The organism is Nocardioides sp. (assembly GCF_030150155.1).
In the GTDB taxonomy this organism is placed as follows: Bacteria; Actinomycetota; Actinomycetes; order Propionibacteriales; family Nocardioidaceae; genus Nocardioides.
On sequence record NZ_JASLGR010000040.1, the window covers coordinates 1 to 111,971 of the forward strand.

A 111,971-nucleotide genomic window follows, 5' to 3' on the forward strand; every position below is an offset into this window, starting at 1 on the left:
GCGGCGCCACCTCGCCGGTATAGCCGGTTCAGGGACGTCGGAGGTGGTCGTGACGCGGGTGGTGCACACCTACGTCCACCTCACCCCCGACTCACCCGTCGCCGAAGTCGAAGCCGGCAACACTCTCGCCCCGGTCGAACGCGTCGCCGAGTGGTGCCGCACCGCCGGGACGAAGGTCATCATCCGCCCGGTCCTCGACCTCGCCACCCAGCACACGCGTGATGGGTATGTCCCGTCCGAGACGATGCGGGAACAAGCGATCTTGGTCAACCGGACCTGCGTCCACCCCTGGTGCGAGCGCCCAGCCCGGGCTTGCGACCTCGACCACATCACCCCCTACAACCCCAACGACAACACCGACAGCCCACCCGGCCAGACCACCAGCACCAACCTCGCACCCCTGTGCCGACACCACCACCGCCTCAAGACCCACAACGGCTGGCAGTACCAGCACCTCGAACCCAGCGTCTTCCTCTGGACCAGCCCCGCCGGGAGGACCTACCTCCGCACACCCACCGGCACCGTCGCCGTCCCGCGAGCGAGACCGACACCCAGCGCCATCGCGTCCTAGTGGCTCGTGTCAGAAGTTTTGGGACGGTTGGCGTGCTCGGGGTGCGTGCCTCGCAAGGCGGAGGACCGAAGGCGGGCCGGAGGCCCGTCGAGTGTTCGAACAACGCAGCGAGGTGCGTGCCACGAGTGCGCGAACCGACCAACAACTTCTGACACGAGCCACTAGGCCTGCACCGCCACCCCGGCCCGGATCAGCCCCTCGACGTCGCTGATCCCCCACGCCTCCAGCGCCTCGCGGGTGTGCTCGCCAGGCCCCTTCGCCGGCGGCATCGACAGGGTCGGGGCGGTGCGGGAGAAGCGCGGAGCGGGTGCGGGCTGCACGATCCCGTCGGCCTCGACGTACGTCTGACGCGCCCGCAGGTGCGGGTGGTCGGCCGCCTCGGGGAGGGTGAGCACGGGGGCGACGCAGGCATCGGTGCCCTCGAAGAGCTCGGCCCACTCGGCCATCGTCCGGGTCTTGAAGGTCGCGGCCAGTCGCTCGCGCATCTCCGGAAGCCGGTCGACCTCCCACTGGCCGGGCAGGTCGATCTCGAGCAGGCGGACCAGCTCGGCGAAGAACTGCGGCTCCAGGGCACCGACAGCGACGTGGCGGCCGTCGGCGCACTCGTAGACGTCGTAGTACGGCGTGCCGCCGTCGAGCAGGCCGCCGAGGCGCTGGTCCTCGGCCAGGATCCCCATCCGCTGGTGGGCGATTGACATGGTGGACAGGTGAGCGGCACCGTCGACGATCGCGGCGTCGACGACCTGACCGCGACCGGAGACCTTGGCCTCCAGCAGGGCGGCGAGGACGCCGATCACGAGGTACGTCGATCCCCCACCGAAGTCACCGGCCAGATTGAGCGGGAAGTGCGGCCGGGCGGCGTCCTGGCCGAGGTTGAACAGGCCGCCCATCGTGGCGAGGTAGGTCAGGTCGTGACCCGAGGCGTGCGCCAGCGGACCGTCCTGGCCCCATCCCGTCATGCGGCCGTAGACCAGCCGCGGGTTGCGCTCCAGGCAGACGTCCGGGCCCAGACCGAGCCGCTCGGTGACACCGGGACGCATCCCCTCGATCAGCACGTCGGCACTCTCCACGAGACGCAGCACCGTCTCGACCGCCTCGGGGTGCTTGAGGTCGAGCGCGACGCTGGGCCGGCCTCGGTTGGTCAGATCGAGCAGGCCCCGTACGCCCGGCTTCACCGCCGTGGCCCGATCGATCCGGATCACGTCGGCACCGAGGTCGGCGAGGATCGTGCAGGCGTGCGGCCCGGGGCCGATCCCGGCGATCTCGACGACACGCACGCCCGCGAGCGGGCCGGTTCCCTGTCCCAGTTCCATGCCGCCCGATCCTGTCAGAACCACTGTCAACGTCAAGGGGTTCGAGGCCCGGGTTCCGGCGATGCAGCAGGCTCAGCCCTCGCCCGCCGTGACCCCCGGGTTCTCCGGCGTCCGGGTGCGCGCGATCCGCCGTGCGTAGGCGTGGAAGGAGTCCTTCGGGGTCCGCTTCAGGGTGTCCCGGTCGACGTGGACCAGGCCGTACGGCGTGGTGAAGCCCCGCGCCCACTCCCAACAGTCCAGGAACGACCACACATAGACGCCTTGGACGTCGACACCGCGGGCGATCGCCTCGGCCACCGCGTCGAGGTGGGCGTCGATATAGGAGGCCCGAGCGGTGTCGTGCACGACGCCGTCCTCACCGGGACGCTCGATCCACGACGAGCCGCACTCGGTCACCATCAGCGGTGGCAGCGCGGCCCGGAACCGGGCGCGGATCATGATCAGCCACTCGCGCAGTGCGTGCGGCACCACCGACCAGCCGCTGGCGGTGATCTGGTGGCCGAGCAGCGAGATCATCCGGAACGGGACGTCGGCCCCCTCCTCGGTCGCACCGATCCGCATCGGGCTGTAGTAGTTCACCCCGTAGAAGTCGAGCGGCTGGCGGATGGTGGCCATGTCGCCGTCGCGGGTGTACTCGGCCATCGCCCCAGCCAGGTCGACCGGGTAGCGCCCGAGCAGCATCCCCTCCAGGACCATCCCGTTCCACAGCGCGTCGACCAGCTTGGTGGCGCCGACGTCGGCGGCATCGTCGGAGGCCGGCCAGATCGGCGAGTGGTTGTTGGCACAGCCGACGCTGTGGGCACCGGCGTTGCGCAGCTCGACCACGGCCCGACCGTGGCCCAGCAGCAGGTGGTGGACCGCCGGGAGGACGTCGAAGAGCAGCCGGCGCCCCGGCGCATGCTCCCCCAACCCGTAGCCCAGGATCCCGATCACGTTGAGCTCGCTGATCGGCACCCAGTGCTCGACCCGATCGGCGAAGTGGGCGCCCGCCACAGCGGCGTACTCGGCGAGCGCATCGGCCGTCGCCCGGTTGAGCCAGCCGCCGTCGTCCTCGAGCGCCTGGGGAAGGTCCCAGTGGTAGAGCGTGACCATCGGCTTGATCCCCACCTCCAGGAGGTTGTCGATCAGCCGGTCGTAGTGGTCGATCGCCTTCTGGTTCACCTGACCGCGCCCCTGGGGCAGGATCCGGCTCCACGGCAGCGAGAAGCGGTAGGAGTCGACACCGAGCTCGGCCAGCAGCCGCACGTCCTCCTCGACCCGGTGGTAGTGACCGGCGGTCAGGGCAGGGCGGGAGCCGTCCACGATCGCGCCGGGCTGCTCGACGAAGCCGTCCCAGACGGACCGACCGCGACCATCGACGTCGAGCGCGCCCTCGATCTGCATCGCAGACGTGCCGACCCCGAAGGTGAAGCCTTTCGGCAGTTGGGGTCGCAACATGGTGACATTCTCTCCGTGACAGTGCAGATCCGCCGAGCTTCGGCACGATTCATAGACAAGGTTCCAGGACGGGCGACCTGGCACTCATTCTCCTTCGGCTCGTTCTACGACCCCGAGCGGGTCGCCTTCGGGCCGATGGTCTGCCACGACGAGCACCTGCTCGGCGCCGGTCAGGGCTTCGCCGAGCACCACCACGAGGGCGTCGACATCGTCACGTACGTCGTCACCGGGGCGCTCTCGCACCGCGACTCGTTGGGCAACGAGGGTGTGCTCCAGGCCGGTGAGCTGGGCTGGCTGCGCGCCTCCTCCGGGGTCGAGCACAGCGAGGTCGCGGCCGCCCCCGCGACCCGCTTCGTCCAGGTCTGGCTCCAGCAGTACGACGGCACGCCGGCGTGGCAGCGAGTGGCGATCGAGCCCTCGAACGACGCCCCGAACGCCCTGAGGCCCCCGACGCTCGCATTGCCGGGCGGTGAACTCCGGGTGCTGCGCCTGGCCGCCGGGGAGCATGCCATGCTGCCGACGGCCCCGCTGCTGCACCTCTTCGTCGCCTCCGGCGCGCTGCTGCGGCACTCGCTGGCCGAGCCGCTGTCGGCCGGTGACACCCTGATGGTGACGGCCGAGGAAACCCCCGCGCAGACCCCCGGTCTGGAGATCGCTGCAGCGACCGAAGCGGTCGTACTGGTCTGGACCATGACCGCGTGAGCCCTAAATCACCTTAAAGGTTTGGCTCAATCGACACCTTGCCGCCATCGCGCTCCCTACGCTGGCGCCGTGCCGCGGAGTGAGGTGACCTTTCCGATCCCTCAGCCGACCTCCCTGTATCGCGGCCCCTTCGCCGAGGCGTGGGGCGTGGCCCGGACCGGTCGGCTCCGTCGTGCTGCCGCGATCCTGGCGGCGATGGACACCGAGGCGTTCGGCTTCGGCGACCAGGTGCAGCACACCGCACTGCTGCTGGGCTGCCGCCTGGGGCTGGGCGACCTGGCCGCCGCGATCGACTCCGGGGCCACCTTGTCGACCTTCCTGAGCGCGGCGGGCGGGGCGTCCACGCTGGCCCGACTGGGCCACGGCGACCTGAGCACCGCGCTCGGGGAGCACGAGGAGGCGCTCGACCACTACCTGGCCGCAGGGGCCTCCCCGGCCGCGGAGGACCCGGACCTGCCGCCGTGGCGGGCGGGCGCCTCGATGGCGCTGGTGCGCACCGGTGACCGGGCCGAGGCGGCCCGGCTCGCCCGCGAGCAGCTCGCCCTGGCCGAGCAGGCCGCCGACCCGTACTCGCTCGCCCTGGCCCTGCGCACCCTGGCCACCACCGATGCCGGGGTCGACCCGGTCCGCACCCTGCGCCGTGCCGTCGGACTGGCCCTGCACAGCAACGACCTGCGGCTGCAGGCCCAGATCCACGCCGACCTGGCCGGACTGCTGCTGCTCTCGCCGGGCGAGGATCCGACCGAGACCCTCGCCCTGCTGCGCGAGGCCGAGACGTTCTCGGCCAACGAGGGGCTCTGGCCGCTGCACGCCCGGGTGAGCCGGCTGCTGGGCCGCGCCGGGGAGCGGGCCCGCCCGCTGGGCAACGACTCGCTGTCGGTCCTGACCAACGCCGAGCGCCGGGTCGCCCAGCTGGCCTCGGAGGGACTGACCAACCGTCAGATCGCCGAGCAGCTGAGCGTCACGATCAAGGGCGTGGAGTGGCACCTGTCGCGGGTGTACCGCAAGCTCGGGATCGGCTCGCGGGGCGGCTTGGGCCCGCTCCTGGAGAACGCACCCAAGCCCCGCACCGCGTAGCCGCGACCGGCCTCAGCCGGCCGGGAGAGCGACGTACGTCGTCTCCAGGTACTCCTCGATGCCCTCGAAGCCGCCCTCGCGGCCGAAGCCGGACTGCTTCATGCCGCCGAACGGGGCGGCGGGGTTGGAGATCAGGCCGGAGTTCACCCCGACCATGCCGTACTCCAGGGACTCCGCCAGCCGGATCGTGCGGGCCAGGTCGCGGGTGTAGACGTAGGAGGCCAGCCCGTACTCGGTGGCGTTGGCTCGCCGGATCGCCTCGGCCTCGGAGGCGAAGGTGCTGATCGGAGCGACCGGCCCGAAGATCTCGTGGCTGTTGATCTCCGACTCCGGGTGCACCCCGAGCAGGACCGTCGGGGAGTAGAAGAAGCCGGGGCCCTCGGGCGCCGACCCGCCGGTGAGCACGGTGGCGCCATCGTGGACCGCGTCGGTGACCAGCTGGCCGACGGTCTCGACGGCCTTCTCCTCGATCAGCGGTCCGACGTCGGTGCCGTCGGTCTGGCCACGCCCGACCGTCATCGCGCCCATCCGGGCGGCGAGCTTGTCGCCGAACTCGCGGGCCACCGACTCGTGCACCAGGAACCGGTTCGCGGCGGTGCAGGCCTCCCCCATGTTGCGCATCTTCGCGATCATGGCGCCGTCCACCGCAGCGTCGATGTCGGCGTCCTCGAAGACCAGGAACGGGGCGTTGCCGCCGAGCTCCATCGAGACCCGCTGGAGCTGCTCGGCGCTCTGCTTGACCAGGATCTTGCCGACCGCGGTGGAGCCGGTGAAGGAGACCTTCCTCAGCCGGTCGTCGGCCATCACGGCGGTCGACTGGGCCGACGCCGCGCTGGTCGGCACGATGTTGAGCACGCCGTCGGGCAGCCCCGCCTCGGTGAGGATCGCACCGAGGGCGAGCATCGTGAGCGGGGTGAGCTCGGCGGGCTTGACCACCATCGTGCAGCCGGCCGCGATCGCCGGGCCGATCTTGCGGGTGCCCATCGCCAGCGGGAAGTTCCACGGCGTGATGAAGTAGCACGGCCCGACGGGCTTGCGGATGGTGAGCAGCCGGGAGCCACCGGCGGGGGCGTTCATCCAGCGCCCGTGGATCCGGACCGCCTCCTCGCTGAACCAGCGGAAGAACTCGTTGCCGTAGCTGACCTCGCCCTTGGCCTCGGCGATCGGCTTGCCCATCTCCAGGCTGATCAGCTCGGCGATGTCGTCGGCACGCTCGTTGATCAGCTCGAACGCCCGGCGCAGGATCTCGCCGCGCTCGCGTGGTGCGGTCGCGGCCCAGGAGGCCTGCGCGGCCGCGGCGGCGTCGAGCGCATCGAGGGCGTCGTTGACCGATCCGTCGGCCACGCGCGTCAGAACCGAGGCGTCGGCGGGGTCGAGGACCGCGAAGGTCTCGCCCCCTTCGGCGTCACGCCACTCACCGTTGATCAGCAGCTTCGTGTGCTGCGAGACAAGTTCCATGCCAGCCATGTCTCCAGCCTGCCATTCTTCCGGTTTCTTTCGACAGGGGTGTTGGCGTGTCGTACCCTAGGAAGGTCGACTTGCGGAGGGAGCACTCCACAACCGACTGGGCCCCTTGTCTGACCCCATGCTGACTTGGGGCCCACCTCATGTCTACCGGGCAGACCCCCCCTTTGCCCGCGGACATGGGAAGGCAAGGGCCCAGCCTCACGGCTGGGCCCTTGTTCGTTCCCGGGGTGTCCGGGGACTCAGTACTTGCGGCGCGGCTTGCGCTCGCGCGGCTTGTCACCGTCGTCGTGACGGTGACCACGGTCGTTGCGGTCGTTGCGGTCGAAGCGACCGCCGGAGCGCTGCACCGGGCCGCCGTTGTCGACAGCGAGCTCGATCAGCTTGCCGCTGATCCGGGTGTTCTCCAGTGCCGCCCAGGTCTCGGGGGCGAGGTCGGCGGGCAGCTCGACCAGGGAGAAGTCGGGGCGGATGGAGATGTTGCCGAAGTCGCCCCGGCGCAGGCCGCCCTCGTTGGCGATGGCGCCGACGATCTGGCGCGGCTCGACCTTGTGACGCTTGCCGACGTTGATCCGGTACGTCGCCAGCGGCTGGTCGGTCTGGCGCGAACGGCTCGACTCACGCGGAGCCCGGTCGCCACGCTCGTTGCGCTCCCGCTGGGCGCGGTCAGAGCGCTCGTTGCGGATCCGGTCGGCGTTGGGGTCGATCAGCAGCGGCTCGTCGCCCTGCAGTACGACGGCCAGAGCGGCGGCCACGTCGATCTCGGGGACGTCGTACTCCTTGACGTAGTGCGCGACCACGTCACGGAAGAACTCGACCCGGCCGGCCTCGGCCAGCGCGGCGGTGATGCCGTCGTCGAAGCGGGACAGACGGGTCGCGTTGACCTCGTCGGCGCTGGGCAGCTTCATCTCCTGCAGCGGCGAACGGGTGGTCTTCTCGATCAGCTTGAGCAGGTAGCGCTCACGCGGGGTGATGAACGAGATGGCGTCACCGGTGCGACCGGCACGGCCGGTACGACCGATCCGGTGGACGTAGGCCTCCGGATCGGTGGGAATGTCGTAGTTGACGACGTGGCTGATCCGCTCGACGTCGAGACCACGGGCGGCGACGTCGGTGGCCACCAGGATGTCCAGCGAGCCGTCCTTGAGCTGGTTGACCGTGCGCTCACGGACGTTCTGCGCCACGTCACCGCTGATCGCGGCGGCGGTGAAGCCGCGGGCGCGGAGCTTCTCGGCCAGCGACTCGGTCTCGGCCTTGGTCCGGACGAAGACGATCATGCCCTCGAAGTTCTCGACCTCGAGGATGCGGGTGAGGGCGTCGACCTTCTGCGGGTAGGCGACGGTCATGTACCGCTGCGTGATGTTGGCGTTGGTCGCCGTCTTGGACTTGACCTGAACTTCCTTCGGGTTGTTCAGGTAGCGGCCGGTGAGGCGCTTGATCGCCGACGGCATCGTCGCGGAGAAGAGGGCGACCTGCTTGTCGTCGGGGGTGTCGGCGAGGATCGTCTCGATGTCGTCGGAGAAGCCCATCGAGAGCATCTCGTCGGCCTCGTCGAGCACGAGGAACTTGAGCTCGCTCAGGTCCAGGGTGCCCTTGTCGAGGTGGTCCATGATCCGGCCGGGGGTGCCGACGACGACGTGCACGCCGCGACGCAGGGCGGTCAGCTGCGGGCCGTAGCCCTGGCCGCCGTAGACCGGGAGGACCCGGATGTTCGGCAGCTGGGCGGCGTACTTCTCGAAGGCCTCGCAGACCTGGAGCGCGAGCTCACGGGTGGGGGCCAGGACCAGAGCCTGCGGCTTCTTGGTCTCGTAGGGGTCGAGGTTCGACAGCACCGGCAGCGCGAAGGCCGCGGTCTTGCCGGTTCCGGTCTGTGCGAGGCCGACGACGTCACGGCCTTCGAGCAGCAGCGGGATGGTGGCGGCCTGGATGGCCGAGGGCGACTCGTAGCCGAGGTCCTTGATCGCCTCCAGGACGCCGGCGGAGAGGCCGAGGTCATCGAAGGTCACCTGGTCAACAGCGGGGGAAGTGGTGTCGCTCACCAGACCACGGTAGTGCGCTTGTGATCGATCCAGAGATTCCTAAGCGCGGTGCGCTGCGTCACGCCCGCTCAAGTGGAGCGCGGGTGGAGGAACGACGCGGCAATCACCCGTCGAGGTGGAGCAAGAACGCCGGAACGCGCCGGGGTTCTTGTGATCGGGTGGGGACTCATGTACTTTGGTGAACACAAGGTGAACAGGAGGTGGACAACCATGAACAACGCACAGCTCACCTGCACGTGGATCTCGGTGGTCGACACTGCCGGCCGCGAGCGCATGGAGGCCGTCTGGATGACGCGCCCCGCCGTGGCCCACGCATCACACGCTGCTTGATTCAGAAAAACTTCATCCTGGATGGAATGAATGTTCAAGTAAGAGGGTTGGAGTCCGTGTAAGGCTTCAACCCTCTGCTTCATTTCCTCTCACCTCAGGAGAACGTCATGGCCGACAACACCTTCGACTCCACCGCAGCGATCAGCGACATCGCCGGCGACTACACCCTGGACCCCGCCCACACCCGCCTCGGGTTCAGCGCTCGCCACGCGATGGTCACCACCGTCCGCGGCTACTTCCGCGAGATCGAGGGCACCGCGCACATCGACACCGCCACGCCGGCCAACTCGTCGGTCACGGTGACCGTCAAGGCCAACTCCGTGGACACCGGCAACGCCGACCGCGACGGCCACCTGCTCTCCGGTGACTTCTTCGAGTCCGAGGCCAACCCGAACATCACCTTCACCTCCACCAACGTCGAGTTCGACGGCGACGACACCTGGACCATCACCGGCGACCTCACCATCAAGGGCATCACGCACTCGGTCACCATCCCCTTCGAGCAGACCGGCTCGGCTCAGGACCCGTTCGGCAACACCCGGGTCGGCTTCGAGGGCCAGACCACGATCAAGCGCAGCGACTGGGGCCTGACCTTCAACGCGAAGCTCGAGACCGGCGGGGTGCTGGTCAGCGAGAAGATCAAGCTCGACTTCGACATCTCGGCGATCAAGAACGCCTGATCCCGGCCACTCGCTGACCCCCGTCCACTCAGTGGGCGGGGGTCATCCTGTAGCGGACGAAGGACGGCACCACCAGCGCCGCCACCACGACTCCGATCACGACCAGGATCCCGCCGCCCGCCGCCGTGGCCGAGACGCCGATCCCGGCCGCCACCCCGCCGTGCAGAGTGTCGGAGATCCGCGGACCCCCGCCGACCACGACCGTGAAGATCCCCTGGAGCCGGCCCCGGACCGCGTCGTCGGCGGCGTTCTGCAGGATCGAGGTCCGCAGTGCGGCACTGAACATGTCGGCCGCCCCGGCCACCGACAACGCGATCAGGGCGACCACCAGCATCACCACCCACTGGGTGTGCGGCGCCAACCAGTCCGCGAGCCCGTAGACGGTGATCCCCACCCCCCAGATCGCCACACACCAGATCACGGCGAGCCCCTGGCGTCTGACCCGGGTCAGCCAGCCACCCAAGACGCCGCCGATCACCGCTCCGGCCGGGATCGCGGCGAAGAGCAGGGCAAAGACCAGGCCGCCGTCGGTCGGCCCGTGGAAGTGGGTGTGGGCCTGCTCAGGGAAGAGCGCCCGCGGCATCCCGAAGACCATCGCGATCAGGTCCACGACGAAGCTCATCATCAGGATGGGCTGGGTGCGCAGGTAGCTCAGGCCGTCGAGCACCGACCGGATCCCCGGCACCTTGACCTCGCCGTCGACCGGCAGTCGGGGCAGTCGGATGACGGCGTACAGCGTCGCACCGAGGGCGAAGGTGTCGATCAGGTACAACAGCGGGAACCCGGTGATCGGGATCAGGATGCCGGCCACCAGCGGACCCGCGATCGCTCCGGCCTGGAAGACGGTGAAGTGCAGGGAGTTGGCCGCCGGCAGCACCTCGGGGTCCAGGATCCGGGGCAGGATCGCCGCCCGGGTGGGTGAGTCCACCGCGAAGAAGCACTGCTGCACCGAGAACAGGCACAGCAGCAGCCAGGGGTTGGTGTTGCCCGCCGCCGCCTGGGCGAAGAAGAGTGCCGAACAGACCATCAGGCCGATGCTGGTGATCCGCACGATCGTGCGGCGGTCGAAGGCGTCGGCGAGCGCGCCGCCGTACAGCCCGAAGACGACCAGCGGGACCAGGCCGAAGAGGCCGGTCAGACCGACGTAGGCGGTGGAGCCGGTGTCGGCGTAGATCTGCGCCGGGACCGCGACGACGGTGAGCTGGGCTCCCACCACGGTGACCATCTCGGCGAACCACAGTCGCCGGAAGTTGGGGTTCTGGAGCGGCCGGGTGTCGGCAAGCAGGTCCTTCAGTGCCACGACCGCTCAACCTAGTGCGCACCCCTTTTACTTCCTCCATCTCGACCTTCGAGAAAGTAACGTCGAAAAAAGTCGGGTGAGGGTGTCGGATCCGTCGCTGCCCGTTCGTGGAGATGAGGAAAGGTGGTCACCCCGACCACCGGCGACAACGAGGAGATCGTGATGACGCAGTACCTGCTCTCGGTCCACGGCGTGGACTCCGACTACGACCCCGAGGCCGGCAAGTTCGGCTCCTACGCCTCCCAGGCCGAGGCCGAGGCCGCCTTCGCGGCGACCGACGCCTTCAACCGCCGGCTCCAGGAGTCGGGCCAGTTCCTCTTCGGCGGCGGCCTGGCCTCGGCCTCGACCGCCACCGTGGTCGACGGCACCGGCGAGACCCCCGTGCTCACCGACGGCCCCTACCTCGAGACCAAGGAGTGGATCGGCGGGTTCTGGGTGATCGAGGCACCCGACCTCGACGCCGCCCTGGCCCTGGCCACCGACGCCTCCCGCGCCTGCGGCGGCAAGGTGGAGGTGCGCCCGTTCGCGGGCGTGGTCTGATCCGACCGTTTCGCCCCGCTCTGTTCTCCGTTCCATCCGTTCCAGCACCACCCACGACACCAGGAGTAACCCATGCCGCAGTACCTGATCGCCACGTACGACGAGCCGACCACCCGCACCATGACGCCCGAGGAGATGGCCCCGATCTACGAGGCCGTCGGCGGCCTGATCAACGAGGCCATCGAGACCGGCATCTTCGTCTTCGCCGGTGGCCTCGAGGGCAAGGAGGCCATCACCGTGGTCGACCCGCGCGGTAGCGCGACCGTCGTCACCGACGGCCCCTTCATCGAGAGCCGGGAGTACCTCGGCGGCTTCACCGTGATCAACGTCCCCGATCTCGACGCCGCGCTGGCGTTCGGCACCCGGATGGCCGAGGCCTCCCGGCTGCCCCAGGAGGTCCGTCCGTTCCAGGCCGAGCCCGAGGCCGAGTGACCTCTGTTCCGGGGCTGGACGAGGAGCTCTTCCGCACGGAGTACCCCCGTGTGGTGGCCTCGCTCGCCCGTCGGTTCGGCGATCTGGATCTCGCCGAGGACGGAGCGAGCGAGGCACTCCTCGCCGCCGTGGAGCACTGGCCGGCCGAGGGCGTGCCCCCGAACCCGGGCGGATGGCTCACCACCACCGCCACCCGCAAGGTGCTCGACCGGCTGCGTCGGGAGTCCCAGCGCGATGCGAAGCAGTCCGCCGCGGCCCGGCTCGCCGACGTCGAGCCGGCCTCCCCGGTCGGCCCGGTCGACGACGACCAGCTCCGGCTGATCTTCGTCTGCTCCCACCCGGCCCTGGCCCCGGAGAACCGGCTCGCGCTCACCCTGCGCCTGGTCGGCGGCCTCACCGTGCCCGAGATCGCCCGGGCGCTGCTGGCCGGCGAGGCAGCGATCGGGCAGCGGATCACGCGGGCCAAGCACAAGATCCGCACCGCCCGGATCCCGTTCCGGGTGCCCACCGCCGAGGACCTGGAGCCCCGGCTCGCCTCGGTGCTGCAGGTGCTCTACCTGATCTTCAACGAGGGCTACCTGGCCTCGTCCGGGTCCGAGCCCACCCGGGTCGACCTCGCCACCGAGGCGATCCGGCTCACCCGGACGCTCGGCACGCTGTTGCCCGATCAGCCCGAGGTCGACGGCCTGCTCGCGTTGATGCTGCTGGCCGACGCCCGCCGCGACGCGCGCTTCGTCGACGGCGAGCTGGTCACCCTGGAGGAGCAGGACCGCACCCACTGGAACACCGAGCAGATCGCCGAGGGGCACCGGATCGTGCTCGCCTGCATCGCCCGCAACCGCCCCGGGCCCTACCAGCTCCAGGCCGCGATCAACGCCGTGCACACCTCGGCACGCTCCGTCGAGGAGACCGACTGGAGCCAGATCGTGACCCTCTACGACCACCTCAGGGCCATCGCCCCGAGCCCGGTGGTCGAGCTCAACCGGGCGATCGCGGTGGCCGAGCTCGACGGCCCCGCCGTCGGGCTCGCCCTGGTGGAGGGCCTGGCGTTGACGACGTACGGCGCCTGGCATGTCACCCGGGCCGAGCTGCTGCGCCGACTCCAGCGGGTCGAGGAGGCCCGGGAGGCCTACGGCCAGGCGATCGGGCTCGCCACCAACGCGGCCGAGCGGCGCCACCTGGAGCGGCGACGGGACGCCACCGTCTAGTCGGTCGTCCGGGGTTGTCTTCCACAAAATAATGAGTACGCTCAATAATGAGCGTGCTCAGGAGGAACGATGACCAGGACGACGACAGCCCCCACCGAGGGCCGCCGCGAGCTCAACATGCGGCGCAAGCACGAGCGCATCCGCAACGCCGCCGCCGACCTGTTCGACACCCACGGATTCGACGCCGTCACCACCCAGGCCATCGCCGACGCCGCCGACGTCGCCGCCGGCACCGTCTTCCGCTACGCCGCCTCCAAGAGCGAGCTGCTCCTGATGGTCTACAACGAGCGCCTCGGCCACGCGATCGCCGCCGGCACCACCGCAGCGTGCGCCGAGACCGACCCGATCCGCGCCGTCAACGCCCTCCTCGACCCGATGCTCGACGAGGCGCACGCCCACCCGGAGAACGCCGTCGCCTACCAGCGCGAGCTGCTCTTCGGCGACCCCCTCCAGGAATACCGAGCCCTCGGGCTCGCCCAGATCGCCGACCTCGAGGAGACGATCGCTCGCCTCCTCCTGGCCGGTGGCGACCATCCCCGCAGCGGGGCCGACCAGGCCGCTGCGGCGATCTTCGCCGCGTCACACCTCGTCATCGCCCGACTCGCGACCGGGGCGCACCCCGGCCGTAGCGCCGTGGCGGACCTCCACCACCAGGTCGAGCTGATCGTCACCGGTTGGCTCGCCCTTCACCCCTGAGACCAGGAACACCAAGGAAGAGGGACATCCACCATGTCAGGCACCACCATCACCCGCGTCACCGTCCTCGGCACCGGAGTCCTCGGACTCCAGATCGCCTTCCAGACCGCCTACAGCGGCTTCGAGGTGACGGCGTACGACATCAGCGACGAGATCCTCGACGGAGCCCGCCAGCGTGCCGCCGGCCTCGTGCAGACCTACCTCACCGACCAGGTCGCCGGCGCCGCCGACGGCAAGGCCGAGGCCGCGCTCACCCGGCTCCACTTCACCTCCGACCTGGCCGCCGCCGTGGCCGAGGCCGACCTCGTCATCGAGGCGATCCCCGAGGTGCTCACCCTCAAGCAGGAGACCTACGCCAAGCTCGCCACGCTGGCCCCCGAGCGGACCATCTTCGCGACCAACTCCTCCACCCTGCTGCCCAGCGACATCAAGGACTCCACCGGGCGCCCCGACCGGTTCCTGGCGCTGCACTTCGCCAACCAGGTCTGGAAGTTCAACACCGCCGAGGTGATGGGCACCGCCGACACCGACCTCGCCGTCTTCGACCGGATCGTCGAGTTCGCCGGCGAGATCGGGATGGTGCCGATCCCGGTGCGCAAGGAGAAGGCCGGCTACGTGCTCAACTCCCTGCTGGTGCCGTTCCTCAACGCCGCCGCCGGCCTGGCCGCCTTCGGCGTGGCCGACCCGCACGACGTGGACAAGGTCTGGCGGATCGCGACCGGCGCCCCGATGGGCCCCTTCCAGATCTACGACGTGATCGGCCTCGCGACGCCGTACAACATCATGATCCACGGCGACGAGAACTCGCAGAAGATCGCAGCCTGGCTCAAGGAGAACTACATCGACGCCGGGAAGATGGGGATCGCGTCCGGCGAAGGCTTCTACGACTACCGCTGAGCAGATCGTCCTAGGGTGGAGGGGTGCCCGCACCCCTCCACCTGCCTGCCGCCGATGACACCCTGACCTGGATCCAGGAGCGGAGCGCGACCGAGCTCGCCACCGTCCGCCAGATCGCCGACGAACTGCGCGGCGCCGTGTCGCTGAGCGCCGTCGACGCCCTGGAGACGTGGAACCGGCTGGAGATCGCCCTCGGCAACGTCCTGTCCCCCGTCGAGCTGCTCGCCAACGTGCACCCCGACCTCGCCACCCGCGAGGCCTGCGAGGCGATCCAGGTCGAGGCATCGAAGCTGATCACCGAGCTGGGCCAGGACCAGATCCTGTACGCCGTCTTCGCCGACCTCGACCCCGCCGAGGTCTCAGCACTGGACGCCCTGGCCACCCGACTGCTGCACAAGGTGCTGCGCGACTTCCGCCGCTCCGGCGTGGACCAGCCCACCGCCGTGCGCGACCGACTGCGCGAGCTGCACGAGCGCCTCACCGACCTCGACCTGGAGTTCTCCCGGATCACCCGCGACGACGTCCGCACCGTCCGGGTCGCACCCGACCGGCTCGGCGGGATGCCGGCCGACTGGGTCGAGGCGCACCCGGTCGGCGAGGACGGCCTGGTCACGATCACGACGGAGTACCCCGACTCGGTGCCGGTGCGCACCTTCGCCACCGACCGCGACCTGCGCCGCGAGATGACCCTGGCGTTCCTCAACCGCGGCTACCCCACCGCCGAGCCGGTGCTGCGCGAGCTCTTCGCACTGCGCCACGAGCTAGCCACCCTGGTCGGCTACGCCGACTGGCCGTCGTACGACGCCGAGGTGAAGATGATCGGCTCCGGGCCGGCCATCCCCGCCTTCATCGACCGGATCACCGACGCTGCCGCCGAGCCGATGCGGGCCGACCTCGACGTGCTACTCGCCCGCTTCCGGGCCGACCACCCCGACGCCACCGAGATCAGCGGGATCGACACCGCGTTCTACCAGGAGGTGGTGCGCCGCGAGCACTACGACGTCGACGCCCAACTGGTGCGGACCTACTTCGACTTCCCCGCCGTCCGGGCCGGGCTGCTCGCCGTCACCGGCCGGCTCTTCGGGCTGCAGTGGCGCCCGGTCCAGGTCGCTACGTGGCACGAGGACGTGGCGTCGTACGACGTGTTCCTGGGTGTCGACGACGACTCCGCCGTGCCGCTGGGCCGGATCCACCTCGACCTGCACCCCCGCACCGGGAAGTACAGCCACGCCGCGCAGTTCACGCTGGTCTCCGGGGTCGAGGGCGTCCAGCTTCCCGAGGGCGTGCTGGTGTGCAACTTCGGCCGTGGGCTGATGGAGCACGACGACGTGGTGACCCTCTTCCACGAGTTCGGGCACCTGCTGCACCACCTGCTCGCCGGGCACGGCCACTGGGCGGAGTTCTCCGGGGTCGCGACCGAGTGGGACTTCGTCGAGGCGCCCTCGCAGATGCTGGAGGAGTGGGCCTGGGACGCCGAGGTGCTGGCGTCGTTCGCGCGCAACGCCGCCGGGGAGCCGATCCCGGCCGACCTGGTCGCGAAGATGCGGGCCGCCGAGGAGTACGGCAAGGGCATCCAGGCGCGCCAGCAGATGTTCTACGCCGCGGTCTCGTACTGGTTCCACGCCGACCAGGCCCGCGCCGCGGCCGGTGAGACGGTGCCGGACCTGACCGAGCGGATGGTCGAGCTCCAGGCGCGCTATGCCCCGACGGCGTGGATCGAGGGCACCCACTTCTTCGCCAGCTTCGGCCACCTGGGCGGCTACTCGTCGGCGTACTACACCTACATGTGGTCGCTCGTGATCGCCAAGGACCTGTTCGCCCAGTTCGACCCGGCCGACCTGTTCGCCCCCGAGGTCGCGGGCCGCTACCGCGACCTGGTGCTGGCCCGCGGTGGGGAGAAGGACGCCGCCGACCTGGTCGCGGACTTCCTCGGGCGGCCGTTCAGCTTCGACGCGTACGCCGCCTGGCTCGCGCGCTAGCCGACTTCCGGGTTCACCACCGCCCACTTCCGGGTTCACCACCGCCCACTTCCGGGTTCACCACCGCCGACTTCCGGGTTCACCACCGCCCACTTCCGGGTTCACAACGGCCGAGATCCGGGTTGCCTCCCAGCAAAGGGGGCAACCCGGATCTCGAAGGTGAGTAACCCGGAAGTCACGCGTGGCGAACCCGGAAGTCACGCGTGGCGAACCCGGAATTCGGCGGTCAGGCCTGGGCGTACGCCACGGCCATCGCGGTGCCGAAGACCGCGTTGTTCTTCACCAGCGCGATGTTGGCGGTCAGCGAGGCACCGTCGGTGAGCTCGACGATCTTGGCCAGCAGGTACGGCGTGATGTCCTTGCCCGACACACCCTCGGCGTCGGCGGCGGCCAGGGCGGTGGCGATGATCGCGTCGATCTTGTCGGCGGGGATCTCGTCGGCGGCCGGGATCGGGTTGGCGATCACGACGCCGCCGGGAAGCCCGAGGCCGTCGGTGCCCCACTTCGCCTGCAGCACGGCGGCGGCCTCGGCCGGGCCCTCGACGCGCAGCGGGGCGCCGAACTCGGAGGCGCGGGAGAAGAACGACGGGAACTCGTCGGCGCCGTTGACCAGCACCGGGACGCCCAGCGTCTCCAGGGTCTCCAGGGTCAGGCCGATGTCGAGGATCGACTTCACGCCCGCGCTGACCACGGCGACCGAGGTCTGGCCGAGCTCGGTGAGGTCGGCGGAGATGTCGAACGACGTCTCGGCGCCGCGGTGGACGCCGCCCAGACCGCCGGTGACGAAGACCTTGATCCCGGCCATCTCGGCCAGGCGCATCGTGGAGGCGACGGTGGTGGCACCGTGCTTCTTCTGCGCCACGACGTAGGCGAGGTCACGCACGGAGACCTTCATGACGTCCGAGGCGGTGCCGAGCAGCTCCAGCTCCTCGGGGGTCAGACCGATCCGCGGGATGCCGTCGAGGATGGCGATCGTGGCCGGGACGGCGCCGCCGTCACGGACGATCTGCTCGACCTCGCGCGCCATCTCGACGTTGCGCGGGTACGGCATCCCGTGACTGATGATCGTCGACTCCAGCGCAACGACCGGACGGCCCTCGGCCAGTGCCGCGGCAACTTCCTCAGTGATCTGCAGCATCAAGAACTTCCCTCACCCTTGCGTTATCGAGATTCGAAACAACTGTCTGTGTGCTGGCGATCGTGACGACCGCCGCTGCCTGCCCGAACCGGGCCGCCTCCACCACGGAGGCACCCCCGGCCAGGGCCGAGCAGAAAGCGCCAAGCATGGCATCGCCCGCTCCGGTCACGTCGACCACCTCCACCCGGTACGGCGGCAACGTGACGCTCCCCTCAGGGCCGACCAGCAGGGAGCCCTCGGCCCCGAGCCGGATCCAGACCCACTCGACGCCACCGGCGCGGAGCTTCTCGGCGGCGGAGACGACCGCGGCGTCCCCGTCGGGCCCGTCGAACGTGGCCGCGTCGACGCCGGTCAGGGCGGCCAGCTCGTCGCGGTTGGGGGTGACCAGGAAGATCGGGCCGCGCAGCACCGGGGCCAGGCGCAGCGACTTGGGCACCGAGACCGGCTCGATCACGAGGCGCAGGTCGGCGGCGTGGGCGGCTCCGATCACGGCGTCGAGCACTGCGGGCGGCAGGTTCCCGTCGGCCACCACGAGGGTGCCCGCCGGGGCCCGGGAGACCTCGGTGGCGGCGTACCCGGGATCGAGCTCCTCGGTGGCCGCCATCGCGGCGACGGCGGCGACGAGCTCACCGTCGGCGTCGAGCAGGGCGGTGTAGGTGCCGGTGGTCTCGGCGGTGCGGGCCACCGCGGAGACGTCGACGCCCGCGGCAGCGGTCGCCTCCAGCACCTCAGTGCCGAGACCGTCGGAGCCGACGGTGGAGACCAGGGCGACCCGGGCTCCGAGTCGGGCGGCATTCTCGGCGATGTTGCGCCCCACCCCGCCGGGGGACAGATGCATCTCGCCTGGGTTGGAGGTGCCGGCGAGGACCGGACGCGCGGAGCGTGCCTTGAGGTCCATGTTGGCTCCGCCGACCACCAGGATCCCGGTGGTGGTGTGGACCGTCATCCGAGCGTCACTCGCTCTCTTCTACGCGCGCTATCAGTTCCTCGGGCAGACATGAACCGATCAGGTCGCCCAGGCCATCAGTCTTACCATCAGGGCCGAAGGCGCCCATCGACAGCAGCACGTTGAGCAGCATTCCGACAGCGAGGAAGTCGCGGACGCGCTCCTCGTCCCAGCCGGTGCGCTGCAGGGTGGAGAAGATCCGGGCCATCTGAGTCCGGGCGGTCGCGGCGATCTCGGGGACCCCTCCGGTGGCGAAGCCGTGCATCATCACGCGGAGCAGGTCGGAGTCGGCCAGCAGCTCGGTGTACGCCGTGCCGAGCTGGACGTCGCCGGTCTCGGGGTCGAAGTCGTCGGAGGCGATCACGGCGGCGAAGGTCTCCTCGATCGCCGAGCAGGCCCGGGTGAGCACCTGGAGGAAGAGCTCCAGCTTGGTGCCGAACATCCGGACGACGTACGGCTGGCTGACCCCGGCCTCCTTGGCCACGTGGTCGGTGCTGGTGCCGGCGTACCCGCCCTCGGCGAACGCACGGGTGGCGGCGTCGAGGATCTGCTCGCGCCGCTCCTCGGCAGGCATCCGGATGCTCATGCAGCGATGTTATCAGTCGATAACCAGCGTTCCGACGGTCGCGAACCGCTCCGCATGGCACCCACACCGGCCACCCTTGACATGTAATCGAACCATTACTTAGGCTGCTGCGCAGTTTGTAATCATTCGATGCCAACGCCTCTTCCCAGCACCATCCCACCCCCCGCCCGAGGAGCTCTCATGACGACCCTCACCACGTCCTCACCCAGCCCCACCACGACCGAACGCCGGTTCCCGCTCTGGCTGGTGATCGTCGCGGTCAGCCTGCCGATGTTCATGGCGACCCTGGACAACCTCGTGATGACCACCGCCCTGCCGGTGATCCAGCGCGACCTGCACGCCTCGGTCGGCGAGCTGTCGTGGTTCCTCAACTCCTACACGCTGGCGTTCGCGACCTTCATGCTCCCCGCGGGCACCCTCGGCGACCGGATCGGACGACGCCGGATGATGGTGATCGGCCTGAGCGTCTTCACCCTCGCCTCGATCGGCGCCGCGCTCTCGGACTCCTCGAACACCCTGATCGCCGCCCGCGCCGTCCAGGGCCTCGGCGCCGCCGCGGTGATGCCGCTGTCGCTGACACTGCTGGCCGCCAACGTCCCGGAGAAGATGCGCGCCGCCGCGATCGGGATCTGGGGCGGCGTCTCCGGGCTCGGCGTCGCCCTCGGACCGGTGATCGGCGGAGCCGTCGTCGACGGGATGAGCTGGCAGGCGATCTTCTGGATCAACGTGCCGGTCGCCGTCATCGCACTGCCGCTGATCTGGCTCACCGTCCGCGAGTCCAAGGGCACCTGGCAGCGCCTCGACCCGCTCGGCACGCTCCTGATCGGCGTCGCCGTCTTCGCCGGGATCTGGGGCGTCGTGCACGGCAACGACGACGGCTGGACCTCGGCCGGTGTCCTGATCCCGTTGATCCTCGCCGCAGTCCTGCTGCCCGCGTACGTCGTCCACGCCCGGCGCCGCAGTGACGCCGTGCTCCCCCTGCGCCTCTTCCGTTCCCGGAGCTTCACGGTCGCCAACGTGGTCGCCCTCGGCTTCTGCGCCGGCATGTTCGGCGCGGTCTTCCTGCTCTCCCAGTACCTCCAGGTGGTCAACGGCTACACCCCGCTCGAGGCCGGCATCCGGACCCTGCCCTGGACCGCCGCCCCGATGGTGATCGCCCCGCTGGCCGGGATCGCGTCGAGCCGGATCGGCCTGCGGCCGCTGCTGCTGGTCGGCCTGGCGCTCCAGGCCTGCGCGCTGGTCTGGTTCGCGACGTTGGGCGAGTCCGGGGCGTCGTACGGCTCCTTCGTGCCTGCCCTGGTGATGGCCGGGGTCGGCATGGGGATGGTCTTCCCGTCGGTCTCGAACGCGGTGATGGGCGGACTGCCGGAGAGCGACTTCGCCGTCGCAAGCTCCTCGAACTCGACCATCCGGGAGTTCGGCGTCGCCCTCGGCATCGCCCTGCTGACCGCGGTCTTCACCGGCAACGGCGGACAGATCACCCCTACCGGGTACGACGGCGCGATCGGGCCCGCCCTGCTCACCGGTGCCGCAGCGGTGCTGGTCGGGTTCATCGCCGCCCTCTTCACCCCGCGCCGAACCACGGGCGGCTGACGCCTCCGCGGATGCGGAAGACTGCCGTCATGACCCGCGCGATCAACGCCCTGACCGTCGACCTCAACGACCTGCCTCTGGAGCCCGGCTCCGTCGTCAGCGGTACGCCGCGCGCCGGACTCGTGACCTCCGGAGCGCTCGGCGAGGTCGAGGTCGGCGTCTGGGAGCTCACCGAGGGCACCGTGACCGACACCGAGGCCGACGAGCTCTTCGTAGTGCTCTCGGGCACCGGCACGGTGACCTTCGCCGACGGCGAGAGCATCGATCTGGCCCCAGGGGTGCTGGTCCGGCTGCACGAGGGCGAGCAGACCACCTGGACGATCACCTCCCCACTGCGGAAGGTCTGGATCAGCTAGAGGGCGGGCGCGCTCACTGCGCGAACGCCACCCCCATCAACCGCACACAGCGCTCGGTCATCTGGGCCGCGCTCTCGCCGGGGTGGTCGAGCCACCAGGCGACCAGCGAGTCGACCAGGCCGACCCAGACGGCGGTCATGGCCGAGATGTCAGCGGCGTCGGTGTTGCCCGCCACCGCCATCATCTCCGCGACGCCCTCGTGGGCCAGGACGGTGATCCGCTCGGTGTAGTCGGCGAGCGCCGCAGCGACGCCGTCCACCGCCCGGGGGACGGTCGGGTCGAAGAGCAGACGCCACACCCAGGGGCGGTCCTCGAGCACCTCGAAGATCGCCTCCAGGGTCGCCAGGCCGCGCTCCAGGCCGACCAGGCCGGAGCCCGCGACCCGCTCGATCTCGCCGAGCAGCAGGCCTCCTGCCCGGTGCAGGCAGGCGTCGAGCAGCCCCTCCTTGGAGCCGAAGTAGTGGTAGACCATCGGCTTGGAGATGCCCGCCCGCGACGCGACGTCGACGACGGAGGCGGCGGCGAAGCCCTGGGAGCCGAAGACCTCGGTGGCCGCGGCGAGGATCTGCTCCTCGCGGTCGGCGCGTGGAACGCCCTTCGTCCCGGCAGTGCCGGCCCCGGATCGCGTCATGCGGTGAGTCTAGACAGTGAATTGACCTCGGGGTAACTTACCCAAGAGTCAATTAACCGAACGCCCCACCACCTGGCTGTCGTCCAGGCGGCATCCAGCAGAGAGGAGAGGCCATGCACGACGTACTCGACCTCTGGCAGAACCCGGTCACCTACGCGATCCCGTTCTTCGCGCTCACCATCGGGATCGAGCTGGCCGCCCTCAAGTGGCTCGACCACGACGACAACGCGACCGGCTACGCCTTCCGCGACGCCGGCACGTCGATCCTGATGGGCCTGGGCTCCCTGGTCACCTCGGTGGTGCTCAAGGTGATCGGCTTCCTGATGTACATCTGGGTCTGGGACCACCTCGCGCTGTGGCACGTGCCGAACACCTGGTGGGGCATCCTGCTCGGCGTCGTCGCGGTCGACCTGGCCTACTACTGGAACCACCGCTTCGTGCACCGCGCCCGGGTCGGCTGGGCTGCGCACCAGGCGCACCACTCCAGCGAGTACATGAACTTCGCCACCGCGCTGCGGCAGAAGTGGAACCCGTGGTGGGAGCTGCTCTTCTTCCTGCCGCTGCCGTTCCTGGGCTTCTCGCCGTTCTCGATCTACCTGGCGTTCTCGATCAACCTGATCTACCAGTTCTACGTCCACACCGAGACCATCGGGAAGCTCCCCCGCCCGATCGAGGCGATCTTCAACACCCCGTCGCACCACCGCGTGCACCACGGCTCGGACCCGGAGTACCTGGACAAGAACTACGCCGGGATCCTGATCATCTGGGATCGGATGTTCGGCACGTTCACCCCGGAGGTCCAGCGGCCGACGTACGGACTGACGAAGCCGGTCACCACCCACAACCTGCTCACCCTGGAGTACGGCGACTACCGCGCGCTCTGGGTGGACGTACGCCGTGCACGGAGCTGGTCAGAGCGGCTCGGCTACCTCTTCCGCCCGCCGGGCTGGGCGCCGGAGGGTGAGCAGCCGACGCCGTCGCGCGCGATCGACGACACCGCCCCGGCACGCGTCTGAGCACCGGCCAGGATCACGCCCCGCGCGGGTCGCGCATCCCCGTGACCCACGCCGCCAACGAGATCAACGGCAGCAGGCCACCCAGCCAGCACACCGAGGTCCAGGCGCCGTGGGTGTGGGCCAGTCCCGCCGCCAGCGAGGCGAGCGCACCGCCGAGGAAGACTGTCGTCATGTAGACGGTCGTCACCCGCGCCCGAGCGCGCGGGGCGAGCGTGTAGATCACGTGCTGTCCGATCACCTGGTGACCCTGGACGGCGAAGTCGATCAGCAGCGCGCTCACGACGAGCGCCGCGACCGAGGAGTGGCCCAGCCCGGCGAGCAGGAACCCGACCACGACCAGCACCACCATCAGCAGGCTCGCAGGACGCCCCAGCCCCCGGTCGGCCAGTCGTCCGGCGAGCGGGGCGGCCAGCGCACCGCCGGCCCCGGCCAGGGCGAAGAGCGCGATCGCGCCCTGGCTGAAGTGGTGCTCGTCGACCAGCTCGAAGGCGATCCCGGTCCAGAACACCGTGAAGGCACCGAACATCGCCGCGTGCGCCAGGGTCCGGCGCCGCAGCACCGGCTCGGCCCGGATCAGAGGGACCAGCGAGCGCAGCGTGGCGCGGTAGGTGACCGAGCCCGCGGGGCGCCAGTGCGGCAGGGTGCGGGCCAGCAGCAGCGACAGCCCGACCATCATCACCGCGGAGATCAGGTAGATCGCCCGCCAGTCGGCCACCTCGGCGACGGCGGCCGAGGCCGAGCGGGCCAGCAGGATGCCGAGCATCAGGCCACCCATCACCTTGCCGACGAAGGCGCCCTCCTGCCCTGCGGGCGCCAGGTGCGCGGCGAGCGGCACCAGCACCTGGACGATCACGCTGGTGACACCGATCAGCACTGCGGCGGCGAGGAAGACCCCCATCGAGGGGCTGAGTCCGGCGGCCACCAGGCTGAGCGCGGTGAGGAGGAGCAGCCGGGTGATCAGCGCCCTGTTCTCCAGCAGGTCGCCGAGCGGCACCAGGAACAGCAGCCCGACGGCGTACCCGGCCTGACTGAGGGTGACGGCGAGACTCGCGGTCCCTTCGCTGACGCCGAACTCGCGGGAGATCAGCTCCAGCAGCGGCTGGCAGTAGTACAGGTTCGCCACCACGACCCCACAGCCGAACGCCATCACCAGGGCGAGACGGCTCATCGACAGCGGTGCGGCGGGGGCCTCGGTCATGGACCGAGCCTGCCAGCCCGCGCCGCTACGCTCCCGGCCGGGCTCCCGGCCCGGGCGTCAGCCGATCGGCGCAGCGGAGGGGTGCAGCGCTACCGGGAGGTGCTGATAGCCGCGCAGGATCCTGGTCGGCCGCCGCGAGGAGCCGGACTCCAGGCTGAGCTCGGGGAACCTGTCGAAGAGGGTGCGCAGTCCGACCTCGCCCTCCATCCGGGCCAGCTGGGCACCCAGGCAGTAGTGCCGCCCGCCACTGAAGGCGAGGTGGTCGCGGGCGTTCTCGCGGGCGACGTCGAAGGTGAGCGGGTCGGTGAAGACGTCCGGGTCGTGGTTGGCCGCAGCCAGGGAGGCGGTCACCGGCAGCCCGGCGCTGATCTTCGCCCCACCGAGCTCGGTCTCGCGCGAGGCCATCCGACCGGTCAGCAGCACGGGCGGATCGAGACGGAGGATCTCGTCGACCGCGTTGGACCAGAGCTCGGGCTCACGGCGCAGCCGGTCGAGCTGGTCGGGGTGGGAGGCGAGCAGCGCGGTGCCGTTGCTGAGCAGATTGACGGTGGTCTCGAAGCCGGCGGCCAGGACCAGGCCGGCGGTCGCCTTGAGCTCCAGCTCGGTGAGCCCGACGCCGTCCTCCTGGGCGGCGATCAGGTGGCTGAGCAGGTTGTCGCCGGGGTTGCGGCGCAGCCAGGCGAGGTGGCCGGTGAGCCAGCCGTCGAAGTCGTGCAGGGCCTTGTCCACCGACCGGTACGTCGACCAGGGCAGGCCGAAGTCGAGGGAGGCGGCAGCGCCCTCGCCGTAGGCCAGGATCGTGTCGCGCTCCTCGGCCGGGACACCGAGGATCTCGCTGATCACCGTCACCGGCAGCAGGCCGCAGTACTCGGTGACGAGGTCGATCGGCTCGCCCGGACGCTCGCGGTGGCGCTCGGCCATCGCGTCGATCAGCTCGGTGGCGACCTCCTGCGTGCGCTCGCGGAGCTGCTCGACGGCGCGGGCGGTGAAGACCCGGGTGACGAGCTTGCGGTAGCGGGTGTGGTCCGGCGGCTCAGTGACCAGCAGGCTGGGCGGCTCGATCGGCGAGAAGACCTCGCTGCGCACCGCCGCCTCGAGCCGGGCGAGGGTGGAGTTCACCACGGTCGGGATGCCGGTGCGGTAGTCGGCGCCGCTCAGCACCTCCTTGACCAGCGCATGGCTGACGGCGATGTAGCTGAACTTGCCGCGGGCCACACCGCCCTCGGCACGGACCTCGTCGTAGATCGCCTCCAGCTCACCGGCACGGGCCGGGTCGCTGGCCGCCAAGATCAGGCGACCCTGGACGTCGCCCTCCTTGGCTCCGCGATGGATGACGAGGCGGAGGAGTCCGTGAGTGAGACCCCAGCGGGCGAAGGGCTTGAACGGGAGACGCGCCATGTCTCCAATGTACGTGTGACACGGCGTCGCGGGTAGAGGTTCACTAGGCTCATCTCATGAAGGTCTCGCTGTGGCCCAACACCTCGAACCCGGTCGCCGACATCCTCAGCGAGGCGGCCTGGGCTGATGAGCAGGGCTGGCACGGCATCTGGATCGCCGACCACTACATGCCCAACACGGGCACGACCGAGCGGCTCGACGGCCCGATGAACGAGGCCTGGACGGTGCTGCCGGCAGTCGCGACCCGCACCCAGCGCGCCCAGATCGGGGTCCTGGTGGCGCCGACGACGGTGCACCACCCGGCGCTGCTGGCCAACCGCGCCGCGACCCTGGACCAGCTCAGTGGGGGCCGTTTCGTCCTCGGGCTGGGCGCGGGGTGGCAGATCAACGAGCACACGGCGTACGGCATCGACCTGCGCTCCCCCAAGGATCGGGTCGACCGGTTCGAGGAGGCGATCCAGATCGTGACGCTGCTGCTCACCGAGAAGCGGACCACGTTCACCGGCTCGCACTTCCAGATCGACGACGCTCCGTGTGAGCCGAAGCCGGTCCAGGAGCGGCTGCCGATCCTGGTCGGGACCGCCGGACCGCGGATGCTGCGGATCACTGCCCGGTACGCCGCCCAGTGGAACAGCTGGGGCACTCCCGAGGTCGCCGCGACGAAGCTCGAGGCGCTGCACGCCGCCTGCGAGAAGGTCGGCCGCGACCCGCAGACGCTGTGGAAGAGCACCAACATCATGCTCGACCTCGACGGTCGTCACCCGGCCCCGGCAGATCGGGTGCTGAGCGGATCGGCGGCCGAGCTGACCGATCGGATCGGCCGCTACGCCGAGCTCGGGTTCGACGAGTTCAACCTGCCCAGCTGGAACCTCGGCGCGAGCGTCACCGAGCGGATCGACGCACTCGCCGAGCTGCAGGAGACGGTGCTGGCCGCCGTCAGTGGGTCCTGAGCCGGCCGACCACGAACGCCACCGCCCCCGCCAGGAGGCCGACCAGCATGCCCAGGATCGCCGAGGGCATCCCGACCTCGGCGACCGCGAACCAGGCGGTCGCGGGGTTGGCCCACAGGCCGAGGATCAGTCCGACCACGCCGCCGACGACCCCGAACGCGAGCATGAAGCCGACGACGAACCGCATCGGCACGGGAAGCACGCGCAGGTCGAGTTGCTCACGGAGGCCGGACACCCTTCGATCATCCGCCGGTGGCGCTCAACCTGCAAGGGTCGGGCGCGGCTCACCCCGTCGTGGCGCCGCCCGTTGACCTCATCTGTGCCACCGCCGCGTCGTCGCCGCGCGCCTGGAGGCCAGCGAGGACCCCGGCCTGGTCGGCCGCCGAGCGGTTCTGGCTCCACTTCGCCTTCGCCTCGACGCCGGTGACCCTCAACTCGACACCGACGATGCCACGCAGATGCTGGTCGATGAAGTCGCCGGGAGCGTCGTCGACCGACCACGGGCACGCCTCGGCCGCCTCATAGAGGTCGCTCAACGCCCGCACGTGCGCGTGCAGCCACGCGGCGTCCTCGATCAACGTCGCCATGCCGCGCAGGTGGACGGCGCTGTAGTTGAGGGTCGGCACCACCCGCCCATGCTCGGCCTTGGCCGGATAGAAGCTCGGCGAGACGTACGCCTCGGCGCCGCTGATCACCGCCAACGCGTGACTGCCGGCGCCGATCGCCGCGACCTGCGGATTGGGGCGGGCCAAGTGCATTCGCACCGTGTCGCCCTCCCAGACGAACGGCAGCCGCGTCGCCCACGGGACCCCGTCAGCCCCGGCGGTGATCAACTCCAGCGAGCCCGCCGCGGCGGCGAAGGAGCGGACCTCGGCAGGGTCCATGACGAAGGGGCGTGGAAGATACATCGCACCCCACTCTGCTGGCCGGGCCGGTGTGCTTCAAGCCGTTTACGTCGGCCCGAGCCGGGCTCAGGCGGTGTACGCCGAGAGCCCGTCGATCGTCCCCGCCAGGCTCTTCAGGTAGTCCTGGAGCCCCGCCTCGACGTCGGCCTTGGTCTTCCCGTCGAACTTCGTCGTGCAGGCCGAGACCGCAGCGGTGGCCGCGTCGGCGGTCGACCCCGGGAACGCCTTCGCGACGGCGTCGGTGCACAGCGTGGTGAGCTCGGCCGAGGTCAGCGCGGGCGCGGTGGTCGGGTCCGTCGAGGGCGTCGTGGTCGCATCGGTGGTGGGGTCCGTCGTCGGGTCCGTGGTCGGGCCGGTCGTCGGGTCCGTGGCGGGATCGGTCGTCGGATCCGTGGTCGGGTCCGTCGTCGGGTCGGTGCTCGGCTTCGTCCCCGTGGAGCCGGTCGAGCCCGTCGAGCCGGTGGTGGTCGAGGCAGGGGTGAGCGTCTTGATCTTGTGCCCGGCGGAGCTGTTGTCGCGCAGGCCCTTCTTCCGCGAGGTGGTCGTCGACTCCTCCTCGACAGCCGCGGCCGTGGCGACGGCACGCACACTGGTGCCGAGGCTGACGCCGACGTACGCCGTGGGCACGTAGGCCGCCGTCGACGCGTAGCCGGTCTGGTACGTCGACGCGGCAGCCATCACCGAGTCGGCGTACGACGACGAGTGGTTGTAGCGCAGCAGTGCGGCGCTCTGGCCAGCCGCGGTGGAGAGGTCCTCACCCCCGGCGCACAGGTAGACCGCCGCGGCGAGCGAGGCGTCGTCGATGTCCTGCGGGTTGCGTACGCCGTCACCGTCACCGTCGACGCCGACGGTGGCCCAGGTGGAGGGCAGGAACTGCATCGGGCCGACGGCGTGGTCGACGCTCGCGTCACCGTCGAGGGTGCCGCCGTCGGTGTCGGCGACCACGGAGGTGCCGTTGGTGCCGTCGAGCGCGGGGCCGATGATGGCCGGCGAGGCGATGCCGTTGGTGCCGAGCGTGGAGCCGCCCGATCGTCCGTGGTTGGACTCGATCTTGCCGACCGCCGCGAGCAGCGACCAGTCCAGGTGGCACGACGTCGAGGCGCTGTTGATCACCGACGCGGCCCGCTGGTAGGCCGCCTGGGCGACGCTCGGGATGTCGGACCAGGCCGAGGCGGCGGAGGCGACCTTGACCGCCGTGCCGACGCTGGGCGTCCAGACGCTGGCGGGCGCCTCGTCGGTGCCACTGACCTGCAGCGCGGGGGCCTCGAGCGCGGACGTGGTCGGCTCCGAGGAGGCGCTGGCGCTCGCGCTCGGCGTGGTCGAGGCGGCGACGGGACTCGTCGTCGAGCGGTGGGACGCGTGCACCACGCCCGTCAGGCACAACGCAGCGACAGGCACCGCGGTGAGGATCTTCGGCACCAGGCCGAACTCGGTTGTGGGCTGGTGACCAGGGCCGAGAGACATGACAGGACTCGCTTCGCAGGGACGCGCGGACGGTGCCGCAGAACAACCAGACCAACGTAAGCCCATCCACCTGACAGCGGGATGAACTCCGGCCAAATGCCCCCTAACAGTGATGACCCCCGGGCGTGATTACTCACACGCATGCCAAATTTCGGCATCACTGTCCGCCGTGTTCGTTCTCTTGACACTGTGTAAATGTTCTGGCTACTGTGACCGCCACCACAAGGTGCTCTGCACCACATTTCCCGGGACACATGAGGGAGCTATGACCGACAACATCAGCGCCAACACCACCGTGAACACGGTGCTGGGCGCCATCGACGCCGCCGATCTCGGCGTCGTCGCCGTGCACGAAACCCTTCGCTCGGTCGTCCCGGGCGCGGAGTACGCCTACGACATCACCATCGATCGCGCCGAGGTCTTCGAGACGCTGGCGACGAAGCTGCGCGCCTTCAAGGCCGCGGGCGGCTCGACCCTCGTCGACGCCGCCGGGATGTTCCACGGCCGCGACGTACGGATGTACGAGGCGCTCTCACGCGCCACCGGCGTCCACATCGTCGCCTCCACCGGCCAGGGCCCCGAGGCCATGCTGGGCGGCTACTTCCTCACCCCGCAGACCAACCCGCCCACCCCGTGGCCCGCCGAGAAGTGGACCGCGATGTTCACCGGCGAGCTGGTCGAGGGCATGGTCGTCCCCCGCGTCGAGCGCCGTGGCGTGGCCGGACTGGTCGCCACCACCGCGACCCGCGAGGGCCTGACCAGCAACGACGAGTCGATCTTCCGCGGCGCCGGCCGAGCAGCAGTCGCCACCGGCGTCGCGGTCTCCATCCGGTACGGCGCTGACGCGCTGTCCGACCTCGCCGTCGTCACCTCGGAGGGGCTGTCGGCCGACCGCGTCGTCGTCGGTGGCCTCGACCGCGCCGACGCCACCGGGGTCGCCGCCCAGGTCGCCGCAGCCGGCGCCTACGTCGGGATCGACCACGTCGGCACCGAGTCCGAGGGCTACCTCAGCGACGCCGACCGGGTCGCCCTGGTCCGCGAGCTGATCGCCGCCGGCCACACCGACCGGATCCTGCTCTCGGCCAGCACGGCCGGGGTCTCCTTCGGCGAGCCCGACGACGCCGCCCGCACCCGGATCGGCTTCGACCACCTGCTGACCACCTTCGTCCCGGCCCTCACGGCCGCGGGCGTGAGCGAGGAGGACGTCCAGCAGATCCTCGTCGCGAACCCGGCTGCCCTGCTGAGCGTGAAGGGGAACTGACCATGACGCACGTGAACACCGTCCTCGGCACCGTCCCGACCGAGGAGCTCGGCTTCGTCGCCGTCCACGAGCACATCGGCTACGGCATGCCCGGATCCGAGCTCGACACCCAGTGGTGGAAGACCCCGGAGCAGCGCTACGAGGAGACCGTCCCGAAGCTGCGCACGTTCCACAACAACTGCCAGCCCTGGGGCGCGGCGACGTACGTCGAGGCCACCGGCATCTGCAACGGCCGCGACATCAACTACTACCAGTCGCTGTCGGAGAAGACCGGCGTCAACATCATCGCCTCCACCGGCTTCGTGGGGGGCGACACCGCGCTGCCGTTCTTCGAGCGCGCCACGGTCGACTACCTCTACCGCCAGTTCGTGCACGAGATCACCGTCGGGATCGGCAACACCGGCGGCAAGGCCGGCATCATCAAGGTCGGCGTCTCGCGCGGCTTCATGATGAAGGAGCTCGACCTGCGGATCTACCGGGCCGCCGCCCGCGCCGCCGTCGAGACCGGCGTCCCGATCTTCACCCACCTCGCGGTCAACGCCGAGCCCGCCGTGGAGATCTTCAACGAGGAGGGCCTCCCCCTCGACCGCGTCCTCTTCGGTCACGCCGACGACGGCGTCTCCCAGGGCAAGGTCCGCCAGGAGTGGATCGCCGACCAGGGTGGCCGGATCGGCTTCGACACCTTCGGCTACGACCTCGAGCTCCCCGACCCGCCGTTCTGGGGCCGGCACAAGAAGGACCGGCTCAACCACCTGCTCTCCTTCATCGAGGCCGGTTACCTCGACCAGGTCCTCGCCTCGGCCGACGCGAACTGCTCGCCGCTGGGCTGGCCCGGGGTCAAGGGCCACACCGTGAACTACCTGTTCGAGACGCTCCTGCCCGACCTCAAGGCCGCAGGCGTCGACGACTCGGTCGTCGACAAGATCTTCGTCGAGAACGCCGCCGACTTCCTCACCATCAAGAACTGAGACACATCATGGACATCACCAACCTCAACATCGCCATCGTCGGGGCGGGCTACGCCGGTGCTGCGGCCGCCAAGGCCCTGAGCAACCTGGGCGCCAACGTCACCGTCTACGAGCAGGCCTCCCAGGTCCGCGAGGTCGGCGCCGGCATCGGCCTGCGCCCCTCCTCCATGAACCAGTTCAACCAGTGGGGCATCGGCGACGCGATCAAGGCCGTCACCTCCCCCTCCAACGCCTTCGAGATCCTCACCGCCGAGTGCCACCGGATCGCCGTCGAGGAGTGGCCCGAGAAGGAGGCGTACGGCGAGACCACCAACTTCATCCACCGTGGCGACTTCATCGAGGCGCTGCTCAGCGTCCTGCCCGAGGGCATGGTCAAGCTCGGCCACAAGCTGGAGTCCCTGGTCGAGGGCGACGACGGCGTGACCCTGACGTTCACCAACGGCGAGACCGCCACCGCCGACCTGGTCGTCGGTGCCGACGGGATCAACTCCGTCGTGCGCAACAAGCTCTTCAGCACCGCCGCCCCGGTCTTCGCCGGTGAGCACGCCTACCGGGTCGTGATCGACGCCGACCAGACCTTCGACATGGTCGCCGACGGCAACCTGCGGATGTACATCGGTCGCGGCACGAAGGTCTACCTGCTGCCGCTGCTGCACCGCAACCAGGTCTCCTTCGACATCACCGCCCTCAGCGCCGACAGCACCTGGGCCCCCCAGGTCACGCTGGCCGACGTACTCAAGACCGTCGAGGGCTTCGACGAGCGGATCGTGAAGATCACCGAGGGCCTCGACATGGCCCAGGTCAACGTCCGCGCCGTCTACGACATCGACCCGGTGGAGAACTGGAACACCGACGCCGTCGTGCTGATCGGCGACGCCGCCCACGCGATGTGCCACCACCAGGGCCAGGGCGCCAACTCCGCGATCCTCGACGCCGGTGCGCTGGCCGACGCCCTCGCCGCCGGCCCGACCGTCGCCGAGGGCCTGGCCGCCTACAAGGCCGCCCGCAAGCCGATCACCGACGAGCTGCAGCGGATCTCGCGCCACGGCTGGACCGACGACGAGCTCGACGACGTCTTCCCGGGCCAGAAGCCGGGCCAGATCGCCGCCACCATCGAGGCCTGACGATGGCCCTGCACCCCGAGATCGCGAAGATCGTCGCGAACCTCCCCCACCCCGAGGGTCCGCTCGACCCGGTCGCGATGCGCGCCGGCGACGAGGCCCACGTCGCACCCCTGGCCGAGCGGCTCCCGCTGTACTCGGTCGAGGACACCACGATCGCCGGCGTCCCGGTCCGCGTCTACGCGGCGTCGGCCCAGACCGAGGGGACGCTGGTCTACTTCCACGGCGGCGCCTTCTTCCTGGGCAGCCTCGAGACCCACGACCACGTCGCCCGGTCGCTGGCCGCGGCGACGGGTCGCCGGGTGGTCTCGGTCGGCTACCGACTGGCTCCCGAGCACGCCTTCCCCGCCGGGCTGACCGACTGCTTCGACGTGACCGCGGCCCTGCTGGCCGAGGGCCCCGTCGCGATCGCCGGTGACAGCTCGGGCGGCACGTTCGTGGCCGCCGTGGCCGGGATGGTCAAGGACGCCGGTCTGGAGGGGCTGACCCACCAGGTCCTCTACTACCCCTCGCTCGACCTCGACTTCGACGAGACCCGCTACCCGTCGATGGTGGAGAACGCCGTCGGGTACGGCCTGGAGACCGCGGGGCTGAAGCCGTTCAACGCGTTCTACCTCGACTCCGGCGCCGACCCGGCCGACCCGCGGGTCTCGCCGATCAAGCGGGCCGACCTGACCGGTCTCGCTGCCGCACTCATCCTCACCGGGGAGCACGACCCGATGCGCGACGAGGCCGAGCTCTACGGCAGACACCTGGCCGAGGCCGGCGTACCGACAACCGTCACCCGGTACGCCGGGGCCGGGCACGGGTTCGTGCAGCACTTCGGCTGGATCCCGGAGTACGGCCGTGCCTTCGCCGAGACCGCAGCGTTCCTGCGCGGCGAGCAGATCGAGGACGGGGACGCCTGATGGCCACCCCGACGGCGGTCCACCCGCTGTTCTCCCCGTGGGGCCGCTTCGGCCTGTTCAGCTTCTACATCGACGCCGAGCAGCCGGCGATCGTCGACACCGGGATCAACACCTCCCCGGAGTCGATGAAGGCCGAGCTCGCTGCGATGGGACGCGACATCGCCGACGTCCGCTGGATCCTGCTCACCCACGGGCACATCGACCACGTCGGCGGCGCTGTCGCGCTGTGGGAGATGACCGGCCGCCAGGCCCAGGTCGTCATCCACGCTGATGACGCCGAGATGCTGCGCTCGCGCCAGGCCCACGTCGATGAGTACGTCGCCGGGCGTGGCCGGTTCATCGACGACCCCGAGGGCGCCGCCAAGGTCGCCGCTGCGGGTCAGGCCGTGATCTCCGGCGAGATGGAGCCGACCATGACCGTCACCGGCGGCGAGGTCCTCGACCTCGGTGCCGGGGTCAGCGTCACCGTGCACCACATCCCCGGTCACACCCCGGGCTCGGTGGCCTATGTCCTGACCTCGGAAGGGACCGACCAGAACGACGTCTTCACCGGCGACGCGGTCCAGATCCACGGTGCCGCCAACGGCTTCCCGGGGTACACCGACCCCGAGGCCTACCGCACCTCCCTGGCCCACCTGCGCGACGAGGTGAAGCCGAACCGGCTCTTCCTCGGCCACCCCTACCGCTACGCCGGCGCTGAGCCGACCGGGGTCGAGCTCGACGCCACCGCTGCCGCTGCCGCACTCCAGGGCTCGATCGACATCGAGGCGGGCATCGCGGCCGCGGCACACGAGTGCCTGTGCTCCGGGCTGACGGCCGGCACGTCGGCGTACGCGCCCTTCGAGGGCGTCGCCGAGGCAACCGGCTACACCGGTGATCCGACGCTGGAGCCCTCCCCGTTCTTCACCTCGATGAACGGCTACGCGACCCACTTCACGAACTCCTGAGGACGAGGTTCCATGACTGACTTCCAGACCATCCAGGCCGGCCTGCAGCAGATCGCTGTGGGCAAGGACCTGCGCATCCCGATGCGCGACGGTGTCGAGCTGGCCGCTGACGTCTACACCGGCACCCCGACCGACGCCGGGGAGATCGTTCCGCGTCCCGCACTGGTCGCGCTGTCGCCGTACGGCAAGGAGCTGCAGGCACTCGCTCTCACGATGCCGCCGCAGCGGCGGCCCTCCCCGATGTGGGACGGCTGCATCGAGGCCGGTGACATCGCCCGCGTGGTCGACAACGGCTACGCGCACGTGATCGGCGACCTGCGTGGCTCGGGCGCCTCCGAGGGCGAGCACATCGGCAACTACAACGCCGGTGGCGTCTCGCTGGGCCAGGACGCCTACGACTTCATCGAGTGGGTCGCCGCCCAGCCGTGGTGCGACGGCAACGTCGGCATGATCGGGATCTCCTACTTCGGCTCGATGCAGGTGCTGGCCGCGGCCGAGCGCCCGCCGAGCCTGAAGGCGATCTTTGTCTCCGGCGGTCACTACGACTTCTACGAGACGACCTACCACGGTGGCGTGATGTGGCTGATGCCGCGCGCGGCGCGTGAGGGTCGCGGCGGCGACTCGGGCTGGGCCTTCACCGACCGGGTGAAGTCGCGGATGCTGGAGAACTGCACCCCGGAGGAGGTCCAGGCTCGGGTCGCCGAGCGGCTGGCCGACCCGGACGTGCAGGCGTGGCCGAACCTGTTCCACACGCTGCACTACCCGACGAACCACGAGGCCTGGTTCGACATCATCACCAACGACGTCGACGGTGAGTGGTACGAGGAGCGCAACCCGGTCAACCTCGCCGAGAACATCGACATCCCGGTCTGGCTGCAGATCGACCAGGGCCGCGGCTGGACGATGGACGGCACCATCGAGTGCTTCAACCGGATCCCGGCCGCGAACAAGAAGCTGACCATCGGCCCCTACCCGCCGATGCAGTCGCGCCCCTTCATCGAGGAGCACGACAAGATGTTCCGCTGGTACGACAAGTGGATCAAGGGCATCGACAACGGGGTCGACGAGGAGCCGGCCGTCTCGGTCTTCGTCGAGGGCTCGCGGTCGTACTCGCACGGTGACGCGTTCCCGACCCAGGAGGTCGAATACCGCGAGATGTTCCTGCGTCCGCGCCGCAAGCTCTCCTTCGAGCCCGAGACGATGGCGGTCGAGTACGCCGCCCCGGACGGCTTCTTCCAGGCGCCGCTGACCGTGACGGACCGGGTCGAGATCATCTCGTGGAGCTCCGACGTGTTCGAGGAGCCGACCACCCTGATGGGCACGGGTGCCTTCCACCTGTTCGCCTCGATCGACACCGACGACACCAACTGGATCATGCGTCTGTGGGACGAGGCACCCGGCGGCAAGCGCCAGCTGCTCACCACCGCCTACCTGAAGGCGTCGATGCGCGAGCTGGTCGAGTCCGAGTCCACGCTGGGCTCCCCCGTCCACCCGCACACCCGCAAGGTGCCGGTGGAGCCGGGAGCGATCGAGGAGTACGTCCTCCGGGTCTACCCGATGGCCGCCACGATCCTGCCCGGCCACAAGATCGTGGTCGAGCTGTCCTGCAACGAGCCGATGGCCGACGAGCACAACTCGCTGCTCCCGCCCGACGCCTTCCACGTGCCGGTCGGTCGCCCCGTCCAGCACACGATCTACCGCGACGCTCACCACCAGTCGCGGCTGGTGCTGCCGTTCACCAAGGCCTGAGCCGTGGTCTGACGCAGCACACCGTGTCGCAAGCCCCGCAGTCGTGATCCGACTGCGGGGCTTGTTGCTTCTGCTTGGGGGTGAATCCGGATCTCGGGGGTGGTGAACCCGGATCTCGGCGGTGGCTAAGCCGGATTTCGGCGGGTGGGCTCGCGTCGGTCGAGGGCCGCCGCCACCGCACTGGCCGGGCTGGTCAGGACCGGCGTGGCGAGGTCGACCAGGAGCGGGACGGCCCCGGCCATCGAGGCCTGGGCGAGCACCAGCACGTCGACCTCGTCCGCGAGCCGTCGTGCGGCGTCGGCGATGGTCTCCCGGTACGCCGCCTCCTGGCCGCTCTGGAAGAGCGCCCAGGCGCCCTCGACGACCTGCTCGCGCACCTCGACCTCGGCCCCCACGGCGCGTGCCTCGTCGGCCAGGAGCGCGAGGGTCGGTTCGAGGGTCGAGGCGACCGCCGCCAGGACACCGATCCGGGGTCCGGCGGCGACGGCTGCACGGGCCATCGGCCGGTCGATCCTGACCACCGGCACCCCGAGGCTTCCCGCAACCTCTTCGGCCAGCGGTCCGAGGGTGGAGCAGGTGCAGACCACGACGTCGGCGCCGTCAGCCTCCAGCGCCGTGAGCGCCTCGCGGACGTCGACGCCCAGGGCGGCCCGCTCCGCGGCGCTCAACGGCTGCTGAGCGCGCGCCAGCAGCTCGGGCTGGACCCGGTGCAGCGCGGCGGCGGCGTCGGGCAGCAGGGCCTCGAACGTCTCGACGTGGACCTGCGCGGTGTGCAGGAACCCGATCCGGGGCGGCGTACTCACGGAGGCATTCGACCACAGTCGCGCGGTCAGGAGACCTGGAGCCGCGGCGGGTCAGATCGGGAGGACCACGACGTGGCACCTGTCCCGCGGCGCGAGCACCGGAACGATGCCGGCGTCGAAGGTCGCCAGGACGGCGCCATGCCGGGCCGCGACCTCGACGAGGTGGAGGTCCGTCACCTGACGGAAGCCGACCAGCACCGAGAGATCGATCCGGGCCGTGATCGGGGACGTGTCATCGGGGAGGAAGGTCCAGCGCGCGTGGCGACGCATCGCCGCGAGCTGGGTCAGGACCTGCTGGCCGGTGAACTCGGCGCCGGTGACGGCACCGTTGAGCAGCAGCCGCACCAACGCAGACTCGGTGACAGGGGTCGTCGCCCACCGCCAGGTGGAGGCACGGAGAGCCTCGTGAGCCGCCCGGTGGTGCACGTGCGTGTCGAGGGCGAGCGCTACCAGGACGTTGGCGTCCAGGAGCCGCACTGCCTCAGTCATCACGGTGGGCCGCAACGAGCTCGTCGGTCACCTCGAACTCCGGACTGCCGTGCAGCACCTCGAAGGCGGTGAACGAGGTGTCGACCCGCATCGAGGACGCCGGGGCGCGCAGCCCACGGAGCGCCAGGCGCGACACGGCCTGGCCGAGGGAGGTTCCCTCAGCCTGCGCCAGAGCCCGCGCGGCGGCGAGCACCGTGTCGTCGATCTCCAACGTCGTCCGCATCTCAGCATCATAACATCAGCTCATCACCGAACGGATGCCGTCGAACGACACGGCGAGGAGCCTCACGGTCACGCCTGACCATGAGGCTCCTCGCCGATCGCGCCCCTACGGGCGGGGTGTCAGTGCGCGCCGGTGACCTCGTGGATCACGTCCGTGCCCAGGTCGGCGGCGAGGTCGCGCGCCTCCTGCGAGCCGGACTTCGCGCCGACCAGGCCGACGGCGGTGAGGACCGCGGAGACAGCGGCGCAGATCGCGGCGCCCAGGAAGGTCGTGTTGAACGCGCTGCTGAGCGAGCTGAACGCGAGGTCGTGCAGCGCGAACGGCATGTCGACGAACGGCTTGCCCGTGCTCGGGTCCGACAGCACCGGAACCGAGTTGACCGCGAGCGGACCGGCGTTGCTGATCCCGTGCAGTGCACCCATCACGGCCTCGGTCGGGACGTGCGAGTCGAGCGGCTGGCCCAGCACGGTGAAGCCGGTCTTGGCGGCCTCACCGAGCGCGCCGTCGAGGCCGTCATTGAACTTGCTCTTGGAGATCGAGTTGTAGATCGCGCCACCGAGCACCGGACCGAGCGCGAAGCCGAAGTCGCGGAGCAGGTTGGTGGTGGCCGAGGCCATCCCGGCGAGACGGATCGGCACCGAGTTGATCGCGACGGCGGTGATGGAGCCGACGGTCAGGGCGAAGCCGATGCCGTTGAGCACCATCGGGGCGATGAAGCGGACCCACTGGCCGTTGTCCGGGGCGCCGTGGGCGTCGAGGAAGTCGTGCGCGTCGAAGGTCGAGGACCAGAACGCCGCACCGGCGATGAAGGCGAAGCCGGCGGTGAGCACCCACTGCGGGCTGACGGAGTGGATCAGCTTGGCCACCAGCGGCACCAGCAGCATCGCGGGGACCTGGATGACCAGGAAGAGCAGGCCGATCCAGACGGCACCGATGTGCGCGACGGAGCCGAGGAACATCGTCATCGAGAAGCAGGTCGCCAGGTAGGCGAACATGCCGATCACGGCGGTGATGCCGGTGATCGCGAAGGCGCGGTTGGCGAAGAGCGAGAGGTGGATCAGCGGGGAGGCCGAACGGATCTCGACGACCACGAAGGCGACCAGGAAGATCGCGGCGACGACGAAGCCGAGGATGATCCGACCCTGGCCGTAGCCGACCTCGGAGCCCTGGGTCAGCGCCCAGGTCAGGGAGACCAGACCGATGATGATGGTGGCCTGACCGGGCAGGTCGAGCTTGCGGCCCTCGGGGGCCGAGGAGTTGCGCGCCGGGAGGGCGGCGAAGAAGGCGACGGCGGCCAGCGCGGCCGGGATCCAGAAGCTCTCCTTCCAGTGGCCGTGCTCGGCGAGCACGCCCGCGCTGATCGGGGAAACAGCGGCACCGACGGAGAGGAAGCCGGCCCACAGCGCGATCGCCTGGGCGCGAGCCTTCGCGTCGGGCGCCGCAGCGGCGATCATCGTCAGCGAGATCGGGTACAGCGCACCGGCACCGATACCGGCGACGGCCTGGCCGATCCACAGGTAGTGCACGTTGTCGGCCCCGGCGATGGTGACGATCTCACCGATCGCCAGCAGGACGAGGCCGCCGAGCAGGAGCTGCTTGCGACCGAAGAGGTCACCGAAGACGCCGAAGGTGAGCTCGAAGATCACCATCGCGGCAGCGAAGGAGGCACTGACCCAGGTGAGGTCGGCACCGGAGATGCCGAGCGAGCCCTGGATGGTGCCGAGGATCGAGGCAGGGAGCGAGTAGGCGACCTGAGCCACGAAGACGCCGAGACAGCCAGCGATCAGGGTCGGGACGTAGCCCGGGGACCGCACGTTGGATTGGTTCATTTCTGTTCCGCTTCTAGACGGGCGCCTGCGCTCGGAACCACTCCCGGATCAGTTCTGAGTTGCAGCGACTTTGTACATCGACTTGTGACCCCGATCACCGGGATCGCGTGAACCGTGTCACATCGCTTTACGGCATGTCAAGGAAAAACGCAGGATGTATTACGACCTGGCGTCGTGGTCACTGTGCATACGAGGGCCGGATACAGTTCGGCGCATGGCGAACCTGCGCGAAGCCCAGAAGCAGATGACGCGGCGGCTCCTGCTCGATGCAGGGCTCGACCTCTTCATCGCCCAGGGGTACGGCGCCACCACGATCGACGACATCGCGAAGGCGGCCGGGACGACCCGCGTCACCTTCTACGCGTACTTCCCCTCGCGCAGCGAGCTGATGAAGGCGCTCATCGACGAGCGCCTCAACGAGACCCTGAAGCGGGTCGGCTCCCCCGCCCACGGCTCGACGGCACAGGACCTGGTCACCACCGTGACCGACGGCTCCTACCGGGCGATCCGCGAGTGGGTCGAGGGCCGAGCCGACAACTGGCACCTGATCCACCCGCTGATCCGGATCGGCCGCGAGGCCGCCGTGATCGACCCCGAGCTCGGCAACCTGGTCGAGCGCTGGATGGAGGAGGCGATCGGCGACATCGAGGACGGCCTCACCCAGGCCGGACGCCTCGAGCCGCACCAGCGCCACTTCCGCGGGGTGCTGGCGATGGCCCAGCTCGACTTCGTCGCCCAGAACTGGGCGTCCGCGGGTGTCGAGGAGTGGAAGATCGACAGGACCGGGATGCTCGACGAGCTCGCCGCGAGCTGGACCAAGCTGCTCTCCCAGCCCTGAGACGCACCAGTTCCGGTGGGGGCGAGCATGCACCCACCCCCCACCGGAACCCGCACCGAGCGTGAGGATCAGTCGACGACCAGGCCGTCGGTCAGCTGGTGGGCCAGCTCCTCGACCGACTCCGGCTCCCGCTCGCGCAGCAGCGTCAGCGCGAGTACGGCGACCACGGCAGCCACCACCGCCGCGACGATCGAGGCGGCATGCAACCCAGTCAGGAACGCATCACGCGCCTGCGTGGCCACCTCGGCGGGCAGCTCAGCCGGCACGATCCCCTGCGAGACCGCCTCGGCCAGGTCGGCCGAGACGCCACCGGCGCCCACCCGGCCCGACACGACAGCGGCCAGCACCGCCGTGCCGAGCGCACCACCGAGCTGAATGCAGGTGGTCTGGAACCCGCCTGCGACGCCGGCCAGATGGACGGGCGCGCCACCCATGATCGCCTCGGCACCCGAAGGGATCGCGAAGCCTGAACCGAACGCGATCAGGACGAACGGGATGGCGAGCCACCAGTAGCTCGAGTCGGCGTCGTTGCCCACCAGCCCGATCAGGCCGACCGCCATCAACAGCAGTCCGAGCGCCACGGTGCGCCGCGCACCGAACCGTGCGGCCAGGCCGGCCCCCATCGGCGCAGAGATGATCGAGATCGCGCTCAGCGGCAGCATCTGGACCCCGGCCTCGATGGTGCTCGATCCCCGGGTGTTCATCAGGTACAGCGTGATCAGGAAGGTGATCCCGAGGAGTGCGAAGAAGTTCGCCACGAACGCGAGTCCGCCGATGCTGACGCCGCGCGAGGCCAACAGGGACGGCGGCAGCAGCGGCGTACGCACTCTCGCTTCGACCCCCACGAAGAGCGCGAGCACGACGAGCCCGAGAACGATCGTGCCCACGGTGCGCAGGTCGCCCCAGCCCCAGGACGCCGACTGCACGACGCCGAAAACGACACAGAAGAGGGCAGCACCGAGCAGGAGGACACCGGCCAGATCGATGTGGGAGTCCCCCTCAGCGGTGGACTCGCGCAGCACGATCAGGCCGAAGATCAGGCCGAGCACAGCGATGGGGGCGTTGATGTAGAAGACGCTCTCCCAGGTGACCTTCTCCACCAGGACGCCGGCGATCAGCGGCCCGGCCGCGATCGCCACCGAGGAGATGCCTCCCCAGATGCCGACCGCCATCCCGAACTTCTCCCGGGGCCAGGTGGCCCGCAGCAACGCAAGGGTCTGCGGCATCAACAGTGCTGCACCGACACCCTGCACCGCGCGGAGCGCGATCACGCCACCGATCGTCCCGATCAGGCCGATGCCGACCGAGGTCACGGCGAAGACCACGAGGCCGGCGAGGTAGAGCCGCTTGCGCCCGAACCGGTCACCGAGCTTGCCGCCCAGGACGAGCAGCACGGCCAGCGCCAGGAGGTAGGAGTTGGTGACCCACTGGAGCTGGGAGAACGAGGCCCCCAGGTCGGCGGCGATCGCCGGATTGGCAATCGAGACCACGGTGGCATCGAGGCCGACCATGAAGAGGCCGAAGCAGACGGCAGCGAGAGTCAGGACGGGATTTCCGCCTGAGGGACGGACTGAGCCGTCCTCGGGAAGCATCGGCGCGGGGCCCATGGGTGACACACTCCTCAGTAGTTATGGTTCTATAACCATAACACCAACTACACTGGGCGCATGACCGCTGTGAGCGACGCTGGCCTCGCAGGGCTCGCGGACACCGTGTTGAAGCTGGCAGCGAAGCTCGATATCCGCAGCCCAGCACTGCGTGACGTCATCCCCCTGACCGGCACGGAGATCGCCGTGATGCGCGAGATCCACCAACTCGACCGACCCAGCCCCAGTCAGATCGCCGACGCCACAGGCCTGCAGCGCAGCAACGTCAGCACGGCCTTGCGCAACCTCGAGGCGCGAGGCCTGGTGGTGCGTCAGCACTCCGCCGGCGACGCCCGCGCGATCGAGCTGATCGCCACCCCTCTCGCCGGCGAGATCCTCCAGCGGATCCATGATTACTGGGTGACCCGCCTCCGCGCCCTCCCCCCGACGCTCCAAGCCGAGGGAGTCGCCGCTGTCGACGTCCTCGCCCGGATCGCCTCCGTCCTCTCCGAGCAGGGAGCCTGAGATGGCCGAGCGCGTCACGTTCGCCAGCTCCACCGGCCCGATGCTCGCCGGCCTGATCGACGCTCCGATCGGCCAGCACCGCGGCTGGGGCGTCTTCGCCCACGGCTTCACCCTCGGCAAGGACTGCCCCGCCGCCGCACGGATCTGCCGCCAACTCGCCTCCGAGGGCATCGGGATGCTCCGCTTCGACAACCTCGGCCTCGGGGACTCCGAGGGCGACTGGGGCGACGGCTCCTTCACCGTCAAGGTCGCCGACACCCTCCAGGCGGTCAGCTTCATGGCCGAGCGCGGCACCCCGGTCGACCTGCTCGTCGGCCACTCCTGGGGCGGCGCCGCCGTCCTCGCCGCCGCCCACGACGTACCCAGCGCCCGCGCCGTGGTCAGCATCGGAGCGCCCAGCGACCCCAGCGAGGTGGAGAAGCAGTACGACGCCGTCGTCGAGCGTGCCGTCGCCGAGGGCGACACCGAGTGGATGGTCGGGGGCCGCTCCCTCACCCTCAAGCGCGCGTTCGTCGAGGAGGTCCGCAGCGCCCGGCTGCTCTACCGCGTGCCCGAGATCCGCAAGCCGTTGATGGTGATGCACTCCCCGACCGACAACACCGTCGCGATCGAGAACGCCGCCGACATCTTCAACGCCGCCCGGCACCCGCGGAACTTCATCGCCCTGGAGGGCAGCGACCACCTGATGACCGCTCCCGGCCAGGCCAAGCGGGCGGCGCGGATCATCAGCGCCTGGGCCGACGCCTACCTGAACTGAGCGGCCAAGGTCCCGCCCAGGATCCGTTGGATTGCACAGTAGGAACCCGTTGGATTGCACAGTAGGAACCCGTTGGACTGCGCAATAGAAGTCCGTTGGATTGCACAGCAGAGGGACGTGCGACTGATACCGTGAGGTCATGCCGTACCGCCGTCGGGTCCTCGACGAGGTGTTGGACGACCTCCTTCCCGCCCTCGCCGCCGTCACGCTGGAGGGCGCCAAGGGCGTCGGCAAGACGGCGACGGCTCGGGAGCGAGCCCAGACATTCCTCCCGCTCGACCTTCCCGCTCAGCGTGAGATCGTGGCAGCGGACCTCACCTACCTGACCCGCGTTGATCCGCCGGTCCTGATCGACGAGTGGCAGCTCGTGCCGGCGGTCTGGGACCGCGTCCGTCGCGCCGTCGACGACGGCGCCGCAGGCGGCACCTTCCTCCTCACCGGGTCGGCGACCATCCCTGCCGACGCACGCATCCACTCCGGAGCAGGTCGCATCGTCAGCCTGAAGATGCGACCGCTGTCCCTGGCAGAGCGGAACCTCGCCGAGCCGACCGTCTCCCTCGCCGACCTGCTGAGCGGAAGCCGACCGGCGATCGGTGGCGAGTCGACGCTCGATCTCGACACCTATGTCGAGGAGATCCTGCGCTCGGGGTTCCCGGGAATCCGCGATCTCCCCACCCGAGCACGCTCGCTCCAGCTCGACAGCTACCTCACCCGGATCCTTGAACGGGAGCTGCCGGAGAACGGCGTCTCCGTCCGCCGACCGGCCGCACTGCGCGCATGGCTCGCCGCCTACGCCGCCTGCACCTCCAGCGACACGACGTACTCGAAGATCCTCGACGCTGCCACCTCCGGCCTGGCTGACAAACCCTCCCGAGGCACCGTCGACGGCTACCGCGAGCAGCTGACCCGGCTCTTCATTCTCGATCCGGTCCCGGCGTGGGTGCCGGTCTTCAACCCACTGAAACGGCTCACACTGTCCCCCAAACACCACCTGGTGGACCCAGCGTTGGCGGCCCGTCTCGCAGGCGTCACCCGACCGGGCCTGCTCCGCGGCTTCTCCCCGCAGGGCGACCCAGCCGCGGGCACCTGGCTCGGCGCACTGTTCGAGTCCCTCGTCACTCAGAGCGTGCGGGTGTACGCCGACGCCGCATCGGCCCACGTCGGCCACCTCCGCACCCAGGCGACCGATCGGGAGATCGATCTGATCGTCGAGGGCGAGGACCGTCGCGTGGTGGCGATCGAGGTCAAGCTCAGCGAGACGATCAGCGACCGCGACGTCCGGCACCTCAACTGGCTGCACGACCAGATCGGCGACCACCTCGCCGACAAGGTGGTCATCACCACCGGACGTCATGCCTACCGGCGGGCCGACGGCGTGGCGGTCGTGCCGCTGGCGCTCCTCGGACCGTGACCCGCCACGGTTACCGCTGCCCGCCGGGCGGCGCGGGCGGGCCGAGCTCGGCCGTCACCTGTCCGGCGACCTCCATCAGCAGGGCCCGGAGCCACTCGATGAAGAAGTGGTCGGACAGCCGCGGGTTCCAGACCATGTCGATCCCGACCCCCGGCAGGGCGAACGGCACCTCCTCGATCCGCAGGTCGACGACGGACTTCATCGCGGCGGCGACGGTGCCGCGCTGGAACGCGACGCCGCCGGAGCGGGCGACCAGGTGCGGGACGAGCAGGTTGTCCGAGACCAGCTGCCCGATCTCGTAGCCCACCCCGAGCTGATCGAGCACCGTGTACGGCAGCACCCGGCGCTCGGCGTCGAAGACGATGTGCCGCTCCCGGGTGACCAGCTCCATCGGGGTCGCCGCGGGATCGGTCTCGGGCGAGGCGACGAGCATCCAGCGGTCGTCGTACAGGCGCTCACGGGGGTACGGCGAGCTGAACGCCTCCGAGAGCAGGACGACGTCGACGCCCTCCTCGGTGAACTCCGGCTCGGTCGGCATCGTGAAGGTGCGGATCTTGAAGATCGCGTTCGGGGCCCGCTCGGCGATCAGCCGCCCCAGCGGCGCCCCGACGACGAACGCCGTCGCCGTCATCATCCCGACGGTGATCACCCGACGATCCTTGGCCGGGTCGAAGTCGGGGAAGTTCACCACGCCGGCGGTCTGGATCAGCACCGCCCGCAGCGGCGCGATCAGGTCGAGCGCCCGCGGGGTCAGCTTGGTCTCGGCACCCTCGCGGACCAGCAGGTCGTCGCCGAAGAGCCGGCGCATCCGCGCCAGGGCGTGACTCATCGCGGGCTGGGAGAGCCCCACCCGTGCCGCGGCGCGGGTGACGCTGCGCTCCTCCAGCAGGGCCAGCAGCGGCACCAGCAGGTTGAGGTTGACCGACGCGAGCCGGTCCAGGCCGACGCCGCTGACCGGCGGCTCACCGTCGGACTGGCGCCCCTGTTCCTCACTCATCGCGCCCCTGACCTTACGCAGCCCATCGCCACCGACTCAGATCACGCGGTACGACGGATAGCGGCGGGCGATCTCGAACATCACCGTCACCATCGAGTCGGCATCGAGGTGCTCGGAGAAGTCCGGAGACGCGGGGAAGGAGTCGGCGGCGGGTGCCCACAGGGCGACCACCGGTCGGCCGGTCAGGGTGCTGAGGCTGCTCACCCCATCCAGATCGGGCCAGGTCGCGGCGATCGCACGTGCCCACGCACGACAGGTGGCGCGCGGCCCTGACGCGAAGGAGTGCGAGGCCCCGTTGCGCAACGCCCACTCACCGGTGAGGTCGAGCAGCCGCAGCGGCCGGATCGGCTGCCACGAGGTGGCCTTGGGACGACCCGTGACGGTGTCGATCACGCGGTCGTACTGAAACACCTCGGCCACCGACGTGGCCAGGTCCGTGGCGGCGTACGTCACGCCGAGGCCGGGGTGCTGACCGGTCGGCATCGGATGCGGGTCGAACCGCGCCGACACCGCGGGCCCCCACTGCCGCAGCGTCGACCAGCCCAGCACGTGCTGCCCCACCGTGGGGTGGACCCGCCACAGCACCGGGCGCACCTCGATCACATCCTCAGCCCGGCGCGTCAGCACGACCGGCGGCCGCGAGGGCCGCTTCGGGTAGGGCGCGCTCACGCCCGAGCCAGCGCGTCCATCCAGTCGACGATGACCTCGACGTCCCCCGAGGACCAGATGAAGTCCACCGGGGAGGCTCCGATCTCGTCGAGCACGGAGGTCATGAACGACTCCACGGCCAGCGGGTGCATCGTCTTGGGGATCGCCGGAACGAGCTGGCCCAGGCCGGGCAGCAGGTCGGCGCCGCCACCTGCCGCCTCGGCGAGGAACTGCCAGTCCGGCAGATAGCGGCGCCCCTGCACCGTGATCGCGTACAGGCTGCGATCCCCGATCCGGTGCGAGATCCGCGACCGGGAGACCCCCAGCCGCGCGGCCGCCTCCTCCAGAGTCAGGCTGGAGCCGAGCAGCTCCTCCAGGGTCCGCGCCGCCGTGAGGGCGCGCTGCCGCTGGATCTCCGCAGGATCGGTCTCCTCCCAGCCGTCGAGCGCGGCGACCGCCTCAGGTCCGCCGTGCTCGCGCAGGTAGGCCAGCGAGGCCGACGAGATCGGCGTCGCACCCGCGGCAGGGGTCTGACTCAGCTCGGCCTCGACCTCAGCCGGAGTCAGACCGGGGAAGAACCGGTCCAGCACCTCGTCCGCGGTGATCGCGCTCATGCGCACATGATATCACGGGGTGTGGTGATGTGCGGGCCTGCCTCAGCCGGCGAGCGTGCGCCGCAGCCGCGGGATCGGGATCCGGTGGTTGAGCGCTACCGCCGCCCCTGCCCCCGAGCCCTCGACCGGCGCCCACCGCATCAGCCCGTGACCGTCAGGTCCCGCGTCGACGTACTCGGGAGCACCGGTGACGGGGAGGTCGCCGACTGCCTTGAGGTGGAGCCCGAAGCCCTCGGTCCAGAAGTACGACTGGAACGCCAGCGGCGGTGCCTCCTCGCCCCGGATCAGGGCGACCGCGGCGACCTTGGCCTGCTCGATGGCACTGCTCCACAACGGAATCCGGCGTCGACCGTACGCCGTCACCAGCGCAGCCAGGTCGCCGACCGCAGCCACGTCAGGGCGCACCAGCCCCCGCTCGTCGACGGCGATCGCACCGCCACCGGCCCCGGCGGCGAGCAGTCCGGAGTCCGCCAGCCACTCGGTGTTCGGCAGGTCGCCGACGGCGCTGACCACCACGTCGGCGTGCAGCCGGCGGCCGTCGGCGAGGACGACCTCGGTGTGCGCCCCGGGCCGCTCGAGCCGGGCGCCGGCGGTCTGCACGACCTCCAGCCCCTGGTCCTGGGCGGTCCGGGTCCAGATCTGGGCCAGGTGCTCGCCCAGCGCGTCGATCAGCGGCAGCCCCTGGGACACGACCGTGACGCGGCATCCGGCGGCGAGCGCGCCGGAGGCGATCTCCATGCCGAGGACGCCACCGCCGACCACGATCACCGACCCGCCCGGTCCGACCTCGGCGATCCGCTCACGGAGCACGAAGGCGTCGTCGAGCCCGCGCAGGGTGACCTCGTCGGCGAGGTCGGAGAGTCGTCGGGCACGCGATCCGGTGGCGATCACCAGCCGGTCGTAGCCCAGCGTCTCGCCGTCGTCGAGCCTCACCCGTCGGGCCTCCGGGTCGAGCGCGGTGGCGCGCACGCCGAGCAGCTCGGTGGCGCCGTGCGTCGGGGTGGGCAGCTGGTGGGCGGTGAGGTCGGCCGCGGGGGCCAGGAGTGCCTTGGAGAGCGCCGGTCGCGAGTACGCCGCGTGCTTCTCCTCGCCCACGATGGTGACCTCGCCGTCGAACCCGGCGCCGCGCAGGGCATCGGCGGCGGTGAGGCCGGCGATGCCGTTGCCGAGGATGAGGACGTGGTCGATCCGGTCCGAGGGTGCAGCCATCGGGCTCACGCCAGACTGAGGGCTGCGACCGGGCAGACCCGGACGGCGGCGTTGGCCTCGCCGACCGCAGCGGCGTCGGCGTCGTCGACCTCGGGGCGATCGAGGATCAGCTCACCGTCGTCGTCGAGGTGCATCAGGGAGGCGGCGGCCTCCTCGCACAGGCCGTGGCCTTCGCAGCGGGGGCGGTCGAGGACGATCTTCATCCGGGGACTACTTCCAGGACGGGCAGCGACTCGATGCTGCGGGTGATGTTGTGCGGGACGCGGGTCTCGGGGGCGACGACGAGGCGCTCGACCCGGCGGGCGAGGGCGTCGATGATGGCGTGCGCCTCGAGCCGTGCCAGGCCCTGGCCGGCGCAGCCGTGCACGCCGTAGCCCAGGGAGAGGTGGTCGACCGGGTTGCGCTCGATGCGGAACTCGTCGGGGTTCTCGTAGTGCCGCGGGTCGCGGTTGCCGGCGCCGAAGACGATCGCGATCTGGGCGCCGGCCGGGATGGTGACGCCGTCGATCTGGACGTCGCGGGTGGTCTTGCGTCCCCAGACGTTGATCGGCGCCCAGAAGCGCAGCACCTCGTTGAACGCCGCCGACACCAGCGACGGGTCCTCGCGGACCAGGGCGAGCTGGTCGGGGTGGGCGGCGAAGAGGGCGAGGATGTTGCCGATCGCGCTGACGGTGTTCTCCACGCCGGCGGCGAGGAACTGGTGGATGATGTGGCCCGAGGAGCCCTCGGGGATGGCGCCGCGCTCCTCGGCCTCGAAGATGCCGTGGCCGATCGAGCCGGGGGTCAGGTCGGCCTTGGCGACCTTCGAGCACCACTCGTAGAGCTGGCCGGCGATCGGGAAGGAGTCGGCGGTGCGCTGGTTGAGCGGCCCGATCACCTGGTTGGCGGCCTTGCCCCAGGCCAGCATGTGGTCGCGGACCTCGCCGGTGAAGCCGACCAGGTCGGCGACGACCTGGAGCGGGAACGCCCGGGCGATGGCGTCGATCGCGTCGAAGCTGCCTTCGGCGACGAGGGTCGCGACGAGCTCGTCGGCGCGGGCGTCGATCTGACCCTTGAGCCCGCGCAGCGCGCGCGGCGAGAGGTTCTCGGTCAGGGCGGCGCGGAGCTGGGTGTGCAGCGGCGGGTCGGAGGCCAGCGAGGTGCCGGTCAGGGCCTCGTTGACCATCGGGTTGAAGCCGATCGCGCTGGCCGAGGAGAAGGTCTCCCAGTCGCCGAGCGCGGTCCGGATGACGTCGTAGCGCGTCAGGGCGTAGACGTCGTTGGCAGGCAGATGGACGACGCCGCCGAGCTCGCGCAGGACGGCGTACGTCGGATAGGGGTCGATCAGCACGTCGTCGGCGAACAGGTCGACGTCGGAGGTCGGCACAGCGGCGGTGCCACCCTCGGCAGCAGGAGCGGTCTCGGTCATGCCTCCATCAAAGGTGACCGCCACCACATAAGACAAGTGAATGCTTTACATGGTGTTTCATTCATTCATTGCATGTCTAGCGACGACGGATCGTCACCGCGCCACCTGGCCCGACGCCCCGACGGCGCCGAACAGTCGGGACCGCCCAGGCCCTCTCGACCCTCGACCCTCGACTCAGACCGCGGCGAGCTCCTGCTCGATCGCCGTGGCCGCGCGCGAGAGCGTGCCGACGAACGACGGCAGATGCTCCACCTCATAGCGCGGACTCGGCATCGAGACCGCCAGGCCTGCCAGCACCGCACCGTCGCTCCCCCGGATCGGCACGCCGACGGCGACGACGCCCTTCTCCGAACGGCCCCGGTTGACGGCGAAGCCCTGTCGCCGGATCTTGACCAGCTCCGCGGCCAGACGCTCCAGGTCAGGGCGGTCGACGGCGCCGTCGGAGCCCTCCTCAGCGGACTCGTCGGGGTCGCCGTACACCGCCTGCAGCTCCGCCTCAGAGAGGTCGGCGAGCAGCACCAAGCCACCCGAGGTCCGATACGCAGGGAAGACCATTCCCTCCCGCGATGTCACCCGCAACGCCTGCCCCGACTCGACCGAGGCGACGAACCGCACCGAGGCGCCGACCCGCACGGTGGCGTTCACCGTCTCGCCGAGCAGGTCGACCAGCCGGTGGGCGTGCGGCAGCACCGCGGCCCGCAGCAGAGCGGTCCGGGACTGGGAGTGCTGGGCCAGCTCCAGCACCGGCCCCGCGTGGTAGACCCGCGCCTCGTCCTGGGTCGCGAAGTCGCGGTAGACCAGCATCTGGAGCAGGCGGTGGGCCGTCGAGCGTGCCACCCCGAGCCGCTCGGCGGTCTCGGCCACGGTGAGCGACCCTTCGAGCTGGAGCATCGCCGCGATCCGGAGCGCATGGTCGACGCTGGTGATGGCGTACGCCGGAGGGGTCTTCATCGGCGCGACTCATTCCGCATAACAGAATTCCTTATTCTGCTGGGGGCAACATCGCCAGACTAGCGCACATGAGCGAGACCCAGTCCAGCGTGAAGGTGAAGGCCGTCGAGGCCCCGGACCAGCCGGTCGTGACCCCCGAGCTCCAGGCGCTCTACCAGGGCTTCGAGGCCGAGCTGCTGGTGCCGCTGTGGACCGAGATCGGCGACCTGATGCCCGCCCACCCGCGCTCCAAGGCCCTGCCGCACCTGTGGAAGTGGGAGAACCTGATCAAGCTCGCCGCCCAGGCCGGCGACCTCGTCCCGGTCGGTCGCGGCGGGGAGCGGCGCGCGATCGCGCTGGCCAACCCGTCGCTGGGCGGGCGCCCGTTCGCCACCCCGACGCTGTGGGCCGCGATCCAGTACCTGATGCCCGGCGAGGACGCCCCCGAGCACCGCCACACCCAGCACGCGTTCCGCTTCGTCGTCGAGGGCGAGGGCGTGTGGACCGTCGTCGGCGGCGATGCCGTCCCGATGCGCCGCGGCGACTTCCTGCCCCAGGCGGGCTGGAACTGGCACGCCCACCACAACGCCACCAAGCACCCGATGGCCTGGATCGACGGCCTCGACATCCCGTTCCAGTACACCTCCGAGGCGCAGTTCTTCGAGTTCGGTCGCGACGCGATCAGCGACGCCGAGCGGGTCACCCCGGAGTTCTCCCGCTCCGAGCGGCTCTGGGGCTACCCCGGCCTGCGCCCGATCGGGATCGGTGAGGTCGCCCCCGGCTCCCCGCTGCTCGCCTACAAGTGGGAGTTCACCGACCGCGCCCTGGCCGACCAGCTGGCGATGGAGCGCGAGGGGTACGGCGGCACCGTCGAGCCCGGGCACGCCGCCGTGCGCTACACCAACCCGGCCACCGCCGGGGACGTGCTGCCCACCATGCGCACCGAGTTCCACCGGGTCGCCTCGGGCTCGGAGACCGCACCGGTCCGCGAGACCGGCTCGAGTGTCTTCCAGGTCTTCGACGGCGCCGGTGTGGTCACCGTGGGCGCCAAGTCCTGGACCGTCACGCGCGGCGACCTCTTCGTCGTCCCCTCCTGGGAGCCGTGGTCGGTGAAGTCGGAGGCCTCGGCCTCGGACTCCGACTCGGGCGCCCTCGATCTCTTCCGTTTCTCCGACGCGCCGATCTTCGACGCGCTCGGCCTCTCCCGCCGCTCAACCAGCAAGGACATCTGATGAAGCTCGCCACCCTCCGCACCGCCACCGGCACCCGCGCCGTCAAGCTCGCCACGATCGAGGGCGTCGAGACCCACGTCGACCTCGGCTTCGCCGACCTCGGCGAGCTGTTCGCCCACGAGAACTGGGCCGAGCTGGCCGCCGCCGTGGACCCCGCCACCGCGCCGACGTACCCGATCGAGGGTGCCGACTTCGCGCCGGTCGTGCCGAACCCGTCCAAGGTGATCTGCGTCGGCCACAACTACTCGAACCACATCAAGGAGATGGGCCGCGAGCTGCCGACGTACCCGACCCTCTTCCCGAAGTTCGCCGACACCCTGATCGGTGCGTACGACGACATCGTCCGCCCCGCCGAGACCGAGGCGTTCGACTGGGAGGTCGAGCTCTGCATCGTCGTGGGCCAGCAGGTGCACAAGGCGAAGGGCGACGAGGCGGCCGCCGCGATCGCCGGCTTCACGGTGATGAACGACATCTCCGTGCGCGACTGGCAGTTCCGCACCATCGAGTGGACCCAGGGCAAGATCTGGGACAAGTCCACCCCGGTCGGCCCCTACGTCGTCACCCCCGACGAGGTCGGCGGCGTCCGTCCGGCGCTGCAGGTGTCGACGACTGTCGACGGGACTGTGATGCAGAACGACAACACCGGCACGCTGCTCTTCGACCCGGTCTTCCTGATCGAGTACATCTCCACCATGATCACGCTGCGCCCCGGCGACATCATCGCCACCGGCACCCCGGCCGGCGTCGGCCACGCCCGCGACCCGAAGGTCTACCTGCTCGGCGGCGAGACCGTCGTGACCAAGGTCGAGGGCCTGGGCGAGTGCGTCAACAAGATCGTCGTGGCCTGATCGTGGCCCGCACGTTCAACCAGGCCCGGGAGTGGGCTGCTCAGGGTGACGCGCTGCTCCTGTCCCTGACCGACGGGCTGACCGACGCCGAGCTGCGCGCGCCCAGCAGCCTGCCCGGCTGGTCGGTGGGCAACCTGGTCGCCCACATCGCCGCCAACGGCGACGCGCTGGTCAACCTGCTCACCTGGGCACGCACCGGCGTCGAGACCCCGATGTACGCCTCGCCCGACGAGCGCGCGGCCGGCATCGCCCGCGGGGACAGCCTCTCCGCGGCCGAGGCCCGCACCTGGCTGGAGGGCTCGATCGCCCGCCTGCACGCGGCGATGGACGCCCTCACCCCCGAGCAGTGGGGCCACCAGGTCGTCACCGCCCAGGGCCGCACCGTCGCGGCCACCGAGGTGCCGTGGATGCGCAGCCGCGAGGCGCTCGTGCACGCGGTCGACCTCGACCGGGGCACGACGTTCGCCGACCTCCCGGAGGCCTTCAACGCGGCACTGATCGAGGACATCCTCGCCAAGCGCGGGTCGATCGACCTGCCCGAGGGCCCCACCGCCGACCTCGCCGCCTGGCTCGCCGGGCGGCCTCACTCGCTGGCCGAGGCACCCGACCTCGGCCCGTGGCTGTAACGGACAAGGAAGCAAGAACCATGAGCAACCCTGACGTCATCGTCGTCGGTGGCGGGATCGGTGGACTCTCCACCGCCTTCGCCCTGACCCGCGAGGGCCTGAAGGTCCGACTGCTGGAGCGTGCCGCCGAGTTCGGCGAGGTCGGCGCCGGCCTCCAGATCGCCCCGAACTGCACCCGGATCCTGGACGAGTACGGCCTGCTCGACGAGGTGAAGTCGCTCGGGGTCGTCCCCGACGACATGATCATGTTCGACGGCGTCGGCACCGGCCAGGAGGGCGAGGAGCTCACCCGCCTGGACCTGCGCGACCTGGAGGAGCGCTACGGCTTCCCCTACATGGTGATCCACCGCTCCGACCTGCACGCGACGTTCCTGCGCGCCTGCCAGCGGGCCGGGGTCGAGCTGATCAACGGCGCCATCGCCGTCGACTACGAGACCGGTCCCGACGAGGCGACCGTGATCCTGGAGGACGGCTCGCGGCACACCGCCCCGGTCGTGATCGCGGCCGAGGGCATCCACTCCCCCGCGCGGTACAAGTTCGTCGGCGACCAGCCGGTCTCCTCGTCGTACGTCGCCTACCGCGGTGCCATCCCGATCACGGAGGCCCGGGAGAACAACATCCACGAGAAGGCGGTGGTGCTCTACCTGGGCAACAACTGCCACTTCGTCCAGTACGGGCTGCGCGGCGGCGAGATGTTCAACCAGGTCGCCGTCTTCGAGTCGCCCAAGGCGCTGGCCGGTGCCGAGGACTGGGGCACGCCCGACGAGCTCGACGCGGCCTTCGCCGACACCGTCGGTGACGTCCAGGACGGCCTGAAGTTCATGTGGCGCGACCGCTGGTGGCGGATGTACGACCGTGAGTCGGTGCCGAACTGGATCTTCGGCCGGGTGGCGCTGCTCGGCGACTCCGCGCACGCCCCGCTGCAGTACATCGCCCAGGGCGCGATCATGGCGATCGAGGACGGCTGGGCACTGGCCAAGCACGTCGCGCGCAACACCACGGTCTCCGAGGCCGGGGAGCGTCAGATCGACTGGGACACCGCGCTGGCGGCGTACTCGGCGGTGCGGACGAACCACACCGCCCGGGTGCTGGCCACCTCGCGGAAGTGGGGCGTGCTGTGGCACCTGGTCGGCCTCGCGCGTGCCCAGCGCAACGTCATCCTGAAGGCCCGCGAGACCCTGGACTACTCGTTCATCGACTGGCTCTACGGTCCGACCGCGCTCTTCCCCGAGGACGAGGCGGAGATGTTCACCCCGATCCCGCTGGACTCGGTCCAGCTCTGATCTGGGGTCCGTTCTGGGTTAACTGCTGGTCAACTGGCTCCCGAGACGCAGGTCTGGGGCCTTTGACCAGCAGTTAACCCCGAGTCCGACGGCGCAGGTAGCGCTCGTAGACCACCCCGTTGGGGAACGGCCGGGTCTCACGCCGCTCGAACACCAGCGGTGCACCGAGCGCCGGCAGCAGCGGCGTACCGCCGCCGAGGACGACCGGCGCCCTGAAGATCCTGAGCTCGTCGACCAGGTCGGCGGCGAGCGCCTGACCGGCCAGGTCGGCACCGCCGATCTCGACGTCACGTCCCGTCTCGGCCAGCATCGCACCGACCTCCTCGGCCACCGAGCCGGTCGCGAGCCGGGCGTTGCCCTGGACCTGGTCCAGGCTCCGGCTGAACACCACCTTCGGCAGTGCCGTCCACACCTCGGCGAACTCGACCATCGCGGGCGTGGTCGGCAGCGACGGGTCGTTCTCCCAGACCAGCATGTCCTGGTAGAGCCGCCGGCCCAGCACGCAGCCGCCCAGCGTCCGCACCCGAGCCAGGTGGAACGCGAAGAGGTCCGCGTCGGGCTCGGTCCAGTCGATCGCGCCCGCGGCGTCGTTGATGAACCCGTCGATCGACGTCGTCATCGAGACCAGCAGCCGCCCCGCCATCTCCTCACCGTACAAGCGCTCCCCGCGGCGCACCAGCGTCCCCACCCCGAGCCCGATGCCGCTGCGGCGGGGCGGCCACGGCAGGATCGAGGGGTGAGTGGACTTCTCGCTGCCCTGACCGACGGCCGTGGCCGGACCATCACCGTCGCCGGGACGCCGCTGGAGGCGGCCGACCTGCTCGGTGCGGCCGCCGCCGTGGTCGCGCAGCTGGACGGCGTACGCCGGGTGGCGGTCCGTGCCACCCCGACGATGCCGACCGTGGTCGCGGTCGCCGCCGGTGTGCTCGCCGGGGTGAGCGTGGTCCCGATCCCGCCCGATGCGGGCAGCGCCGAGATCGCGCACATGCTGCACGACTCCGCCCCGGAGGCCTGGCTCGGCGAGGCACCCGTGGACGCCGCCGGACTGCCGCTGATCGAGGTCGATCTCGACGCCCGAGCGGCGTACGACGGCCTGGAAATCGCCCCGGAGACGAACGCGTTCGTGCTCTACACGTCGGGCACCACCGGGCTGCCCAAGGGCGTGCTGCTCTCCCAGCGCGCGATCGCTGCGGGCCTGGACGGTCTGATCGACGCCTGGGCATGGACCGGTGCCGACACCCTGGCCCAGGGGCTGCCGCTGTTCCACGTGCACGGTCTGCTGATCGGCCTGCTCGGGCCGTTGCGGGTCGGGAGCGCCCTGATCCACACCGGCCGCCCGACACCGGAGGCCTACGCCGAGGCCGCGCGGTCCGGGGCGACGATGTTCTTCGGCGTGCCGACGGTGTGGAGCCGGGTCGCGGAGTCCCCGGCCGACGCCGCCGCACTGAGCGGGGCACGGCTCCTGGTCTCGGGCAGCGCCGGGCTGCCGGTGCCGGTCTTCGACCGGATCCGCGACCTGACCGGGCTCGAGATCGTCGAGCGCTACGGGATGAGCGAGACCCTGCTGACGGTCGCGACCCGTGCCGACGGCCGGCGCCGGGCCGGGTGCGTCGGCGTCCCGATCACCGGGGTCCAGACCCGGATCACCGACGACGCCGGGGCGCCGGCGCCGCACGACGGCGCCAGCATCGGCCGGCTGGAGGTGCGCGGCGCGACTCTGTTCGACGGCTACCTGAACCGGCCCGAGGCCACCGCCGAGGCGTGGACCGCCGACGGCTGGTTCCGCACCGGCGACATGGCCACCATCGCCGCCGACGGCTCCCACCGGATCGTGGGACGCGAGTCGGTGGACCTGATCAAGACCGGCGGCTACCGGGTCGGTGCGGGCGAGATCGAGTCGGTCCTGCTCGGCCACCCTGCCGTCGCCGAGGTCGCCGTGGTCGGCCTGCCCGACGACGACCTGGGCCAGCGGATCGTCGCCTTCGTGGTGCTACGCCCCGGCGTCGAGCCCGAGGACGCGGTGAAGGCCGAGCTGACGGCGTACGTCGGCAGCGAGCTGTCGCTGCACAAGCGACCGCGCGAGGTGCGCTTCGTCGAGGCCCTGCCACGCAACGAGATGGGGAAGGTACAGAAGAAGCGCCTGACCTGAGGCCCGACCACACGAATCCTCTGGACGCCCAGCCGGTGACGGAGGAGGGTAAAGGCATGAGCGGATCCACGAAATCCCCCGTCATCGGACTCGTCGCTGTCACGCTCGACAGCCCCGACGCTGCCCGGCTCGCCCAGTTCTACGCCGACCTGACCGGTGGCGAGGTCACCGGCGTCTACCCCGAGTACGGCTACGCGCAGGCCGAGCTGCTCGGCCAGACGTTCAACTTCCAGACGGTGCAGGACTACACCGCCCCGCAGTGGCCGGGCCAAGAGCACCCGCAGCAGTTCCACCTCGACTTCCGGGTGGACGATCTCGCCGCCGCCGTACAGCGGACGACGGAGCTCGGTGGCTCGATCGCCGCGTCCCAGCCGTACCCGGACATGTGGACCGTCGCGCTCGACCCCGACGGGCACCCGTTCTGCCTGTGCCCGGTGCAGGAGGAGTGAGACGGCTTGATCGAGGCCACCAGGGCGTGCCTAGGCTGACACGATGGAGACCACCGGTCGCGCAATCGCCCGCCTGACGCTCGGCTCGATCATGGTGACGGCCGGGGTGCTGCACCTGACCACGAAGCGGCAGGAGTTCCAGGCGCAGGTGCCTGACTGGTTCCCGATCGACGAGGACGTCACCGTCGTCGTCTCCGGGGTGGCCGAGGTGGCGCTCGGGGCCGGGCTGGCGGCCCTGCCCCGGCACCGGCGGCTCTTCGGCGGACTGCTCGCGCTCTTCTACGTCGCGATCTTCCCGGGCAACATCGCGCAGTACGCCGAGCGCACCGACGCGTTCGGCCTGGACACCGATCGGAAACGGTTCGTCAGGCTCTTCTTCCAGCCGCTGCTGGTGGTCTGGGCGCTCGTCGCCGGCGGGCGTCTCGGCCGCCGCGAGCACCGGTGAGCGGCCGTCCGCCGCGCCCGTCGGGGGCGCTGCGGGCCGAGATCGCGTCGGCCTACGACGCCCGTGCCGGGGAGTATGTCGGCCTGTTCGGCTCCATCGAGCTGCTGTCGGTGCGTGATCACGTCACCATCGACCGCTGGCGCGACCAGACGTCCGGCTGGCTGCTCGACGCCGGCAGCGGACCGGGCCACTGGAGCGATGTCCTGGCAGCCAACGGGCGCCGCGACGTGCTCGGTCTGGATGCGTCACCGCGCTTCGTGGAGTCGGCTGGACGGCGATTCCGCACCCCACGGTTCGCCGTCGGCGACCTGGCCGCCCTCCCGCTCGCAGCGGGCTCGGTCGGCGGGATCCTGGCCTGGTACTCGATCATCCACACCCCGCCGAGCGATGTCCCGGCGATGCTGGCCGAGTTCGCCCGCGTGCTGAGTCCCGGCGGCTCGCTGCTGCTCGGCCACTTCCACGGCGAGGCCGGGGTCGCGTTCGACCACGCCGTCACGACGGCGTACTACTGGACCCCCGAGGCGCTCGGGGACCTGCTCGCCCCGCTCGGCTTCACCGTCGAGCGCTCCGAGACCCGCCAGGACGGCGGGGCCAGGCGGCGTCACGCCGAGCTGGTCGCCCGGCTCGGCTGAGCCGACCCGTCAGGCATCCGGCGGGGCCGTCCGCGTCCGCCCGTCCTCGGTGCGATAGCCGAGCGCGTAGCTCGGGCAGCGGTCCACCACCGCCACGATCTCCTCGACCCCGGCGCCGCCCGCGTCGATCCACGGACGCGCCTGCGAGTCGAAGACGGTCGGCAGGCCCCTGACGCACTCGGCCGCATGGCGACACCGTCCGGGCTCCCACGTGATCACGACCCCGCGGCCGGCGTACTCGCGGATTGACGGGTCTGGGGCGTCTGGCTTGTCCATGCGGGACCTCCTGGACCCGACGCTACCGCGCCGGGCCTCCAGCGTGCCCGGGCCTCCAGCGTGCCCGGGTCTCTAGCGTGCCTGAGCCAGCAGCGCGCTGGTCGTCACCACCTGAGCGAACCCGCCGCCATGCAGGTTGGTCGTCGTCGCCCGGATCAGCTCCTCGGCAGGCAGCACCGTGCCGTCGGGACCGGCCAGGTCGAAGGTGCTGGTCGCATCGAGCGGCACCACCACCTCGTAGCCGAGGTTCCCACCCATCCGGGCGGTCGTCTCGACGCACATGTTGGTCTGGATGCCACACACCACGATCCGCCCGATCCCCTCGCCGCGCAGCCAGGCGTCGAGGTCCGGCGTGCCGTAGAACGCCGAGTTCACCGTCTTGGTGACGAGCAGGTCGGCACGTGCGGCGGCGACGGCAGGAAGCAGGGCGTTGCCCGGGTGGGCAGGGCGCAGCGGCGACTCCTGATGCACCGAGTCGTGCCTGACCACCACGATCGGCCAGCCCTGATCGGTCCAGGCGTCGAGGAGTCGCACGACGTTGCGGTCGCACTCCTCGCGCTGGACGGCCCGCCCCCAGCTCGCGTCGTCGAACCCCTGCTGCATGTCGACGACCACCAGGGCCGTCGGTTCCGAATGCGTCATGACCCCAGTCCAGCAGCGCCGCCGCCCGCACGGCAGTGGCAGGAATGACGAGGATCGATAAGATCACGCCATGACGACCGTCGGTGTCCTGATCGGTCCCGGGCGGCGACCGTTCGACATCGCCGTGGTGCGGGAGGTGTACGACGATCGCACGGACCGTGGCCTCCCGCGCGTCGACCTGCGGCTCCTCGCCGCCGCGCCGCTGACCGACCTCGACGCCGTCCACACCCTGCGCCGCACCCACCCGCTCGACACCGTCGGCGACCTGGACCTGCTGGTGGTCCCGGGCAGCGAGGACCCGCTGGCCGAGCCCGCCGCAGTCGATCTGGAGGCCGTCACCACCGCTGCCGCGTCCGGGGTGACCGTGGCCTCGCTGTGCACCGGCGCCTTCACCCTGGCCGCGGCCGGACTCCTCGACGGGCGCAGCGCCACCACGCACTGGCGCTTCGGCGCCGAGCTGGCCCGACGCCATCCGCTGATCGACGTACGGCCTCGGGATCTGTACTGCGGCGGCGACGGGGTCTGGACCTCGGCCGGAGTCACGGCCGGGATCGACCTGCTGCTGCACCTGGTCCGCGAGGACTGGGGCGCGGCCGCCGCCGAGGTGGTCGCCCGCTCGATGGTGACGCCCGTCTTCCGACCCGGCTCGCAGGCGCAGTACGCCGACACCATCACGCCCACCACCGCGACGCCCACCGTGGAGCAGCTCCAGCTCACCGTGGCCGCCGACCTACGCCGCGACTGGAGGGTGAGCGACCTGGCGGCGCTGTGCTCGATGTCGCCGCGCACCTTCCACCGCTGGTTCGCCGACCACCTCGGGATCACCCCGATCGGCTGGCTCACCGACCTGCGCGTCCGGGAGGCGCAGCGGCTGCTGGAGCGGACCGACCTGAGCGTCAGGGAGGTCGCGGCGGCGGTGGGCTACGCGGGCGACGACCTGCTCCGCAAGCACTTCAGCGCACGGCTGGGGACCACCCCGACAGGTCACCGGGCGGCGTTCCGGGCGCACGGCTGAGCGCTGCGACACAACGGTCAGACCGGCGCGTCGGGGTCGATGTTGCGGGTCTCGCCACGCCGGTTGGCGCCACTGAACCAGTCGCTGAGGTAGACCTTCGGCAGCACCTTGAAGATCGCCAGGGTGACGTACAGGACCGTGTTGACCGCGACGAACCCCGACAGCACGGTGATGAACCAGGTCATCGAGCCTCCTCCCGGGTCGGGGCGGCCAGGTGGGTCCAGGCGGCCTCCTTGGCGCGGGCCAGGTCCCAGATCCCCTTGATGTGCACGAGGTTGAGGAACATCGCGTAGAACAGCTCGGGGAAGAGCGCGAGGGCGAGCAGGCGCGCGGCCCAGCCGCCCTTCCAGACGGTGACCACCCGTTCGATCACGAAGACACCGCCGACGCCCATCCAGAACGGGAACCAGACCCACGACGGGCTGGTCGCCACGAGCACGACCATCAGCAGCACGTAGCCGCCGAGGGCGAAGACGCCGTAGCCGATGCCGAGCTGCTGGGCCCAGTACCGCATCGTCGCCGGCCGCGGACCGTAGGCGCCGAGGTTCTCCAGGGCCCCGCGCTGCCAGCGCAGGCGCTGGTTCCACAGCGTCCTCCAGGTCGGCATCACCTCGGTGACGACGGTGCACTCGGCCGGGGAGATCATCAGCGCGCCGAGGCACTTCAGTGCGATGGTGAGCTCGTTGTCCTCGGTCAGCGCGATCACGTCGTAGACGTCCCCGGGCACGCCCGGCAGGACCGTGCCGCGGTGGGCGGCGACCTCGCGCAGCGCCCGGGCACGGAAGGCGGTGGCGGTGCCGGTCAGCACGAAGACCCGACCCCGGCGACGCTTGAGCTCGCGCTGGTAGCGCATGTACTCGTTGCGCTGAAACTGACCGCGCAGGCCGGCCCCGTCCTCGCCGTAGAAGAGGCCACCGACCGCCATCAGCGCCCGGTCGAGGGTCATCCGGCGCTTCACCCCGGCCAGGAAGCCGGGGTCGAGGGTGGTGTCGGCGTCCATCACCATCACCAGGTCGTTGTCCCCCAGACCGACCAGGACCTCGCGCAGCGCCTGGTTGAGCGCCCCGGCCTTCTTGTGCGTGTTGCCGCGGGTCTCGAACACCTCCGCGCCCTCGGCTCGGGCGATGTCGACAGTCGCGTCGGTGCAGTTGTCGGCCACCACGATCACCCGCTCGGGCGGGGGCTCCTGGCTGTGCAGGCTCCGCAGGGTGTCGGCCAGGCAGCCCTCCTCGTTGTGGGCCGGGATCAGCACCGTGACGGTGACCGGGCCGGCGTACACGCCGCGGGTGGCGTCCATGATGTGGCGCGGTGCCAACGGGAGCGCGACGTCGTCGACGGCGCGTCGGGTCCGTGTGACGGTACGCCGCTCGACGACCGCGACACCGACGGCGAAGATCACCGCGAGGCCGATCGAGACCACCAGCAGCCACACGCCCGGACCCTGCAGGTCGTAGGTGACCTCCGGGCCGCCCGGCAGCCGACCGACCCGCAGGTGGTCGTGGTCCGGGGTCCGGGTCAGCGCCACCGCCGACCACAGCACCAGGGCTCCGAGGCCGGCTGCGGTCATCGTGCCGACGCCGACGAGCCGCTGCCTCAGCGGCATCCGTGACGTGCTGACGTGTGAGCCTCCCGAGTGCTCACCGCTCATCAGTTCTCAGTCTCCCAGCGGCCGTGCATACCCATCACCTTCTGTGCGACACCGACATTGTCACCATTCATTTACCCACCACGTCGGCAGACCTCACCTCCGAGCAAGGAAATCTCGGTGCCCTCAGACGAAGGGGGCGCGCTCACGTCGTACCGACGGACGCACGAAGGTGAAGATCTGGACCAGCCCGATCGCTGCTCCGGCGAGCATGATCGTTGCCATCACTGTGCCAGGGCTGCCAAACCGCGAGCCGAGGGTCGGGATGACCGCACCGGCGATCTGCTGGGTGGCCCCGAGCAGGGCTGCCGCGGTGCCGGCGGCGGCACCGAACGGCATCATCGCCAGTGCCATGTTGTTCGGTCCCGAGGGCGTGTAGAGCGCCAGCGTGATCATGATCGCGATCACGACCAGGGGCAGCGGGGCGTGCGCGAGGACCGCGATGGTGAGGAGCAGCGCACCAGTGAAGTAGCCGCTCACGCTGCCGGTGAGCATGTTCAGCGCACCCCAACGCGGCCCGACCCGGATGTTGACGATGTGGGCACCGAACATGCAGGCCGCCGCGAGCGCGAAGAGCAGGGAGTAGGCCTGCGCGCTGACGCCGTACTCGTTCTGCAGGAAGAGCGAGCTGAGCGTGAGGTAGCTCAGCAGTACGGCGCCCTGGCACAGGCTCATCACCAGGTGCTGGCCGAAGCCGGGGTGGACCAGTACGCGCCGCATCAGGGCGATCTGACCGCCGCTGGGGCGCCGCTGGTCGGGTGGCAGGGACTCCTTGAAGAGCAGCAGCGCGAGCACGAAGACCAGCGCCACCACGATGGTGAACGCCCAGAACAGGCCGCGCCAGGAGGTGAAGCGCAGCACCTGGCCGCCGAGCAGGGGCGCGATGATCGGGGCGAGGATCGTGACCATGCCGAGCCGGGAGTAGAGGCCGGCGGCGCCGGATCCCTGGGCGATGTCACGCACCGAGGCCCGAGCGACCACGACCCCGCCGGCGCCGAAGACGCCCTGCAGGAAGCGGCCGAGCAGCAGCACCTCGATGGTCGGCGCGAGCGCGCAGACGATCCCGGCGATCAGGAAGAGCCCGATGCACACCAGCAGCGGGCGACGCCGCCCGAGCCGGTCGCTGAGCCCGCCGACCAGCAGCTGTCCGATCGCGAAGCCGGCGAAGCAGACCGTGACGGTCGCGGCCGAGGCCATCTCCGAGGCGTGCAGTGAGTCGGTGATCTCCGGCAGCGCCGGCAGCGGCATGTCCGAGGCCAGGGGCCCCATCGCGCTGAAGAGCCCGAGGGTGAGCGTCGTACGCAGTCCCACCTTCGGCTCCGGGGAGGCCGTGGGGGCCGGGTCGGTGGTGGTCACAGCGCCTCCCTTTCGTCCGCCCCACCTTATTGGCACACAGTGCCGCTGTGGCGGGTGGGTGAGGACGTACGCCGGCGGCCAGCCGGCTCTGGGCGGTGCGGTGATCGGCGTACCGGGTCAGTGACGGGCCAGGAGCTCGAGCGCATCGGCCGAGGCGCCCGACTCGGCGTGGTACATCACCATCCGCTGACTGGTCTCGGGCAGCAGCATCGCCTCATACGTGAGGTCGAGGCGTCCGACCAGCGGATGGCGGAACTGCTTCACCCCGTAACCGCAGTCGTAGACCGGGTGCCCCGCCCAGATCTCGGCGAACCAGTCGCTGCGCTGCACCAGCTCGCCGACCAGGTGGCTCAACCGTGCGTCGTCGGGGAAGAGGCCCGAGGAGTAGCGCAGGAACCCGGCGTGGGCCTCCGCCATCGCCTGCGGGTCCACGAACCGGGCAGCGCCTCCGCCGAGGAAGAAGAGCCGGCTCTGGTTGGGCCGCTGGACCGTGCAGTCGGGGCTGTCGAAGGGGAGGTCGTCGGCCAGGAGTAGGTGGCCGAGCCGGTTCCACGCCAGGACGTCATTGGCGTGGTCGACGATCATCGCCGGGCCCGGCGCCGCCTGCACCAGCGCCACCGCGGAGGGCCGGGCGCGCGAGGTGGTCGAGCGCGAGACGTCGGCCACGGGACGGGCGAGGCGGCGCAGGTGCGCATGCTCCTCCGGGCTGAGCTGGAGCGCCCGGGCGAGGGCGTCGATCACCGAGTCCGAGGCGTTGTGCTGCTCGGACTGCTCCAGCCGGGTGTAGTAGGTCGGACTCATCCCGGCGAGCATCGCCAGCTCCTCACGCCGCAGCCCGGGCACCCGACGCGGGCCGTACGAGACCACTCCGGCGGCCTCCGGACTGATCGCGGCACGCCTGCTGCGGAGGAAGTCACCGAGCTCCGTCGTCATGGCGCCATCGTGCCTCCGGCAGGCAGGCGACGCTATCCCTGGGCCTGTCCCTGGCAGGGGTAGGCGCCACCAGGGATGGCAGCGCAGGGGGCTCGCTGGTGCCGTCGCGGCGGCCGAGCCTGGAGGCATGACCTCCACCACTTCGCAGGCCGGAGCCGTTCAGCACGACGGCGGCGCCAGCGGCCGCCCGCACGACAGCGCCCGGATGACCCGCAGCCAACTGCTCGTCCTGATCCTCCTCCTCACCTCCCAGTTCACCCTCTGCGTCGACTTCTCGATCCTGAACGTGGCGCTACCGGCCGTCGGTCAGGGGCTGGGCTTCACTGACGCCAACGTGCAGTGGATCGCCACCTCGTTCGCGCTGTGCGCTGCAGGATTCACGCTCCTGTTCGGCCGGATCGGCGACTACGTCGGACGGCGCCGGACCTTCCTGATCGGGATGATCGCGCTCGGCCTGGCCTCCGTCCTCGGCGGCCTCGCGACCTCCCCGGAGATGCTGCTGACCGCCCGGGTGGCTCAGGGCCTGGCCACCGCCGCGGTGACACCGGCAGCACTGTCGCTGCTGACCGTCGCGTTCCCCGAGGGGCCGCTGCGACGCACGGCGCTGGGGCTCAACAGCGTCGTGATGTCGACCGGCTTCACCGCGGGCGCGATCCTGGGCGGCGTCCTGACCGACCTGCTGAGCTGGCGGTGGGCGTTCCTGGTGAACGTGCCGGTCGCGCTGCTCGTGGTCGCGGTCGCCCCTGCCGTGCTCCAGGACTCCGCCGAGCGGGAGCGCAGCCGCCTCGACCTGCCCGGCGCCGCGACCGTCACCTCCGGCCTGCTCGCTCTCGTGTACGCCGCCACCCGACTGGGTGAGCACGGCACCGGCGATCCGTGGGGCTGGGGCTCACTGGTCCTCGCCGCGGTGCTGCTGACCGGGTTCGTCCGCCTGGAGCAGGGTCACCCGCACCCGTTGGTGCCGCTCCCGATCCTGCGGCGTCGCACGATCTTCTGGGGCAACGTCGCCGGCTTCGTGACCTTCGCGATGGAGCCCGGCCTGGTCTTCCTCTCCACGATGTACTTCCAGCACGTGCTCGGCCTCAACCCGCTCCAGACCGGCCTGATGCTCGGCACGATGGGGGTCGGGGCGATCGTCGGCGGCACCCTGGGACCGCGCTTCATCGGGGCCGTCGGAGTCCGGCGTACGGCGACTGGCGGGCTGCTCGTCCAGGCCGCCACCACCCTCTCCCTCGTCCTGCTGGGCACCGCACCCGGACCGTCGCTGTGGTGGTACGCCGTGGTCGTCTTCGTCGGAGCGATCGGTCACGTGGCCGCCATCGTCGCCTTCATGGTCGCCGCCACCTCCGACCTCCCCGACCGCGAGCAGGGCCTGGCGACCGGGATCGCCACCATGACCCAGCAGGTCGCCATCGCCGTCGGAGTCCCCGTGGTCAGCGCCGTCGCGACCGCCGCCGGAGGCCTCGACTCCCTGCCCGCCCTGCGCACCGCCATCGTGGTCGACGCCCTGATCGTCCTGGTCGGTGCGTTCCTGGTGACCCGCGGGCTGGGCCGGGACCGCCCGTCCGGCAGGTCTGGGGCGGACGCCTGACTACCGGCGCAGGTAGAGGTCCCGGAGCAGCCCGATCTCGCCCCCGTGATGGGCCACCTCGTCGAGTGCATGCAAGGCGAGCTTCAGGTACGACGCCTGCGCCCACGGCCCCGGCCCGTGACCCGTCGGTGCCAGCAGGCGCCGATCACCGAGCGCGGCGATCCGGGAGACGAAGCGGTCCCAGTCCTCGGCGAGGGCCTGGACGCCGACGCTGGCCGAGACTGCAGATTTTGGCCCTTCCGGCGCTCACGAAGGGCCAAATCCTGCAGTCTCGGGGCTTGCGCCAGAACCGCATCGGCATGCGCCGACCACCGAGGTCCCACTCGAATCCATAGGAGGTGTTCGCGAAGCAGTCGGGGCGCTCCTCGTGGAGGGTGTAGGCGACGATCGGGTGATCGACCGAGGCGAGCAGACGACCACCCGGTCGCAGGACCCGCCGGATCTCAGCGAGCGTCGGCCCCCAGTCCTCGAGGTAGTGCAACACCAGCGAAGCGATCACGTCATCGAACACGCCATCGCCGAACGGCAGCGGGTCGATCAGGTCGGCCTGGCGCAGCTTGACCGCGTCACCGAGGCGCTGTCGCGCGTGGCCGAGCATCCCTGCACTCGCATCGACCCCGGTGACGATCGCCCCACGGTCGAGCAGCGCGGCGCTCAGCGCCCCCGATCCACACCCCGCATCGAGCACCCGGCGACCGGCGACGTCTCCGGCCAACGCCAGCATGGCCGGTCGCTCGTAGAACGCGTTCGCCAGGCTGTCGTCGTTCTCCGCCGAGTAGACGGCGGCGAAGGTGTCGTAGTCGTTGACCCGCGGCGCAACCGCCGCGGGAAGGTCGATGCGATTCATTTCAGCTGTCCTTCGCTGCGATTCGGTCGGCAGCACCCTGGCTCGAGCATCTCACCCCCCGGTGGCAACCAGCCATAACGCAGCAGCCGACAGGACCAGCGCAGCCCCCTGGCGTCGGCTCAGCGGATCGCCAAGAACGAGCACCGCCAGCGTGACGGTGACACACGGGTAGAGCGCGGCGATCGCCGAGGCCGGTCCCAGGTTCCCGTACCGGCTCGCCACCGTGAACGCCACTGTCGCTGCGGCACCGAGCGCCCCGCTGGCGATCCCGCACCACGCTCCGCGGTGCCACCCGGCACCGGTCAGCACGAAGCCTCCGAACGCGACACTCGCCGCCACTGCCTGATTGAGGACCAACGGTGCACCACCCGCGCCGGGCGAGATGTGGCTCAACGCGACGAACATCAGCGCGAAGCCGGCTCCGGAGAGGGTCCCGACAGCGAGGGCGGTCGAGCGCTCAGCGCCCCGCGGTTCACGACCGCCCCCAGTAGTGACGAGCCAGATCGCGATCAGCGCCGTCGCCGCACCCATGAGGGTCAGCAGCGGAAGTGTGCCGTGCTCTCCCACTGCCACCAGCAGAGGCAGCACCAGGGCGGCGAGCGCCGAGACAGGCGCGACCACTGCCACGGCTCCGGCGCCCAGGCCCCGATAGAGCAGCAGGGTCCCGACGGCGTTGCCGATCCCGGCGAGGCCACCCCACAGCAGATCGACGCCGAGCGGCGAGCCCGACATCCCCAGCGCGATGACGATCGAGGTCAGCAGACTGGCACCCTGCGCGACGAACCCAACCGTCCAGTACGACGCGTGCCGCGAGCCGAGCCCGCCAACGAAGTCACTCATGCCGTACGCCAGGGCCGTCGCGCACGCCCACAGAACCACCGCCGTCATGACAGGGCTCCCTCACTCCCCCACCGTGATGCCGGCCGCAGTCGCATGAGACCTCACGTCGTCGCGAGCCGCCGCCAGGTCGTCGAGCGTGAGCTCGGGCATCACAGCCGTGACGTAGTCGGCCATCGCCTCCTCCCGGTCGATGAGGTCGCTGTTCCTCCAGCGCTCCGCGATCTGATCCCGGTCTGAAGGAGAGCCGACGTGCAGGCCGAGGCGGCTCGCACGGTCGGAGGCCCGCGCAGGGTCGATGAGGCACTGGAAGTCCAGGGAGCCAGGCTCCGGCGAGAGCACCTCGACGTCGACGGAGGCGATGGCTCCGGTGTTGGCGTCGATCAGCGCCTTCATCGAGGCGACGTTGTCCTCGAGCAGCGACCGGTCCATCCCGAGATGGCCGACGACGAAACCGGCCTTGAGTAGCAGGTCGGCCTTGTGCGCACTCTCCAGGGCGCGGGTGTTGTGCTCGAACATCGCCTCGGCCCGATAGCTCGACTCGCGCTCATGCCTGGTGGCCAGGGGCTTGGCCATCGCCTCCAGGGAACGACTCGTCCCCGCATCGAGGCCCACCATCAGCTGACGCACGCCGATCTCCCGAAGCACTGTGGCGTTGCGCTCGTTGGACAGCCCGTCGGCACGCGCGTAACCCACCAGGACGGGCCGCTCCGCGTCTGACAGGTCACGCCACCACTGTGGAGGCGCGGCATGCATGCCGGAGAGGAGACGTCCGAACGTCAGCGGCAGCTCGTCCGCGGTCAGGTAGAGGTAGTCGTAGCCACGGGCGTAGGCGTGCCCGATCATCGACCACGCCTCGTCGGCATCGGAGACCTCGTTGCGCCACATGCCCCCGAACTGGATCGAGCAGAACGAGCAGGCGTCGTTCCGGGCGAACTTGATGCACCCTCGCGCAATCTCGACCGGCACACCCGCGGCCACGCTGCGACCGGTCATTCGATGGAAGGTGGGCCGGACCCGCTTCTCGAAGTTCTTCCGGTAGATCGCGGTGTGATCGAAGGCGGTGTCCACCAGGTCGTAGTCCACGTCGGTCCACAGCGACTCCGCCTGCTGCGGCGTGCACCGCACCTGGGCACCGTCTCGCCAGATCAGCCCAGGAAAAACACGCGGGTCGATCGACATTCCGTGAGAAAGGCAGGTGACGAGGTCGACGAACGAGCCGATCACCTCATTTCCCGCAAAGGCGAAGTCGATCTCCGATCTCAACAGCAAGCTGACCTGTCCGAGAGCCGTCAGGTGATCATTTCCGAAGATCGAGACGATCTCGGGGTCGCATCTCTTCGCTGCCCGAACCAGGTGCAGGCCCGCCTCATAGGTGGCGGTGATCGCGCTGACGCACAGCGCGAGGATCCTGCCCCCGTTCTCGGTGACGAAGGCGAGCACGTCGGCCCACGGAACCACAGTCCCGTCGATGTAGATCGGCTCAACGCCAGGAACCGCCTTCAACGCCGAGACCAGCGTCAACACGCCGAGATTCGGAAAGTCGGACCAATCGGTGTGGTCCTCCGGGCGAGTGACCGTGCAGGCCATTCCGTCGATCACCGTATTGGAGTTGGGCGGCGAGACCACCACCACCAGATTTCGCACGTCGTTGCACCTCCCGAATCCGACATCACGTCGGTGGCGCACTCACGCCGGTCCCGAAAGTACGAAGAGCGGCAACTATTGACAATCGAAAGAATTCAAAGGTGGTTTAGGATTACTAAATGCGGTGGACGACGACCCAGCTCGAAGCACTCGAGGCCGTGTGTCGGCTCGGGACGTTCGCCGAGGCGGCCCGGGAACTCCATCTGACGCCGGGAGCACTGAGCCAGCGGATCCATGCGTTGGAGGCCGACCTCGGCGAGCCCGTCGTCGTCCGGACCCAGCCCGCAGTTCCCACCGAGGCAGGCAAGGTGGTCCTCGGCATCGCACGCAAGTACCTGCTCGCCCAGGCCGAGGCCGAGAGCGCGCTCCTCAGCGCGCACGGACGCAGCGCCGATCCCGTCAGCGTGCGGATCGCGATCAACGCCGACTCGGTGAGCACCTGGTTCCGGCCGGTGGTCACACAGATCGCCGAGCGCACCAACTGGCTCCTCGATCTGCACATCGAGGACCAGGATTGGTCCTCACGGATGCTCCGCGACGCCCGGGTGATGGCGGCAGTCACCACCGATCCTCGCCCCATCCAGGGGTGTCGGGCCGAGCGACTCGGCACCATGCACTACATCCCGGTGGCCAGTCGAGCGCTGCTGGCCCGGACCGGACTGGCCACGCCAGCCGACCTACTCCGGGTGCCCACGCTGAAGTTCGATCGCCGCGACACGCTCACCGACGACCTCCTCAACCAACTCGGCGTGCAAGGGCAGCCGCCCACCCACTTCATTCCGTCGAACCGGGAGTACCTGGACGCCGTCCACTCAGGGCTTGGCTGGAGCGTTCTACCGAGTGACCAGATCGCCGAGGAGCCGTACCGCAGCGATCTCGTCCGCATCATGGAGCCGTACGTCGTCTCCGTGTCGCTCTACTGGCACCGCTGGCGAACCCCGTCGGAGACCTTGGACGACCTGTCCGCGATGGTACGCAAGGCCGCAGCAAGCCTCACCAGCCACTGACCTGGCGCCGAGCACCGGTCACGGACGTCGCAGGCCCCCAAGATGCTCGCCTTGACGCACCGGCAGTCCCTCTCGACAACAAGATCGCCTATCAGTGGGCCATGTCCACGAACCGGCTGTAGTGACCCTGGAACGCCACCACCAGGTCCCGAGTGGGACCGTTACGGTGCTTGGCGATGATCAGGTCGGCCTCGCCGGGGCGGGTGGACTCCTTCTCGTAGACGTCCTCGCGGTGCAGCAGGATGATCATGTCCGCGTCTTGCTCGAGCGAGCCGGACTCACGGAGGTCGGCGGCCATCGGCTTCTTGTCGGCACGCTGCTCGGGACCACGGTTGAGCTGTGACAGGGCGATGACGGGGCAGTCGATCTCCTTGGCGAGGAGCTTGATCTGACGGGAGAACTCCGAGACCTCGAGCTGTCGGGACTCGACCTTCTTGCCCGAGGACATCAGCTGCATATAGTCGATCACGATCAGCTTGAGGTCGTGCTTCTGCTTGAGCCGGCGGGCCTTGGAGCGGATCTCCATCATCGTCATGTTCGGCGAGTCGTCGATGAACATCGGGGCCGCGGAGACGTCGCCCATCTTGCGGGCCATCTTGTCCCAGTCCTCATCGGTCATGTTGCCGTTGCGGATGTGGTTGAGCGGGATCTTGGCCTCGGCGCTGAGCAGACGCATCGCGATCTCCGAGCGCCCCATTTCGAGGGAGAAGAAGACGCTGGCGAGGTTGTTGTGGATCGACGCCGAGCGGCAGAAGTCGAGCGCGAGCGTCGACTTACCCATCGCGGGTCGGGCGGCGACGATGATCATCTGGCCGCCGTGGAAGCCGTTGGTGAGCTCGTCGAGGTCGGCGAAGCCGGTGGGCACACCGTAGATGCCCTCCTGCCGGTTGGCGATCGACTCGATCTCGTCGACGACGTCGTTCATGAACTCCGAGAGCGGCGCGTAGTCCTCGGTCGCGCGCTTCTCGGCGATCTTGAACACCTCGGCCTGGGCCTGGTCGACGATCGAGTCGACCTCGCCCTCACCGGCGTACGACATCTGGACGATCTTGGTGCCGGCGTCGACCAGGCGGCGCAGCGTGCCCTTCTCCCGGACGATCTCGGCATAGAAGCCGGCGTTGGCCGCCAGCGGCACGTTCGCGGTGAGGGTGTGCAGGTACGGCGCCCCGCCGATCTTGAGCAGCTCGCCCTGGCGCTCCAGCTCACGGCCGACGGTGACGATGTCGACCGGCTCGTTACGGCTGTAGAGGTCGACGATGACGTCGTGGATCGTCTCGTGCGCGGGACGGTAGTAGTCGGTGCCGCGCAGCGTCTCCACGACGTCGGCGATCGCGTCCTTGGAGATCATCATCGCGCCGAGGACCGACTGCTCCGCCGCCATGTCGTGCGGGGGCGTGCGGTCGTTCGGCTTGGTGGGGCGTTCGCCAGGCTCGTACGGCGCGGGGCCGTCGCCCCACTCCTCGAAGGGAGGCTCGACCAGGTCAGGCTCGGTCATGCTCATGCGCGCGACGTTAGGCGCCCCCACCGACAATTCGCGAGCCGACGCCACCCGGTTATCCACAAGCCGTGTGGAAAACCGGCCCATCCCTGGGGACGAACCGTGGATGAGTGTGCACAGCCTGGGGACGATCCTGTGCATACATTTCGCGCGACACGGTCTAAACAGCCTCTGACCTGCGGAAACGCCGTCACCTGTGTGTGGACACAGATTTCTTCCGGGCGTGTCGTGTTCATCCGCAGGTCATGTGCGGTTGTCACCGAACCCGATGTTTCCTTGTCGACATCGCAGGGCGGGAGGCGTCCATCCACAGGTAACTGTGAGTTATCCACCGACCGGCGGTGGAGACTACCCTGCCGGAGTGGGACTGCGCGAGAGCTGCCGGAAAGAACAGCGGACCGGCCTAGTCCACACCGACCGGGAGATCTGGCGGCTCGCGGTCCCGGCCTTCCTGGCCCTCGTCGCCGAGCCCCTCTTCCTGCTCGCCGACTCCGCCATCGTCGGCCATCTGGGCACCGATCCGCTGGCCGGCCTCGGCATCGCCGGCGTCATCCTCCAGACCGTCGTCGGGCTGTGCGTCTTCCTCGCCTACGGCACCACCGCCAGCGTCGCCCGCCGGATCGGAGCGGGCGACCGCCGCGGTGCCCTTACCCAGGGCATCGACGGCCTCTGGCTCGCGGTAGTCATCGGCGTGGTCGTCACTCTCCCTGTCCTGCTCGCCGCAGGCCCGCTGTGCCGCGCCGTCGGCGCCGAAGGGCCCGTGCTCGACCAGGCGACCACGTATCTGCGGATCGCCGTCCTCGGGGTGACCCCACTGCTCCTGCTGCTGGCCGGTAACGGCGTCCTACGGGGCCTTCAGGACACGCGCACGCCGCTGGTGGTCGCCGTGTCCGGCAACCTCGCGAACATCGCTCTGAACGTCCTCTTCGTGCCGATCCTGGGCTTCGGGATCGCCGGCTCCGCCCTCGGCTCCGTGATCGCCCAGGTCGCCAGCGCCGTCGCTCTCGTCGTCGTGGTCGTCCGCGGCGCCCGGCGCCACGGCGCCTCGCTGCGCCCCGACACCGCCGGGATCCGTGCCGCCGGCCGCGCCGCGGTGCCGCTGGTGGTCCGTACGCTCACGCTGCGCGCCAGCCTGCTCGTGACGACGTACGCCGTCACCGTCATCCCCCACGCGAGCTCGGCCACCGACCTGGCGACGCACCAGGTGGCGTTCACGCTGTGGACCTTCCTGGCCTTCGTGCTCGACGCCATCGCGATTGCGGCCCAGGCGCTGACCGGCCGCGCCCTGGGCGAGGGCGACCGGGCCGCGACCCGGCGCCTGACCACCCGGATGATCTGGTGGGGCGTGTGGAGCGGCGTCGTGCTCGGACTCGCGCTGGCCCTGCTCAGCCCGGTGCTCGGCCGGCTCTTCAGCGCCGACCCCGACGTCCGCACCGCTCTGATCCCGGTGCTGCTGGTCGCGGCGCTGTCGCAGCCGATCTGCGGTGTGGTCTTCGTCCTCGACGGGGTGCTGATCGGCGCCGGGGACGGGCGCTACCTGGCCTGGGGCGGGCTGCTCACGCTGGCGGTCTACGCACCGGTGGTAGCGCTGTGGCATCCGGGGCTGGTGCAGATCTGGATCGCGTTCAGTGCGCTCTTCATGGGGATGCGGTTCGTGGTCCTGACCTGGCGGGCCCGCGGCGAGACCTGGATGAGGGTCGGGCTCACCGCCTGACGCCCGGCACCCCTGCCGCCGCCCCCACCGAAAACCCCTCCGCTGGTGTCGGTGCCCGGTCCTAGAGTCCTGACATGAGCGACTTCCAGGACCTGTTCGAACCTCGGGCGATCCTCGCCCGCTACCTCCAGCGCGCGCGGGAGGGACTGCTGTTCAAGCTCGACGGCCTCTCCGAGCGCGACCTGCGCCTGCCGCGCACCCCGACCGGCACGAACCTGCTCGGCATCCTCAAGCACTGCACCAACGTGGAGTGGGGCTACCTCGGGCTCAGCTTCGGCCGCACGTTCAGCGACCAGCATCGGCTGCTGCCGCTGTCGGCGTTCGAGGAGGACCCCCAGGCCGACTGGTACGCCACCGCCGAGGAGAGCGCCGCGGACCTGATCGAGCTCTACCACCGGGTCGGCGAGGCCAGCCAGGCCACCATCGAGGCGCTGCCGCTCGACACCGTCGGCCGGGTGCCGTGGTGGCCCGAGGAGATGGCGAACGCCAACCTCCACCACCTGGTCGTGCGGGTCATCGACGACACCTCGCGTCACGCCGGGCAGGCCGACATCCTGCGCGAGCTGCACGACGGGGCCGTCGGGATGCACCGGGACAACAGCAACATCCCCGACGGCTACGACTGGGTGGCCTACCGGGCCAAGCTCACCGCCCTCGCCGACGGCTTCGCCTGACCCCCCGGACCCACCAGCGCAGGACGCCGACGGCATCGCCCCAGAACCCCGGCACCACCACCGCAGGACCCACCACGCCTGAGGAACGACGAAGGCCCGGCCCCTCACGGGACCGGGCCTTCGTACTGGTCAATCACGCCGCCCGGAGGCGGCTGTCAGGCAGTCGTTCAGGCAGCGACGACGTTGATGGCGACCGTGGCCGACACCTCGTCGTGGAGCTTCACGATGATCTGGTGAGCGCCGAGCGCCTTGATCGGGTTGCCGATCACGACGGTGCGCTTGTCGATCGACTGGCCGGCCGCGGCGGCGAGCGCCTCGGCAACGTCGGCAACGGTGACAGAGCCGAAGAGACGACCCTCCTTGCCGGCCTTGACCTTGAGCGCGACCGGAGCGGCCTCGAGCTTGGCCTTGACCTCGTTGGCGTGGTCGGCGTCGCGCAGAGCGCGGGCCTTCCGAGCAGCCTTGATGGTCTCGACCTGCTTCTCGCCGCCCTTGGTCCAGCGGATGGCGTCGCCACGCGGGACAAGGTAGTTACGGGCGTAGCCGTCCTTGACCTCGACGATGTCGCCAGCCGAGCCGAGCCCGATGACTTCCTGGGTCAGGATGATCTTGGTAGCCATGTCAGAACCCCTCTCAGCGACCGGTGGAGGTGTAGGGCAGCAGGGCGACCTCGCGAGCGTTCTTCACCGCGATGGCGACGTCGCGCTGGTGCTGGACGCAGTTGCCGGTGACCCGACGCGCGCGGATCTTGCCGCGGTCGGAGATGAACTTGCGGAGGAGCGTGGCGTCCTTGTAGTCGACACCGGTCGCCTTCTCCTTGCAGAACTGGCAAACCTTCTTCTTGGGCTTGCGAATCACTGCCTTAGCCATTGTGGTGCTTCCTTTCTAGAAGCCCGGCATGACGCCGGAATGGGTCTGGAAAATTCGTTGGCACGGGCGCAGCCGTCGGCTCGCCCGACACCGATCAGAACGGGGGCTCGTCGGACCCGACGCCCGGGGCACCCCACGGGTCCCCGGCAGACGACTGGTTCGCCTGCGGGGCCGGAGTCGCCCAGGGGTCGTTGGCCGGAGCGGAGGGCTGAGCGGACTGGCCGCCGTACCCACCGTTGCCACCGCCACCGAAGTTGTTGCCGCCACCGCCGCCGAAGTTGCCGCCGCCCTGGCCGCCGCCGTTGCCGCCCGAGCGCGAGGCGCGGGTGACCTTGGCCGTGGCCCAGGTGAGCGACGGGCCGATCTCGTCGACCTGCAGCTCGTTGACGGTCCGCTTCTGGCCCTCGCGGTCCTCGTACGAGCGCGACACGAGCCGCCCCTGCACGATCACGCGGGTGCCGCGGGTGAGCGACTCGGCAACGTTCTCCGCGGCCTGGCGCCAGATCGAGCAGCGCAGGAACAGGGTCTCCCCGTCCTCCCACGAGTTCGTCTCACGCTTGAACGCACGCGGCGTCGACGCGACGGTGAAGTTGGCGACTGCCGCCCCCGAGGGGGTGAAGCGCAGCTCCGGGTCGTCGGTCAGATTGCCGATCACGGTGATGATGGTCTCGCCAGCCATGTCCTCAGTCCTTCGTTTCGATCAGTCGTCCGGGTCGGCCCCATCCTTGCGGATGGCACCGACACAAGACAGGGATCACTTGCCGGGGCGAAGGACCTTGGTACGGAGGATCGACTCGTTCAGCGTGAGCTGACGGTCGAGCTCCTTGACGGTTGCCGGCTCAGCGTTCAGCGTCACGATCGCGTAGATGCCTTCGGCATTCTTCTTGATCTCGTACGCCAGCTTGCGGCGACCCCACACGTCCACGTTGTCGACGGTGCCACCGTCGTTGCGGACCACGTTGAGGTACTTGTCGAGCGACGGAGCGACGGTGCGCTCGTCGAGGCTCGGGTCGAGAATGACGACCACTTCATAGTTACGCATAGCGATCTCCACCTCCTCTGGACTCAGCGGCCACGGGATCTCCGCGGCAGGAGGGCTGTGCGTTGCCCTGTCCCGGATAGGCCGGGAAGGACGGTTCAGACTACTTGAACGAGCGAAGGCGCAACGAATTGCCAATCACGAAGACCGAGGAGAACGCCATCGCGGCTCCGGCGATCATCGGCTGCAGCAGGCCGGCCATCGCCAGCGGGATCGCCAGCACGTTGTAGGCGAAGGCCCAGAACAGGTTGCCCTTGATCGTGGCCAACGTCCGGCGCGAGAGCCGGATCGCGTCGGCGGCCTTGCGCAGGTCGCCCCCGACCAGGGTCAGGTCCGAGGCCTCGATCGCCACCTCCGTGCCGGTCCCGAGCGCGATGCCCAGGTCGGCGGTCGCCAGTGCCGCAGCGTCGTTGACGCCGTCGCCGACCATCGCGACCACGTGGCCCTCGCCCTGGAGACGGCGTACGACGTCGACCTTGTCGCCCGGCATCACCTCGGCCACCACGTCGGACTCAGGAATCCCGACCTCGGCCGCGACGGCCAGGGCGACCGAGCGGGCGTCACCGGTGACCAGGAGCGGACGCAGGCCGAGTGCCCGGAGCCGGTCCAGTGCCTCCACCGAGGTGGGCTTGAGGGTGTCGGCGAGCGTGATCGTGCCACGCCAGCGTCCGTCCCAGACCACGTCGACGGCGGTCTGGTCGCCGGCGGCCGGGGAGCGCACGACGCTCACGTCCAGGCCCTCGACGGTGCCCTCGACCCCGACGCCGGCGCGGGCGACGAAGCCGGTGACCGCCGGAACGACCCCGTCGAACGCCGCCACGATGGCCCGTCCGATCGGGTGCTCCGAGCCCGACTCCACCGCCGCAGCCCGACGCAGTACGTCGGCCTCCTCGACGCCCCGGGCGACCTGGACGCCCACCACGGCCATCACCCCGGTGGTGACGGTGCCGGTCTTGTCCAGCACCACGGTGTCGACCACGCGGGTCGACTCCAGCACCTGCGGCCCCTTGATCACGATGCCGAGCTGGGCACCGCGACCGGTGCCGACCAGCAGCCCGATCGGGGTGGCCAGGCCGAGGGCACAGGGGCAGGCCACGATCAGCACCGCGACAGCGGCGGAGAAGGCCACCGACCAGGAGCCGTCGATCAGGCCCCAGCCCAGCAGCGTCGCCAGGGCGAGCACGAAGACGACCGGGACGAAGACCGCGGCGACCCGGTCGGCCAGGCGCTGCACCTCGGCCTTCCCCGTCTGGGCCTGCTCCACCAGCAGCGCCATCTGGGCGAGCTGGGTGTCGCGTCCGACGGCGGTGGCACGGACCACCAGGCGGCCACCGGAGTTGATCGTGCCGCCGACGACCGCGGAGCCGACGCCGACCTCGACCGGCATCGACTCACCGGTCAGCATCGACAGGTCGACGGCCGAGGCGCCCTCGACGACCTCGCCGTCGGAGGCGACCTTGTCGCCGGGCCGCACGACAAACAGATCCCCGACCGCCAACTCGCCGATCGGCATCCGGGTCTCGACGCCGTCGCGCAGCACGGCGACGTCCTTGGCGCCCAGGTCGAGCAGGGCGCGCAGGGCGGCTCCGGCGCGGCGCTTGGCGCGGGCCTCGGCGTACTTCCCGGCGAGGATCAGGGTCGTGACACCGGCAGCTGCCTCGAGGTAGATCGCGTCGAGGCCGTCGGTGCGCTCCACCCGCCAGGTGAAGGAGTGGTGCATGCCGAGCATCCCGGCGTGACCGAAGAAGAGGGCGTAGAGCGACCAGCCGAAGGCGGCCAGCACCCCGACGGAGACGAGCGTGTCCATCGTGGTGGCGCCGTGGCGGGCGTTGCGCCAGGCGGAGCGGTGGAACGGCCAGGCGCCCCAGACGGCTACCGGGGCGGCCAGCGTCAGCGAGGCCCACTGCCAGTTGTCGAACTGGAGGGCGGGGATCATCGCCATCGCGACCACCGGGATGGTCAGGATCGCCGAGACGATCAGGCGCTGCCGGGTCTGGGCCTCGGCCACGGCACTCGGGTCGGGGCCGGCCTCGACCGGCTCGGCCACAGCGCTCGGCTCGACCGGCAGCGTGGCGCTGTAGCCGGCCGACTCGACGGCCTGGACCAGGCGCTGTAGGTCGAAGTCGGCGGGCGCCTCGACGTGGGCCTTCTCCAGCGGCAGGTTGACCGTCGCGCTGACGCCGTCCAGGGCGTTGAGCGCCTTCTCCACGCGGCCCACGCACGAGGCGCAGGTCATCCCGGTGACGGCGAGGTCGACCTCGCGCTGCGGGGTGGCCTGGTCGGTGGTCATCGCGCACTCTCCTGGGACGGTGCGGTGGCGACGTACCCGGCCTCGGTGACGGCCTCGATCAGGCGCGTCACGTCCAGTGGTGCCGCGCTACTGACGGCGGCTCGGCCGGCGTCGAGGTCGACGTGCGCCTCGACACCGTCGAGGGCGTTGAGTGCCTCCTCGACGTGCCGGACGCAGGAGCCGCAGCTCACTCCGGTGATGGTCAGGTCGATCTGGTGGGTCATCGCAGTCTCCTCGTCTCGTGTGGTCGGTGATGGTCAGGAGCGGACCAGCCGGGCGATCGCCTCGCTGGCTTCCTTGATCTTGGCGTCGGCCTCGGGGCCACCGGTCTGGATCGCCTCGGCGACGCAGTGCGAGAGGTGGTCGTCGACCAGGCTCAGCGCGACCGACTGGAGCGCCTTCGTGGCCGCCGAGATCTGGGTCAGGATGTCGATGCAGTAGGTGTCGGTCTCGACCATCCGCTGCAGACCTCGGACCTGACCCTCGATCCGGCGCAAGCGCTTGAGGTGGTCGTCCTTCTTCCCCGCTGCCAGGTAGCCGTGCTCATGCTCGCTCATATCAACACCCTACCCCCCTAGGGTATAAAAACCAGCCTTTCGTGACGTGACGCACAATGAGGGAAGGCGCGCACACCCCCGCGCGCCCCCTCACCCCTGGCGACCCTGGAGGTACGACGTGCCGTTGAGCACCTTCGATCTGTACTCGATCGGCATCGGACCGTCCTCGTCCCATACCGTCGGGCCGATGCGCGCGGCGAAGACCTTCGTCGACGGCCTCGCGGCCGACGGGCTGCTGGCCTCCACGGTGCGGATCAAGGCCGAGCTGTTCGGCTCCCTCGGCGCGACCGGCCACGGACACGGCTCCGAGGGCGCGGTGATGCTCGGACTGGAGGGCGAGGAGCCCGCCACCGTCGACATCGAGGCCTCCCGCGAACGGCTGGCAGCCATCCGCAGCGAGCACCGGATCGTGCTGGGCGGCACCCACCCGATCGGCTTCCGGCCCGACGACGACCTGGTGCTCCACCGCCGCCGATCGCTGCCCGCACACCCGAACGGCATGACCTTCACGGCGTACGACGTCGACGGCACGCTGCGCCACCGGACCTACTACTCCGTCGGCGGCGGGTTCGTCGTGGACGAGACCGCTGTCGGGGCCGACCGGGTGGTGGTCGACAGCACCGCGATCGCGTACCCCTTCACCACCGCGGCGGAGCTGATCGCGATCTGCGAGCGGACCGGGCTGGCGATCAGCGACGTGATGCTGGCCAACGAGCTCTCCTGGCGCAGCGAGGCCGAGGTCCGCGCGGGTCTGCTGGAGATCTGGCGGGTGATGCAGGAGTGCGTCGAGGCCGGCTGCGCCGCCTCCGGGGTGCTCCCCGGCGGACTCCAGGTCCCCCGGCGCGCGCCGGGGCTCTTCGCCGACCTCACCGCCCGCGCCGCGGCCGCCGACGCCGGTGCCGGGCAGCGCGACCCGCTGGAGCTGATCGACTGGGTCAACCTCTTCGCGCTGGCGGTCAACGAGGAGAACGCCTCGGGCGGACGGGTCGTCACCGCCCCGACCAACGGCGCTGCCGGGATCATCCCGGCGGTGCTGCATTTCTACACCCGCTTCGTCCCCGGCGCCGATGACGACGGGGTGGTCAGGTTCCTCCTCACCGCGGCCGGGATCGGGATCCTGTTCAAGGAGAACGCCTCCATCTCGGGGGCCGAGGTGGGCTGTCAGGGCGAGGTCGGCTCGGCCTGCGCGATGGCGGCCGGGGCACTGTGCGAGGTGCTCGGCGGCACCCCGGCGCAGGTGGAGAACGCCGCCGAGGTCGGGATCGAGCACAACCTCGGCCTGACCTGCGACCCGGTCGGCGGCCTGGTGCAGATCCCCTGCATCGAGCGCAACGCGATCGCCTCGGTGAAGGCGATCAACGCGGCCCGGCTGGCGATCAACGGCACCGGCGCGCACAAGGTCTCCCTGGACCGCGCGATCACGACCATGCGCGAGACCGGGCGCGACATGCACATCAAGTACAAGGAGACCTCGCGCGGCGGCCTGGCCGTCAACGTGATCGAGTGCTGACCCGGTCGCTCTCCTCCCGGTATGTTCTCGATGGAATCACCTGATCTACTCGACAGTTAGGCCTGACATGACGCGTCCGCTGCGCAGCCTCGGCTTCCTCACGCTCGGCCTCTTCGACCCCGCCGATCCGGCCCAGGGCCACGAGGAGCTGCTCCAGATCATCGAGCTGGGCGAGGAGCTCGGCTTCGATTCGGCCTGGCTGCGACACCGCCACCTGCAGTACGGCGTCTCCTCGCCGGTCGCGATCATGGCCGCCGCCACCCAGCGCACCAAGCGGATCCAGCTCGGCACCGCCGTCACACCGCTCGGCGCGGAGAACCCGTTCCGCCTGGCCGAGGACCTCGCCACCGTCGACCTGCTCAGCTCCCTGGGCACCGCCGAGGGCCGCGGCCGGATCAACCCGGGCTTCTCGGTCGGACCGCCGATGAACTACGACCGGTACAAGGAGGCGCTCTATCCCGGCACCGCCGACGCCGAGGAGCTCGGCTACCCGCGCCTGGAGCGGTTCTTGGCCTACGTCTCCGGGGAGCCGGTCTCCGACTTCGAGGGCACGGTCGGGATCGAGACCTTCGACCGCCGCATCCAGCCCCAGTCCCCCGGCCTGGCCGCGCGCACCTGGTACGGCGCCGGGTCACTGCGCAGCGCCGGCTGGGCGGGCGAGCACGGACTCAACCTGCTCTGCTCCAGCGTGGTCCGCACCGAGGACGACTTCGTCCCGGGGCGTCCCGACGGCGCCGAGTTCGCCCGGATCCAGCGTGCCCAGATCGACCTGTACCGCTCCGTCCATCCGGCCGGCGAGAGCGCCCGCGTCTCCCAGGGCCTGGTCGTGATCCCGACGGACTCCGCCACCCCGGACCAGATCGCCCGCTACACGGCGTACCGACAGGGGCGGCTGGAGCGCACCCGCAGCCCGCAGGGACCGGGGCTGCTCTTCGCACCGGACCTGATCGGCACCAGCGCCGAGATCGCCGACCAGCTACGCGCGCACGCCGGCTTCCAGGCGGTCGACGAGGTGGTCTTCGCGCTGCCGTTCACGTTCGCCCATGCCGACTACGTGCAGATCCTGACCGACATGGCGACCCGGCTCGGGCCGGAGCTGGGCTGGTCACGTCAGGCCTGAACCGCCAGGCCCGACGCCGGCCTCAGGCGAACTCGACCTCGTCGAACGTCGTGGTGGTGAAGCGGACCGCAACCGAGACCGTCTCCCCGACCTCGGGGACCCGCGCGCCGGCCGGCAGGTGCAGCATCGAGGCCTGCATGTGCGGCGGCTCGGCGAACTCGAGCTGACGGCCGTCCAGGGAGAACGGCGAGCGCAGCGTGCCGCTCGCCTCGATCAGCCCCTTGGCCACGACCGAGAGCCGGCCACGCGGCGAGGTGTCACCCGAGGGGCCCGAGAGACCCAGGCCGTGCGCGGTGCCCCCGCTGACCACGAGCAGCGACCCCGACAGGCCGTGCTGGCCGCGGTAGCCGAACGCCTCACCGCGGGCGATCGGGTGCACGTCCTGCACGATCGCCGACACTGTCAGCGCCCCACGGTCGCCGAGCCACAGCCCGGTGCCGATCCGCGGCCTGAAGGTCACGTCGGGGTACAGCCCGCGCAGCCGCTCCAACTCGTCGGCACTCAGGTGCGAGACCCAGACCGTGCTCAGGCCCGCGCCGATCACGTCGTCGAGCAGGCGGCGTGCCTCCGCGGCGTTGCCGCCCTGCATCGGCAGGTGGATCGTGACGCCCTCGACCCGTGCCCGGTGCGCGGCGCGACCGGCGACGGCCCACAGGTCGGCCGCCGACATCCCGTGGCGACGCATCGACGTCATCCGCTCCAGCACCACGCGGGCACCCGGCTCGACGGCGAGCAGTGCATCGAGGTCCTCGGGGCGCGACACGGTGTGGATCACGCGTCGGGCGTACGCCGGGTCGACGGCACCGTTCCAGGCTCGCCACGGGGTGAGCACGACCAGGTCGCCGGAGAACCGCGACGCCACCGCACCCAGCTCGGCGTAGGTGCCCACAGCGAGGGTGTCGGCCCCGAGCCACTGTGCCCGGCGGGCCAGGGCGCCCAGGCCGAGGCCGTAGCCGTTGCCCTTGGCGACCGGGACGATCCCCGGAGTGGCCACGGCGACGGCACGCAGGTGGGCGCGCCAGCGGTCACCGGCGATGGTGAGCTTCAGCATCGACCCCTCACCGGCCCCGTCGCGCCATGTACAGGGTGAACGCGCGGTAGAGCAGCGGCTTGAGCGGCTTGTCCCACTCGCCGGCGTACTCGACGGCCTGGCCACCGGTGCCGACCTTGAACTGGATCAGGCCGACGTGGGAGTCGGCGGCGTCCAGGGTCGGGGTGATCCCGCGCAGGTCGTAGACCTCGCAGCCCGCCGCCAGCGCGTCGCGGATCATCGCCCACTGCAGTGCGTTGGAGCCGCGGACGTCGCGCTTCTCGGTGGTCGAGGCGCCGTAGGAGTACCAGGCGTGCACGCCGACGCGGACCAGGATCGTGGAGGCGACCAGGTCGCCCTGGTGGCGCGCCACGAAGAGGCTGATCCGGTCGGGCTCCTCGGCGGCCAGGGCGGTGAACATGGTGCGGAAGTACGACAGCGGCCGCGGCGTGAAGTGGTCACGTTCGGCGGTCTCGGCGTAGACCGTGTGGAAGGCGGCCAGCTGCTCGTCGGACGGCACGCCGCGGACGATCTCGACCTCGACGCCCTCCTTGTCGGCACGCTTGATGTTGCGCCGCCAGAGCTGGTTCATCCCCCTGAGGACGTCGGCCTCGGTCTTGCCCGCCAGCGGGATCTCGTAGGTGTACTGCGGCTGCCCGGCCCCGAACCCGTCCTCGGGGGACTGCAGGATCCAGCCGGCCTCGCGCAGCTGGGAGACCACCCGCGCGCCCTCGGCGTACCGCTGCGTCGGGGGCAGCTGGGTGAGCCGTCCGATGGTCTCGTCGGCCACGCCCTCCTTGACCGTGGCGGCGTCCCAGGTCGCGGTCCGCACCGGCGGACCGAGCCGGATCGCGAAGGCCCCGTTCCTCTTCAGGTACGCCGCCAGCGGGTCGAGCCACGTCGCGACGTCGCCCGACCAGTCGATCGAGGGCCCCTCGGGCAGGTAGGCCAGGGTGGCTCGCTTGAGCTTCGGCACGGGTCGGTGCAGCACCAGACCGGCACCGACGAGCGCGTCGCCGTCGAACCAGCCGACCGACTCCGAACGCCACTCGGTCTTGACCTTCGCCCACGCCGGAGTCTGCAGGAAGCTGACCGATCCCTGCCCTCTCACGTAGCCAAGGTGGTCCTCGGTGGAGATGCGTCGCACGGTCAGAGTCACGCGACCGACCTTAAACCTGGGTCCGCGCGGGGGCCATTTCCCTAGGCTCGGCGAGCGGCTCAGGCGCACGCCGCGCGGGCCACCAGGACCGCACGATGCGGCTGACCAGCCACAGCTCGCCGACCACCCTGACACCGATCCCGATCCAGTAGAACGGCTGCTTGTCGCCGCCCCCGGCGTTGAGGAACCCGCCGAGGTACCACCAGCAGCACGCGAAGAAGACGAACTCGCACGCCTGCCACCAGACCTGGTCGCGCAGCCGGGGCCGGGCGATCACTGCCAGCGGCAGCAGCCAGAGCACGTACTGCGGCGAGTAGACCTTGTTCACGATCAGGAAGCCGGCGACGATCACGAAGCCGAGCTCGGCGAAGGACGGCGTACGCCGGGCGGCGAGACCGACAGCGAGCGTCAGGCCGCACCAGGCACCGAAGAGGAGCCAGGACCAAACGTTGATGGTGTGCGGGGTGAAGACGTGGCCGGTGGCCTGCTGCGCGACCAGCCAGAGCGAGCCCAGGTCGGCGCCGCGGCCGGAGTTGAAGGTCCAGAAGACGTTCCACTCGGCGTAGCCGCTGAGCATCGCCGGTGCGTTGACCAGCAGCCAGGTGATCACCGCAGCGGCGGTGGCGGTGACGAAGGCGGGGATCTGGCGCCGCCGCAGGCAGATCACCAGCAGCGCGCCGAGCAGGAAGAGCGGGTAGAGCTTGACCGCGGTGCCCAGCCCGATCGCGATGCCGGTCCAGCCGGGCTGACCGCGCGACCAGGAGAAGAGCGCACCGGCGACGCAGGCCACGGCGAGCATGTCCCAGTTCACCAGGCCGGTGAAGAGCAGCATCGGCGAGGCGGCGAACGCCAGCGTCTCCCAGGGCCGCAGCTGGGGCCGCTCGCCGGGTCGGCGGTGCCGGATCATGGCGAGCAGCCAGGTCGAGGCCAGGGCGAGCAGGCCGAAGCCCACGGCGTTGACCGCGACGTAGAGCACGATCTCGCGGTGCACCGAGGGCATCCCCCAGAGCTGGTCGACGCTGGCGGCGTAGCGCTCGTCGAGGTCGGGCGAGCCCGCGATGATGTGGGTCACCCAGGCGGTGCCCCAGGCCCAGTAGGCGATCCCGACCGGGTACTCCATCACCTCGTAGCGCTGCCGCGTCTGAGCGTCGTCGCTGTAGGGCCAGGAGAGCTCGGCCAGGCCCCGTGCGGTGTACAGGTAGGGCAGGTCGGAGTAGCACATCTGGACGTACCGGCTCTCGCCGTTCTCCCAGGTCTGCGACGCACAGCCGCCCTTCTGCACCATCCCGAGGGCGAAGGTCACCGCCGTGACGAGCAGCAGCACCCGCAGCGGCGACCACCAGGCCCGGCCCTCGTGCTTCATCACTGCCTCAGGAGGTGGAGCGCTGACCCGCGGCCCCGTTGCCACAGGGCAGCTGACCACAGTTCGAGGCCTGGGCCGTCGGCGACGTCACCGGTGGCGTCGTGGCCGGAGCCGTGGTCTCCGGCGGCGCGGTGGTCGCCGGCGGTGCGGTGGACGGGGCTGCGGTGGTCGACGGCGCTGCCGGGGCCGAGGAGCTGGCCTTCTTCGAGGGCTTGTCCTTCTTCGGCGCCGCGGCCTTCGTGGTCGGTGTGGCCAGGCTGGCCTCGTGACCGTGCGTGGGCGGCGTACCGGTGAGCCAGGCAGCGGCCGGGAACGGGATCACCTCGGTGCCGGTCAGGTCGGCCTGCATCACCGAGAGCCAGGTGCGGGTCGGGTAGTCGGCACCGAAGTACGACGGCATCCAGCCGTCGATCTGCTCGCGACCGTTGCCGCGGACGTACATCACCGCGGTGGACAGCTGCGGGGTGTAGCCGACGAACCAGGCCGAGGAGACGTGGTCGTTGCCGTTGGTCGCGGTGCCGGTCTTGCCGGCCGCCGGGCGACCCAGGGCACGGGCCTTCTGCCCGGTACCGGAGTTGACCACCTGCTGGAGGGCGTACGACGTGTCGGCCGCGACCTCCTCGCTGATCGCCTGGCTGGTGTTGTTCTTCCACTGGTAGCGCACCACGCCGTTGCGGTCGACGACCTTGGTGATGACGTGCACGTCGGCGCGCTTGCCGCCGGCCGCGATGGTGCCGTAGGCGTTGGCCAGGTTGATCGGGCTGACCTGCGCCTTGCCCAGCGAGATCAGGGTGTCCTTGGGGTAGAAGTCCTTGGTGGTGGACGGGATGCCGGGATTCTTCTGCTGCGCGGTCTCGCCGGGGATGCCCATCGCGGTGGCGGTGTCGTACATCGCCTTCGGACCGTTGTCCATCGACTGGGTCATGTCGATGAAGGCGGTGTTGACCGACTGCTCCATCGCCTTGATCGAGGTGATGTGGGAGCCGTAGCTGGTGCCGCTGCCCGAGCCCTCGTTCTGCACCGTGAGGGTGGAGCCGGGGAAGCGGTACGGCGACATGCCGTCCCACGTGGACTTGAGCGAGAAGCCCTGCTTGAGCGCCGCAGCGAGGGTGAAGGCCTTCATCGTGGAGCCGGCCATGCCGCCCTGCTCAGCCCAGTTCAGCTCGGACTTGAGGAAGTCCTGGCCGCCGTAGAAGCCGACCAGCGCACCGGTGCCGGGCACCACGGAGGCGACACCGACGTGGAGCTGCTTGTCGGTGATCTTGGAGCCGTCCTGCGCGGTGGTCGGCACGTTGGCCTTGACCGCGTCCTGGGCGGCGGCCATCGCCTGCTTGGTGAAGGTGGTGGTGACGCGCAGGCCACCGCCGGTGATCTCCTGGTCGGAGAAGCCGAGCTTGTTCAGCTCCGACTCGACCAGGTTGAGCATGAAGCCCTTCTGGCCACCCTTGGCCGAGGACTGCTTCTGCTTGGGGAACTTAGGCAGCGCCGCGGAGGCCTTGGCACCCTCGGTGTCGGTGATGTTGCCGGCCTGGACCATGCCGTTGATCACGTAGCGATAGCGAGCCAGCAGGGTCTTGTTCACTCCGGCGTCGCCGGTCCGGCTGGGCTCCATCGCGGTCGGGTTGTTGAGCACCGACGCGAGTACGGCGCACTGCTGCACGTTCAGGTCGTGCGCGGGCTTGTCGAAGAACGCCTTCGACGCGGCCTGGATGCCGTAGGCACCACGGCCGAAGTAGATGGTGTTGAGGTAGCCCTCGAGGATCTCCTGCTTGCTCTTGGAGCGCTGCAGCTTCAGGGAGAGGATCGCTTCCTTGATCTTCCGCTTGTAGGTGCGCTCCTGGTTCAGATACAGGATCTTCACGTACTGCTGGGTGATCGTGGAGGCACCGCCGGTGATCTGGCCGGACTGGGCGTTGGAGAACGCCGCCCGCAGGATCCCCTTGGGGTCGATGCCCTTGTCGGTCCAGAACGAGCGGTTCTCCGCGGCGACCACTGCCTGCTTGATGCACTCGGGCATCTGCTGGTACGAGATCGACTCGCGGTTCTGCTGCGCGAACTGGCCGACCTCGGCCTTGCCGCCCGCGTAGTAGACGAACGTGGTCTGCGTCTGGAACGCCTCGTTGGGGTTCGGGATGGAGGTGCGCTGGTAGATGATCACGCCCACCACGACGAGCAGCACGAAGAGCGACAGCGCGCTGATCACTCCCCACTTGAGGATCCGCAGGGTCCATCCGCGGACGCCCAACGGCTTCTTGGGTGCCTTGCTGCGCCGCACCGGCGCCTTCTTCTTGGGCACCGCCCTGTTCCCACTCACAGAGGAAGAGAGTACGCACTCGGCCTCAGCGCGCCTGAACTCACGCTCAGACTGCGCGATGCAAACTCGCGATGTGTCGGTGATTCGCAACAGCGAGATATATCGCTACGATGTATCCATGGCACGCCGCGCAGAGACCATCGAGCTCGCAGTCCTCGGACTGCTGCACGAGGGACCCATGCACGGCTACGAGCTGCGCAAGCGGCTCAACCTCATGCTCGGCTGGGGCCGGGTGCTCTCCTACGGATCGCTCTACCCCACCCTGAAGAAGATGCTTCGAGCTGCTCTCATCGAAGAGGAGACGACCACGGTCACGCCGGTCACCCGGCGTCCCAGGATCGTCTACAAGGTGACCGACGCCGGTCACCGTGAGTTCGAGCGGCTGATGTCGGAGGTCGGTCCCACCGCGTGGGAGGACGACAACTTCGACATCCGCTTCGCCTTCTTCGGTCGCACGGACATGGAGATCCGGCTGCGCGTCCTCGAGGGACGTCGTACTCGCCTCCAGGAGCGGCTCGACCGGGTCCAGCGTGAGCTGTCCATGACACAGAAAGAGGTCGACCAGTACGCCGCCGAGCTGCAACGGCACGGCGTCGAGCAGGTCGAGCGGGAAGTCCTGTGGCTTTCCGGCCTCATCAATGCCGAGCGGAATTCGCCGGCTACCTCTAGGAAGGAGCCCTGATGGGTTCGGTTCGCGTAGCAATTGCTGGTGTGGGTAACTGCGCCAGCTCCCTGGTTCAGGGTGTCGAGTTCTACAAGGACGCCGACGCGTCGAGCACCGTTCCGGGGCTCATGCACGTCAAGTTCGGTGACTACCACGTCTCCGACGTCGAGTTCGTCGCTGCGTTCGACGTCGACGACAAGAAGGTCGGCAAGGACCTCTCCGAGGCGATCAACTCCTCCGAGAACAACACCATCAAGATCGCCGACGTCCCGTTCAAGGACGTCGAGGTCCAGAAGGGCCCGACCCTCGACGGTCTCGGCAAGTACTACCGCCTCACCATCGACGAGTCCTCGGCCGCCGACGTCGACGTCGTCCAGATCCTCAAGGACAAGAAGGTCGACGTCCTCGTCTCCTACCTGCCCGTGGGCTCGGAGGAGGCTGACAAGTTCTACGCGCAGGCCGCGATCGACGCCGGCGTCGCCTTCGTCAACGCCCTGCCCGTCTTCATCGCCTCGGACCCCGAGTGGGCCCAGAAGTTCACCGACGCCGGTGTTCCGATCGTCGGCGACGACATCAAGTCCCAGGTCGGCGCCACCATCACGCACCGCGTGATGGCGAAGCTGTTCGAGGACCGTGGCGTCATCCTGGACCGCACGTACCAGCTCAACGTCGGCGGCAACATGGACTTCAAGAACATGCTCGAGCGTGAGCGTCTGGAGTCCAAGAAGGTCTCCAAGACCCAGGCCGTGACCTCGAACCTGACCGGTCCGCTGTCGGGCAAGATCGACGACAAGAACGTCCACATCGGTCCGTCGGACTACGTGGCGTGGCTCGACGACCGCAAGTGGGCCTACGTCCGCCTCGAGGGTCGTGCCTTCGGTGACGTTCCGCTCAACCTGGAGTACAAGCTCGAGGTGTGGGACTCCCCGAACAGCGCCGGCATCATCATCGACGCCGTCCGCGCCGCCAAGATCGCCAAGGACCGCGGCATCGGCGGCCCGATCCTCCCGGCTTCGGCCTACCTCATGAAGAGCCCGCCGGTTCAGATCGAGGACACCGAGGGTCGCGCCCAGCTCGAGGCCTTCATCATCGGCGCCTGAGCCACCTCGTCTGGACCCCTGCTCGCTACGGCGAGCAGGGGTCCAGCCCATTTTCGGCGCTTCACTCCCCCGGCACGCGGGTACGCTCCCGACGTGGAGGGGCTGACCTGGAACCTGCGGGCCTCGCGCGTGCGCGCGGGGGAAGAGACGTTGGCTGAGGCCGCCGTCGACGAGCCGATCGAGTTCTACGAGCGCCTCTTCGACACCCTGCTGCGGACCTCCTTCGACTCTGTCGTGCTCTGCACCGCGGCCGGTGAGTACCTGGCCGTCAGCGACTCGTTCTGCACCCTGACCGGCTACGGCCGCGCCGAGCTGCTCGGGCAGACCTCGCTCACCCTCGGCATGGTCGACCCGACCGGTCCCCGCCTGATCGCCGCCGCCGACGTCACCGCCGGCCGCCCGGGGATGTACGAGAACGTGATCACCCGCAAGGACGGCGAGACCCGGCGGATCGAGTTCTCCCACCAGCTGCTCGGCCCCGACTACACCCTGGTGATCGCCCGCGACGTGACCGAGCGCCACCGCGAGGAGATGCACCTGGTCGAGCTCGCCTCGACCGATCCGCTGACCGGGCTGCTCAACCGGCGCAGCTTCACCTCCAAGGCCACCGCCGTCATCTCGGGGCCCTCGCGCAGCGTGCACCTGATCGTCGCCGACCTGGACAACCTCAAGACGATCAACGACACCCACGGCCATGCCCGAGGCGACGAGAGCCTGCGGGTCTTCGCCCGCACCCTGGCCGATGTCGCCGCCGGATCGGCGTACCCGACCCTGGTGGCGCGCCTGGGAGGCGACGAGTTCGCCCTGATCGTCGCCGGTGGGGAGCGCTCGGACGCCGAGGAGCTGATCACCCGGATCAACGCCCGGCTGGCGCACCCGGCGCTGCGCTCCAGCAGCACGGTGCGGGCCTCGTTCGGGATCGGCGAGCGGACCCGGGCCGACGACGACTACGACAGCCTCGCCGAGCGCGCCGACGCCGATCTCTACGCCCACAAGCGCGCCCACCGGCCCTGAGCCGGCCCCATCGCAGGCGGCTGCGAAAAATCTTCGCCAACTATCTGTTACTCGCGTCGCAGTAAACCTAGAGTGAGGCGGGTGAGCATCACGGACGCAGCCCCGACGCCCCGCACCTCGACGGTGACCTCCACCGACGGAGTCACCCTGGCCGTCTACGAGTACGGCGACCCGCAGGCCCCCGCCGTGATCGCGGTCCACGGCTACCCCGACGACCATCACGTCTGGGACGGCGTCATCGCGCTGCTGGCCGAGCGCTTCCACGTCGTCGCGTACGACGTCCGCGGCGCCGGCGCCTCCAGCGCGCCGACCGGCCGCCGCGGCTACCGGATCCCGCAGCTGGTCGCCGACCTCGGTGCCGTGATCGCCGCTACCGTGCCGACCGGGCAGATCCACCTGCTCGCCCACGACTGGGGCTCGATCCAGAGCTGGGACGCCCTCACCGACCCCGAGATCGGGCCCCGGATCGCGTCGTACACCTCGATCTCGGGACCGAGTCTGGACATGGCCGGGCGCTGGCTGCGCGAGCGTGGTCACCTCGGTGCCACCGCGAAGCAGCTCGCCGCCTCCTACTACGTCTTCGCCTTCCAGGCGCCGAAGCTGCCCGAGGCGCTGATCCGACGTGGACTGCTGGCCCGCCTGGTCGCGTTGTCGAAGAAGAGCGGCGCGCACGCCCGGCCGACCGGACGCCGGATGGACGAGCGCGACGCGGTCAACGGGGTCGAGCTCTACCGGGCCAACTTCACCGGCCGGATGGTGCGCCCCCGGACCTCACGGGTGACGGTGCCGGTCCAGGTGCTCGCACCCCGACACGACGCCCATGTCACCGCCGACCTGCAGTGCGGTGCGCCGGCGCCGTACGTCGACGACCTGCGCACCAGCGTGATCGAGGGCAACCACTGGGTCGTGGAGCAGGACCCCGCCCTGATCGTCACCCGCTTCACCGACTTCATCGCCACGCTCTGACCTGGGAGGAACCATGAGGACACCGACGTTGCACCGCCGCCACGAGCCGGCCAAGGTGGCCCTGACGGCCCGCGACGTGCACTTCGACTGGTCGGAGCTGCCGTTGGCCTGGATCCCGGGCGAGGTCTTCGCCTCCCACATGATCAACGTGCTGCACCTGCTGCTGCCCGAGGGCGAGCGCTGGTTCGTCAAGGTCTTCTCCGAGGCGCTGCCGCTGATCCAGGACGAGCAGCTGCGCGAGGAGGTGATCGGCTTCATCGGGCAGGAGGGCGTGCACGCCTCCTCACACCAGGGGGTGCTCGACTACTTCGACGAGCACGGCCTCGACACCCGCGAGTACGTCTCCCAGATCGCCACCCTGTTCCAGCGGATCCTCGGCGACCGCGACCTCACCGGCCGTGCCGCCGAGGAGTGGCTGGTCGCCCGGATCAGCGTGGTCGCCGCGATCGAGCACCTGACCGCCGTGCTGGGCAACTGGGTGCTCAACGCCGAGGGCCTGGACCGGGCCGGAGCCGACGAGACCATGCTCGACCTGCTGCGCTGGCACGGCGCCGAGGAGGTCGAGCACCGCGCGGTCGCCTACGACGTCTTCCAGCACCTCGACGGGCGCTACAGCCGCCGCCTGATGGCGTACGCCGTCGGCGGGCCGGCCCTGATCTGGCTCTGGATCCAGGGCGTGGCCTACCTGATCGAGCACGACACCGTGAACCCGGGCGTGAAGCCGCGGTTCCGCTCGCTGCTGCGCACCGCCCGCAAGGGGATCACCCCGGGCTACGGCCTGCTGGTGACCTCGTCCCTGAAGTACCTGCTGCCGACGTACCACCCCTCGAAGGAGGGCAACACCTCCCAGGCGGTCGCCTACCTGGCGAAGTCCCCCGCGGCGCGGCGTGCCGACGCGCTCGGCGAGAGCACCCCGTGACCGTCCCCTCCCATCTCCGGGTCGCCCCCTCCGACGAGCCGAACCGCACGATGCGGGTGCTGGACCGGCTGATCGACCGCGGGCTGATCCCGTTCAGCACAGCGACCTGGCGGGGACGTCACCCGCTGGGCCACATCGACCGTGACCTCGCGGTCACCATCGTCGCGATCACCGAGGAGGCCGAGGGCGTCAGGTCGCTCCAGCTCGCCCGCAGCGACGGAGCCGAGCTGCCGGCGTGGTTCCCCGGTGCCCACATCGACGTGGTGCTGCCCTCGGGGCGGCTGCGCCAGTACTCCCTCAACGGTCTGCGTGCCGACCGGTCCCAGTGGCGGATCGCGGTGCGCCATATCCCGGTCGCGGCCGGCGGTGGCGGCGGGTCGGCAGAGGTGCACTCCCTGGAGGTCGGCGACGAGCTGGTGGTCAGGGGTCCCCGCGAGGCGTTCCCGTTCGTCTTCAACCCGCACGGGTACCTCTTCGTGGCGGGCGGCATCGGGATCACCCCGATCCTGCCGATGCTGCGTCGCACCGCTCGGCTCGGCCGGGTGCCGTGGACCCTGGTGTACACCGGCCGCAGCCGGGCCCCGATGCCGTTCCTCGACGAGATCGCCGCGATCGCCGAGGCGGCCGGGGCGAGCGATCGGGTGCACGTGTGGCCCGACGACGAGTACGGCGTCCCGGTGCCCGACGCCGTCCTGGCACTGGCGCCGCCGGGTGCCTCGCTCTACACCTGCGGGCCGGCCCCGATGATCGACGCACTGCGCCGCCGGATCCCCGATCCGCAGGTCGACGCCCTGCACTACGAGCGCTTCTCCCCGCCGCCGGTGGTCGGCGGGGAGCGGTTCACCGTCCGTCTGGAGCGCTCCGGCATCGACGTGGAGGTCGCCGCGGACGAGTCGGCCCTGGCCGCCGTACGCCGTGTCCGGCCCGCCCAGGCCTACAGCTGTCAGCAGGGGTTCTGCGGGACGTGCAAGGTGCGGGTGCTGTCGGGCACCGTCGAGCACCGCGACCACGTCCTGACCCCCGACGAGCGCGACGAGCACCTGATGCTGTGCGTCTCGCGCGGGCGAGGCACCGTGGTGCTGGATGCCTGAGCCGTCGCACCCCGCCCCGTAGCCCCGCCGCTCCACCCACGCCGTTGTCCGCAGCACCCGAGGAGTCACCATGAAGGCCGTCGTCTGCCGAGAGTCAGCCCTGCACGTCGAGGAGATCGCCCGCCCCGAGCCGGGACCGGGTCAGATCCTGGTGCGGGTGCTGCGCGCCGGGATCTGCGGCTCCGACCTCCACGCCCGGGTGCACGCCGAGGAGCTCGCCGCGATCGCCGGGGAGATGGGCTACGACGAGGTGATGCGTGCGGGCACCTCGGTCGTCTTCGGCCACGAGCTGGTCGGCGAGGTGGTCTCCTACGGACCCAAGACCCGCGGTCGCTGGCGTCCCGGCACGATGGTGACCGCCCTTCCGGTACGCCGTGACCGGTCGTCGAGCCACATGATCGGCTTCGAGGCCGGGGCGCCGGGGGCCTACGCCGAGTACACCGTCGTCCAGGAGTCCTTCACCTTCCCGGTCCCCGGCGGCCTCGACGTCGAGCGGGCGGCCTTCACCGAGCCGCTGGCGGTGGCCTGGCACGCGGTCCGCCGTGGAGCGGTCGGCAAGGGCCGTCCGGCGGTGGTGATCGGGTGCGGACCGATCGGCCTGGCGATCATCCTGATGCTCAAGGCCGCCGGCGTGAAGCAGGTCGTCGCCTCCGACCTCTCCCCGGCACGGCGCGCCCTGGCCACCGAGTGCGGCGCCGATGTGGTCGTCGACCCGCGCGAGACCTCGCCGTGGACGGCGTACCGGGCGAAGGGGCAGGTGACCTCGCCGGCGGCGTACGCGAACTTCGGCATCGGCGCGCTGGCGATGGTCAGGCGAGTGCCGTTCCTGCCCTGGGAGAAGGCGATGCTGCACGCCGAGAGGCTCGGCCAGGCGCCGACCGGCCCGGTGGTCTTCGAGTGCGTCGGGGTGCCCGGCATGATCGAGCAGATCACCACCGCGGCACCGCTGCGCACCCGGGTCGTCGTGGTCGGCGTCTGCATGGAGGCCGACACCTTCCGCCCGGCTGTGCCGCTGCACAAGGAGATCGACCTGCACTTCGTCTTCGGCTACGACCCGGCCGAGTTCCACCAGACCCTGCAGATGCTGGCCGACGGCAAGGTCGACCCGACCCCGCTGCACACCGGCACGGTCGGTCTGGCCGGGGTCGAGCAGGCGTTCGCCGACCTGGGCAACCCCGAGGTGCACGCGAAGATCCTGATCGACCCCTCCCGCTGACCCTGTATCTGATCCGATAATCGACGTAGGGTGAGCCCATGCCCGCCGCAGCGATCGACCAGGACACCCAGGCGGTCATCGATGCACTGAACGCCGCCCAGCAGACCAGCGGTCTCGACCAGGCGTCGTTCGCTCGGGCGCTGGGCACCTCACCGTCGCGCTACTCCACGTACCGGACCGGGACGACGGCACCGTCGGCCGCGTTCCTGATGCGGGCCGTCCGGATCGGCGCCGCACTGGCCGAGGCGAGACGAGCAGGAGTGCCGTCCTCGCTCGGGGCGGCCGACTCCATCCGAGCCGCACTGCGGCCGACCGACCCGCCCGACGATGACGGCGAGGCCGACCTGTGGGCCTTCACCCTCGTCCTGGAAGCGCGGGACCGGGTGGTCGACACCATCACCCACCACCCGGGACTGGTCGGCTGCTGGGACGCTGTCGCGTCAACCGGCGACGCCCGCTGGGACGCACTGCTCGCGGCCGTCGTCGGTCAGGCCTTCACCGCCGCCGGCCTGCCCGCCCCGAGGTGGACCACCGTCGAGCGGCGCCTCGACATCGCCTGGATGCCGGTCGACTCGCTCCGCTTCAGCCCCGAGCAGGTTAGGGACCACACCCCCACCTGGCTGGCCGACCGCAACATCTTCGTCGCCGACACCGACCTGACCACCCTCTGACTCCGCCCAGTAGCTCGCGAGGGATCGGGGCTCAGCGCTCAGCGGCCGCCTTCACCCGCTCCAGGGTCTGGCTCATCCCCTCCAGCAGCTCCGGGATGAAGGCCTCCTGGCCGCCCAGGAAGTGCTTGACCAGGAAGTTCGACAGGCCGCTGATCCCCTGCGGTGCCTCGCGCCGATGGGTGACCTCGGTGCCGCCGCTGGAGGTCGGCTCGAGCTGGAAGGACCAGATCGAGCGGTTCTCGACCACCTGGAAGGCGAAGTCGCGGTGCGGGGCGAAGCGGACCACCTTGGCGTTGGTGGGCCACCGCTTCCAGCCCTGCTGGTTGAGGTTGAGGAACCGCGAGCCGAGCTTCACCGGGCCGCCCAAGACGACGGAGCGGACCACCTGGGGGCTCCACTCCCGCATCCGGGTGACGTCGCTGACCAGCGCCCAGACCTGCGCGGGCTCGGCGTCGATGGTGATGGTGGCCTTCAGTTCGTCGCCGACGACGGCAGCGGCTGCTTCGCTCATGGCCCGAAGCCTAGGCAACAAACCGCCCCGGTGTCAGCAGTTAACTGCGACGCGTGTCCCACCAATCGCGCAGACGCTGCTCCGCGACCTCGGGTTCGAGCGGGCCCTCGTCGAGCCGCAGCTCCATCAGGAAGCGGTAGGCCTCGCCGACCTCGCGGCCCGGCTTGAGGTCGAGCAGCTCCATGATCTGGTTGCCGTCCAGGGCCGGGCGGAGCGAGGCGAGTTGCTCCTCCTCGGCCAGCACGGTGATCCGCTCCTCGAGCTCGTCGTACGTGCGCGAGAGCCGGTCCGCCTTGCGCTTGTTGCGGGTGGTGCAGTCGGCGCGGGTGAGGACGTGGAGCCGGTCGAGCTGGTCGCCGGCGTCACGCACGTAGCGCCGCACCGCGGAGTCGGTCCACTCCCCCGTGCCGTAGCCGTGGAACCGCAGGTGCTGCTCGACCAGCTGCGTGACAGCGTCGATGTCGGCGTTGGAGAACTTCAGCGCCTGCATCCGCTTCTTGGTGATCTTGGCGCCCACCACGTCGTGGTGGTGGAAGGTCACGGTGCCGTCGGAGACGAAGCGACGGGTCTTCGGCTTGCCCACGTCGTGCATCAGCGCAGCGAACCGGCTGATGAAGTCAGGGCCGTCCAGACCGAGCCGCGGCTCCAGGTCGATGGACTGCTCCAGCACCGTCAGGGTGTGCTCGTAGACGTCCTTGTGCCGGTGGTGCTCGTCGCGCTCCAGACGCAGCGCGGGCAGCTCGGGCAGCACCCGATCGGCCAGACCGGTCTCCACCAGCAGGGCCAGGCCACGCCGGGGCTGGGCCGCGCAGATCAGCTTCACCAGCTCATCACGCACCCGCTCGGCGGAGATGATCTCGATCCGGTCGGCCATCTCCCGCATCGCGGTGGAGACCTCGGGCGCCACCTCGAAGCCGAGCTGCGCGGCGAAGCGCGCGGCCCGCATCATCCGCAGCGGGTCGTCGGAGAAGGACTGCTCGGGCGTCCCGGGAGTGCGCAGCACGCCGGTGGCCAGGTCCAGCACACCGCCGTACAGGTCGACGACCTCGCGTCCGGGCAGGCGCACCGCCATCGCGTTGACCGTGAAGTCGCGGCGGCCGAGGTCACCGGCCAGGGTGTCGCCGAAGTTCACCTCGGGCTTGCGCGAGGTGGGGTCGTAGGCCTCCGAGCGGTACGTCGTCACCTCGACCTGCCACTCGCCCTTGCGGCATCCGATCGTGCCGAAGTCGCGCCCCATGTCCCAGGTCGCCCCGGCCCAGCGCTTGAGCAGCCGCTCGGTGTCGTCGGGACGCGCGGACGTAGTGAAGTCGAGGTCGTTGCTGGCCCGGCCGAGCATCGCGTCGCGGACCGGACCTCCGACCAGGGCGAGCTCGAAGCCCGCCGCACTGAAGACCTCGCCCAGCTCGTCGATGACGGGGGCGATCCGGTCGAGCTCAGCCGTCACCTGACGCTGAACATCGGCGACGGTGAGGGTGTTCTGGGAGCTCTCGGACACGACGGGTCAGTCTAAGGGCGATCCGGCCGATTCCCCGCGTCGCGAGCGGCAGCGCGGTCCTGAGCAGCGGCCCCGCTAGTCTGAACCGTATGCCCCGAGCCCGTCAGCATGCTGCCTTCGTGCTGCTCGGAATCCTCGGGTTCCTCGCTCCGACGCTCCTCCAGAGCGCCGTTCCGGCGCTGGCGACCCCCGCCTCAGCGGTCGTGGTCCGAGCCGAGAGCGACACCACCGCGACGCCGCTGACGGTGGAGATCGCCTCGCTGTCGCCGACCGCGATCCCGGCCTCCGGACCGGTGGTGGTGACCGGCACCGTGACGAACAGCGACACCACGGCCTGGCAGGACGTGGCGCTCTACCCGTTCATCGGGTTCCACCCGATCACCACCGAGGCCGAGCTCACCGACGCGGTGGCGACGCCCGAGACCGCGGAGGTCGGCCAGCGGATCACCCTGGAGGGCGACTACACCAAGATCGGCCAGCTCGAGCCCGGCCAGACGGTCTCCTTCTCGCTGCGCGTCCCCCGCCGCCACCTCACCCAGCTCGGTGTCACGGCCTCCGGCGTCTACTGGTTCGGCGTGCACGCCCTCGGCTCGGGCCCGCACGGCTTCGACAACGTCGCCGACGGCCGGGCCCGCACCTTCCTGCCGCTGCTGGACAAGAACGCGAACAGCGTCACCGCGACGGTGATCGTGCCGATCCGAGGGGCGGTGGCGTACACCGCCGACGGCGCCGTGGCCGACACCGACCGCTGGCTGACCCTGCTGCGTCCCGGCGGCCGCCTCGCCCGCCTCGCCGAGCTGGCCGCGGCCCCCGGCGGCCACGACGTCTCCTGGCTGGTCGACCCGGCTGTACTGGGCGCCGTCAAGCGTCTGGCCGACGGCAACCCGACCCGTCCCTTGGAGGTCGAGACCGACCCGTCCGGCGGCGCCAGCGGCTCCCCGTCGGCCACCCCCAGTGCCACCGCGAGCGCGGCCTCGGCACGGTCGGCCGACACCGTCGACCCCGCGACCGAGCTGACCGGCCTGGCGACCCACTGGTGGACCCAGATGCTGGCCGCCCTGCAGGGCTCCGACGTGCTGGCGCTGCCGTACGGCGACCTCGACCTGGCCGCTGCGGCCTCGCACAACCCGGCGATCTACACCTCCGCCCGCGACCTCAGCACGTCGACCCTGAAGGAGTGGGGGATCCCGTTCACCCCGGTCAACGCACCGGTGGCGGGCCAGCTCGACGAGTCCACCGCCTCGATGCTGGCCGAGCGTGACCCGGCCAGCACCGTCCTGGTCTCCGACGCGATCCTTCCCGACGACGCCACCACGACCCAGATCCGTACCGGCTCCCTGCACCTGGTCGCCTTCGACTCGGCCTCGAGCGCGGGCGGTCCGGCTCCGACCGAGGCGTTGGGCGGTACGGCGCTCCGGCAGCGGATCCTCGCCGAGGCAGCGCTGCGCAGCCTGACCTCCTCCTCCGACCCGCTGGTGGTCGAGCTGCCCAGCCGCTGGTCGGTGGCCGACGCCCGCGAGCTCGGTGCCGGGCTGCGCCAGCCCTGGCTGGGGCTGCACAGCCTGACCACGACGATGACCGGGGCACCGTCCACCGACGTCGCCGCCGACCACCTCCACCCCGACGCCGGCGCCAACGCGAAGGCGATCAGCGGTCGCACCTTCCGGGCCGCATCGGACCTGATCCGCTCCGGCCGTACGCTCCAGCGGGTCCTGACCGGGAACAAGCACGTCGCCACCGCGACCCTGGCCGAGGCGCTGACCACGCTCTCCTACCAGGAGCGCGGCACCACCTCGAACGCCGCGGTGGACGCCCGGTTCACCATCTCCGCGATGCTCGCCAAGATCGCGATCAAGGCCCCCCGCGCCGTCACGCTGTCGGGGTCCAGCGGCCGGTTCGCCGCCACCATCAGCAACGACCTGAACCTTCCGGTCACGGTCTCGCTCAAGCCGATGACCGACGCCGGGATCTCGATCGACACCCCCAAGGCCGTCGACGTCGCCCCCGGCACCTCGGCCACGATCCTGCTCCAGGCCAGCGGCGCCCGGGTCGGCGTCCACGACGTCGAGCTGGTCCTGATGGACAGCGCCGGCACCCGTCTGAGCGCGCCCGTCTCGGTGCCGGTCCGGGCCGCGCAGGTCTCGAAGATCATCTGGGTCTTCCTCGCCGTGGGCTGTGGCCTGCTCTTCGGCGCGATCGGCTCCCGACTCGTCCGCCGATTCCGCAAGGGAGCCCGCAGTGAATGATCGCCAGGACCCTGCCCAGCCCGGCAAGCATCAGCGCGAGGGCGACGACCTGACGGCCCTGCGCCCGATCCTGCACGCAGTCCAGGCGGCGCAGGCCGAGCGTGACGCGCAGGAGGCACGCGCCCGCCTGGCGGGCCGTCAGGCCGGCGACGACGCCACCGCCGAGCATCCGATCGCCTACCGGATCGAGCAGGCCTACGCCCTGGCCCTCAAGCACGCTGAGTCGCCCGAGGAACAGCGCGTCACCCAGCAGGCCGAGCAGGGCGCGGTGATGCGCAACAGCGCCGTGATGGCCGCCGGCACGATCTTCTCCCGCGCCAGCGGCTTCATCCGCGCGGCACTGCTCGCCGCGGCCCTGGGGAACACGCTGCACGCCGACGTCTTCAACGTCGCGAACACGATCCCCAACATGCTCTACATCCTGCTGGCCGGCGGCGTGATCAACGCGGTGCTGGTCCCGCAGCTGGTCCGCTCGATCAAGAAGGACGGCGACGGGGGCCAGGCCTACACCTCCCGGATCATCACCGCCGCGGGCACGTTCCTCGCCGTGGTGACGGTGCTCCTCATCGTCGCCGCACCGCTGGTGATGCGGCTCTTCGTCTCCTCCGACATCTCCGGCCCCGCCTTCGACTCCACCGTCGACTTCGCCCGGCTGTGCCTGCCGCAGGTCTTCTTCTACGGCATGTTTGTGCTGGTCGGACAGATCCTCAACGCCCACGGCCGGTTCGGCCCGATGATGTGGGCGCCGATCATCAACAACATCATCTCGATCGCGGTGCTGGTGCTGTACCTGGTGGTGTTCGGCACCGCCACCCCCGACGCCGCCGGCTACTCCGCCGGCCAGGAGTGGCTGCTCGGACTCGGCTCGACGGTCGGCATCGCCGCCCAGTTCGCGGTGCTGGTGCCCTACCTCCACGCCGCCGGAGTCACGCTGCGGCCGCGCTGGGACCTGCGCGGCGCCGGCCTCGGCCACACCCTGCGCCTGGGGGTCTGGACGGTCCTCTTCGTCCTGGCGAACCAGATCGCGTACTTCGTCGTGGTGCGGCTCTCCACGAACGGCTCGGCGGCCGGAGGCACCGGCTACACGGTCTACTCCACGGTCTTCCTGATCGTGATGGTGCCGCACGCCATCGTGACCGTCTCGCTGGCGACCGCGATCCTGCCCCGGCTCTCGGCCGCCGCCGGGGAGAACGACCAGCGCCGCCTGGCGCGCACCCTCGCACCGACCCTGCGCACCGCACTGGCGGTGATGGTCCCCTTCGCCGCGGTGCTGCTGGTGGTGGCCCGTCCGATGGCGATGGTGCTGCTCGGCTACGGCTCGGCGAAGGCCACCGTCGACAACTACGTGCCGACCCTGATGCTCTTCGGTGGCGGCGTGATCGCCTTCACCGTGCACTACCTGATCCTGCGCGGCTTCTACGCCCGCGAGGAGAACCGGATCGTCTTCTACATCCAGTGCGCGGTGGCTGCGACGAACATCGTGGTCGCTCTCGTTGCGGTGCACTTCGCCTCCGCCGAGCACACCGCCCCGGCCCTGGTGATCGCGTACACCGCGTCGTACGTCGTCGGCGCCTGCCTCTCCTACCGGGTGCTGAACCGACGCGTCGGCGGACTCCAGACACCCCTGCTGGTCAGGTTCGTGATCCGGCTGCTGGCCGCCGTCGTGGCAGCGCTGGCGGTGAGCTGGGTGCTGATCACGGTGGTGCCGTGGCTGCACAGCGATGCGGGCCTGATCGGGTCCCTGATCAAGGGCGGGATCGTCGGCGGCGTCTTCGGGCTGGTCTACATCTACGCGGCCCGCGCCTTGCGGATCTCGGAGGTCACGAGTGTGATCAGCATGTTGAGCCGCCGCGTGCGGCGCTAGATTAGAGGCCTCGGGCTGGGGGACGCCCGTCTGAGCAGTCAGGGGGGTGATATGCCGAACAGCCGAGCAGGTGATCTGCTGGCGGGTCGCTATCGTCTCGATGACCTGATGAGCGAGTCCGACCGGGGCCGCTTCTGGCGGGGCTACGACACCATCCTGGCCCGCACCGTCAGCGTTCACGCACTGCTCTCGGAGGACCCTCGCGCCGATGCGCTGCTGGCCGCGGCGCAGGACTCGGCCCGCCTCAACGAGAGCCGCTTCCTCCGCGTCCTCGACATCGACTCCCGCAACGGGATGACCTTCGTGGTCAACGAGTGGGGGTCGGGCACCTCGCTGGACCATCTGCTCGCCGCCCGCGGTCCACTGGCCGCACGCCCCGCCGCCTGGCTGGTCGGCGAGGTCGCCGCCGCCCTGACCGTCGGCCATGAGGCCGGGGTCGCCCACGGCCGGCTCAATCCCGAGAACGTCCTGATCGACCGGGCCGGGTCGGTGCGGATCATCGGCTTCGCCGTGGAGGCCGCCCTCTTCGGGCTGCCACCGAACCGGATCGACGTCGATCTCGTGGACCTGGCAGCGCTGCTGGAGGCGACCCTGACCGGCCGCTGGGCTGGTCTGTCGGAGTCGGCGGTGCCGCCCGTGCCGCACGAGCAGGGTGGCCTGCTCGACCGTGACCGCGACCACCTGCTCACCCCGCGCCAGCTCCAGCCCGGCGTGCCGAGCGTGCTCGACGAGCTCTGCCACGAGATCCTCAACCGGCCGCACGGTCGTCATGCCGGGCCGCGTACAGCGCGGGAGATCCACGACGTGCTGTCCGACTTCGTCGGCGATCCGGGCGACCTGCACGACGAGGCCCTACGGCTGAGCGTCGCCGGTCAGTCGCAGCCGAACGGCGCCCACCCCGCGATCCGGACCACCCCCGCGGCCTCGGCGAGCCCGCCGGCGCCGAAGGTCGACCCGGAGCGGACCGCCCCGCTGGCCCTCAGCGACCTGCCGACCCAGGAGGGCACGCCGATCTTCGGTGAGGACGGCAACGTGGAGTGGTTCAGCCCGCGGGCGGCCAAGCCGACTCCCCCGCCCCCGCCGGAGCCACCCCCCGCGCGGCCGCTCTTCGCCCCCTCCGACGAACCGCGACAGCCCCGTGCCGCCACGCCGTCGTCGTACGACACCGACTCCTCGCACGACTGGATCTTCTCCACCCCGTCCGGGGTCGAGGAGGACGCTCCGGAGTCGGGTCGTCTGCTCCGGATCGGCCTGGCCCTGGGCGTGATCATCCTGCTGATCACGGCCGCGGCGCTGGTCTACGCGGTGGCCCACCACCACCCCGCGACCCCCACGACGACCCCGTCGGCCTCGGCGACCACGTCGGCGGCGAAGGTGATCCCGTCGATCACCGCGACCGCCTTCGACCCCGAGGGCACCCCGCCGACGGAGAACAACGACCTCGCGCCGCGGGCCGTCGACGGCGATCCGACCACGTCGTGGCGCAGCTCGACCTACTACCAGCAGTTCGGGCCGAAGGGGATCAAGACCGGGGTCGGGATGATCCTCGACCTGCACAAGGCCTACACGGTGACGTCCCTGGACCTGACCTTCGTCCAGCCCGGCACCGACGTCGAGGTCTTCGTCACCGACACCAAGCCCACCACGGTGACCGGCCTGGACCACGTGGCCGCACTGACCGCGGGCACCAGCAGCACGGTGACGCTGGTGACCCCGACCCAGGGTCGCTACGTCACGCTCTGGTTCACCCGGCTGCCCGAGGTCTCCGGCGGCTTCCGGGTCCAGCTCGCCGAGGTCTCGGTCAAGGGCCGCGCGGTCGGGGAGTAGTCGGCGCGACGACGTACCGCCACTAGGCTCGAACAGTGGCAGCGCCCCTCCCCTGGTCACCGCCGACGACGACCTTCCTGCAGTACGCCGCCGACGCACCGCGTGCGCGTCCACTGACCTATCCGGGGTCGCCGCCGCCGACGTCCGTGGTGCAGCTGCTCGACGCCGAGCCGGTGATCCTCACGCCTGCCGCGGCGGGCACTGACGGCACCGGCGTCGGGTCGCTCCCCCTCGGGTCGTCCAAGCACGGCAGCACCGTCGACGGCCTGCTGGCCTCCCTCGGCGCTGCCGTCGTGGCCGACCGGGTGCCGGTGCTGGCGATCGGATCGAACGCCTGCGGTGCCCAGATGCGGCACAAGGCGCACGCGGAGTCCTTCGCGCTGGGGATCCCGCTGCTCCAGGCCACGATGGTCGGGGCGCGGATCACGCACTCGTCGTTCCTCTCCTCCCTCGGCTACGTCCCGGCGACCCTCGCCCCGGCGCCGGGGGAGGTCGGGACCGTGCACGTCCAGTTCCTCGACGCCGACCAGGTGGCGGCACTGGACCGGACCGAGATCGGGTATCAGCGACGGTGGCTGCCCGCGGAGACCGTCGGCGTGACCCTGGCCGGCGGGAAGAGGCTGGCGGGGACGTACGCGTACGTCTCCGACGGCGGCACCCTCGGAGACCCCGGAGACCCCGGAGACCCCGACGGCTCAGACGGATCAGACGGCTCCGATGCCACTCCCCTCGGTGACTCCTGGCCGCTGATGCCCCAGCCGGCACTGTTCGCCCGCCTCCGCGCTGCCTCCCCGACGCTGAGCGGTCTGCTCGCCGATGACGAGGAGTCCGTCACGCTCGCCCGCACGGACGCCGGCTGGCGACGTGCAGTGAATGCCGCCCTGGTCGAGGCCGCACTGGTCCTGCCCGAGGTGCCCTTCTGAGGTGACTGCTGGTGAAGGGCCCGGTGGGAATCCGTCCCAGGGTCTTTGACCAGCAGTGAGCCCCTCCATGAGTCACCTAGACTTGGAGGCATGACAAAGGGAACCGACGCTTCCGACCCGCGCAATGTGATCATCATCGGTTCCGGTCCTTCCGGGTACACCGCCGCGGTCTACGCCGCTCGTGCCTCGCTCGAGCCGCTGGTCTTCGAGGGCTCCGTCACCGCTGGTGGCGCCCTGATGAACACCACCGAGGTGGAGAACTTCCCGGGCTTCCCCGAGGGGATCATGGGCCCGGCGCTGATGGAGAACATGCGCGCCCAGGCCGAGAAGTTCGGCGCCGAGCTGATCACCGACGACGTGATCGAGGTCGACCTGACCGGCGAGGTCAAGAAGGTCGTCACCTACGGCGGCACCTTCTACGCCAAGGCCGTCATCCTGGCGATGGGCTCGGGCTACAAGAAGCTCGGCCTCTCCGACGAGGACCGGCTCTCGGGTCGGGGCGTCTCCTGGTGCGCGACCTGCGACGGCTTCTTCTTCCGCGAGCAGCACATCGCCGTCGTCGGCGGTGGCGACTCGGCCGTCGAGGAGGCCACCTTCCTCACCCGCTTCGGCTCGAAGGTCTCGCTGCTGGTCCGCCGCGACGAGCTGCGCGCCTCGAAGATCATGGCCGAGCGTGCCTTCGCCGACCCGAAGCTCGAGATCGTCTGGAACTCCGCGGTGGAGTCGATCAACGGCGAGGACTCCCTGGAGTCGCTGACCCTGGTCGACACCGTCACCGGTGAGAAGTCGGAGCTGCCCGCCACCGGCCTCTTCATCGCGATCGGTCACGACCCGCGCTCGGAGTTGGTCAAGGGCCAGGTCGACCTGGACGACGAGGGCTACGTCCTCACCGCCGAGGGTTCGACCGCGACCAACCTGACCGGTGTCTTCGCTGCCGGCGACCTGGTCGACCACACCTACCGCCAGGCGATCACCGCCGCCGGCTCCGGCTGCGCCGCGGCCCTGGACGCCGAGCGCTTCCTCGCGCTGCTCGAGCACCAGGCCACCGTCAACGCCTGATCTGTCCCGCCTCGATGGGCGTCCCGGCTTCGGCCGGGGCGCCCATCGTCGTAGTGGCCATCAGGGCGATCGCACCGATCAGGGCACTGACCGCGCAGATCGACCAGACCGCCAGGTAGCCCGAGAGCGGGGCGTGCCCGAAGTCGGGGTCGCCCAGCGATCCGGTCGCGGCCAGGCAGATCGCGAAGACCGCCGAGGCCACTGCCCCGCCGAGGGTCTTGGTGGCGTTGGTCATCCCGGTCGCGAAGCCGACCCGGTCGTGCGGTGAGACCGCTGCGGCCGCAGCAGGCAGGGCGGCGACCAGGGCGCCGGAGCCGGCCCCCGCGATCACCATCGTCACCACCGTGAGCACCCGGCTGTCGTGGAAGGGGAGCCAGCCGGCGTACCCGATGGCGACCAGCAGCGTCGCCGCGACCAGCGCCCAGCGCACCCCGATCCGGCGCGCGAGGGCCGGGTAGCTCAGGGCTCCGATCATCAGGCTGAGCACGTAGAGCCCGATCCGCAGCGACGTCTCCGACGCGGTCAGGCCGAACCCGTAGCCCGCCGTGTTCGGGTCGCTTCGTAGATATGTCGATAAAGGGATTTGTGCACCCAGAATGGAGATTCCGAACAGGAACGCGGTCACCTGCAGCGGCCACTGCGCCGGAGTCGCCATCAGTCGTACGTCGACCAACGGAGCGTGCCGGGCCGCCTCCACGCGACAGAACGGCACCACCATCGCCACCCCGGCGACGATCAGGAGCCACGGCAGCACGGCACCCGGACCCTGCAGACGCATCGCGATCAGACCGCCCATCACCAGCCCGACCATCGTGGTCAGGACCGCCAGGCCCGCCCAGTCGAACCGACCCTCGGCGGTGCCCGCGACCTCCTCGACGCCGAACCAGATCGCGGCCAGGCACAGCGTCACGACGACCGCCGGGATCGCCAGCACCGTCGTCATCGACAGGCTCTCGACCAACGCACCCGAGGCCAGCGCACCCACGATCACGGAGAACTCCAACACCGCGACCAGGACCGCCGCCGAGCGCCGGGTGAGCTGATCGCGTCGATCGCTGCCCGAGGTCCGACGATGGATGATGGCGACCTCCAACGGCAGCCAGACGACGTACGCGCCCTGCATCGCGGTGCCCACCAGGAACGTCGCGAAGTTCGGGGCGAAGGCCATCACCCAGGAGCCGGCGGCCGTCACCGCGGTAGCGAGCAGCAGCACCCGGCGGTGGCCGATCAGGTCGCCGAGCCGGGCCAGGGGTGGCACCAGCAGCGCCGAGACCACCAGCTGCGAGGCCTCGAACCAGTTGACGTCGGCGTCGGCGATCCGGAGGTGATGGGCCATGTCGGAGAAGATCGGCGTGTAGTAACCCTGCAGGATCCCGCTGGCGAACTCGACGCAGGCCAGGAAGCCGACGATCGCGACAAGGCCGCGTGCCGGGCTCACCGGGTCGCTCCGAGGCCGCGCTGCTCGGGCAGGGTCTGCAGGAACCGGCGGTACCAGCCCACTCCGGCGAGGTAGTCGTCCACGCCGATCCGCTCGTCGGCGCCGTGGATGCTGGCCCGCTGGGCGCGGGTCATCCGGAACGGCGCGAACCGGTAGACCCTGTCGCAGATCGGGGTGAAGAAGCGAGAGTCGGTCGCCGCCAGCATCACGTACGGCGCCGCGATCGCATCGGGGTAGACCGCCCTGATCGTGTTCTCCAGATGCCCGAAGGCGGGATCGTCCTGCCACGGCGAGACCGGACTGGGCTCGTTGGCGTCGACCACCTCGATCACGACGGCGTCGTCGTTGATCGCCTTGCGCAGCCGTTCCACGACCCCGGCGACGGTGTCGCCCACCATCACCCGCAGGTTGAGGCCGGCCTGGACGGTCGAGGGCAGCACGTTGATCGCCTTCGATCCCCGGAGCGTGGTGATCGCGACCGTGGTGCGCACCATCGCGGCCGCCTCCGGCCCGGCCTTGGACAGCACCACTGCCGCCACCGGCCCCATCCGCCCCACCTGGGCCGCCACCTGACGCAGACCGATCGGCAGCGACGGCGCCAGCCGCCGGAACAGGTCGACGGTCACCGGAGAGACGTGCCCGGGCATCGTCGCACCATCCACCGCGAGCAGAGCCTTGGCCAGGCGGGCCGCCGGACCTCCCTTCGCCGGGGTGGAGGCGTGGCCGCCCGGATCGGTCACGGTGAGCCGGACGGCGGTGGTGCCCTTCTCCGTCACCCCGACCACCCCGATCGGGGCACCCAGGCCGGGGAACGCCTCGCTGGCGATCGCGCCGCCCTCATCGACGACCATCCACGGCCGCACCCCACGCCGCCGGAGCTCGGCGACCGCAGCACGCGCGGCCTCCCCCGTGGTCTCCTCGTCACATCCGAAGCTCAGCCAGACGTCGTACGTCGGCACGTGCCCGTCCCTCAGGAGCGTCTCCACCGCCTCGCAGAGCCCGGCGACACATCCCTTGTCGTCCAGGGTGCCGCGTCCCCAGAGCTCCCCGTCGATCACCTCGCCGGCGAACGGCGGGTGCGTCCACTCCTCGGGGACGACCGGGACGACGTCGAGGTGGGCCATCATCACCACCGGGTGGGAGGCCGAGTGCCCCGGCCAGTGGATCAGCAGGCCGTGATGACCGACCCGGGTGACGTCGAGCTCGTGCAGCCGGGGCCACTGCTCGGCCATCGTGGCCAGCAGCGCGTCGAAGTCCTCCGCGCCGGGGGCGGGCGAGGCCGGATCGGCGCCACCGTCCTCCTGGTCGGGGCGACTCGGGCGCGAGGCCAGCGAGACGGTGGGGATCCGGATCAATGCTGCGAGGCGGTCCAGCGGCGCATCGTTCTCCATTGACGCAGGCTAGTCGTCGGTGCGGGCGTGCCGGGGGAATCGTTTTCCCAGGAGTGCTGTTGAGTACTCACAGACGTTCCGTTCAAGGCCGCTCCACACGGGAGTGCGCCTTCAATCTGAAGGGTGGCCATCTGATGGCTGGAAACATTGCCGCTGTGACCGACGCTGAGTTCGACGCGTCGGTCCTCAAGTCCGACAAGCCTGTTCTGGTCGACTTCTGGGCCGAGTGGTGCGGTCCGTGCAAGCAGGTCGCGCCGATCCTCGACGAGATCGCCGGCGAGCACGGCGACAAGGTCACGTTCCTCAAGATGAACGTGGACGAGAACCCGGTCACCCCGAGCAACTACCGCGTCACGGGCATCCCGACCATCAACGTCTACTCCGGTGGCGAGGTCGTGAAGTCGATCGTCGGCGCGCGCCCGAAGGCCGCGATCCTCAACGAGCTCTCGGAGTTCATCAACGCCTGACGTTGACTCCTACCGATGCCCCGGCGCCTGACGGTGCTGGGGCATCGGCACTTTCCGGGGCCGTACGACGTCCATCAGCCGCTCCACGGCACCCTCGACGTCACGCCAGGTCAGGATGGACTGCAGATCCATCCGCATCCGGGGAGCCGTCGGGTGCGGGCGGTGGGTCTTGAACCCCACCCGGGCGAGGAACTGCTCCGGCGCGGCACACCGGCTCCCGTGCACACCGCTCAGCGGGCCCCGGTCGGCGAAGGTCTCGATCGCCCTGATGCCGCCACGACCGAGCAGGTCACGCGCCATCGACTGCACCAGCACCCGGCCCAGACCACCCCGGCGTGCCTCGGGGCGGATCCAGATCGCCGTCATCTGGACCGCGTCGGTGGAGATCGGCGCGGTCGGGAAGCCTGCCGAGCCCGGCACGTAGGCGGCCGGGGCGTAGAGCACGTGCCCGACCGGGACGTCGTCGACGAGCAGCACCCGGCCGCACGAGCCCCACTCCCGCAGGACGCCGGAGATCCACGCCTCCTTCTCCCCCGCGACCGCCTCCGGCGGCACCTGGGCACGACGAACTGCGTCGAACTCCCAGAAGAGACAGTCGCGGCACGGTGCCGCGAGCTCGTCCAGAAGGTCCAACGTGAGCGGCACAACTCTGCGTCCCATCGATACCGCCTTCACGCAACGGGGCTTCATGGATCAGACTAGGGGAATCATGTCTATGGAGCCCGTGCGCAATCGTCCCGTTCTCGACCCCTATGTCGATCGGTATGCAGCACGCACGTCGGGCATGACCGCCTCCGAGGTCAGGGCCCTCTTCGCCGTGGCTTCGCGTCCCGAGGTGGTCTCCCTGGCGGGCGGAATGCCTAACATCAGTGGCCTGCCACTGGACGTCGTGGGGCGAGCTATCAACGACGTGGTGCTCCGCCACGGTCCTGAGGCGATGCAGTACGGCTCCGGCCAGGGTCGGCCCGAGCTGCGCGAGCAGATCACCGAGGTGATGCGGCTCGAGGGCATCGAGGCGCACGCCGACGACATCGTCGTCACGGTGGGCTCCCAGCAGGCCGTCGACCTGGTGACGCGGATCTTCTGCGACCCGGGCGACGTGGTGCTGTGCGAGGCTCCGTCGTACGTCGGCGCGCTCGGCGTCTTCAAGTCCTACCAGTGCGAGGTCGTGCACGCCGAGATGGACGCGGACGGGCTCATCCCGGCCGCCCTGGAGAACGCGATCAAGGCGACCAAGGCCGCCGGCAAGACGATCAAGTTCCTCTACACGATCCCCAACTTCCACAACCCGGCCGGCGTGACGCTGAGCGTCGAGCGCCGCCGCGAGATCGTGGACATCTGTCTGCGCGAGGGGATCCTGATCCTCGAGGACAACCCCTACGGCCTGCTGGGCTTCGACCGCGAGCCGATGCCGGCGATGTGGTCGCTGGCGCCGGAGAACATCATCTACCTGGGCTCCTTCTCCAAGACCTTCGCTCCCGGCTTCCGGGTCGGCTGGGCGCTGGCGCCGAGCTCGGTGCGCGAGAAGCTCGTCCTGGCGCAGGAGTCGGCGACGCTGTGCCCGCCCTCGTTCTCGCAGATGGCGATCTCGGCCTACCTGCGCGAGCACGACTGGCAGGGCCAGATCAAGGAGTTCCGCGAGATGTACCGCGGCCGTCGCGACGCGATGGTCAGCGCCCTGTCGGACCTGATGCCGGCCACGGCCCGCTGGAACGTCCCCGACGGTGGCTTCTACGTCTGGCTCCAGGTCCCGCCGGGGATCAACACCAAGGCGATGCTCCCCCGCGCCGTCACCTCCCGGGTGGCCTACGTGCCCGGCACCGCCTTCTTCGCCGACGGCTACGGCACGTCCGCGATGCGGCTCTCGTTCTGCTACCCGACGCCCGATCGCATTCGTGAGGGCGTACGCCGTCTCGCCGGCGTGATCGAGTCGGAGATGGAGCTCCAGTCGACCTTCGGCCTCGACGACACCACGGAGATCCGGCTGGGCTCGGGGCCTGACAACCCGACCTCGAACACGATCTGAGGCTCAGAACGCCCTGACCTGGGCTTTTAAACCAAAGAAGTCGACAAACCGATTCGTCGGTTTGTCGACTTCTTCGTTTCTAGGGTCTGTCAGAGGCTGCCAGGATCAATGAGTCGCACGATCCGCTGCAGATCCGCCAGCGTGGCGTACTCGATGGTGATCTTTCCCTTGCCGCGGCCCTTCTCGACCTTGACCCGGGTCTCGAGGCGGTCGCCGAGGCGGTCAGCCACCTCCGCGAGACCGGCGTCCTTGGCCTGCGGGGCCCGCGCGCTGCGCCGAGGGGCGGCGTCGCCGCCGTCGCTGAGGGCGACGATCTCCTCGATCCCGCGCACGCTGATGCCTTCGGCGACCACGCGCTGGGCGAGGCGGTCCTGCTCCTCGGTGCCGTCGACGGCCAGTAGCGCCCGGGCGTGGCCGGCCGACAGCACGCCGGCCGCCACCCGCCGCTGCACGGCCGGCGTGAGCCGCAGCAGACGCAGCGTGTTGGAGATCTGCGGCCGCGAGCGACCGATCCGGGTCGCCAGCTCCTCATGGGTGCAGGCGAAGTCCTCCAGCAGCTGCTGGTAGGCAGCCGCCTCCTCCAGCGGGTTCAGCTGGCTGCGGTGCAGGTTCTCCAGCAGCGCGTCCCGGAGCATGTCGGTGTCGTCGGTCTCGCGGACGATCGCGGGGATCGTGTCGAGCCCAGCCTCCTGGGTAGCGCGCCACCGGCGCTCTCCCATGACCAGCTCATAGCGTCCGTCGCCCCGCGGACGGACCACGACGGGCTGCAGCAGGCCCACTTCCTTGATCGAGGCGACCAGCTCGGCCATCTCGTCGGTGTCAAAGACGGTCCGCGGGTTGACCGCATTGGGGACGATCTCGTCGACCGGAAGCTCGGCGAAGAAGGCACCCGCGACCGGGTTTAAGTCGACATTTTCAGACTGAGGGGCGTTCACCGGGGCAACGGGGGCGAGGTCAGCCGGTGCGCTGGGAATCCCACCAGTGGAATTGTCCGAATCCTGGACATCTTCCTTGACCGGCGGCGCGGTCGGGATCAGCGAGCCGAGACCACGGCCCAGACCCCGTCGATTCGGTCCTGCCATCAGAGCGACGCCCCCTTCTGAGCGATCTCACGAGCGGCTTCCAGGTAGCTCAGAGCGCCCGGCGAGCCCGGGTCGTAGGTCATCACCGTCTGGCCGTACGACGGCGCCTCAGAGACGCGCACGGAGCGCGGGATGTTGGTCTGCAGCACCTGGTCACCGAAGTGCGAGCGGACCTCTTCGGCCACGCCTGCGGCGAGCCGGGTGCGGGCGTCGTACATCGTGATCAGGATGGTCGAGACGGCCAGCGTCGGGTTGAGTGCGGCGCGCACCATGTCGACCGTCTTGAGCAGCTGGGAGAGGCCCTCGAGGGCGTAGTACTCCGCCTGGATCGGGATCATCACCTCAGCGCCCGCCACCATCGCGTTGATGGTGAGCAGACCGAGGGACGGCGGGCAGTCGATGAAGACGTAGTCCCAGCGCTCCTCCCCTGCCGTCTGGGCGTCTCCCACGCGCGGGTGGTTGGTCAGTGCGCGCTTGAGCCGCTGCTCCCGCGCGACGACGCTGACGAGCTCGATCTCGGCACCGGCGAGGTCGATCGTCGCCGGTACGACGTCCAGGCCCGGCACCTCCTCCGAGGCGACCACGACGTCGGCCAGCGGGGTCTCCTCGACCAGGAGCTCGTACGTGCCCGGCGTGCCCTGGTAGTGGTCCACGCTCAGCGCCGTGGAGGCGTTCCCCTGCGGGTCGAGGTCGATCACCAGGACGCGCTGTCCGAGCTGGGTGAGCGCCGCGGCGATGTTCACGGTCGACGTGGTCTTCCCGACGCCGCCCTTCTGGTTCGCCACCACGAAGACGCGCGTCGCCACGGGGCGCGGCATCGCCGGTCGCTGCGAGGCGTCCATCCGTGCCAGCACGGAGTGCTCGGCGGCCTTCGCCAGCGGCGTCTCGTTCTCCGACAGCGTGGTGTCGAACTGAGCGAAGTCCGACGCCGTACGCGGTGCCCAGGCGGTCTCTGTTTCACGTGAAACAGTGCCTTGCTGGCCCTGTGGAGGAACAGCGCCGTTCTGTGGAGAACTCACCGCTTCAAGCGTGGAACCGTCGGTGGATAACTTTTCCGCCGACGTGGACTCACCGCCCTGGGGCTGGAGCGGCTCAGCGGCCATCGGAGCCACCCCGCCGTCCGCCGGACCGCCGTGCATCTGATCGTCGCTCACGAGCAACCTCTCCCTGTTGCTTTGCCTTGCCAGACTTGGTGCTGCGCTTCGCGCCGGAGGCCTTGCCTCCCGCGGCCTTTCCGGCCGGTCGCGCGGTTGGCAACGATACGCGGGCAGGATCTGCCCAGGCCACCCGCAGGGCGACCGTGGTGGACTCGAGAATCCCCTCCCCCAGCGTGATC

The 111,971-nt window shown here is 70.2% G+C and carries 110 protein-coding genes and 1 pseudogene (1 of these 111 running past the window's edge); 54 read left to right on the forward strand and 57 right to left on the reverse strand.

The window, feature by feature from the left end:
- A partial coding sequence (locus tag Q1V88_RS12575) for an HNH endonuclease signature motif containing protein (protein WP_300681544.1) occupies positions 1-571 on the forward strand: 571 nt, incomplete at its 5' end.
- A gap of 161 nt (positions 572-732) precedes the next feature.
- On the opposite strand, the gene Q1V88_RS12580 is transcribed toward Q1V88_RS12575, so the two are convergent.
- On the reverse strand, positions 733-1,884 hold the full coding sequence (locus Q1V88_RS12580) for a CaiB/BaiF CoA-transferase family protein (RefSeq protein WP_300681545.1): 1,152 nt from the start codon (positions 1,882-1,884) through the stop codon (positions 733-735).
- Positions 1,885-1,956: 72 nt separating this feature from the next.
- The gene (locus Q1V88_RS12585; protein ID WP_300681546.1) at positions 1,957-3,321 is read right to left on the reverse strand and encodes a GH1 family beta-glucosidase; all 1,365 of its coding nucleotides are present in this window, start codon (positions 3,319-3,321) and stop codon (positions 1,957-1,959) included.
- Positions 3,322-3,336: 15 nt separating this feature from the next.
- Here Q1V88_RS12585 and Q1V88_RS12590 point away from each other — a divergent pair, with 15 nt between their 5' ends.
- Together Q1V88_RS12590 and Q1V88_RS12595 are read left to right on the forward strand one after the other, a co-directional pair.
- Positions 3,337-4,023 carry a pirin family protein gene (locus Q1V88_RS12590; RefSeq protein ID WP_300681547.1) on the forward strand — a complete coding sequence of 229 codons (687 nt, stop codon included), beginning with the start codon at positions 3,337-3,339 and terminating at the stop codon, positions 4,021-4,023.
- A 69-nt stretch (positions 4,024-4,092) separates the two neighbouring features.
- Entirely contained in the window at positions 4,093-5,100 is a 1,008-nt protein-coding gene (locus Q1V88_RS12595) for a LuxR C-terminal-related transcriptional regulator (protein WP_300681548.1), read from the forward strand.
- Between the two features lie 12 nt (positions 5,101-5,112).
- Here the strand turns inward: Q1V88_RS12595 and Q1V88_RS12600 are convergent, their stop codons facing one another.
- Together Q1V88_RS12600 and Q1V88_RS12605 are read right to left on the reverse strand one after the other, a co-directional pair.
- Positions 5,113-6,567: an NAD-dependent succinate-semialdehyde dehydrogenase gene (locus tag Q1V88_RS12600; RefSeq protein WP_300681549.1), complete on the reverse strand. Its 1,455-nt coding sequence runs from the start codon at positions 6,565-6,567 to the stop codon at positions 5,113-5,115.
- Positions 6,568-6,806: 239 nt separating this feature from the next.
- Entirely contained in the window at positions 6,807-8,603 is a 1,797-nt protein-coding gene (locus Q1V88_RS12605; RefSeq protein WP_300681550.1) for a DEAD/DEAH box helicase, read from the reverse strand.
- A 437-nt stretch (positions 8,604-9,040) separates the two neighbouring features.
- On the opposite strand from Q1V88_RS12605, the gene Q1V88_RS12610 reads away from it, so the two are divergent.
- Positions 9,041-9,613, forward strand: coding sequence for a YceI family protein (locus Q1V88_RS12610; protein ID WP_300681551.1), 573 nt, complete (start codon positions 9,041-9,043; stop codon positions 9,611-9,613).
- Between the two features lie 28 nt (positions 9,614-9,641).
- Here Q1V88_RS12610 and Q1V88_RS12615 read toward each other — a convergent pair whose 3' ends face one another.
- A complete protein-coding gene (locus Q1V88_RS12615; RefSeq protein WP_300681552.1) occupies positions 9,642-10,913 on the reverse strand; it encodes an MFS transporter in 1,272 nt (423 codons plus the stop codon).
- Positions 10,914-11,075: 162 nt separating this feature from the next.
- On the opposite strand from Q1V88_RS12615, the gene Q1V88_RS12620 reads away from it, so the two are divergent.
- The 6 genes from Q1V88_RS12620 to Q1V88_RS12645 all read left to right on the forward strand — a co-directional run bounded on the left by Q1V88_RS12620 (position 11,076) and on the right by Q1V88_RS12645 (position 16,665).
- Complete coding sequence (locus Q1V88_RS12620) at positions 11,076-11,453, forward strand: YciI family protein (RefSeq protein WP_300681703.1); 378 nt, start codon at positions 11,076-11,078, stop codon at positions 11,451-11,453.
- A gap of 72 nt (positions 11,454-11,525) precedes the next feature.
- Positions 11,526-11,885: a YciI family protein gene (locus Q1V88_RS12625; protein WP_300681553.1), complete on the forward strand. Its 360-nt coding sequence runs from the start codon at positions 11,526-11,528 to the stop codon at positions 11,883-11,885.
- A complete protein-coding gene (locus tag Q1V88_RS12630) occupies positions 11,882-13,093 on the forward strand; it encodes an RNA polymerase sigma factor (protein ID WP_300681554.1) in 1,212 nt (403 codons plus the stop codon). The genes Q1V88_RS12625 and Q1V88_RS12630 overlap by 4 nt, the downstream gene beginning before the upstream one ends.
- A gap of 69 nt (positions 13,094-13,162) precedes the next feature.
- Complete coding sequence (locus Q1V88_RS12635; protein WP_300681555.1) at positions 13,163-13,789, forward strand: TetR/AcrR family transcriptional regulator; 627 nt, start codon at positions 13,163-13,165, stop codon at positions 13,787-13,789.
- A 33-nt stretch (positions 13,790-13,822) separates the two neighbouring features.
- Positions 13,823-14,686 carry a 3-hydroxyacyl-CoA dehydrogenase gene (locus Q1V88_RS12640; RefSeq protein WP_300681556.1) on the forward strand — a complete coding sequence of 288 codons (864 nt, stop codon included), beginning with the start codon at positions 13,823-13,825 and terminating at the stop codon, positions 14,684-14,686.
- Positions 14,687-14,709: 23 nt separating this feature from the next.
- Positions 14,710-16,665, forward strand: a complete 1,956-nt coding sequence (locus Q1V88_RS12645; protein WP_300681557.1) for a M3 family metallopeptidase — start codon at positions 14,710-14,712, stop codon at positions 16,663-16,665.
- 226 nt (positions 16,666-16,891) lie between these two features.
- Here Q1V88_RS12645 and Q1V88_RS12650 read toward each other — a convergent pair whose 3' ends face one another.
- Genes Q1V88_RS12650 through Q1V88_RS12660 form a run of 3 tightly spaced genes read right to left on the reverse strand, consistent with a single transcriptional unit; the run spans position 16,892 to position 19,335 of the window.
- Entirely contained in the window at positions 16,892-17,803 is a 912-nt protein-coding gene (locus tag Q1V88_RS12650; RefSeq protein ID WP_300681558.1) for a pseudouridine-5'-phosphate glycosidase, read from the reverse strand.
- Complete coding sequence (locus tag Q1V88_RS12655) at positions 17,787-18,749, reverse strand: carbohydrate kinase family protein (RefSeq protein WP_300681559.1); 963 nt, start codon at positions 18,747-18,749, stop codon at positions 17,787-17,789. Before Q1V88_RS12655 ends, Q1V88_RS12650 begins: the two co-directional genes overlap by 17 nt.
- Positions 18,750-18,756: 7 nt before the next feature.
- Complete coding sequence (locus Q1V88_RS12660; RefSeq protein ID WP_300681560.1) at positions 18,757-19,335, reverse strand: TetR/AcrR family transcriptional regulator; 579 nt, start codon at positions 19,333-19,335, stop codon at positions 18,757-18,759.
- Between the two features lie 180 nt (positions 19,336-19,515).
- Here Q1V88_RS12660 and Q1V88_RS12665 point away from each other — a divergent pair, with 180 nt between their 5' ends.
- Both Q1V88_RS12665 and Q1V88_RS12670 read left to right on the forward strand, forming a co-directional pair.
- The gene (locus tag Q1V88_RS12665) at positions 19,516-20,928 is read left to right on the forward strand and encodes an MFS transporter (RefSeq protein WP_300681561.1); all 1,413 of its coding nucleotides are present in this window, start codon (positions 19,516-19,518) and stop codon (positions 20,926-20,928) included.
- Positions 20,929-20,957: 29 nt separating this feature from the next.
- Positions 20,958-21,284, forward strand: coding sequence for a cupin domain-containing protein (locus tag Q1V88_RS12670; protein WP_300681562.1), 327 nt, complete (start codon positions 20,958-20,960; stop codon positions 21,282-21,284).
- 13 nt (positions 21,285-21,297) lie between these two features.
- On the opposite strand, the gene Q1V88_RS12675 is transcribed toward Q1V88_RS12670, so the two are convergent.
- Positions 21,298-21,915: a TetR/AcrR family transcriptional regulator gene (locus Q1V88_RS12675; protein WP_300681563.1), complete on the reverse strand. Its 618-nt coding sequence runs from the start codon at positions 21,913-21,915 to the stop codon at positions 21,298-21,300.
- 113 nt (positions 21,916-22,028) lie between these two features.
- Here Q1V88_RS12675 and Q1V88_RS12680 point away from each other — a divergent pair, with 113 nt between their 5' ends.
- Complete coding sequence (locus tag Q1V88_RS12680) at positions 22,029-22,931, forward strand: sterol desaturase family protein (protein WP_300681564.1); 903 nt, start codon at positions 22,029-22,031, stop codon at positions 22,929-22,931.
- Between the two features lie 13 nt (positions 22,932-22,944).
- Here Q1V88_RS12680 and Q1V88_RS12685 read toward each other — a convergent pair whose 3' ends face one another.
- The gene (locus Q1V88_RS12685) at positions 22,945-24,129 is read right to left on the reverse strand and encodes an MFS transporter (protein WP_300681565.1); all 1,185 of its coding nucleotides are present in this window, start codon (positions 24,127-24,129) and stop codon (positions 22,945-22,947) included.
- A gap of 57 nt (positions 24,130-24,186) precedes the next feature.
- A complete protein-coding gene (locus Q1V88_RS12690) occupies positions 24,187-25,527 on the reverse strand; it encodes a cytochrome P450 (protein ID WP_300681566.1) in 1,341 nt (446 codons plus the stop codon).
- Positions 25,528-25,583: 56 nt separating this feature from the next.
- Here Q1V88_RS12690 and Q1V88_RS12695 point away from each other — a divergent pair, with 56 nt between their 5' ends.
- Entirely contained in the window at positions 25,584-26,477 is an 894-nt protein-coding gene (locus Q1V88_RS12695) for an LLM class flavin-dependent oxidoreductase (RefSeq protein WP_300681567.1), read from the forward strand.
- Here Q1V88_RS12695 and Q1V88_RS12700 read toward each other — a convergent pair.
- From Q1V88_RS12700 to Q1V88_RS12710, 3 genes are all read right to left on the reverse strand, one after another.
- On the reverse strand, positions 26,464-26,712 hold the full coding sequence (locus Q1V88_RS12700; protein WP_300681568.1) for a hypothetical protein: 249 nt from the start codon (positions 26,710-26,712) through the stop codon (positions 26,464-26,466). The genes Q1V88_RS12695 and Q1V88_RS12700 overlap by 14 nt on opposite strands.
- A 49-nt stretch (positions 26,713-26,761) precedes the next feature.
- Positions 26,762-27,385, reverse strand: a complete 624-nt coding sequence (locus Q1V88_RS12705) for an FMN-binding negative transcriptional regulator (protein ID WP_300681569.1) — start codon at positions 27,383-27,385, stop codon at positions 26,762-26,764.
- A gap of 63 nt (positions 27,386-27,448) precedes the next feature.
- On the reverse strand, positions 27,449-28,846 hold the full coding sequence (locus tag Q1V88_RS12710) for a lytic murein transglycosylase (RefSeq protein ID WP_300681570.1): 1,398 nt from the start codon (positions 28,844-28,846) through the stop codon (positions 27,449-27,451).
- 265 nt (positions 28,847-29,111) lie between these two features.
- On the opposite strand from Q1V88_RS12710, the gene Q1V88_RS12715 reads away from it, so the two are divergent.
- The 6 genes from Q1V88_RS12715 to Q1V88_RS12740 are packed head-to-tail and all read left to right on the forward strand — an operon-like array spanning position 29,112 to position 35,800.
- A complete protein-coding gene (locus tag Q1V88_RS12715; protein ID WP_300681571.1) occupies positions 29,112-30,107 on the forward strand; it encodes a hypothetical protein in 996 nt (331 codons plus the stop codon).
- A 2-nt stretch (positions 30,108-30,109) separates the two neighbouring features.
- The gene (locus Q1V88_RS12720; protein ID WP_300681572.1) at positions 30,110-31,075 is read left to right on the forward strand and encodes a phosphotriesterase; all 966 of its coding nucleotides are present in this window, start codon (positions 30,110-30,112) and stop codon (positions 31,073-31,075) included.
- An 8-nt stretch (positions 31,076-31,083) separates the two neighbouring features.
- Positions 31,084-32,199 carry an FAD-dependent monooxygenase gene (locus Q1V88_RS12725; protein WP_300681573.1) on the forward strand — a complete coding sequence of 372 codons (1,116 nt, stop codon included), beginning with the start codon at positions 31,084-31,086 and terminating at the stop codon, positions 32,197-32,199.
- Positions 32,200-32,201: 2 nt separating this feature from the next.
- Positions 32,202-33,104, forward strand: a complete 903-nt coding sequence (locus Q1V88_RS12730) for an alpha/beta hydrolase (protein WP_300681574.1) — start codon at positions 32,202-32,204, stop codon at positions 33,102-33,104.
- On the forward strand, positions 33,104-34,051 hold the full coding sequence (locus tag Q1V88_RS12735) for an MBL fold metallo-hydrolase (RefSeq protein ID WP_300681575.1): 948 nt from the start codon (positions 33,104-33,106) through the stop codon (positions 34,049-34,051). Before Q1V88_RS12730 ends, Q1V88_RS12735 begins: the two co-directional genes overlap by 1 nt.
- Before the next feature lie 12 nt (positions 34,052-34,063).
- On the forward strand, positions 34,064-35,800 hold the full coding sequence (locus Q1V88_RS12740; protein WP_300681576.1) for a CocE/NonD family hydrolase: 1,737 nt from the start codon (positions 34,064-34,066) through the stop codon (positions 35,798-35,800).
- A 125-nt stretch (positions 35,801-35,925) separates the two neighbouring features.
- Here Q1V88_RS12740 and Q1V88_RS12745 read toward each other — a convergent pair whose 3' ends face one another.
- The 4 genes from Q1V88_RS12745 to Q1V88_RS12760 all read right to left on the reverse strand — a co-directional run bounded on the left by Q1V88_RS12745 (position 35,926) and on the right by Q1V88_RS12760 (position 39,144).
- Positions 35,926-36,603: an aspartate/glutamate racemase family protein gene (locus Q1V88_RS12745; RefSeq protein ID WP_300681577.1), complete on the reverse strand. Its 678-nt coding sequence runs from the start codon at positions 36,601-36,603 to the stop codon at positions 35,926-35,928.
- 51 nt (positions 36,604-36,654) lie between these two features.
- A complete protein-coding gene (locus Q1V88_RS12750; RefSeq protein WP_300681578.1) occupies positions 36,655-37,092 on the reverse strand; it encodes a TA system VapC family ribonuclease toxin in 438 nt (145 codons plus the stop codon).
- On the reverse strand, positions 37,085-37,315 hold the full coding sequence (locus Q1V88_RS12755; protein ID WP_300681579.1) for a DUF2191 domain-containing protein: 231 nt from the start codon (positions 37,313-37,315) through the stop codon (positions 37,085-37,087). The genes Q1V88_RS12750 and Q1V88_RS12755 overlap by 8 nt, the downstream gene beginning before the upstream one ends.
- 119 nt (positions 37,316-37,434) lie before the next feature.
- Entirely contained in the window at positions 37,435-39,144 is a 1,710-nt protein-coding gene (locus Q1V88_RS12760) for an MFS transporter (RefSeq protein WP_300681580.1), read from the reverse strand.
- A gap of 214 nt (positions 39,145-39,358) precedes the next feature.
- On the opposite strand from Q1V88_RS12760, the gene Q1V88_RS12765 reads away from it, so the two are divergent.
- Positions 39,359-39,982 (forward strand): TetR/AcrR family transcriptional regulator, encoded by a 624-nt coding sequence (locus tag Q1V88_RS12765; RefSeq protein ID WP_300681581.1) that lies wholly within the window; start codon positions 39,359-39,361, stop codon positions 39,980-39,982.
- Between the two features lie 68 nt (positions 39,983-40,050).
- Here Q1V88_RS12765 and Q1V88_RS12770 read toward each other — a convergent pair whose 3' ends face one another.
- Positions 40,051-41,589 carry an MFS transporter gene (locus tag Q1V88_RS12770; RefSeq protein WP_300681582.1) on the reverse strand — a complete coding sequence of 513 codons (1,539 nt, stop codon included), beginning with the start codon at positions 41,587-41,589 and terminating at the stop codon, positions 40,051-40,053.
- A gap of 60 nt (positions 41,590-41,649) precedes the next feature.
- On the opposite strand from Q1V88_RS12770, the gene Q1V88_RS12775 reads away from it, so the two are divergent.
- The 3 genes from Q1V88_RS12775 (at position 41,650) to Q1V88_RS12785 (ending at position 44,261) form a co-directional block, all read left to right on the forward strand.
- Positions 41,650-42,093 (forward strand): MarR family transcriptional regulator, encoded by a 444-nt coding sequence (locus Q1V88_RS12775; RefSeq protein WP_300681583.1) that lies wholly within the window; start codon positions 41,650-41,652, stop codon positions 42,091-42,093.
- Position 42,094: 1 nt separating this feature from the next.
- A complete protein-coding gene (locus Q1V88_RS12780; RefSeq protein ID WP_300681584.1) occupies positions 42,095-42,850 on the forward strand; it encodes an alpha/beta fold hydrolase in 756 nt (251 codons plus the stop codon).
- A gap of 139 nt (positions 42,851-42,989) precedes the next feature.
- Positions 42,990-44,261 carry a DUF4143 domain-containing protein gene (locus Q1V88_RS12785; protein ID WP_300681585.1) on the forward strand — a complete coding sequence of 424 codons (1,272 nt, stop codon included), beginning with the start codon at positions 42,990-42,992 and terminating at the stop codon, positions 44,259-44,261.
- 10 nt (positions 44,262-44,271) lie between these two features.
- On the opposite strand, the gene Q1V88_RS12790 is transcribed toward Q1V88_RS12785, so the two are convergent.
- The 7 genes from Q1V88_RS12790 to Q1V88_RS12820 form a co-directional block, all read right to left on the reverse strand.
- Positions 44,272-45,258 carry a LysR family transcriptional regulator gene (locus Q1V88_RS12790; protein ID WP_300681586.1) on the reverse strand — a complete coding sequence of 329 codons (987 nt, stop codon included), beginning with the start codon at positions 45,256-45,258 and terminating at the stop codon, positions 44,272-44,274.
- A gap of 36 nt (positions 45,259-45,294) precedes the next feature.
- A complete protein-coding gene (locus tag Q1V88_RS12795; protein WP_300681587.1) occupies positions 45,295-45,927 on the reverse strand; it encodes an RES family NAD+ phosphorylase in 633 nt (210 codons plus the stop codon).
- Positions 45,924-46,520, reverse strand: coding sequence for a hypothetical protein (locus Q1V88_RS12800; RefSeq protein ID WP_300681588.1), 597 nt, complete (start codon positions 46,518-46,520; stop codon positions 45,924-45,926). Before Q1V88_RS12800 ends, Q1V88_RS12795 begins: the two co-directional genes overlap by 4 nt.
- A 42-nt stretch (positions 46,521-46,562) precedes the next feature.
- On the reverse strand, positions 46,563-47,729 hold the full coding sequence (locus Q1V88_RS12805; RefSeq protein ID WP_300681589.1) for an FAD-dependent oxidoreductase: 1,167 nt from the start codon (positions 47,727-47,729) through the stop codon (positions 46,563-46,565).
- 5 nt (positions 47,730-47,734) lie between these two features.
- Positions 47,735-47,932: a ferredoxin gene (locus Q1V88_RS12810; RefSeq protein WP_300681590.1), complete on the reverse strand. Its 198-nt coding sequence runs from the start codon at positions 47,930-47,932 to the stop codon at positions 47,735-47,737.
- Complete coding sequence (locus Q1V88_RS12815) at positions 47,929-49,137, reverse strand: cytochrome P450 (protein ID WP_300681591.1); 1,209 nt, start codon at positions 49,135-49,137, stop codon at positions 47,929-47,931. The genes Q1V88_RS12810 and Q1V88_RS12815 overlap by 4 nt, the downstream gene beginning before the upstream one ends.
- A 174-nt stretch (positions 49,138-49,311) precedes the next feature.
- Complete coding sequence (locus tag Q1V88_RS12820) at positions 49,312-50,088, reverse strand: IclR family transcriptional regulator (protein WP_300681592.1); 777 nt, start codon at positions 50,086-50,088, stop codon at positions 49,312-49,314.
- Positions 50,089-50,156: 68 nt separating this feature from the next.
- Between Q1V88_RS12820 and Q1V88_RS12825 the strand changes: the two genes are divergently transcribed.
- From Q1V88_RS12825 to Q1V88_RS12840, 4 genes are read left to right on the forward strand one after another with little or no spacing between them, the layout of a single operon-like run.
- Positions 50,157-51,299 (forward strand): cupin domain-containing protein, encoded by a 1,143-nt coding sequence (locus Q1V88_RS12825; protein WP_300681593.1) that lies wholly within the window; start codon positions 50,157-50,159, stop codon positions 51,297-51,299.
- Positions 51,299-52,147 carry a fumarylacetoacetate hydrolase family protein gene (locus Q1V88_RS12830; protein ID WP_300681594.1) on the forward strand — a complete coding sequence of 283 codons (849 nt, stop codon included), beginning with the start codon at positions 51,299-51,301 and terminating at the stop codon, positions 52,145-52,147. Before Q1V88_RS12825 ends, Q1V88_RS12830 begins: the two co-directional genes overlap by 1 nt.
- Complete coding sequence (locus Q1V88_RS12835) at positions 52,120-52,773, forward strand: maleylpyruvate isomerase family mycothiol-dependent enzyme (RefSeq protein WP_300681595.1); 654 nt, start codon at positions 52,120-52,122, stop codon at positions 52,771-52,773. Before Q1V88_RS12830 ends, Q1V88_RS12835 begins: the two co-directional genes overlap by 28 nt.
- A gap of 20 nt (positions 52,774-52,793) precedes the next feature.
- Positions 52,794-54,056, forward strand: coding sequence for an FAD-dependent oxidoreductase (locus Q1V88_RS12840; protein ID WP_300681596.1), 1,263 nt, complete (start codon positions 52,794-52,796; stop codon positions 54,054-54,056).
- Positions 54,057-54,129: 73 nt separating this feature from the next.
- On the opposite strand, the gene Q1V88_RS12845 is transcribed toward Q1V88_RS12840, so the two are convergent.
- Positions 54,130-54,699 (reverse strand): dihydrofolate reductase family protein, encoded by a 570-nt coding sequence (locus Q1V88_RS12845; RefSeq protein WP_300681597.1) that lies wholly within the window; start codon positions 54,697-54,699, stop codon positions 54,130-54,132.
- Between the two features lie 93 nt (positions 54,700-54,792).
- On the opposite strand from Q1V88_RS12845, the gene Q1V88_RS12850 reads away from it, so the two are divergent.
- From Q1V88_RS12850 to Q1V88_RS12865, 4 genes are read left to right on the forward strand one after another with little or no spacing between them, the layout of a single operon-like run.
- A complete protein-coding gene (locus Q1V88_RS12850) occupies positions 54,793-56,205 on the forward strand; it encodes an acyl-CoA synthetase (RefSeq protein WP_300681598.1) in 1,413 nt (470 codons plus the stop codon).
- 56 nt (positions 56,206-56,261) lie between these two features.
- The gene (locus tag Q1V88_RS12855; protein WP_300681599.1) at positions 56,262-56,654 is read left to right on the forward strand and encodes a VOC family protein; all 393 of its coding nucleotides are present in this window, start codon (positions 56,262-56,264) and stop codon (positions 56,652-56,654) included.
- 43 nt (positions 56,655-56,697) lie between these two features.
- A complete protein-coding gene (locus Q1V88_RS12860) occupies positions 56,698-57,099 on the forward strand; it encodes a hypothetical protein (RefSeq protein ID WP_300681600.1) in 402 nt (133 codons plus the stop codon).
- Entirely contained in the window at positions 57,096-57,731 is a 636-nt protein-coding gene (locus tag Q1V88_RS12865) for a class I SAM-dependent methyltransferase (RefSeq protein WP_300681601.1), read from the forward strand. Before Q1V88_RS12860 ends, Q1V88_RS12865 begins: the two co-directional genes overlap by 4 nt.
- A gap of 9 nt (positions 57,732-57,740) precedes the next feature.
- Here Q1V88_RS12865 and Q1V88_RS12870 read toward each other — a convergent pair whose 3' ends face one another.
- Positions 57,741-58,007 (reverse strand): (4Fe-4S)-binding protein, encoded by a 267-nt coding sequence (locus Q1V88_RS12870; protein ID WP_300681602.1) that lies wholly within the window; start codon positions 58,005-58,007, stop codon positions 57,741-57,743.
- A gap of 72 nt (positions 58,008-58,079) precedes the next feature.
- The gene (locus tag Q1V88_RS12875; RefSeq protein WP_300681603.1) at positions 58,080-58,649 is read right to left on the reverse strand and encodes a cysteine hydrolase family protein; all 570 of its coding nucleotides are present in this window, start codon (positions 58,647-58,649) and stop codon (positions 58,080-58,082) included.
- 70 nt (positions 58,650-58,719) lie between these two features.
- Between Q1V88_RS12875 and Q1V88_RS12880 the strand changes: the two genes are divergently transcribed.
- Complete coding sequence (locus Q1V88_RS12880; RefSeq protein WP_300681604.1) at positions 58,720-59,664, forward strand: helix-turn-helix domain-containing protein; 945 nt, start codon at positions 58,720-58,722, stop codon at positions 59,662-59,664.
- A gap of 17 nt (positions 59,665-59,681) precedes the next feature.
- Here the strand turns inward: Q1V88_RS12880 and Q1V88_RS12885 are convergent, their stop codons facing one another.
- The 4 genes from Q1V88_RS12885 to Q1V88_RS12900 all read right to left on the reverse strand — a co-directional run bounded on the left by Q1V88_RS12885 (position 59,682) and on the right by Q1V88_RS12900 (position 63,598).
- Positions 59,682-59,849, reverse strand: a complete 168-nt coding sequence (locus Q1V88_RS12885) for a hypothetical protein (protein WP_300681605.1) — start codon at positions 59,847-59,849, stop codon at positions 59,682-59,684.
- Positions 59,846-61,267, reverse strand: a complete 1,422-nt coding sequence (locus Q1V88_RS12890; RefSeq protein ID WP_300681606.1) for a glycosyltransferase family 2 protein — start codon at positions 61,265-61,267, stop codon at positions 59,846-59,848. Before Q1V88_RS12890 ends, Q1V88_RS12885 begins: the two co-directional genes overlap by 4 nt.
- Positions 61,268-61,435: 168 nt before the next feature.
- Positions 61,436-62,665: a Bcr/CflA family efflux MFS transporter gene (locus tag Q1V88_RS12895; protein ID WP_300681607.1), complete on the reverse strand. Its 1,230-nt coding sequence runs from the start codon at positions 62,663-62,665 to the stop codon at positions 61,436-61,438.
- A gap of 117 nt (positions 62,666-62,782) precedes the next feature.
- Entirely contained in the window at positions 62,783-63,598 is an 816-nt protein-coding gene (locus tag Q1V88_RS12900; RefSeq protein ID WP_300681608.1) for a helix-turn-helix transcriptional regulator, read from the reverse strand.
- Positions 63,599-63,725: 127 nt separating this feature from the next.
- On the opposite strand from Q1V88_RS12900, the gene Q1V88_RS12905 reads away from it, so the two are divergent.
- Positions 63,726-65,189 (forward strand): MFS transporter, encoded by a 1,464-nt coding sequence (locus Q1V88_RS12905; protein ID WP_300681609.1) that lies wholly within the window; start codon positions 63,726-63,728, stop codon positions 65,187-65,189.
- Here Q1V88_RS12905 and Q1V88_RS19600 read toward each other — a convergent pair.
- From Q1V88_RS19600 to Q1V88_RS12920, 4 genes and pseudogenes are all read right to left on the reverse strand, one after another.
- Positions 65,190-65,357: pseudogene (locus tag Q1V88_RS19600) on the reverse strand (DinB family protein); the annotation flags it as partial.
- Positions 65,335-66,036: a class I SAM-dependent methyltransferase gene (locus tag Q1V88_RS12910; RefSeq protein WP_366914085.1), complete on the reverse strand. Its 702-nt coding sequence runs from the start codon at positions 66,034-66,036 to the stop codon at positions 65,335-65,337. The pseudogene Q1V88_RS19600 and the gene Q1V88_RS12910, both read right to left, overlap by 23 nt.
- Positions 66,037-66,087: 51 nt before the next feature.
- Positions 66,088-66,924, reverse strand: a complete 837-nt coding sequence (locus tag Q1V88_RS12915; protein WP_300681611.1) for an EamA family transporter — start codon at positions 66,922-66,924, stop codon at positions 66,088-66,090.
- Between the two features lie 12 nt (positions 66,925-66,936).
- Positions 66,937-68,502: a hypothetical protein gene (locus tag Q1V88_RS12920; RefSeq protein ID WP_300681612.1), complete on the reverse strand. Its 1,566-nt coding sequence runs from the start codon at positions 68,500-68,502 to the stop codon at positions 66,937-66,939.
- A 137-nt stretch (positions 68,503-68,639) separates the two neighbouring features.
- On the opposite strand from Q1V88_RS12920, the gene Q1V88_RS12925 reads away from it, so the two are divergent.
- On the forward strand, positions 68,640-69,527 hold the full coding sequence (locus Q1V88_RS12925) for an ArgP/LysG family DNA-binding transcriptional regulator (RefSeq protein WP_300681613.1): 888 nt from the start codon (positions 68,640-68,642) through the stop codon (positions 69,525-69,527).
- A 91-nt stretch (positions 69,528-69,618) separates the two neighbouring features.
- Here Q1V88_RS12925 and dnaB read toward each other — a convergent pair whose 3' ends face one another.
- Positions 69,619-70,908 (reverse strand): replicative DNA helicase, encoded by a 1,290-nt coding sequence (gene dnaB, locus Q1V88_RS12930; RefSeq protein ID WP_300681705.1) that lies wholly within the window; start codon positions 70,906-70,908, stop codon positions 69,619-69,621.
- Positions 70,909-71,386: 478 nt separating this feature from the next.
- On the opposite strand from dnaB, the gene Q1V88_RS12935 reads away from it, so the two are divergent.
- Positions 71,387-72,739, forward strand: a complete 1,353-nt coding sequence (locus tag Q1V88_RS12935; protein WP_300681614.1) for an MATE family efflux transporter — start codon at positions 71,387-71,389, stop codon at positions 72,737-72,739.
- Positions 72,740-72,813: 74 nt separating this feature from the next.
- Positions 72,814-73,413, forward strand: a complete 600-nt coding sequence (locus Q1V88_RS12940; protein ID WP_300681615.1) for a DinB family protein — start codon at positions 72,814-72,816, stop codon at positions 73,411-73,413.
- A gap of 167 nt (positions 73,414-73,580) precedes the next feature.
- Here Q1V88_RS12940 and rplI read toward each other — a convergent pair whose 3' ends face one another.
- From rplI to Q1V88_RS12975, 7 genes are all read right to left on the reverse strand, one after another.
- Entirely contained in the window at positions 73,581-74,033 is a 453-nt protein-coding gene (gene rplI / locus Q1V88_RS12945) for a 50S ribosomal protein L9 (RefSeq protein ID WP_300681616.1), read from the reverse strand.
- 13 nt (positions 74,034-74,046) lie between these two features.
- Positions 74,047-74,283: a 30S ribosomal protein S18 gene (gene rpsR, locus Q1V88_RS12950; protein WP_008355445.1), complete on the reverse strand. Its 237-nt coding sequence runs from the start codon at positions 74,281-74,283 to the stop codon at positions 74,047-74,049.
- 94 nt (positions 74,284-74,377) lie between these two features.
- Positions 74,378-74,962: a single-stranded DNA-binding protein gene (locus Q1V88_RS12955; protein WP_300681617.1), complete on the reverse strand. Its 585-nt coding sequence runs from the start codon at positions 74,960-74,962 to the stop codon at positions 74,378-74,380.
- Between the two features lie 75 nt (positions 74,963-75,037).
- Positions 75,038-75,325 (reverse strand): 30S ribosomal protein S6, encoded by a 288-nt coding sequence (gene rpsF, locus Q1V88_RS12960; protein WP_300681619.1) that lies wholly within the window; start codon positions 75,323-75,325, stop codon positions 75,038-75,040.
- 100 nt (positions 75,326-75,425) lie between these two features.
- Positions 75,426-77,612, reverse strand: coding sequence for a heavy metal translocating P-type ATPase (locus tag Q1V88_RS12965; protein WP_300681620.1), 2,187 nt, complete (start codon positions 77,610-77,612; stop codon positions 75,426-75,428).
- Entirely contained in the window at positions 77,609-77,836 is a 228-nt protein-coding gene (locus Q1V88_RS12970) for a heavy metal-associated domain-containing protein (RefSeq protein WP_300681621.1), read from the reverse strand. The genes Q1V88_RS12965 and Q1V88_RS12970 overlap by 4 nt, the downstream gene beginning before the upstream one ends.
- A gap of 33 nt (positions 77,837-77,869) precedes the next feature.
- A complete protein-coding gene (locus Q1V88_RS12975; RefSeq protein ID WP_300681622.1) occupies positions 77,870-78,169 on the reverse strand; it encodes a metal-sensitive transcriptional regulator in 300 nt (99 codons plus the stop codon).
- A gap of 118 nt (positions 78,170-78,287) precedes the next feature.
- Here Q1V88_RS12975 and Q1V88_RS12980 point away from each other — a divergent pair, with 118 nt between their 5' ends.
- Both Q1V88_RS12980 and Q1V88_RS12985 read left to right on the forward strand, forming a co-directional pair.
- Complete coding sequence (locus Q1V88_RS12980; protein WP_300681623.1) at positions 78,288-79,679, forward strand: L-serine ammonia-lyase; 1,392 nt, start codon at positions 78,288-78,290, stop codon at positions 79,677-79,679.
- A 67-nt stretch (positions 79,680-79,746) separates the two neighbouring features.
- Entirely contained in the window at positions 79,747-80,799 is a 1,053-nt protein-coding gene (locus Q1V88_RS12985) for an LLM class flavin-dependent oxidoreductase (protein WP_300681625.1), read from the forward strand.
- Between the two features lie 22 nt (positions 80,800-80,821).
- Here Q1V88_RS12985 and Q1V88_RS12990 read toward each other — a convergent pair whose 3' ends face one another.
- Genes Q1V88_RS12990 through Q1V88_RS13005 form a run of 4 tightly spaced genes read right to left on the reverse strand, consistent with a single transcriptional unit; the run spans position 80,822 to position 86,665 of the window.
- A complete protein-coding gene (locus tag Q1V88_RS12990) occupies positions 80,822-81,850 on the reverse strand; it encodes an alanine racemase (RefSeq protein ID WP_300681626.1) in 1,029 nt (342 codons plus the stop codon).
- Between the two features lie 7 nt (positions 81,851-81,857).
- Entirely contained in the window at positions 81,858-82,988 is a 1,131-nt protein-coding gene (locus Q1V88_RS12995) for a peptidoglycan bridge formation glycyltransferase FemA/FemB family protein (RefSeq protein ID WP_300681627.1), read from the reverse strand.
- Positions 82,989-82,998: 10 nt separating this feature from the next.
- Positions 82,999-84,351: a glycosyltransferase 87 family protein gene (locus Q1V88_RS13000; RefSeq protein ID WP_300681629.1), complete on the reverse strand. Its 1,353-nt coding sequence runs from the start codon at positions 84,349-84,351 to the stop codon at positions 82,999-83,001.
- A gap of 7 nt (positions 84,352-84,358) precedes the next feature.
- The gene (locus tag Q1V88_RS13005; RefSeq protein ID WP_300681631.1) at positions 84,359-86,665 is read right to left on the reverse strand and encodes a transglycosylase domain-containing protein; all 2,307 of its coding nucleotides are present in this window, start codon (positions 86,663-86,665) and stop codon (positions 84,359-84,361) included.
- A 118-nt stretch (positions 86,666-86,783) separates the two neighbouring features.
- On the opposite strand from Q1V88_RS13005, the gene Q1V88_RS13010 reads away from it, so the two are divergent.
- From Q1V88_RS13010 to Q1V88_RS13045, 8 genes are all read left to right on the forward strand, one after another.
- On the forward strand, positions 86,784-87,347 hold the full coding sequence (locus tag Q1V88_RS13010) for a helix-turn-helix transcriptional regulator (RefSeq protein ID WP_300681632.1): 564 nt from the start codon (positions 86,784-86,786) through the stop codon (positions 87,345-87,347).
- Positions 87,347-88,429, forward strand: a complete 1,083-nt coding sequence (locus tag Q1V88_RS13015; RefSeq protein WP_300681634.1) for an inositol-3-phosphate synthase — start codon at positions 87,347-87,349, stop codon at positions 88,427-88,429. The genes Q1V88_RS13010 and Q1V88_RS13015 overlap by 1 nt, the downstream gene beginning before the upstream one ends.
- Before the next feature lie 93 nt (positions 88,430-88,522).
- The gene (locus tag Q1V88_RS13020; protein ID WP_300681636.1) at positions 88,523-89,443 is read left to right on the forward strand and encodes a sensor domain-containing diguanylate cyclase; all 921 of its coding nucleotides are present in this window, start codon (positions 88,523-88,525) and stop codon (positions 89,441-89,443) included.
- A gap of 81 nt (positions 89,444-89,524) precedes the next feature.
- The gene (locus Q1V88_RS13025) at positions 89,525-90,409 is read left to right on the forward strand and encodes an alpha/beta fold hydrolase (RefSeq protein ID WP_300681638.1); all 885 of its coding nucleotides are present in this window, start codon (positions 89,525-89,527) and stop codon (positions 90,407-90,409) included.
- 13 nt (positions 90,410-90,422) lie between these two features.
- Entirely contained in the window at positions 90,423-91,328 is a 906-nt protein-coding gene (locus Q1V88_RS13030) for a metal-dependent hydrolase (protein ID WP_300681640.1), read from the forward strand.
- Positions 91,325-92,419, forward strand: coding sequence for a PDR/VanB family oxidoreductase (locus Q1V88_RS13035; RefSeq protein ID WP_300681642.1), 1,095 nt, complete (start codon positions 91,325-91,327; stop codon positions 92,417-92,419). The genes Q1V88_RS13030 and Q1V88_RS13035 overlap by 4 nt, the downstream gene beginning before the upstream one ends.
- A 70-nt stretch (positions 92,420-92,489) precedes the next feature.
- Positions 92,490-93,635 carry a zinc-binding dehydrogenase gene (locus tag Q1V88_RS13040; RefSeq protein WP_300681643.1) on the forward strand — a complete coding sequence of 382 codons (1,146 nt, stop codon included), beginning with the start codon at positions 92,490-92,492 and terminating at the stop codon, positions 93,633-93,635.
- A 38-nt stretch (positions 93,636-93,673) separates the two neighbouring features.
- Positions 93,674-94,306 (forward strand): helix-turn-helix transcriptional regulator, encoded by a 633-nt coding sequence (locus tag Q1V88_RS13045; RefSeq protein ID WP_300681645.1) that lies wholly within the window; start codon positions 93,674-93,676, stop codon positions 94,304-94,306.
- A gap of 31 nt (positions 94,307-94,337) precedes the next feature.
- Here the strand turns inward: Q1V88_RS13045 and Q1V88_RS13050 are convergent, their stop codons facing one another.
- On the reverse strand, positions 94,338-94,817 hold the full coding sequence (locus Q1V88_RS13050; RefSeq protein ID WP_300681647.1) for an SRPBCC family protein: 480 nt from the start codon (positions 94,815-94,817) through the stop codon (positions 94,338-94,340).
- A gap of 40 nt (positions 94,818-94,857) precedes the next feature.
- Positions 94,858-96,312 carry a CCA tRNA nucleotidyltransferase gene (locus Q1V88_RS13055; protein ID WP_300681648.1) on the reverse strand — a complete coding sequence of 485 codons (1,455 nt, stop codon included), beginning with the start codon at positions 96,310-96,312 and terminating at the stop codon, positions 94,858-94,860.
- Positions 96,313-96,401: 89 nt separating this feature from the next.
- On the opposite strand from Q1V88_RS13055, the gene Q1V88_RS13060 reads away from it, so the two are divergent.
- The 5 genes from Q1V88_RS13060 to trxB all read left to right on the forward strand — a co-directional run bounded on the left by Q1V88_RS13060 (position 96,402) and on the right by trxB (position 104,231).
- Positions 96,402-98,558, forward strand: coding sequence for a DUF6049 family protein (locus Q1V88_RS13060; RefSeq protein WP_300681650.1), 2,157 nt, complete (start codon positions 96,402-96,404; stop codon positions 98,556-98,558).
- Entirely contained in the window at positions 98,551-100,422 is a 1,872-nt protein-coding gene (murJ, locus tag Q1V88_RS13065) for a murein biosynthesis integral membrane protein MurJ (RefSeq protein ID WP_300681651.1), read from the forward strand. Before Q1V88_RS13060 ends, murJ begins: the two co-directional genes overlap by 8 nt.
- Before the next feature lie 108 nt (positions 100,423-100,530).
- Positions 100,531-102,249 carry a protein kinase family protein gene (locus tag Q1V88_RS13070; protein ID WP_300681652.1) on the forward strand — a complete coding sequence of 573 codons (1,719 nt, stop codon included), beginning with the start codon at positions 100,531-100,533 and terminating at the stop codon, positions 102,247-102,249.
- Positions 102,250-102,284: 35 nt separating this feature from the next.
- Entirely contained in the window at positions 102,285-103,172 is an 888-nt protein-coding gene (locus tag Q1V88_RS13075) for a hypothetical protein (protein WP_300681654.1), read from the forward strand.
- A 90-nt stretch (positions 103,173-103,262) separates the two neighbouring features.
- Positions 103,263-104,231 (forward strand): thioredoxin-disulfide reductase, encoded by a 969-nt coding sequence (gene trxB, locus Q1V88_RS13080; protein ID WP_300681655.1) that lies wholly within the window; start codon positions 103,263-103,265, stop codon positions 104,229-104,231.
- Here trxB and Q1V88_RS13085 read toward each other — a convergent pair.
- Positions 104,221-105,669 (reverse strand): MFS transporter, encoded by a 1,449-nt coding sequence (locus Q1V88_RS13085; RefSeq protein WP_300681656.1) that lies wholly within the window; start codon positions 105,667-105,669, stop codon positions 104,221-104,223. The genes trxB and Q1V88_RS13085 overlap by 11 nt on opposite strands.
- Positions 105,666-107,060: a M20/M25/M40 family metallo-hydrolase gene (locus Q1V88_RS13090; RefSeq protein WP_300681657.1), complete on the reverse strand. Its 1,395-nt coding sequence runs from the start codon at positions 107,058-107,060 to the stop codon at positions 105,666-105,668. The genes Q1V88_RS13085 and Q1V88_RS13090 overlap by 4 nt, the downstream gene beginning before the upstream one ends.
- A 134-nt stretch (positions 107,061-107,194) precedes the next feature.
- Here Q1V88_RS13090 and trxA point away from each other — a divergent pair, with 134 nt between their 5' ends.
- Positions 107,195-107,527 carry a thioredoxin gene (trxA, locus tag Q1V88_RS13095; RefSeq protein WP_300681659.1) on the forward strand — a complete coding sequence of 111 codons (333 nt, stop codon included), beginning with the start codon at positions 107,195-107,197 and terminating at the stop codon, positions 107,525-107,527.
- 9 nt (positions 107,528-107,536) lie between these two features.
- Here the strand turns inward: trxA and Q1V88_RS13100 are convergent, their stop codons facing one another.
- Positions 107,537-108,187 (reverse strand): GNAT family N-acetyltransferase, encoded by a 651-nt coding sequence (locus Q1V88_RS13100; RefSeq protein ID WP_300681660.1) that lies wholly within the window; start codon positions 108,185-108,187, stop codon positions 107,537-107,539.
- Between the two features lie 49 nt (positions 108,188-108,236).
- Here Q1V88_RS13100 and Q1V88_RS13105 point away from each other — a divergent pair, with 49 nt between their 5' ends.
- On the forward strand, positions 108,237-109,553 hold the full coding sequence (locus Q1V88_RS13105; RefSeq protein ID WP_300681662.1) for a PLP-dependent aminotransferase family protein: 1,317 nt from the start codon (positions 108,237-108,239) through the stop codon (positions 109,551-109,553).
- An 89-nt stretch (positions 109,554-109,642) separates the two neighbouring features.
- Here the strand turns inward: Q1V88_RS13105 and Q1V88_RS13110 are convergent, their stop codons facing one another.
- The 3 genes from Q1V88_RS13110 to rsmG form a co-directional block, all read right to left on the reverse strand.
- Positions 109,643-110,635, reverse strand: coding sequence for a ParB/RepB/Spo0J family partition protein (locus Q1V88_RS13110; protein WP_300681664.1), 993 nt, complete (start codon positions 110,633-110,635; stop codon positions 109,643-109,645).
- Entirely contained in the window at positions 110,635-111,477 is an 843-nt protein-coding gene (locus tag Q1V88_RS13115; RefSeq protein ID WP_300681706.1) for a ParA family protein, read from the reverse strand. The genes Q1V88_RS13110 and Q1V88_RS13115 overlap by 1 nt, the downstream gene beginning before the upstream one ends.
- 250 nt (positions 111,478-111,727) lie before the next feature.
- Positions 111,728-111,971: the final stretch of a 16S rRNA (guanine(527)-N(7))-methyltransferase RsmG gene (gene rsmG / locus Q1V88_RS13120; RefSeq protein ID WP_300681665.1), read on the reverse strand. The gene runs 596 nt beyond the window's last position; 244 of the gene's 840 nt are visible here — the last part of the coding sequence; its start codon lies beyond the right edge, outside the window; the stop codon is at positions 111,728-111,730.

Coding starts and splice junctions, on each gene's coding strand:
- rplI (WP_300681616.1), bottom strand. CDS start 74,033: ATGGCTACCAAGATCATCCTGACCCAGGAAGTCATCGGGCTCGGCTCG.
- Q1V88_RS12940 (WP_300681615.1), top strand. CDS start 72,814: ATGAGCGACTTCCAGGACCTGTTCGAACCTCGGGCGATCCTCGCCCGC.
- Q1V88_RS12580 (WP_300681545.1), bottom strand. CDS start 1,884: ATGGAACTGGGACAGGGAACCGGCCCGCTCGCGGGCGTGCGTGTCGTC.
- Q1V88_RS12860 (WP_300681600.1), top strand. CDS start 56,698: ATGGAGACCACCGGTCGCGCAATCGCCCGCCTGACGCTCGGCTCGATC.
- Q1V88_RS12600 (WP_300681549.1), bottom strand. CDS start 6,567: ATGGCTGGCATGGAACTTGTCTCGCAGCACACGAAGCTGCTGATCAAC.
- Q1V88_RS12990 (WP_300681626.1), bottom strand. CDS start 81,850: ATGCTGAAGCTCACCATCGCCGGTGACCGCTGGCGCGCCCACCTGCGT.
- Q1V88_RS12880 (WP_300681604.1), top strand. CDS start 58,720: ATGACGACCGTCGGTGTCCTGATCGGTCCCGGGCGGCGACCGTTCGAC.
- Q1V88_RS12735 (WP_300681575.1), top strand. CDS start 33,104: ATGGCCACCCCGACGGCGGTCCACCCGCTGTTCTCCCCGTGGGGCCGC.
- Q1V88_RS12855 (WP_300681599.1), top strand. CDS start 56,262: ATGAGCGGATCCACGAAATCCCCCGTCATCGGACTCGTCGCTGTCACG.
- Q1V88_RS12610 (WP_300681551.1), top strand. CDS start 9,041: ATGGCCGACAACACCTTCGACTCCACCGCAGCGATCAGCGACATCGCC.
- Q1V88_RS12770 (WP_300681582.1), bottom strand. CDS start 41,589: ATGGGCCCCGCGCCGATGCTTCCCGAGGACGGCTCAGTCCGTCCCTCA.
- Q1V88_RS12925 (WP_300681613.1), top strand. CDS start 68,640: ATGCGGTGGACGACGACCCAGCTCGAAGCACTCGAGGCCGTGTGTCGG.
- Q1V88_RS13100 (WP_300681660.1), bottom strand. CDS start 108,187: ATGGGACGCAGAGTTGTGCCGCTCACGTTGGACCTTCTGGACGAGCTC.
- Q1V88_RS13110 (WP_300681664.1), bottom strand. CDS start 110,635: ATGGCAGGACCGAATCGACGGGGTCTGGGCCGTGGTCTCGGCTCGCTG.
- Q1V88_RS13050 (WP_300681647.1), bottom strand. CDS start 94,817: ATGAGCGAAGCAGCCGCTGCCGTCGTCGGCGACGAACTGAAGGCCACC.
- Q1V88_RS12905 (WP_300681609.1), top strand. CDS start 63,726: ATGACCTCCACCACTTCGCAGGCCGGAGCCGTTCAGCACGACGGCGGC.
- Q1V88_RS12975 (WP_300681622.1), bottom strand. CDS start 78,169: ATGAGCGAGCATGAGCACGGCTACCTGGCAGCGGGGAAGAAGGACGAC.
- Q1V88_RS12825 (WP_300681593.1), top strand. CDS start 50,157: ATGAGCGAGACCCAGTCCAGCGTGAAGGTGAAGGCCGTCGAGGCCCCG.
- trxB (WP_300681655.1), top strand. CDS start 103,263: ATGACAAAGGGAACCGACGCTTCCGACCCGCGCAATGTGATCATCATC.
- Q1V88_RS12910 (WP_366914085.1), bottom strand. CDS start 66,036: ATGAATCGCATCGACCTTCCCGCGGCGGTTGCGCCGCGGGTCAACGAC.
- Q1V88_RS13070 (WP_300681652.1), top strand. CDS start 100,531: ATGAGCGAGTCCGACCGGGGCCGCTTCTGGCGGGGCTACGACACCATC.
- Q1V88_RS12830 (WP_300681594.1), top strand. CDS start 51,299: ATGAAGCTCGCCACCCTCCGCACCGCCACCGGCACCCGCGCCGTCAAG.
- Q1V88_RS12740 (WP_300681576.1), top strand. CDS start 34,064: ATGACTGACTTCCAGACCATCCAGGCCGGCCTGCAGCAGATCGCTGTG.
- Q1V88_RS12845 (WP_300681597.1), bottom strand. CDS start 54,699: ATGGCGGGGCGGCTGCTGGTCTCGATGACGACGTCGATCGACGGGTTC.
- Q1V88_RS12625 (WP_300681553.1), top strand. CDS start 11,526: ATGCCGCAGTACCTGATCGCCACGTACGACGAGCCGACCACCCGCACC.
- Q1V88_RS12730 (WP_300681574.1), top strand. CDS start 32,202: ATGGCCCTGCACCCCGAGATCGCGAAGATCGTCGCGAACCTCCCCCAC.
- Q1V88_RS13045 (WP_300681645.1), top strand. CDS start 93,674: ATGCCCGCCGCAGCGATCGACCAGGACACCCAGGCGGTCATCGATGCA.
- Q1V88_RS12710 (WP_300681570.1), bottom strand. CDS start 28,846: ATGTCTCTCGGCCCTGGTCACCAGCCCACAACCGAGTTCGGCCTGGTG.
- Q1V88_RS13000 (WP_300681629.1), bottom strand. CDS start 84,351: ATGAAGCACGAGGGCCGGGCCTGGTGGTCGCCGCTGCGGGTGCTGCTG.
- Q1V88_RS12690 (WP_300681566.1), bottom strand. CDS start 25,527: ATGGCGCGTCTCCCGTTCAAGCCCTTCGCCCGCTGGGGTCTCACTCAC.
- Q1V88_RS12720 (WP_300681572.1), top strand. CDS start 30,110: ATGACGCACGTGAACACCGTCCTCGGCACCGTCCCGACCGAGGAGCTC.
- Q1V88_RS12760 (WP_300681580.1), bottom strand. CDS start 39,144: ATGAACCAATCCAACGTGCGGTCCCCGGGCTACGTCCCGACCCTGATC.
- Q1V88_RS12810 (WP_300681590.1), bottom strand. CDS start 47,932: ATGAAGATCGTCCTCGACCGCCCCCGCTGCGAAGGCCACGGCCTGTGC.
- Q1V88_RS12705 (WP_300681569.1), bottom strand. CDS start 27,385: ATGTATCTTCCACGCCCCTTCGTCATGGACCCTGCCGAGGTCCGCTCC.
- Q1V88_RS12890 (WP_300681606.1), bottom strand. CDS start 61,267: ATGCCGCTGAGGCAGCGGCTCGTCGGCGTCGGCACGATGACCGCAGCC.
- Q1V88_RS12680 (WP_300681564.1), top strand. CDS start 22,029: ATGCACGACGTACTCGACCTCTGGCAGAACCCGGTCACCTACGCGATC.
- Q1V88_RS12875 (WP_300681603.1), bottom strand. CDS start 58,649: ATGACGCATTCGGAACCGACGGCCCTGGTGGTCGTCGACATGCAGCAG.
- Q1V88_RS12805 (WP_300681589.1), bottom strand. CDS start 47,729: ATGGCTGCACCCTCGGACCGGATCGACCACGTCCTCATCCTCGGCAAC.
- Q1V88_RS12885 (WP_300681605.1), bottom strand. CDS start 59,849: ATGACCTGGTTCATCACCGTGCTGTCGGGGTTCGTCGCGGTCAACACG.
- Q1V88_RS12985 (WP_300681625.1), top strand. CDS start 79,747: ATGACGCGTCCGCTGCGCAGCCTCGGCTTCCTCACGCTCGGCCTCTTC.
- Q1V88_RS12820 (WP_300681592.1), bottom strand. CDS start 50,088: ATGAAGACCCCTCCGGCGTACGCCATCACCAGCGTCGACCATGCGCTC.
- Q1V88_RS12665 (WP_300681561.1), top strand. CDS start 19,516: ATGACGACCCTCACCACGTCCTCACCCAGCCCCACCACGACCGAACGC.
- Q1V88_RS12915 (WP_300681611.1), bottom strand. CDS start 66,924: ATGACGGCGGTGGTTCTGTGGGCGTGCGCGACGGCCCTGGCGTACGGC.
- Q1V88_RS13015 (WP_300681634.1), top strand. CDS start 87,347: ATGGGTTCGGTTCGCGTAGCAATTGCTGGTGTGGGTAACTGCGCCAGC.
- Q1V88_RS13105 (WP_300681662.1), top strand. CDS start 108,237: ATGTCTATGGAGCCCGTGCGCAATCGTCCCGTTCTCGACCCCTATGTC.
- Q1V88_RS12780 (WP_300681584.1), top strand. CDS start 42,095: ATGGCCGAGCGCGTCACGTTCGCCAGCTCCACCGGCCCGATGCTCGCC.
- Q1V88_RS12790 (WP_300681586.1), bottom strand. CDS start 45,258: ATGAGTGAGGAACAGGGGCGCCAGTCCGACGGTGAGCCGCCGGTCAGC.
- Q1V88_RS12800 (WP_300681588.1), bottom strand. CDS start 46,520: ATGAGCGCGATCACCGCGGACGAGGTGCTGGACCGGTTCTTCCCCGGT.
- Q1V88_RS12585 (WP_300681546.1), bottom strand. CDS start 3,321: ATGTTGCGACCCCAACTGCCGAAAGGCTTCACCTTCGGGGTCGGCACG.
- Q1V88_RS12965 (WP_300681620.1), bottom strand. CDS start 77,612: ATGACCACCGACCAGGCCACCCCGCAGCGCGAGGTCGACCTCGCCGTC.
- Q1V88_RS12725 (WP_300681573.1), top strand. CDS start 31,084: ATGGACATCACCAACCTCAACATCGCCATCGTCGGGGCGGGCTACGCC.
- rpsR (WP_008355445.1), bottom strand. CDS start 74,283: ATGGCTAAGGCAGTGATTCGCAAGCCCAAGAAGAAGGTTTGCCAGTTC.
- Q1V88_RS12900 (WP_300681608.1), bottom strand. CDS start 63,598: ATGACGACGGAGCTCGGTGACTTCCTCCGCAGCAGGCGTGCCGCGATC.
- Q1V88_RS13115 (WP_300681706.1), bottom strand. CDS start 111,477: ATGGACGCCTCGCAGCGACCGGCGATGCCGCGCCCCGTGGCGACGCGC.
- Q1V88_RS12685 (WP_300681565.1), bottom strand. CDS start 24,129: ATGACCGAGGCCCCCGCCGCACCGCTGTCGATGAGCCGTCTCGCCCTG.
- Q1V88_RS12955 (WP_300681617.1), bottom strand. CDS start 74,962: ATGGCTGGCGAGACCATCATCACCGTGATCGGCAATCTGACCGACGAC.
- dnaB (WP_300681705.1), bottom strand. CDS start 70,908: ATGGCGGCGGAGCAGTCGGTCCTCGGCGCGATGATGATCTCCAAGGAC.
- Q1V88_RS12970 (WP_300681621.1), bottom strand. CDS start 77,836: ATGACCCACCAGATCGACCTGACCATCACCGGAGTGAGCTGCGGCTCC.
- Q1V88_RS12775 (WP_300681583.1), top strand. CDS start 41,650: ATGACCGCTGTGAGCGACGCTGGCCTCGCAGGGCTCGCGGACACCGTG.
- Q1V88_RS12765 (WP_300681581.1), top strand. CDS start 39,359: ATGGCGAACCTGCGCGAAGCCCAGAAGCAGATGACGCGGCGGCTCCTG.
- Q1V88_RS12840 (WP_300681596.1), top strand. CDS start 52,794: ATGAGCAACCCTGACGTCATCGTCGTCGGTGGCGGGATCGGTGGACTC.
- Q1V88_RS12870 (WP_300681602.1), bottom strand. CDS start 58,007: ATGGACAAGCCAGACGCCCCAGACCCGTCAATCCGCGAGTACGCCGGC.
- Q1V88_RS12620 (WP_300681703.1), top strand. CDS start 11,076: ATGACGCAGTACCTGCTCTCGGTCCACGGCGTGGACTCCGACTACGAC.
- Q1V88_RS12640 (WP_300681556.1), top strand. CDS start 13,823: ATGTCAGGCACCACCATCACCCGCGTCACCGTCCTCGGCACCGGAGTC.
- Q1V88_RS12670 (WP_300681562.1), top strand. CDS start 20,958: ATGACCCGCGCGATCAACGCCCTGACCGTCGACCTCAACGACCTGCCT.
- Q1V88_RS12750 (WP_300681578.1), bottom strand. CDS start 37,092: ATGACTGAGGCAGTGCGGCTCCTGGACGCCAACGTCCTGGTAGCGCTC.
- Q1V88_RS13060 (WP_300681650.1), top strand. CDS start 96,402: ATGCCCCGAGCCCGTCAGCATGCTGCCTTCGTGCTGCTCGGAATCCTC.
- rpsF (WP_300681619.1), bottom strand. CDS start 75,325: ATGCGTAACTATGAAGTGGTCGTCATTCTCGACCCGAGCCTCGACGAG.
- Q1V88_RS12815 (WP_300681591.1), bottom strand. CDS start 49,137: ATGACCGAGACCGCTCCTGCTGCCGAGGGTGGCACCGCCGCTGTGCCG.
- Q1V88_RS13010 (WP_300681632.1), top strand. CDS start 86,784: ATGGCACGCCGCGCAGAGACCATCGAGCTCGCAGTCCTCGGACTGCTG.
- trxA (WP_300681659.1), top strand. CDS start 107,195: ATGGCTGGAAACATTGCCGCTGTGACCGACGCTGAGTTCGACGCGTCG.
- Q1V88_RS12785 (WP_300681585.1), top strand. CDS start 42,990: ATGCCGTACCGCCGTCGGGTCCTCGACGAGGTGTTGGACGACCTCCTT.
- Q1V88_RS12755 (WP_300681579.1), bottom strand. CDS start 37,315: ATGCGGACGACGTTGGAGATCGACGACACGGTGCTCGCCGCCGCGCGG.
- Q1V88_RS12675 (WP_300681563.1), bottom strand. CDS start 21,915: ATGACGCGATCCGGGGCCGGCACTGCCGGGACGAAGGGCGTTCCACGC.
- Q1V88_RS12660 (WP_300681560.1), bottom strand. CDS start 19,335: ATGAGCATCCGGATGCCTGCCGAGGAGCGGCGCGAGCAGATCCTCGAC.
- Q1V88_RS12655 (WP_300681559.1), bottom strand. CDS start 18,749: ATGACGGTCCACACCACCACCGGGATCCTGGTGGTCGGCGGAGCCAAC.
- Q1V88_RS12715 (WP_300681571.1), top strand. CDS start 29,112: ATGACCGACAACATCAGCGCCAACACCACCGTGAACACGGTGCTGGGC.
- Q1V88_RS12695 (WP_300681567.1), top strand. CDS start 25,584: ATGAAGGTCTCGCTGTGGCCCAACACCTCGAACCCGGTCGCCGACATC.
- Q1V88_RS12650 (WP_300681558.1), bottom strand. CDS start 17,803: ATGCTGCAGATCACTGAGGAAGTTGCCGCGGCACTGGCCGAGGGCCGT.
- Q1V88_RS12635 (WP_300681555.1), top strand. CDS start 13,163: ATGACCAGGACGACGACAGCCCCCACCGAGGGCCGCCGCGAGCTCAAC.
- Q1V88_RS13040 (WP_300681643.1), top strand. CDS start 92,490: ATGAAGGCCGTCGTCTGCCGAGAGTCAGCCCTGCACGTCGAGGAGATC.
- Q1V88_RS13090 (WP_300681657.1), bottom strand. CDS start 107,060: ATGGAGAACGATGCGCCGCTGGACCGCCTCGCAGCATTGATCCGGATC.
- Q1V88_RS13030 (WP_300681640.1), top strand. CDS start 90,423: ATGAGGACACCGACGTTGCACCGCCGCCACGAGCCGGCCAAGGTGGCC.